94 protein-coding genes (1 of these 94 only partly in view) are annotated in these 115343 nt (G+C 59.7%); 56 read left to right on the top strand and 38 right to left on the bottom strand.

What is annotated here, in order from left to right; translation table 11 throughout:
• Positions 1-45, top strand: the 3' portion of a protein-coding gene (locus DES53_RS06165) for a DUF1501 domain-containing protein (protein WP_113957362.1). The gene continues 1254 nt to the left of window position 1, outside the view; 45 of the gene's 1299 nt are visible here — the last part of the coding sequence; its start codon lies beyond the left edge, outside the window; its stop codon occupies positions 43-45.
• Positions 46-276: 231 nt separating this feature from the next.
• On the opposite strand, the gene DES53_RS06160 is transcribed toward DES53_RS06165, so the two are convergent.
• The 3 genes from DES53_RS06160 to DES53_RS06150 form a co-directional block, all read right to left on the bottom strand.
• The gene (locus DES53_RS06160; protein ID WP_170156897.1) at positions 277-543 is read right to left on the bottom strand and encodes a hypothetical protein; all 267 of its coding nucleotides are present in this window, start codon (positions 541-543) and stop codon (positions 277-279) included.
• 68 nt (positions 544-611) lie between these two features.
• Positions 612-1280: a hypothetical protein gene (locus DES53_RS06155; protein ID WP_113957360.1), complete on the bottom strand. Its 669-nt coding sequence runs from the start codon at positions 1278-1280 to the stop codon at positions 612-614.
• Positions 1281-1311: 31 nt separating this feature from the next.
• Positions 1312-3036, bottom strand: coding sequence for a putative ABC transporter permease subunit (locus DES53_RS06150; RefSeq protein ID WP_170156896.1), 1725 nt, complete (start codon positions 3034-3036; stop codon positions 1312-1314).
• 189 nt (positions 3037-3225) lie between these two features.
• Between DES53_RS06150 and DES53_RS06145 the strand changes: the two genes are divergently transcribed.
• From DES53_RS06145 to DES53_RS06130, 4 genes are all read left to right on the top strand, one after another.
• Positions 3226-4962 (top strand): tetratricopeptide repeat protein, encoded by a 1737-nt coding sequence (locus tag DES53_RS06145; RefSeq protein ID WP_170156895.1) that lies wholly within the window; start codon positions 3226-3228, stop codon positions 4960-4962.
• 159 nt (positions 4963-5121) lie between these two features.
• The gene (locus DES53_RS06140) at positions 5122-5367 is read left to right on the top strand and encodes a hypothetical protein (RefSeq protein WP_113957357.1); all 246 of its coding nucleotides are present in this window, start codon (positions 5122-5124) and stop codon (positions 5365-5367) included.
• A 68-nt stretch (positions 5368-5435) separates the two neighbouring features.
• On the top strand, positions 5436-6380 hold the full coding sequence (locus tag DES53_RS06135; protein WP_113957356.1) for a glutathione S-transferase family protein: 945 nt from the start codon (positions 5436-5438) through the stop codon (positions 6378-6380).
• Between the two features lie 820 nt (positions 6381-7200).
• Positions 7201-7590 carry a hypothetical protein gene (locus DES53_RS06130; protein ID WP_170156894.1) on the top strand — a complete coding sequence of 130 codons (390 nt, stop codon included), beginning with the start codon at positions 7201-7203 and terminating at the stop codon, positions 7588-7590.
• 78 nt (positions 7591-7668) lie between these two features.
• Here DES53_RS06130 and DES53_RS06125 read toward each other — a convergent pair whose 3' ends face one another.
• On the bottom strand, positions 7669-9033 hold the full coding sequence (locus tag DES53_RS06125; RefSeq protein WP_113957354.1) for an MFS transporter: 1365 nt from the start codon (positions 9031-9033) through the stop codon (positions 7669-7671).
• Between the two features lie 182 nt (positions 9034-9215).
• Here DES53_RS06125 and DES53_RS06120 point away from each other — a divergent pair, with 182 nt between their 5' ends.
• The 5 genes from DES53_RS06120 (at position 9216) to DES53_RS06100 (ending at position 14050) form a co-directional block, all read left to right on the top strand.
• On the top strand, positions 9216-10130 hold the full coding sequence (locus DES53_RS06120; protein ID WP_113957353.1) for a hypothetical protein: 915 nt from the start codon (positions 9216-9218) through the stop codon (positions 10128-10130).
• Positions 10131-10420: 290 nt separating this feature from the next.
• Entirely contained in the window at positions 10421-11851 is a 1431-nt protein-coding gene (gene cysS / locus DES53_RS06115; protein ID WP_113957352.1) for a cysteine--tRNA ligase, read from the top strand.
• 20 nt (positions 11852-11871) lie between these two features.
• Positions 11872-12447, top strand: a complete 576-nt coding sequence (locus DES53_RS06110) for a hypothetical protein (RefSeq protein ID WP_147263240.1) — start codon at positions 11872-11874, stop codon at positions 12445-12447.
• An 82-nt stretch (positions 12448-12529) separates the two neighbouring features.
• Positions 12530-12940, top strand: a complete 411-nt coding sequence (locus DES53_RS06105) for a hypothetical protein (protein WP_113957350.1) — start codon at positions 12530-12532, stop codon at positions 12938-12940.
• 102 nt (positions 12941-13042) lie between these two features.
• Positions 13043-14050, top strand: a complete 1008-nt coding sequence (locus DES53_RS06100; protein ID WP_113957349.1) for a hypothetical protein — start codon at positions 13043-13045, stop codon at positions 14048-14050.
• Positions 14051-14074: 24 nt separating this feature from the next.
• Here the strand turns inward: DES53_RS06100 and DES53_RS06095 are convergent, their stop codons facing one another.
• Positions 14075-14371, bottom strand: coding sequence for a hypothetical protein (locus tag DES53_RS06095; RefSeq protein WP_147263239.1), 297 nt, complete (start codon positions 14369-14371; stop codon positions 14075-14077).
• A gap of 73 nt (positions 14372-14444) precedes the next feature.
• Positions 14445-14909, bottom strand: coding sequence for a SecDF P1 head subdomain-containing protein (locus tag DES53_RS06090; RefSeq protein ID WP_113957347.1), 465 nt, complete (start codon positions 14907-14909; stop codon positions 14445-14447).
• An 89-nt stretch (positions 14910-14998) separates the two neighbouring features.
• Here DES53_RS06090 and DES53_RS06085 point away from each other — a divergent pair, with 89 nt between their 5' ends.
• Entirely contained in the window at positions 14999-15805 is an 807-nt protein-coding gene (locus tag DES53_RS06085; RefSeq protein ID WP_170156892.1) for a sterol desaturase family protein, read from the top strand.
• 193 nt (positions 15806-15998) lie between these two features.
• Here the strand turns inward: DES53_RS06085 and DES53_RS06080 are convergent, their stop codons facing one another.
• Positions 15999-18257, bottom strand: a complete 2259-nt coding sequence (locus DES53_RS06080) for a DUF4132 domain-containing protein (RefSeq protein WP_170156891.1) — start codon at positions 18255-18257, stop codon at positions 15999-16001.
• Positions 18258-18657: 400 nt separating this feature from the next.
• Positions 18658-19404 carry a 3-oxoacyl-[acyl-carrier-protein] reductase gene (fabG, locus tag DES53_RS06075; RefSeq protein WP_113957344.1) on the bottom strand — a complete coding sequence of 249 codons (747 nt, stop codon included), beginning with the start codon at positions 19402-19404 and terminating at the stop codon, positions 18658-18660.
• A 216-nt stretch (positions 19405-19620) separates the two neighbouring features.
• Between fabG and phoU the strand changes: the two genes are divergently transcribed.
• Positions 19621-20289 carry a phosphate signaling complex protein PhoU gene (phoU, locus tag DES53_RS06070; protein ID WP_170156890.1) on the top strand — a complete coding sequence of 223 codons (669 nt, stop codon included), beginning with the start codon at positions 19621-19623 and terminating at the stop codon, positions 20287-20289.
• A gap of 521 nt (positions 20290-20810) precedes the next feature.
• Here phoU and DES53_RS06065 read toward each other — a convergent pair.
• The 5 genes from DES53_RS06065 to DES53_RS06045 form a co-directional block, all read right to left on the bottom strand.
• Positions 20811-22025, bottom strand: coding sequence for a sensor histidine kinase (locus DES53_RS06065; RefSeq protein ID WP_113957342.1), 1215 nt, complete (start codon positions 22023-22025; stop codon positions 20811-20813).
• Between the two features lie 29 nt (positions 22026-22054).
• Positions 22055-22756, bottom strand: coding sequence for a response regulator transcription factor (locus DES53_RS06060; RefSeq protein ID WP_113957341.1), 702 nt, complete (start codon positions 22754-22756; stop codon positions 22055-22057).
• 91 nt (positions 22757-22847) lie between these two features.
• Entirely contained in the window at positions 22848-23969 is a 1122-nt protein-coding gene (locus DES53_RS06055) for a glycosyltransferase family 4 protein (RefSeq protein WP_113957340.1), read from the bottom strand.
• A 235-nt stretch (positions 23970-24204) separates the two neighbouring features.
• On the bottom strand, positions 24205-25110 hold the full coding sequence (locus DES53_RS06050; RefSeq protein WP_170156889.1) for an ROK family protein: 906 nt from the start codon (positions 25108-25110) through the stop codon (positions 24205-24207).
• Between the two features lie 173 nt (positions 25111-25283).
• Positions 25284-26084 (bottom strand): SDR family NAD(P)-dependent oxidoreductase, encoded by an 801-nt coding sequence (locus DES53_RS06045; RefSeq protein WP_113957339.1) that lies wholly within the window; start codon positions 26082-26084, stop codon positions 25284-25286.
• 140 nt (positions 26085-26224) lie between these two features.
• On the opposite strand from DES53_RS06045, the gene DES53_RS06040 reads away from it, so the two are divergent.
• The 9 genes from DES53_RS06040 to DES53_RS06000 all read left to right on the top strand — a co-directional run bounded on the left by DES53_RS06040 (position 26225) and on the right by DES53_RS06000 (position 36184).
• The gene (locus DES53_RS06040) at positions 26225-26713 is read left to right on the top strand and encodes a hypothetical protein (protein WP_113957338.1); all 489 of its coding nucleotides are present in this window, start codon (positions 26225-26227) and stop codon (positions 26711-26713) included.
• 61 nt (positions 26714-26774) lie between these two features.
• Positions 26775-27185, top strand: a complete 411-nt coding sequence (locus DES53_RS06035; RefSeq protein WP_113957337.1) for a low affinity iron permease family protein — start codon at positions 26775-26777, stop codon at positions 27183-27185.
• Positions 27186-27341: 156 nt separating this feature from the next.
• Positions 27342-28760: an alkaline phosphatase family protein gene (locus tag DES53_RS06030; RefSeq protein WP_113957336.1), complete on the top strand. Its 1419-nt coding sequence runs from the start codon at positions 27342-27344 to the stop codon at positions 28758-28760.
• 188 nt (positions 28761-28948) lie between these two features.
• Positions 28949-30967, top strand: a complete 2019-nt coding sequence (locus DES53_RS06025) for an ATP-dependent helicase (protein ID WP_113957335.1) — start codon at positions 28949-28951, stop codon at positions 30965-30967.
• Between the two features lie 56 nt (positions 30968-31023).
• Positions 31024-31974: a phosphodiester glycosidase family protein gene (locus DES53_RS06020; protein WP_170156888.1), complete on the top strand. Its 951-nt coding sequence runs from the start codon at positions 31024-31026 to the stop codon at positions 31972-31974.
• Entirely contained in the window at positions 31971-32702 is a 732-nt protein-coding gene (locus DES53_RS06015; protein WP_113957333.1) for a ribonuclease HII, read from the top strand. The genes DES53_RS06020 and DES53_RS06015 overlap by 4 nt, the downstream gene beginning before the upstream one ends.
• 86 nt (positions 32703-32788) lie before the next feature.
• Positions 32789-33184 carry a YraN family protein gene (locus DES53_RS06010; protein WP_113958113.1) on the top strand — a complete coding sequence of 132 codons (396 nt, stop codon included), beginning with the start codon at positions 32789-32791 and terminating at the stop codon, positions 33182-33184.
• A gap of 520 nt (positions 33185-33704) precedes the next feature.
• On the top strand, positions 33705-35486 hold the full coding sequence (locus tag DES53_RS06005; protein ID WP_113958112.1) for a GMC oxidoreductase: 1782 nt from the start codon (positions 33705-33707) through the stop codon (positions 35484-35486).
• 38 nt (positions 35487-35524) lie between these two features.
• The gene (locus DES53_RS06000) at positions 35525-36184 is read left to right on the top strand and encodes a gluconate 2-dehydrogenase subunit 3 family protein (protein WP_113957332.1); all 660 of its coding nucleotides are present in this window, start codon (positions 35525-35527) and stop codon (positions 36182-36184) included.
• Positions 36185-36506: 322 nt separating this feature from the next.
• Here the strand turns inward: DES53_RS06000 and DES53_RS05995 are convergent, their stop codons facing one another.
• A complete protein-coding gene (locus tag DES53_RS05995; protein WP_147263238.1) occupies positions 36507-37931 on the bottom strand; it encodes a GntT/GntP/DsdX family permease in 1425 nt (474 codons plus the stop codon).
• A 160-nt stretch (positions 37932-38091) separates the two neighbouring features.
• On the opposite strand from DES53_RS05995, the gene DES53_RS05990 reads away from it, so the two are divergent.
• From DES53_RS05990 to DES53_RS05975, 4 genes are all read left to right on the top strand, one after another.
• Positions 38092-38586, top strand: coding sequence for a nuclear transport factor 2 family protein (locus DES53_RS05990; RefSeq protein ID WP_245958104.1), 495 nt, complete (start codon positions 38092-38094; stop codon positions 38584-38586).
• A gap of 227 nt (positions 38587-38813) precedes the next feature.
• Positions 38814-39335, top strand: coding sequence for a hypothetical protein (locus tag DES53_RS05985; RefSeq protein WP_113957329.1), 522 nt, complete (start codon positions 38814-38816; stop codon positions 39333-39335).
• A gap of 173 nt (positions 39336-39508) precedes the next feature.
• Positions 39509-41011 (top strand): MFS transporter, encoded by a 1503-nt coding sequence (locus DES53_RS05980; protein ID WP_245958103.1) that lies wholly within the window; start codon positions 39509-39511, stop codon positions 41009-41011.
• Between the two features lie 160 nt (positions 41012-41171).
• Positions 41172-43787: a DNA topoisomerase III gene (locus tag DES53_RS05975; protein WP_113957327.1), complete on the top strand. Its 2616-nt coding sequence runs from the start codon at positions 41172-41174 to the stop codon at positions 43785-43787.
• Between the two features lie 24 nt (positions 43788-43811).
• On the opposite strand, the gene DES53_RS05970 is transcribed toward DES53_RS05975, so the two are convergent.
• Entirely contained in the window at positions 43812-44303 is a 492-nt protein-coding gene (locus DES53_RS05970; protein ID WP_147263237.1) for a polysaccharide biosynthesis/export family protein, read from the bottom strand.
• A gap of 109 nt (positions 44304-44412) precedes the next feature.
• On the opposite strand from DES53_RS05970, the gene DES53_RS05965 reads away from it, so the two are divergent.
• The 4 genes from DES53_RS05965 (at position 44413) to DES53_RS32425 (ending at position 48972) form a co-directional block, all read left to right on the top strand.
• Positions 44413-44757, top strand: a complete 345-nt coding sequence (locus DES53_RS05965; protein ID WP_113957325.1) for an HIT domain-containing protein — start codon at positions 44413-44415, stop codon at positions 44755-44757.
• A 308-nt stretch (positions 44758-45065) separates the two neighbouring features.
• The gene (locus DES53_RS05960; protein WP_113957324.1) at positions 45066-45836 is read left to right on the top strand and encodes a hypothetical protein; all 771 of its coding nucleotides are present in this window, start codon (positions 45066-45068) and stop codon (positions 45834-45836) included.
• Positions 45837-46064: 228 nt separating this feature from the next.
• Entirely contained in the window at positions 46065-48116 is a 2052-nt protein-coding gene (locus tag DES53_RS05955; RefSeq protein ID WP_113958111.1) for an FAD-dependent oxidoreductase, read from the top strand.
• A gap of 118 nt (positions 48117-48234) precedes the next feature.
• Positions 48235-48972: a hypothetical protein gene (locus DES53_RS32425; protein ID WP_147263236.1), complete on the top strand. Its 738-nt coding sequence runs from the start codon at positions 48235-48237 to the stop codon at positions 48970-48972.
• 29 nt (positions 48973-49001) lie between these two features.
• Here DES53_RS32425 and nth read toward each other — a convergent pair whose 3' ends face one another.
• From nth to DES53_RS05925, 4 genes are all read right to left on the bottom strand, one after another.
• The gene (gene nth, locus DES53_RS05940) at positions 49002-49655 is read right to left on the bottom strand and encodes an endonuclease III (protein ID WP_113957321.1); all 654 of its coding nucleotides are present in this window, start codon (positions 49653-49655) and stop codon (positions 49002-49004) included.
• 85 nt (positions 49656-49740) lie between these two features.
• Positions 49741-50043 (bottom strand): hypothetical protein, encoded by a 303-nt coding sequence (locus tag DES53_RS05935; protein ID WP_113957320.1) that lies wholly within the window; start codon positions 50041-50043, stop codon positions 49741-49743.
• Positions 50044-50113: 70 nt separating this feature from the next.
• Positions 50114-50593 (bottom strand): 3D domain-containing protein, encoded by a 480-nt coding sequence (locus DES53_RS05930; RefSeq protein WP_113957319.1) that lies wholly within the window; start codon positions 50591-50593, stop codon positions 50114-50116.
• 207 nt (positions 50594-50800) lie between these two features.
• On the bottom strand, positions 50801-51310 hold the full coding sequence (locus DES53_RS05925; RefSeq protein WP_113957318.1) for a 3D domain-containing protein: 510 nt from the start codon (positions 51308-51310) through the stop codon (positions 50801-50803).
• Positions 51311-51477: 167 nt separating this feature from the next.
• On the opposite strand from DES53_RS05925, the gene DES53_RS05920 reads away from it, so the two are divergent.
• The gene (locus DES53_RS05920; RefSeq protein ID WP_113957317.1) at positions 51478-52434 is read left to right on the top strand and encodes a uracil-DNA glycosylase; all 957 of its coding nucleotides are present in this window, start codon (positions 51478-51480) and stop codon (positions 52432-52434) included.
• A 170-nt stretch (positions 52435-52604) separates the two neighbouring features.
• Here the strand turns inward: DES53_RS05920 and DES53_RS05915 are convergent, their stop codons facing one another.
• Positions 52605-53285 carry an NAD(P)-dependent oxidoreductase gene (locus DES53_RS05915; RefSeq protein ID WP_113958110.1) on the bottom strand — a complete coding sequence of 227 codons (681 nt, stop codon included), beginning with the start codon at positions 53283-53285 and terminating at the stop codon, positions 52605-52607.
• A 153-nt stretch (positions 53286-53438) separates the two neighbouring features.
• Between DES53_RS05915 and ppk2 the strand changes: the two genes are divergently transcribed.
• Positions 53439-54434 (top strand): polyphosphate kinase 2, encoded by a 996-nt coding sequence (ppk2, locus tag DES53_RS05910; protein WP_113957316.1) that lies wholly within the window; start codon positions 53439-53441, stop codon positions 54432-54434.
• Positions 54435-54542: 108 nt separating this feature from the next.
• Here the strand turns inward: ppk2 and DES53_RS05905 are convergent, their stop codons facing one another.
• The 7 genes from DES53_RS05905 to DES53_RS05875 form a co-directional block, all read right to left on the bottom strand.
• Positions 54543-55001 (bottom strand): DUF4304 domain-containing protein, encoded by a 459-nt coding sequence (locus DES53_RS05905; RefSeq protein WP_113957315.1) that lies wholly within the window; start codon positions 54999-55001, stop codon positions 54543-54545.
• A gap of 36 nt (positions 55002-55037) precedes the next feature.
• Complete coding sequence (locus DES53_RS05900; protein ID WP_113957314.1) at positions 55038-55697, bottom strand: hypothetical protein; 660 nt, start codon at positions 55695-55697, stop codon at positions 55038-55040.
• 111 nt (positions 55698-55808) lie between these two features.
• Positions 55809-56207 carry a DUF5069 domain-containing protein gene (locus DES53_RS05895; RefSeq protein WP_113957313.1) on the bottom strand — a complete coding sequence of 133 codons (399 nt, stop codon included), beginning with the start codon at positions 56205-56207 and terminating at the stop codon, positions 55809-55811.
• A gap of 67 nt (positions 56208-56274) precedes the next feature.
• Entirely contained in the window at positions 56275-56634 is a 360-nt protein-coding gene (locus tag DES53_RS32820) for a hypothetical protein (RefSeq protein WP_113957312.1), read from the bottom strand.
• Positions 56635-56681: 47 nt separating this feature from the next.
• Positions 56682-58499: a GDSL-type esterase/lipase family protein gene (locus tag DES53_RS05885; RefSeq protein ID WP_113957311.1), complete on the bottom strand. Its 1818-nt coding sequence runs from the start codon at positions 58497-58499 to the stop codon at positions 56682-56684.
• 142 nt (positions 58500-58641) lie between these two features.
• Entirely contained in the window at positions 58642-62196 is a 3555-nt protein-coding gene (locus tag DES53_RS05880) for a hypothetical protein (protein WP_113957310.1), read from the bottom strand.
• 198 nt (positions 62197-62394) lie between these two features.
• Complete coding sequence (locus tag DES53_RS05875) at positions 62395-66255, bottom strand: PVC-type heme-binding CxxCH protein (RefSeq protein WP_245958102.1); 3861 nt, start codon at positions 66253-66255, stop codon at positions 62395-62397.
• 136 nt (positions 66256-66391) lie between these two features.
• Here DES53_RS05875 and DES53_RS05870 point away from each other — a divergent pair, with 136 nt between their 5' ends.
• Positions 66392-66937, top strand: a complete 546-nt coding sequence (locus tag DES53_RS05870) for a hypothetical protein (protein WP_113957308.1) — start codon at positions 66392-66394, stop codon at positions 66935-66937.
• A gap of 51 nt (positions 66938-66988) precedes the next feature.
• On the top strand, positions 66989-67663 hold the full coding sequence (locus DES53_RS05865) for a class I SAM-dependent methyltransferase (RefSeq protein ID WP_113957307.1): 675 nt from the start codon (positions 66989-66991) through the stop codon (positions 67661-67663).
• A 191-nt stretch (positions 67664-67854) separates the two neighbouring features.
• Here DES53_RS05865 and DES53_RS05860 read toward each other — a convergent pair whose 3' ends face one another.
• Positions 67855-70269 (bottom strand): serine/threonine-protein kinase, encoded by a 2415-nt coding sequence (locus DES53_RS05860; protein WP_147263234.1) that lies wholly within the window; start codon positions 70267-70269, stop codon positions 67855-67857.
• Between the two features lie 260 nt (positions 70270-70529).
• On the opposite strand from DES53_RS05860, the gene DES53_RS05855 reads away from it, so the two are divergent.
• The 4 genes from DES53_RS05855 (at position 70530) to DES53_RS05840 (ending at position 78547) form a co-directional block, all read left to right on the top strand.
• Positions 70530-71435 (top strand): RluA family pseudouridine synthase, encoded by a 906-nt coding sequence (locus DES53_RS05855; RefSeq protein WP_113957305.1) that lies wholly within the window; start codon positions 70530-70532, stop codon positions 71433-71435.
• 53 nt (positions 71436-71488) lie between these two features.
• Entirely contained in the window at positions 71489-72088 is a 600-nt protein-coding gene (locus tag DES53_RS33430) for a CPCC family cysteine-rich protein (protein WP_211325459.1), read from the top strand.
• Positions 72089-72284: 196 nt separating this feature from the next.
• A complete protein-coding gene (locus DES53_RS05845; RefSeq protein ID WP_147263233.1) occupies positions 72285-77693 on the top strand; it encodes an RHS repeat domain-containing protein in 5409 nt (1802 codons plus the stop codon).
• Entirely contained in the window at positions 77690-78547 is an 858-nt protein-coding gene (locus DES53_RS05840; RefSeq protein ID WP_113957303.1) for a hypothetical protein, read from the top strand. The genes DES53_RS05845 and DES53_RS05840 overlap by 4 nt, the downstream gene beginning before the upstream one ends.
• A 264-nt stretch (positions 78548-78811) precedes the next feature.
• Here DES53_RS05840 and DES53_RS05835 read toward each other — a convergent pair whose 3' ends face one another.
• Complete coding sequence (locus DES53_RS05835; RefSeq protein WP_113957302.1) at positions 78812-79831, bottom strand: phytoene/squalene synthase family protein; 1020 nt, start codon at positions 79829-79831, stop codon at positions 78812-78814.
• Between the two features lie 89 nt (positions 79832-79920).
• Here DES53_RS05835 and hemW point away from each other — a divergent pair, with 89 nt between their 5' ends.
• The 7 genes from hemW to DES53_RS05800 all read left to right on the top strand — a co-directional run bounded on the left by hemW (position 79921) and on the right by DES53_RS05800 (position 88726).
• The gene (hemW, locus tag DES53_RS05830) at positions 79921-81036 is read left to right on the top strand and encodes a radical SAM family heme chaperone HemW (protein ID WP_113957301.1); all 1116 of its coding nucleotides are present in this window, start codon (positions 79921-79923) and stop codon (positions 81034-81036) included.
• A 270-nt stretch (positions 81037-81306) separates the two neighbouring features.
• Complete coding sequence (locus tag DES53_RS05825; protein ID WP_170156887.1) at positions 81307-82224, top strand: sugar phosphate isomerase/epimerase family protein; 918 nt, start codon at positions 81307-81309, stop codon at positions 82222-82224.
• Positions 82225-82454: 230 nt separating this feature from the next.
• Entirely contained in the window at positions 82455-82988 is a 534-nt protein-coding gene (locus DES53_RS05820; RefSeq protein ID WP_170156886.1) for a GtrA family protein, read from the top strand.
• A 4-nt stretch (positions 82989-82992) separates the two neighbouring features.
• Positions 82993-84255 carry a beta-ketoacyl-[acyl-carrier-protein] synthase family protein gene (locus tag DES53_RS05815; RefSeq protein ID WP_281270133.1) on the top strand — a complete coding sequence of 421 codons (1263 nt, stop codon included), beginning with the start codon at positions 82993-82995 and terminating at the stop codon, positions 84253-84255.
• 106 nt (positions 84256-84361) lie between these two features.
• Positions 84362-85618, top strand: coding sequence for a dipeptidase (locus DES53_RS05810; protein WP_113957297.1), 1257 nt, complete (start codon positions 84362-84364; stop codon positions 85616-85618).
• A gap of 143 nt (positions 85619-85761) precedes the next feature.
• Positions 85762-87408, top strand: a complete 1647-nt coding sequence (locus DES53_RS05805; protein ID WP_113957296.1) for an amidohydrolase family protein — start codon at positions 85762-85764, stop codon at positions 87406-87408.
• 58 nt (positions 87409-87466) lie between these two features.
• A complete protein-coding gene (locus DES53_RS05800; RefSeq protein WP_113957295.1) occupies positions 87467-88726 on the top strand; it encodes a dipeptidase in 1260 nt (419 codons plus the stop codon).
• Positions 88727-89117: 391 nt separating this feature from the next.
• Here DES53_RS05800 and DES53_RS05795 read toward each other — a convergent pair whose 3' ends face one another.
• From DES53_RS05795 to DES53_RS05780, 4 genes are all read right to left on the bottom strand, one after another.
• A complete protein-coding gene (locus tag DES53_RS05795; RefSeq protein ID WP_211325458.1) occupies positions 89118-90068 on the bottom strand; it encodes an NAD(P)-dependent oxidoreductase in 951 nt (316 codons plus the stop codon).
• Positions 90069-90143: 75 nt separating this feature from the next.
• Positions 90144-90644, bottom strand: coding sequence for a hypothetical protein (locus DES53_RS05790; RefSeq protein WP_113957294.1), 501 nt, complete (start codon positions 90642-90644; stop codon positions 90144-90146).
• A gap of 132 nt (positions 90645-90776) precedes the next feature.
• Positions 90777-91001 (bottom strand): hypothetical protein, encoded by a 225-nt coding sequence (locus tag DES53_RS05785; protein WP_113957293.1) that lies wholly within the window; start codon positions 90999-91001, stop codon positions 90777-90779.
• A 71-nt stretch (positions 91002-91072) separates the two neighbouring features.
• Complete coding sequence (locus DES53_RS05780) at positions 91073-92296, bottom strand: M20/M25/M40 family metallo-hydrolase (RefSeq protein WP_113957292.1); 1224 nt, start codon at positions 92294-92296, stop codon at positions 91073-91075.
• A gap of 192 nt (positions 92297-92488) precedes the next feature.
• On the opposite strand from DES53_RS05780, the gene DES53_RS05775 reads away from it, so the two are divergent.
• Positions 92489-93820, top strand: coding sequence for a response regulator (locus DES53_RS05775; protein WP_113957291.1), 1332 nt, complete (start codon positions 92489-92491; stop codon positions 93818-93820).
• Between the two features lie 443 nt (positions 93821-94263).
• Here DES53_RS05775 and DES53_RS05770 read toward each other — a convergent pair whose 3' ends face one another.
• The 4 genes from DES53_RS05770 to DES53_RS05755 form a co-directional block, all read right to left on the bottom strand.
• Positions 94264-95214 carry a metal ABC transporter substrate-binding protein gene (locus tag DES53_RS05770; protein ID WP_113957290.1) on the bottom strand — a complete coding sequence of 317 codons (951 nt, stop codon included), beginning with the start codon at positions 95212-95214 and terminating at the stop codon, positions 94264-94266.
• A gap of 840 nt (positions 95215-96054) precedes the next feature.
• A complete protein-coding gene (locus DES53_RS05765; protein WP_113957289.1) occupies positions 96055-97710 on the bottom strand; it encodes a Do family serine endopeptidase in 1656 nt (551 codons plus the stop codon).
• Between the two features lie 276 nt (positions 97711-97986).
• Positions 97987-101091 carry a Sel1-like repeat-containing protein kinase family protein gene (locus DES53_RS05760; RefSeq protein WP_170156885.1) on the bottom strand — a complete coding sequence of 1035 codons (3105 nt, stop codon included), beginning with the start codon at positions 101089-101091 and terminating at the stop codon, positions 97987-97989.
• Between the two features lie 181 nt (positions 101092-101272).
• Positions 101273-101539: a hypothetical protein gene (locus DES53_RS05755; protein WP_113957287.1), complete on the bottom strand. Its 267-nt coding sequence runs from the start codon at positions 101537-101539 to the stop codon at positions 101273-101275.
• A 485-nt stretch (positions 101540-102024) separates the two neighbouring features.
• On the opposite strand from DES53_RS05755, the gene DES53_RS05750 reads away from it, so the two are divergent.
• From DES53_RS05750 to DES53_RS05700, 11 genes are all read left to right on the top strand, one after another.
• Complete coding sequence (locus tag DES53_RS05750; RefSeq protein WP_113957286.1) at positions 102025-102399, top strand: STAS domain-containing protein; 375 nt, start codon at positions 102025-102027, stop codon at positions 102397-102399.
• A gap of 33 nt (positions 102400-102432) precedes the next feature.
• Positions 102433-103188 carry an ABC transporter permease gene (locus DES53_RS05745; protein ID WP_147263232.1) on the top strand — a complete coding sequence of 252 codons (756 nt, stop codon included), beginning with the start codon at positions 102433-102435 and terminating at the stop codon, positions 103186-103188.
• Between the two features lie 2 nt (positions 103189-103190).
• Positions 103191-104015, top strand: a complete 825-nt coding sequence (locus DES53_RS05740) for an ABC transporter ATP-binding protein (protein ID WP_113957284.1) — start codon at positions 103191-103193, stop codon at positions 104013-104015.
• Positions 104016-104042: 27 nt separating this feature from the next.
• The gene (locus DES53_RS05735) at positions 104043-105170 is read left to right on the top strand and encodes an MlaD family protein (protein ID WP_113957283.1); all 1128 of its coding nucleotides are present in this window, start codon (positions 104043-104045) and stop codon (positions 105168-105170) included.
• 419 nt (positions 105171-105589) lie between these two features.
• Positions 105590-107341 carry an ATP-binding SpoIIE family protein phosphatase gene (locus DES53_RS05730; RefSeq protein ID WP_113957282.1) on the top strand — a complete coding sequence of 584 codons (1752 nt, stop codon included), beginning with the start codon at positions 105590-105592 and terminating at the stop codon, positions 107339-107341.
• A 231-nt stretch (positions 107342-107572) separates the two neighbouring features.
• Positions 107573-107980 carry a hypothetical protein gene (locus tag DES53_RS05725; RefSeq protein ID WP_113957281.1) on the top strand — a complete coding sequence of 136 codons (408 nt, stop codon included), beginning with the start codon at positions 107573-107575 and terminating at the stop codon, positions 107978-107980.
• Between the two features lie 121 nt (positions 107981-108101).
• Positions 108102-108293, top strand: coding sequence for a hypothetical protein (locus DES53_RS05720; RefSeq protein ID WP_113957280.1), 192 nt, complete (start codon positions 108102-108104; stop codon positions 108291-108293).
• 290 nt (positions 108294-108583) lie between these two features.
• The gene (locus tag DES53_RS05715) at positions 108584-109006 is read left to right on the top strand and encodes a GFA family protein (protein WP_113957279.1); all 423 of its coding nucleotides are present in this window, start codon (positions 108584-108586) and stop codon (positions 109004-109006) included.
• A gap of 452 nt (positions 109007-109458) precedes the next feature.
• A complete protein-coding gene (polA, locus tag DES53_RS05710; RefSeq protein ID WP_113957278.1) occupies positions 109459-112356 on the top strand; it encodes a DNA polymerase I in 2898 nt (965 codons plus the stop codon).
• Positions 112357-112434: 78 nt separating this feature from the next.
• On the top strand, positions 112435-113238 hold the full coding sequence (locus DES53_RS05705; RefSeq protein ID WP_113957277.1) for an ATP-grasp domain-containing protein: 804 nt from the start codon (positions 112435-112437) through the stop codon (positions 113236-113238).
• 263 nt (positions 113239-113501) lie between these two features.
• On the top strand, positions 113502-114245 hold the full coding sequence (locus DES53_RS05700) for a hypothetical protein (RefSeq protein WP_113957276.1): 744 nt from the start codon (positions 113502-113504) through the stop codon (positions 114243-114245).
• 242 nt (positions 114246-114487) lie between these two features.
• On the opposite strand, the gene DES53_RS05695 is transcribed toward DES53_RS05700, so the two are convergent.
• Positions 114488-114922: a hypothetical protein gene (locus DES53_RS05695; protein ID WP_147263231.1), complete on the bottom strand. Its 435-nt coding sequence runs from the start codon at positions 114920-114922 to the stop codon at positions 114488-114490.
• Positions 114923-115343: the final 421 nt, after the last annotated feature.

The following is a 115343-nucleotide window of genomic DNA, read 5'->3' as shown; positions in this document are numbered from 1 at the left end:
ACCGTGGCCGACAAGGGCCAGCCGGTGACAGAGCTGTTTGGTTGAGAAGAACAGTCCTCGCCTGATCGCTTTTCATGCCCTGGGAATGGGACCGCCTCGTTCCCGTCAACAAGCGTGCGTGGAATGGTGTATCAGGGGCTATTTCACCCCATCGGGAACGAGGTGTTCCCGCTCATGGGGTCTCTGGCTGCATCAACCGTGGTCCAAAAAAATGGGTATATCACTCCCTAGGATGATATACCCAAAAGACTTTCTTCGCGCTCGCAGCGCAGGCTGCTACGCCCCCTGGCGCGCCAGCCACCACTGGTAGAGCCATGCGCAGGCACCCACAAAGAGCACCGCGGTGATCATGAATTCGGCGGCCTGCACCATGAAGCGACGGCGCTTTGCCTGCGCCTGGGCAAAGGTCATCTTGCGGGGCTTGCCCACGGGGAAGCCCAGGCGATCCGCAGCCATCTCCACCTTCAGGCGGTGCATGTTGCGCTGGATCTGCTTCGCCTTCTTCTGAAGGGAAGCCACATCACGCGGCTCGCTTTCTTCCATGAAAGGGAGCATTGGGGAGTTCTGGGGCGCGCGCTTGCGCATGCGTTTGTTTCCGGCCATGGGGAGTTTCAGGCTAGGAGTTTGAGAGCGATGAGGAAAATCGTGGCGGCAATCGCCAGAGGAAGCGTGAAGGCGAAGCCAATGCGGAACCACGTGCCGAAGTCCTGCGGCAGGGCACCGGGAGTGCCGATGTGCTGGGCCACACCAGGCATCACACTGGCGAGACGGTGATTGGCCTTGGCGAATTCCGCCTCGGCGTCCTCCACTGCACCTACGGCATGATCGAGGACATCCTCGTCATGGTTCTGCTTGATGGACTCGGGCGAGATATTGCGCAGCGTATCGAGGTGGTGTTGATACACCTCGCGAGCCACGGAGATTTCCTCCACGGCCTTCTGCGAGTTGTGCAACTCACGATCGAGCTTCGCCAGACCACGGCTCAGACGCTCGCACATATCGCGGCGGCCATCGTGGAAACGGTCTTCCTTCTGCTGGCGCAGTTCCAGTTCACGAGCTTCACGCTGGGTGCGATCAAGCTCCTGCTGAAGCTTCAGGGCCATGGCCTGCTTGTGCTTCAGCTCGACGGCTGAATCCGGAGAGATGCCCACGGCGGGCATGGTCGTGGCAGCAGCATAGCTGGCAGCGCGTTTAGGCAGCCTGTTATGTGCCACTTCCGGCTCTTCGAAGCGAAGTTCAGGAGCGTCCTGTTCGTCAAAGAAGCTGGTTACCTTCGGCATAAGAGGAGCAGTTGATTTGCTCCTCTAAGTATTACGGATTTCCTAAATTTGCCAATCGTTTTGTTCGGTGGAACGCGAAAAAGTACGGCACTCCACCGGAGAAAACTGTTAATATGAACACTGCCATAAGGCTCAATATTTCCGGACGTCCAAGTTCGGGAAACACGAGACCTTTTGCCAATGCGGCATGACGATGCACTGCGGGCACGATGAGCACGCCCACAGTGAGCACGATGTAGAAGAAACTGAGCACCAGACACAGCGTGCCTCCGAAGCCGGACACGATCTTTGCAGAGTTCGTCTCACGGAAATTTGGCAGCAGGGCGCCAAGGGAGAGAGCGAGCGCATTGAGCCCCACCGTTTGCATCATGATCGCCATGACAAAGAAGGCAGAACGCTCAACTGAGAGCTTTAGACTGAACGAGGAAATGATCACCAGCAGGGTGGTCACGGGCGTGACGACACAGACGTTCAGCCACAGTTTCTGACTCAGCACTTTGGTCAGGGGATAGGGAGCCAGTCCCAGGATCCAGAGCCGCTGCCCTTCGAGGCTGAACTGGGGAAATACAAAACGCGTGCTCAGCGTGGACATCGCGAGGCAGCACACCGTGAGATTCAGGTAGCTGGTGATCGAGCTCCAGAGTGGATCGCGATAGTTATAGCTCAGGTGGCGCAGGTTTGAAGTGTACACGAGCAGCAGGCCAAAGATGAGCGCGCACTGGCCCCACTGCATGGGCTCTCGCAGAAAGATGCGAACATCTTTCATCACCAGCGCCTGCGTCTGCCGGCCCATGACCGAGAACCATCTGCGCAGACCGCTGTGCCCACGTGCGCCGAAGACCTTCTGCCCTCTCGCGAGCTGCCGGCCTTCCATTCTCGCCATGGCCATGTTCCATGTATCATAGAAGATGCGGCCTGCGAGCCAGCGGGTGAGCAGCCACACCACGAGCGCGTAGCTGATGAGCGTGAGCAGGTAGAACCAGGAGCGACCGGGCAATCCCCTGCCACTGGAGATGACCACCTCCGCCACCCACGAACTGGGCAGCAAGGGATGCGTGCAGAGCTTGGTGTGCCGCAGCAGTTGGTTCACGTTCGCAGCGACGTCGCTCGAGATGAGACGCGTGGTCTGTTGCTCACGGATTTGCCATGAAATCGCCACGACGAGCAGAATGCCAAGCGCCATCGCCGCCTTCAGCCACCAGGGACGGTAGCAGCGCACGACGAAGAGCAGCAGCCAGGAGCTGATGTTTGACGCCACGGAAATGAGCGCGATGACGGCAAGCAGGCTCTGGACGTAGAACGAGGCATTCGCATCCAGTACATTTCCAAAGGCGACAAGGATGGGCGCGCTCAAGAGCAGCAAGCCCCAACTGGAAAGCAGCAGGCCCTCCACCGTACGCCACAGCACGATGCTGCTGTGCGGCATGGGCAGGCTGAGGTGCCAGCCCGTTTCCTGCCTGCGGAAGAGACTGATGCCGGTGATCGCGGAGTTCGAGATTACCAGCATGAGAAAAAAGAAGAAGAACAGCAGGTAAAGCATGCGTTCCGTGAGGAGCGGGCCCAGAAGCGGCAGGTTGTGAACGAAGTGCAGGCCGTGATTCACAAGGATGTATGCCGCCACCATGTACAGCGCCATGAAGGCCGCGATGGTGGTGGTCATCAACCTGCCCTCCAGCACGCCCTGCCTCACCCGGTGCCGCAAAGCCGCCCCGTGGACGCGTGCCTGCGCGAAAGTTGCTCGCAACGTTGATTCCATGAATGCCTCAATCGTGCCAGCAGCCATCGGGCAAATGCAACGGAAAATCCGCGGATTCCAAAGTATCCCCCGGGGACGCCTTGAGAGTTTCTTTCTGGAATTACTTGCACTAGAAAGGCCTTTTCGCCAAAAATGAGCGCTTGTCCCGTCTGCGGGTCAAAAGCCTCCTCATTTATCCATACCAAACCTATGCTGCAAAGTATCATCAACATCAAGCTGGCCGCGATGGTGGCTGCGCTCGGCCTTGACACCGCCGAGTGGAAAAGTCCAAGCACCGCCATGGTCCAGAATGTGCAGGCGCTGGCAGACGCGCAGGCACTGATTGCCGAGGGCAAACAGCCCGCGACCGGCAAGAGCCTCCAGGACACCATCAATGCCATCAAGGAATTGGCCGACAAGGGCAAGGACAAGGACGCCCAGTACGCCATGGGGCACTTCCTCCGCCAGAGCAACCAGCAGAACGGTGTGGTGCAGGCGATGGAGTACTTCAAGCTGGCCGCAGATCAGGGGCAGCTCCAGGCCATGAACACCTACGGCAGCATCCTCGCCACCTCGAGCCAGGATACTGAGCAGGTGAAGATCGGCGTGAAGTACATCAAGGACGCTGCCGGCAAGGGCCTCAACGAAGCCCGCCGCAACATGGCGACCATCTACCTCCGCGGTGTGGCTGGCGAAGCCAAGAACGTCGAAGAAGCCTACAAACTTCTGGATGCGGCTTCCAAGGGCGGCGACAGCCAGGCCGACTATGAACTGACCCAGTTCTACGCGGGCGGCGGCGGAACCGAGAAGCGTGACGACGAAAAGGCCTGGAGCTACCTGCAGAAGTCCTCGGAAGCGGGCAACGCGAACGCCCTCACCCTGCTGGGTGCGCTGCTTTTCGAAGGCGGCAAGATCGGTGACAAGCAGATCACGAAGGACCCCGCCCTTGCGGTTGAGAAGTTCAAGAAGCTCGCTGAACAGAAGAACCCCACCGGTCTCCGTACCATGGGTGAACTCTACCAGGGTGGCTTGGGCGGTGTGCCCAAGGACTTCAAGAAGGCCCTCGAATACTATCAGCTCGCCGTGCAGGGCAACGACGCCGCCGCACAGCTTCGCCTCGCCACCTTCTATGATACCGGCATTGATCTCGATGCCAACGACGACAAGATCGACGTGCCCCGCAATGACGCCGCTGCACTGCAGCTCTACCGCCTCGCCGCGCAGAACAACTCCGCTCCTGCCATCTACCAGGTGGGCGCCTTCTATGAAGCCGGCCGCGCTGTGGATCGTGACATGACCAAGGCCTTCACCCTCTTCCTGCAGTCCGGCATCATGGGCCTGCCCAACGGCATGCAGAAGGCTGGCCTGTACTACCTCAATGGCGCCGGCACCCAGCGTGACCCGGTGGCAGCCGCCGCCTGGTTCGCCCGCAGCGCCGCTGCTGGCCTGCCCGATGGCAGCCTGAACTACGGTGTGCTCGTCGAAAACGGCGCTGTGCCCCAGAAGGATCCAAACGTTTCCCAGTTCTTTGTTGCCGCGGGCTACTACAACGACGCCGTTGAGTCCACGACCGCAACCGATCAGGTGCGCTTCGAGGCCCTCCTCCGCCTCGGCAGCCTCCACCTCCGTGGCCTGCTGGTTCCCTCCGGCGAACAGCCGAAGCAGAACTTCGAACGCGCCTACGTCTACTTCAAGCAGGCTTCCAACATCGATTCGAAGAACCAGCTCGCCGCGCAGGCTCGTGATGAAGCCGGTGCCAAGCTGACGGTCGACCAGAAGACGAAGGCTGACGCGGACGTCAAGCGCCGTGAAGATGACCTCAAGCGCAAGAAGGACGCCGCGGCCACCGCCACTCCCGGCACTGCTCCTGCTGCTCCGGCCGCCGCCCCTGCCGCGGCTCCCGCAGCCGCTCCGGCCACCAAGCCCGCTCCGGCCCGCACCCGCTAAACGCGAGTACGCCAGCCATCCAATACTGAACCCAGAGGGCCGCGCTGCATGCAGCGCGGCCCTTTTCTTTTCACGCCTTGCGCCGTGGGCGGCGCCTCACCTTCCCCGTCCACTTTGGCCGGGATTCGCGATGTTCTTATCAGGAGGAGGAACATCAACATGAACGCGAAACCGAAGACCAGTCCGAGCCCCTCACGGGACCGCAGCAATGCCAACGACTCCCGGCAGATTCCCACGCCGCACACTCAAAATCACGTCACCAGCATGAGCAGCAGTGGCAGTGACGCACCCATGGATGAGAACTTCGTGAACGACGACATCATTGAGGAAAACAGCCACGTGATCCCACCGACGAAGAAGAGCGTCAGCAAGCGTCCTGGAAAAGGCAAGTCATCCCGCCCGTAATGCGGGCAGCGGCGTGACTTTTGCGGGGATGAACGCCCGATTGCACAAATCGCGGCGTATTGTCCTCCATGAGCATCAAGCCCCAGTTCGTCGAGGAGCAGTCCGATGATGGAGAATTCGAGCGTCAGGAAGACGCGTTCCGCGACTGGGTGAAGCCTGGAAGCGAATTCCCTCCGGCGAGCGGACGCTACCATCTCTATATTTCCCTCGCCTGCCCCTGGGCTAGCCGTGCCCTGGTGGCGCGAAACCTGAAGGGTCTGCAGGACGCCATTGGCGTCACGGTGGTGGATCCAGTGAGAGATGAGCGTGGTTGGGCCTTCCGTGACGGTCCCGGCTTCAGTGAGGATCCCCTCAACGGCTTCAAGTTCCTGAGCGAAGCCTACCTCGCCTCCGATCCTGCATTCCGCGGTCGCTACACCGTGCCGGTGCTCTGGGATAAGGAGCAGAAGCGCATCGTGAACAATTCGGAGGACGACATCTGCCGCATGTTCAATGACGGCTTTCCCGGCCTCGCTGATGACTCCGTGGACCTCTTTCCAAAGGACATCGCGGACGAGCAGGAGAAGCTCAGCGCGTTTATCTATGAGAAGGTGAACAACGGCGTGTATCAGGCGGGATTCGCCACCAGCCAGAGGGCATATGAGCAGGCGTGCCGCACCTTGTTTGAAGCACTGGACGAACTGGAGAAGCGGTTGGAGAAGAAGCGCTATCTCTTCGGCACACGTATCGTGGAGACCGACTGGCGTCTGTTCTGCACGCTCGTGCGCTTCGATGCAGTGTACCACGGCCACTTCAAGTGCAACGTGCGCCGCATCCTGGACTACCCGAACCTCCACGGATACCTGTTGGACCTCTATCAGCGCCCAGGCATCGCGGAGACAGTGAACATGGATCACATCAAGCGGCACTACTACGTGACGCACACGGAGATCAATCCCACAAGCATCGTGCCCATCGGCCCTGCACAGGATCTGCAGGCGAAGCACGGGCGTGAGAAGCTGGGGAATGGGTAGCGAAGCGTTCTTGAAAAGCCGTGGCATGCAGGACAACGTCACAAGAGTTCCTGAGTGTGGCCGGCTGCGTTGACACCCGGCACTCCAACTCGTCTCCTTCGGAGACAGCAGGGGCATCGGGGTGGTGAAATGTTTCAGGGGCCAAGCCCTGGCAGGTATCCAGTCACCTCGCGGCCCAGGCCTCGCAGCACTCCTCACCTCTCGGTGGCCATTCTCGCTTTTGAGTCATTGCTTAGCGCGGCCAAGGAAACTTTGTCGTTTTACGGCGGTTCTTTCCCGCGCTCGTGCCTCTCGCTGCCATGCTTTCTGAAAACTTCGTCATTTGCCAGAGCCATTCATGGCACGATAATTGCAATGAAACATATTGGCTCAGAATCCTTTATATCGGTTTACCACTCAATTAACTGAACCAAATAATCATCAAAAGTTTTGCAACGGCTGGCGCAACTTTTTAAAAATTTTCCTATGAAAAATTGCAGTGTTTTGAGAGAATTCCGGTGAATCTGGCATCCAACCTTCTCAGAACCAGCACATTTTTAAATTTGAGAATGCGAATTATTTGTGAGAGTTAATCGTTAAGTAATTCTAAGTATTACAGATTCTATAAAATTTTTGTTGAAGTTATGGATATCGGGGTATTAACTAGACCTAACACATCGCCCCGCGGTGCCGTCGCCCAGCAACCCTTATGAAGCTGCCTTCCGATACTCCTTGGTCCCCCGCCTCCACCCTCAGCGATGTCTCGGCCCAGTGTCACGGGCGCATCCGAGTCCGCTACTGCACAAAAAATTTTGGATTTGAAATCCGCGCCTGCAATCCCGTGAGCCACCCCTCACTGGTGTTTGCCTTGGTGGAAGATTCCCGCGCCTCGCAGCATCCCGTACAGTTTGCGGTCCGCGTGGACCTTGAGTCCGGTGAAATCTGGGACATCGCCAACAACACCGGAGTCATCGGATGGCTGGAACTGGACGACTGGAAGACCGCTGATGAGGAGCACCCCCTCGTGATGCGCTGGGAAGTCGAACGCGCTGGCGACGCCCTCATCCCCCGCCTGCAGATTGGCGATGAGGAGTGGCTGTATCCTTCCGTGCTTTTCTCCGGGGACGCCCCCTTTGCGGCGCTCTCCGGCCACGATGTGGAAGGTCTGGCCCACCGGGAGGTGTTCTCCCCCGGCTATGTCTGGTGCCAGGACAAGATTTCGCGGTCCTGAACGGACCTTGGATTGTAGTGAGTTTGGTTGCATGAAAGGCGGGTTGCGAAACCCGCCTTTCGCTTTTTGTATCTCCGGTCACGCCTTGTCAGGGCCGTCCGTCCCCCTGACTGACGCCTCCAGCTTTCGCAGCCTCCACGCACGGAAGAGTACGTAGGCCACCATGGTCCCGGCGAACCAACACGGCCACCATTTCAGAGCAGCGGCAAACACACGCGAATCCTCGCTGCCCACCCCCAGCCTTCCGGAGAGGAAAGCGGTCTGCCAGCCAAAGAGCAGGGTCACGGCCCCGTAGGCGAGATTCATGGTCATGCCGCGAAAGCTCAACACGGTGGCGCGGCGTTCGCTGCTGGTGACCTCATTGAGATAGTGGGACAGGAAGAACTGGAAGAACCGCATGGAGAGCAGGAGTGGCGCGATGGCCAGGATGCCCCACCACCCTGGCAGAGGATTCGCCAGCACCACCAGGCCCCAGGCCACCATGGCAATGACCAGCGCGAAATTGAACTTCGAGGATCGATGGCGCACCAGCCACTCCATCCAGTGGGTGGTGAAGAAGGCGGCCAGCGAGCTCAGGACGGAAATCACCCCGAAGGAGGCCTCCGGAAGGCCGATGAGACGGTAGTAGTTGGAAGACACCGTGTAGAAGAGACGCACGATGCTATCCAGAAGGAAGCCGAGTGTCATGAGCAGCAGCGGCGCAGGTGTGCGCCAGATCCATGCGCCCGCCTCGCGAATGCCCCGCATGCTGGCGCGCATGTTGTCACGGAAGGTGGCATGCACCGTCCCAACCCGCTCCTGCGGTTCACGCATGGCCAGGGTGACCAGGAGGCAAAGCAATGCCGTGAGAACGCAAAGATAGATGGGAAACTTCAGCGTGATCTGCTTGGCGAGATCCGCGTGCTCCCACCCGATGAAAGAGAGGGCGCGATTCACGCTTGAGGCGTCATACACAAAGGCGCCAATCAGCGAGCTCACGATAAAACCGAGCGCCATCCAGCGACTGAGGCGCGCCATCACACGAGGCCAGACGGTGGATTGCTCACTGGCGGGAATGCTGTCGTACGCAAGCGCTTCATCCGCCCCACTCGCCATCGCTTCTGCAGCGCCGCTGATGACCCGATTCACAATGAACACCCAGAAGACCCACGGCCCTCCGACCGGGAGCATGGCAAAGACGAGCATCTCCACCACCATGAGCACGGCAGCGAGCACGACCATGTTCCTTCTCCCCAGCACATCCGCGAGCGCACCGCTGGGCACTTCCAGCAACACGATGCTCACCGCCCATACCACATTAAGCAGGGCGAACTGCTCAAGGTTCAGCCCAAAGTCCAGGAACAACACCGTGTAGACGGGATAGTAGAACCGGCAGTTGAAGAGCAGCCTGAACCAGACGAACAGCCGGGTGTTGCGGGGCAGCGGGGATTCGGGAGCAGGCATGAGGGTGTGCGGTCATGGGATTACGTCTGCCAATGCCAGATGGCAAACACTGACGGAGTCACTCCTGGATCGGCATCCATAAGCGATCCCTCAGCGGATGTTTCGAATCCTTCACGAAGGAGCGCTGTTGCGCCATCACGGGAGGCTGCACAATCGCGGGCCTCGTCCTCACAACGTCGACCATGCACACCCTGGCTCCTCGTTTCATCCGTATCGCGCCCATCAAGAGTCTCCTCACTGGTGCGGCACTGCTTCTCCTGGCTCTTCATACCGCGCAAGGCCTGCAGGTGGCTGGATACACGGACGCGGTGAACAATCGCTTCACCAACTGGAACAGCGATCTGGTTCCCAATGCCAATCCGGCCTTTGCACTTGCGGGGCTGGATGTGACGGGACTTTTCTGGGACAGCACGGGGAGGACGTACGCCGCCCTGAGCAATCAAAGCTTCATCGGTGGTCATGTGGAGCTCGGCATGGGAAGCACGATTTCGTACTGGGACGGAACTTCCGTTGGCACGGCGACCATTGCCAGCAGCGTGCTGCTCACCGACCCCGCCAGTGCTGTAGCGGATGCGCCACTCTATGTGTACACGCTCACCAGCGCCCTTTCGGGAGTGACGGCGCTGCCAATTCTTACGGGAGGCAGCGTGAGTGACTATGAGGGAATGCAGATCGCGATGTTTGGCCAGGCTGGCCAGGTGGTGCTTGAGACGCTCGATCTCCTCGGCGAGGTCACGTACGACCCCACGCTCAGCTTGAATGGCCCCCACGACTCCATCCAGAATGCCCCTGGATCGGACGTGGTAGGCGCGGCGCAGGAGAACCCTGGCCTCTACCAAGGCGGCGACTCGAACAGCGCCGTTCTGGGCTTTTGGAACGGCCAGTGGGGCGTCCTCGGCACGGCATGGGCCATCACCGATCCGCCTTCACCACAGTTCAGCCTGTTCAACTTCATGCCCGCGTATGTCGATGAAATTCCCAACGGAGTGAACTACTCCGTGCTCGCGGTGCCGGAACCAGAACGGGCGATGCTGTTGGCGATGGGTGCGGTACTGGTGGTATGCAGACGCAGGCGGAAACGGCACACTGAGCAATAGCCGCAAAAAACACCAAGGTTGGCTGGCAGACAATCCTGCGCATCGCCGCCGCCTCCGCATCGAGACGTACCCCCTCACGCGGGCCACATTTTTCCAAATCCTCTGCGTCCTTTGCCTCCCTGCGTCTTTGCGGTTAGCCGAAATGGCTCCTGACATTTCTACCTCCCACCGCCGAGGGCTCGGCGGACTACTTCCTTGCGGCCGTTCCTCAGGATCGCGAACAGCACCTATCCGCTGGCAATCCATTGCAAAACACGGGCTCCCGCGCATCTTCCGCCCTCCCCTACCCCATGGCCAGCCAGACCCTGCAACTCCACGACACCCTGACCCGCACGACCCGCCCGGTGCAGCCCTCCGACGGCACCACCCTGCGCTTCTACTGCTGCGGACCCACGGTGTATGGACCGGCGCACATTGGGAACTTCCGCACGTTCATCGCGCAGGATGTCTTCCGTCGGGTGGTGGAGCTCAGCGAGCTGAAGACCAAGCACGTGCGCAACATCACGGACGTGGATGACAAGACTATCCGCGACTCGATTGCCGCGAAACAGACGCTGACGGAATTCACCACGTACTGGACGAAGCAGTTCCACGGCGATTGTGTTTCGCTGAATCTGCTGACGCCCCACGTGGAGCCGAAGGCCACGGAGCACATTCCGCATCAGATCCGGATGATCGAGCAGCTCATTGCGAAGGGCAATGCATATGCCTCGCCCGACGGCTCGGTGTATTTCCGCGTAGGCTCCTATGCGGAGTATGGACGCCTCTCGCATCTGGAGAATCGTGAGCTGCAACTCGGCACTGCCCAAACCACGACGGACAGTGATGAGTACAGCAAGGACTCACTCGCCGACTTCGTGCTGTGGAAGGCCTACAAGGAGTCCGATGGCGACAACGCATGGGACAGCCCCTGGGGCAAGGGACGTCCCGGCTGGCACCTGGAGTGCAGCGCGATGGCGCTGGAATACCTGGGTGAAGAATTCGACCTGCACGGTGGCGGCATGGATCTCATCTTCCCCCACCATGAGAATGAGATGGCGCAGAGCTGCTGCTCCACGGGTGGTCACTTCGCCCGTCTCTGGATGCACTCCGCCCACCTGATGGTGGATGGGGGAAAAATGAGCAAGAGCCTGGGCAATCTCTATACGTTGGGTGACCTGCGGCATCGCGGATTCACGCCTGCGGAAGTACGGCACACCCTCATCAGCGGACACTACCGCCAGCCGCTCAACTTCACCCTGCACTCGCTGGATGCCTCGCGTCAGGCGCTGCAGAAGCTGGCGAGATTCGAGAAGGGACTCAAGGAACGCGCCAGTGTGGCAAGCACTCCTGCCTACGCGGAGGTGCTGAAGCATGGCACCGCCGGCATTTTCCAATCGGCGTGGGAGGCCCTGCTGGATGACCTCAATGTTCCTGGCGCGCTTGGCGGTATCTTCACCGTGGTGAACAAGACGAAAGCGCCCGCGCTCTCCATTGAGGAGGCGAAGACCGCATTGCTGGATCTTCACTTCATTCTTTCCGCACTCGGCCTTGAGCTTCCTCCTGTGAAGGAAGACGAAATCGTGGATGCACCGGAAGAAGTGAAAGCCCTCGCCGAACAGCGCTGGACCGCGAAGAAAGCCAAGGATTTCATCGCCGCGGATGATCTGCGCCGCCAGATTGAAGCGCTCGGCTGGATCGTGAAGGACACGAAGGATGGGTACACGCTGATTCCGAAGTGAGCTGAACAACGCAACGCCGCATGAGCAAGCCTGTCATATCATGCGTACTTCCGTTTTCCTTCGGACTGGTACTGTTGCGTGACAGCGCAGCCGCCCCGGTGCTGAAGGAGGACTGGACAGATGAATCCCACGAGCTCGGAGTCGCTGCGAGCACCTCGTCCGCCGCTCTCACCGTCGCAGATTGTCATTTCGTCCATGTCCGGGTTTATCGTGGTCTCCATGGATGTGTGGAGTCTGCCAATGAAACCACTCGCGTGTTCCGCCTTCGGAGCCCTTCACGCAGGCTCGTCATCCATGAGCTCATGGATGACCGTCCCGCCGCTGACCTCGTCACCGTCCGGCTTGACGATGCCTTCGAGGATGGCTTCCGCATTGTCAAAACCTTGAGTCGCCCAAGCGAGGAAGAACTCGTCATGGACCTCCATCTGTTGACGCCCTCGGAGTACGAGAACGTCGCAGGAAATCTGCCGCCGCTCATGGAGCAGAACTACCCCGACAGGCCTTTCATCGTCCCTGCCACAAGGCTGCCGATCGGCCAGCGCATGTCCCCCTTTCAAAAGACCCTCCATCGGGTGCTGAAACGACTCGGCCTGTAGTGACCGGCACTTTCTCCTCGACGTCACTGCATTTTCCTCAATACTTGTCCCACGCGGCACACGCTGCGCTCATACGGCAGCCATGTTTGATGCCCTGATCAGCAAGTATGCGTCCCTGGCCTTTATGGTCGTTGGCAGTGGGCTGTCGATATTTGCCCTACGTGCCGTGAAGCGCTGGGTCTTCTGGCTGCTGCTGCTCATTGCCATCCCGTGTCTGTTGCTTGCAGGCACGATTTACTGGTATGTTTCCAACTACAGCGGCGGTCGCATGGACGAGAAGTTCCAGGCATCGCTGAAGGTGGGCATGACTGAGTCTGACGTGATGCTGGCGGTGGACAAGTACTACCCCAAGAGAGACGCCCACCGGCCCACTGTGCTGCAGAATGGCGCCGAGCGCCTCGGCATCTTCATTCCCGGCGGTGAGGATTCACGAGAGAAAATGATTCATCTGCGCTTCGAGAATGGCCGGGTGGCAGAAGTCACCGGAAGGTAATGGCCGCAGGCCGATGCGTAGCCGTGCCCCGCTGCGGGACCTAAAGCATTCTACCGGACTTTTTGCTTGCCTGAGGGGGTCAACCTTCGGCTTAGTAAGGGCATGCTCGGCTGGCTGAAGAATTTGGCGAAACCAGGTGGTGAGTGGCGGCGGACGGACCTGCCCGAGGCCGAGCTGGAACTCCTCTATCAGGATCTGCTGCCACTGGAAACACTGGAACCGGGCCTCGCCGGGGATGTGATGACCTACGTGGTCACTGGCCAAAATGCCGGCGTGCTCAATCGCGCGGCCGCGCAGCCTGAGGCAGCGCGCCTTCTGGGGCTGCGTTGTGAGAAGCATTCGTGGCATCATCGCACGCCAACCGAAAGGGATGCCTTCTTCGCCTCCACCACCATCACGGATCCGGGATTTCATCTGCGGCTGGCGCTTGCTTACGAAGCCCTGCTCAAACCTGCCGAGAAGCGTCCGGTTTCCCCCGGCATCCCTGCGGGCGCAGAATGGCTGGAGATCTATCTGTGGGAAGCCACCCGGACTCCGCCCAATCAATGGCCATTGGAGCCGCAGGAGACACGCCTGCCTTCCCAGTCTCTGGAGTCCATGCTGAAGCTCAGCGGGCATCCCACCACCTGGCTCGCGCGTGCCGCGCTGATGACGGACCCATCACGGGCAAAGGCAGCACAGAAGCAGACCTTCGCCGAGCTCTTCCTGAAAGTGCCCGAGGCAGCCTCCGCATTCACCGCGCATCCGGACACGGTGCGCGAGTGTCTCGCGAACGCGGATCACCGTGGCAAGGCACACATCATTGATGTCCTGTACCGCGGTGGCGTGAGTGCGTCACTGCTGCCAGTGGAGGCATCCGCGCTGGCAGTATCATCTTCGAAGCAGGTGCGTGAAGCCACTTCATCGTGGATCTTGCTCACGCCGGATTTGTTGTTGCCCGAACTGCAGAAGCTCGCCGTGCAAGGCACACCTGAGGAACGCGTGCGTGCCGTGAAGCTGCTGGCACAAGCAGGGCGCGACATGATGACGCCCTTCCTCATGGAACGCCTCAGCCGTGATCGCGCGAAGACCGTGGTGAAGATGATCGAGACAGTGCTGCACCGGCCGTGATCGCCTTGCTACGAGGCGCCGACCTCACCGGGGCAGGTTCTTCTCAATCTTTCCTGTCCTTCCATCGATGCACAAACCATACTTGTGAGCCTCCTTGGGTGAATCTCCAAGGAAGGTGTCATGCACATAGTAGTACCGCGAGTCTGCATAGAGGTGCCACTGGTGCTTGAGCGAGCGGCTTTTGCTTTCCCGGGTGATCTCGTACGCTTCATGGGGTGTGATGGCGAACCCCGTGGGAGCGGCCAGTGACTTCGCTGGCCAGGCACCGTCCTTGGGTGTCCACACGGGATGGAATCCGTGTGACGTCTTGTGAAGCATCATGCAAGCCGGCAGCCCGAGCATTACAGGCAGGCAAAACAAAAGCGCGCGACGTGTCCTCATACAATGGCGTGGCTTAGGGGTTCACGGCCTTCGGTACTGCAGCCTGAATGACTGCCGCGAGATCCGTCGCCTCTTCCTTGGTCAGATTGCCCGAGATGCGAAGCGTGCCACTGGTGATGGGACTCATGACACGCGCGACTACGAGGAGCTTTCCGTTCGAGAGCACACCGAACTGTTCGCCTTTGTGATCCGTAGTGGCTTTCGCGAAGGCCGCCTTGCCACGCTCATTGAATCGCACCTCCACTTCCCAACTCGGTTCCCTGGCGCCTATGGACAGCACGGTAGCCTCTGCGACGGCCTTGTGATCCAGCAGGGGCTCCTTCGCGCAATACACTGTTTCATCCTCCCCCCAGGGAGTCTTCACGGCTCCCGGTGTGCCCGGTGCGACCACGAGACGGATCTCCAGAGGTGAATCGGCGAAGACCTGACCCGAGGTCAAGAGGCAAAACGCGAGGCAGAGGAAAGCGAATCGTTTCATTGGCGAGAGCAGCAAGTCATCACTGTGGGTGAACCCTGATGCATTGTCCATCTGTAACCAGCCGGCAAAAGCTGGCGTCTGTGCTTCTCATGACCCAAAAGCTCATCGGTCTCACGATTGCCTTCACTCTTCTCACGCTCATCTTCTGGGCGGTGGAGTTTCTGTGGCCCAGCATCAAGGGGCAAAAGAAGGTGCGGAAGGGTTTCTGGACGGATGTGGTGTACTGGTTCTTCACCCCGCTCATCTCGAAGACGATTTCCCAGATTGCCGTGCTCATCGCCCTCGTGCCCGCTCTGCTGATGATGGGCCGCACATTGAACAAAGAGGCCATCGCCGCGGGCTACGGTCCTGCGCTGAGTCTTCCGCCGTGGCTGCAGGCCTTGCTCATCCTCGTGATTGGTGACTTCATCGGCTACTGGACGCATCGCTGGTTTCACTCACGCCGGCTGTGGGCGTTTCATGCGGTGCATCACAGCTCGAAGGAACTGGACTGGCTCTCCTCCGTGCGGCTGCATCCGGTGAATGACATTGTATCCCGCATCTTCCAGGCAGTGCCGTTTGTGATGCTCGGTTTTTCACCCGTGGTGATCGCAGCGTACGTGCCCTTCCTCACGTTCTACTCCATCTTCATCCATGCGAATGTGTCGTGGAGCTTCGGGCCCTTGCGCCATGTGATTGCGAGTCCCGCCTTTCATCGCTGGCACCACACGAAGGAGGATGAAGCCATCGATATGAACTTCGCCGGGCTGTTGCCGGTGTGGGACGTGATGTTCGGCACCTTCTACCTGCCGAATCACAAGCAGCCGACGGAGTTCGGCGTGCATGATGACTCCGTGCCGGAGAGCTTCTGGGGACAGATGATGTATCCCTTCAGGAAGCGGTCGCGGTCGAGTTAAGAAAGTAGTCCGCCGAGCCTTCGGCGGCTGCTCTAACGTAGCTCGCGAGTCCCTTCGCGAGTGGCCGAACGCAAAACTCGCGAAGGGACTCGCGAGCTACGTTGGTGGCCGCTTCGCTCTGAAATTTGCTGTTCGGCCACTTCATCTGTCGTGGAGTAGTGCCACGCGGGCTGGAATGCTTGCGTATCGCCTCTCATTCACCCGCCCCCACACCAGCGCCAGCAATCCTCCCCAAGTCCCCAAGGATCTCGGAGTATACAATTTCTGGGACTTCTCCAAAGGGCACAATCCGCGGGTCTGTTTTCATCTGCTCCTGAGACACCATGATGTAGCCAGTGCCGAGTGAGCCCTGCTTCACGAAGAAGAAGTCCCCCAAGGTGGCTGTCTGCTCGCGGTCCGCACGGATGAAGAGACCTTCAAGTTCGAGAAAGCAGTCCAGCCCGGCGGAGGGCATGTTCTTCTGGTAGTAGTTCACCATGCCGGCATCGACGATGGAGGCGCGACGCCAGCCGAGGCGCATGGCCCTGCCTTGGAAGGTGAGGGCGTTCATCTCTGCACCACGGACCTGGGCACCAGATTTTGCCGCACTTGATGCCGGGTCGAGCCGTACGATGGTGCGGTCCATCTGGGGAAAGAGTGGCTGCACCTCATAATCCACCACGTGCTGAAGCCAGGCGGCGCGGCGCACTTCATCAAGATCGAGAGGATGCACGATGCCGACGCGCTTTCCTTCGTCCAAGGTCACGGGTTCATCCTTCACGTCCGTCAGCGAGCCGTCCTCCAGCATGCGAAATGTTTTCCCCACACTTCCATCACCCCCATACTGACCCCAGATGAGACGTGCGCCAAGCGGGCGCAGCAGCGGGTGCACGGGGTAGAGTGCCTGCCAGTGCGGCACAGGCCAGCGCACTTGCTTGACCATGAGTGCCTCCAGGCGGTCGGTCTGGATTTTGCCGACATCCTTCAAGGTCTTCGCAAGTTCCTTGAACTCTGCCTTTCCCTCTGCGCTCAAGCCAGCGGGTGCACTCGCGGAGATCTTGCCCGTCTTCACGTCGCGGAAGGAAAGCTTGAGATCGCTCGTGATGCGCACTTCGTAGGATTGCTTTGCACCAGTCGCGATGCGGGGCCCCTCGGGAGAAAAGCCCAGCCATGGCACTACCACATCGCCGAGTTCCTCAGGCGTGATGCCACGTGCCACCGCAGCCTCCGTAAAGGCCTCACCCGCTGCCAGCGCGACTTGCGGCTTCTTGCTGCGGTAGCGAAAGCTGATGGCATCCAGCGCAAGCAGCGCGCGGTCGCTGCCCTGCAGTGCCAGGGCCAGCGTGGCGCAGGTCGCGTGATGATTGCGATGCAGTTCCACAAAGCGGTCAATCACCGGTAGCAACTCCGCCACGATGCGGTCATCTCCCGTGAGACCAGCAAAAGTGATGGTCCAGCGGTCCACGACCTTCTGCTTGGACTTGATGAAGCCGCGTATGGCCAGCAGTGCCGTCTCAGTGCCGGCACTGCGATCCACGTCTGCAAAGAGGGGCGCGGCCTCGTGGTCCGCACGCGACTCGGTCACACGTGACTGTCGGTGCAGCAGGTAATGAACTTCCTTTGTCGTGAAGGCACGCCCATCCTTGCGCATCACGCACAGCTTGGTGGCATCCAGCCAGGGAACCGGGCTGGTGGGATACTTCGCCAAAGCGCGATCCATGCGTGCCAGCAGTTGTTCCTCGGTGAGCGGAAGCGAGCCTTCGCGCTCCACGAGCGTTTCCAGAATGCGGTCACGCACATCGTCGTCGTCCTCCTCATGCAGGCGCCGACGGAGGAGATGCAGCGCCTCGGACGTCCCCAGCGTGCGCAGCAGCACCACGGCGGAGCTGCGCACCACTGGTCTCTCATGTGAGCAGAGTTGTTCCACGCGTGGCAGCGCCTGGTTTCCCAAGGCGGCGAGCACCCTGGCAGCCGCATGCGGAAAGAGGGGCGGCTCGCGATCGAGCATGCCCCACAGGTCCTCTTCACAATAGCGGAGCAGGGGCGCGGCATGCTTCGCTACCAACACCTCCACGAGGCCACGATTGTCACCCGTGGGCGATATCAACAGCGTCTCCAGGGCCAGCACCCCCTGCATGGATTTTCGAAAGAGCTGCGCGTCTTCCTCTCCGGTGATGCCCGATTGCACCCAGAGTTCAATACCCGCAGAGATGAGCTCTTGATTGACTGCGGCGGTGGCCGCTGCGCACAGTTCAGGTGTTGATTCTGGAAAAATGGTGCATGCCTTTTCCAGCAGTGAGCCCAGGCCTCCGGCAAAAAAGTATACTTGCGAAGCGCTTGGCAGGAATTTCAGCAGGGCTGGCACTGCCTCGGGCATACGTTCATTCACGAGCACCTCACAGGCTGCGAGTCGCTTCCAAGGTATGGTTGACTCGGTGCCCTCAAGAATGGTTCTGGCTTCTTCTGGGGTCATGATGGTTGCGCGGGATGGGAAATTGCCCGCGCAGCATGGCGGATGGCGCGCCTTGGTGTCGAATCTTTTGTCGAACCAGGCAAGTGGTCCGCCCACTCCGTGTGCGGGCAGCGCATGACCTAGTTCCTGATGTATCACACCCTGCCACATCTCCTCTCACCTGCGTGTGCGTCGAACAGCAGTGTCCTGAATGCTGAGAATGCCTGTGCACTGGATGACACGCACTGACCGCACACGAAGTGGGCGGACCACTGGTGATCTCGCGAAGGGACTCGCGAACTACGTTGGTGGCCGCTTCGCTTTGAAATTTGCCATTTGGCCACTCCACCTCATGTGGAGTGGCACCATGCGGGCTAGAAAGCCCACACTCCATTCGCGCTGCTTGCGCGATACATTTCCACTACATCACCATCCCACCATCCACGGCGATCACCTGACCGGTGATGTAGCGCGCTTCGTCGCTGGCGAGGAAGGCGGCGGTGTTGGCGATGTCCACGGCGTCGCCGAAAGTGCCTAGGGGGATCTGCTTGAGCACACCTTCCTTCTGCTGGTCGTTCAGCTCATTCGTCATGTCGGTGACGATGAAGCCGGGGGCGATGGCATTCACGGTCACGGCACGTCCGGCGAACTCGCGGGCGAGCGACTTGGAGAAGCCGATGAGACCGGCCTTGCTGGCGGCGTAGTTGCACTGGCCGGCATTGCCGATGAGGCCGATGACGCTGGCAACATTCAGGATGCGGCCGGTCTTGCTCTTCAGGATGCTGCGCTGGAAGGCCTTCACGAGGTTGAAGGCACCCTTGAGGTTGGTGTCGAGCACCACGTCCCAATCTTCATCGCTCATGCGGAGGGCGAGGCCGTCGCGGGTGACACCAGCGTTGTTCACCAGGATGTCCACGCTGCCGAAGTCGGCCAGCACCTGCTTGCCCAGCGCGGCGGTGGCGGCGCTGTCGGACACGTCCACGGCATAGCCTTTGGCGGCGCCGGGATGGGCGGTATTGATGGCCTCGGCGGTGGCGTTGGAATTGGCCTCGGTACGGGAGATGATGGCGACCTTCGCGCCCTCGGCGGCGAAGCGTTCGGCAATGGCCTTGCCAATGCCCCGGCCAGCGCCGGTGATGACTGCGGTGCGTCCTGTGAGTCTGCTCATGGGATGGGTTGCCTAGTGCAGTGCGGCGCAGGATGCAAGTGCAAGTGAATCAGGGTGAAAGTCCGCTCTGTGGGCGTGGACCGCGGGCCACTCTATTCCACTTGCCTCCGGGCCAATGTGACACAATCGTCACGTCTGGCCATTAGCTCTACAGGGTGTCGTGATGTTGGGTCCCCTTCAACCACCCCACCCTTCCTGATGCCTGACGAATCGGAAATGAACGAAAGACACATCCTCTCCAGCTTTGACAACGCGCTTGATCGGTTGCGCCAGAACTTGTTCCACATGGCCAGCCTCACGACCCAGAGTCTGAATGACGCCGTGCGCGGTCTGCTGGAGCGAGACGTCATGCTTTGCAACCAGGTCATCGCCGAAGATGAATCTGTGGACCAGTTTGAAAAACAAATTGATGCTCAAGGCGTTGCAATCCTGACGCGTTTCACTCCCCTCGCGCATGACCTTCGCCGTGTGGTGAGCACGATGAAGGCTTCCAGCAATCTGGAGCGCATCAGCGACCAGGCGGTAAACATTGCCCGCCGGGCCAAGCGCATCCTCCAGAGTGTGGAAATCCCCGAGACCCGCATGGTAGAGCCGATTCACGCGCAGGCCATGTCCCTGCTGGGTGACGCCATTGAGGCCTTCCGTGATGAAAACGTGGAGCTTGCCACAGGCCTGAAGGCCCGTGACAAAGAGCTGAACCGCATCCAGAACGAATTCATCGCCCGAATGACGTCCCGCATGGAGGAAGACACCTCCCGCATCAAGGACTACATCGACCTCGTCTTCGTCGCCCGCTTCCTGGAACGCGCCGGTGACCATGCGGTGAACATCGGCGAAGACGCTGTGTACGCCGGTGCCGCTCGTGACATCCGTCACGTGAAGTAAGGAGACGCAATAGACCTTTTCCAAGAACGGCGTTGGGGTATCCCAGCGCCGTTCTTGTGTCTGCTACTCCGCTTGGGCTTCTGAGGATTGGCCTCAAAAGAACGCAAAGGACGCAAAGGGTTTGGCTGCGGGAGGTGGTGTGTCGTGGGAGATTTCTGGTTAACCGCAAAGGGGCGAAGTAGCAGAGGACGCAGAGGATTTGGAAGGGTGGGCCTGCGTGGGGTGGTAAGTCTCGATGCGGAGAAGGCAGAGATGCGCAGGTCGACCTTCCAGCCAACCTTTGTGCTTTTTGCGTCTTTTTGCGGCTATCCCTTCAGTCGATGCTGAGGAAGTCGGGTCTCCTGACCGGACAGCGTCCGGTGGGTTTTCCTACCTGACCATCTCCGGATCATCAGCATCACCGAACTTTACCTTGCGAGGCAGGTCTCCACCTCCCTGCCACCAAACCTTTTGCGTCCTTTGCGTTCTTTTGCGGCCATTCCTCAGTTGCTGGCCGACACCCTTACACGCAAGAACCCACCCTAGCCCCGTGCCGCTCTGGGCACCCGGATGGTAAAGAGGGTTTCGATGCCGGGACGGCTGTGCACGGTGATGGTGCCGTGGTGGGCTTCGACGGCGCGCTTCACGATGGAGAGGCCAAGACCGGTGCCCTTGATGTCCTTCGAATGGTGGCGCGCCACCCGATAGAAGCGCTTGAAGACAAAGGGCAGGTCCGCATGAGGAATGCCCACGCCGTTGTCCCGCACCTGGATCTCTGAGATGTCCCCCTCCTGCTTCAGCAGGATCGTGACCTGCAGACCGCGGGCAAGATTTTCCTTCAGTGCATTGCTCACCAGATTGAAAAGGATCTGGTCCCAGTAGTACCGGTCGCCGTGGATGTAGGGGCTGCAATTGTCCACCAACACCACTTCGACTTTCGCCTCCTTCGTGGTGATGACGGGTGTGAGGCGGTGTATCACATCCTGGGCGCAGGCCTTGAAGTCAAACTCCTCCACACGCACCGCCTCCGGTTCACCGGACTCCATGCGGCTGATGACCAGCAAATCCTCCACGATCTGCGCGAGACGGTCACCGTGCTTGCGCATGATGCCAAAGGCGCGCTTCGTCTCATCCGGCTCGCTGATGTCTCCCTCGACGAGGTTCTCCAGGTAACCATTGATGATGGAGAGCGGGGTGCGCAGTTCATGGGAGGCATTTGCCACGAAGTCCTTGCGGATGCGTTCGAGCGTGTGCTTCTCCGTCTCATCACGAAGGATTACCAGCACACCGCCCTCCATGCCTCCGGGAGCATCGCCATTCAGCGGCACGGCCTCCACGGAAAAGATGCGGTCCTCCACTCCGCTCCCCTCGCCCCGGGAGGATACGAGAAACTCCTGCTTCTGGCGCTGACCACTCTGCACACTGCCATCCACCATCTCCACGATGCGATGGTCCCGCACACACTCCAGCAGCGTACGCCCCACGGGTGTGCTGATGGGTGGGAAGAACTTCATGGCTCCCCGATTCACAAACAGCACCGTGAGGCGGCTGCTGATGATGAAAAGCCCGTCCTCGATGCCCTCCACCAGCCGGTGCAGCATCTCGGCGCGTTGACGGGTGCGCTCATGGTAGGACAGCTCCTCCATGTCCTGGGCGGCATGCTCGCGTTTCATTTTCCAGTTCCCGAGCAGCGCCCTCCACCACAGCACTGCGAACACAACTGCAAAGAGCAGGGTTACAGTGATGAACAATTCCATGATTCGTCAGACGGCGGGCGCTCGCGGTATCAGACCGCTACGGCAGCAGGAGCACGGAATACATACCCGAAACCACGTGAGGTTTGCAACCAGTCGGCATGCTCGCCGAGCTTCTCACGAAGGCGCTTCACGTGGGTGTCCAGCGTGCGGGTCTGCACATTGCCGGTGTAGCCCCAGACTTCACGCAGGATGTGATCGCGCTCCACCACTTCGCCCTTCCTGCTGGCGAGCAGGTGGAGAAGCTTGAACTCAAGAAGAGTGAGCTCCATGTGAGAGCCGTTGATGGTCAACCGGACACTGGCCAGATCGAAGACAAAGGGACCTTCCTTCAGCTCGGTGCCTTCACCTACCACCGCAGCCCGGCGCAAGAGGGCCTGCACACGCAGCACCAGCTCTTTTGGGCTGAATGGCTTCGCAATATAATCATCCGCACCCTTTTCCAGACCAGCGATGCGATCCAGGGTCTGCCCTTTGGCGGTCAGCATGATGATGGGGATGCGCAGCGTACGCTCATCCTCACGAAGCTCCTGGCACACCTGAAGCCCATCCCGGCCGGGCATCATCACATCCAGCACGATGGCGTCTGGTCTGCGCCCCCTCGCTGCGGTCAGCGCCTGCAATCCGTCGGCAGCCTCCACAGTGTCAAATCCGGCGCGACGGAGATTCATCCCGACGAGTTCGCGAACGTCTTCTTCGTCGTCGGCAATTAGAATGAGAGGTTTGTCAGACATGGGGCTTTTTAGGAGTGCTCCAATTGTGACGGTTCTGTCGGACTCAACAAACCAGCCTGTGTGACAACATTGTCACGGAAAGTGTTCGGAATCAAGCGCCCCGAGGAGACACTTCCTCGATGAGATCCAACCACTTATGCAGATGGGCATCCCATGTGAGCGGCAGCATGGTCTCCCGTGCGGCCGTGCCGAGGCGCTCGCGGCCTTCCTCTCCGGCAGCCAAAGCCCGCTTTACGGTCTCGAGCACGGATTCAGGATCCGTGGGCTTTTTGAGCAGGAAACCATTCTCTCCATCGCGAATGAAATCAATGGCGCCGTCATTCACCGAGATGAGTCCCGGCAGGCCGCAGGCCATGCTCTGCAGCACGGTGTTTGCGCACGCGTCATACAGGGTCGGATGGATGAACCAGTCCGCCGCCTGATAGAGGATGGACATGTCTGACTGCGGGGAAATGGTGCGGACCTTGTCCTGCAGACGCTTCGCCGCGATCGTGAGACGGTGGAGGTAGCTCAGCGGCTGGCCCACGATCCAGAGATCTGCATCCACATCCGCCCACATGTCCAGCAGGACATCCAACCCCTTGCGACGGTGACTGAGCGAAACGAAGAGGAATACAGGCCGCTTCGTGTCCGTCTTGAGAAGTTCGCAGACTTTTTCGCGCAGCACTTCTTTGCGCAGAGAGGGCTGGTAGCGGTCCGTATCCACTGCGGTGTGGATGACACGAAAGAGCTTCTCCTCTGTGCCATAGATCTGGTGGAGCTGGGCGGCGACCTGGGAGGAGTTCACCACATAGCGCTTCGTGCGCCCGGCAGTGTAGAGTTCCTTTTCCAGATTGAGTTCCAGAAGGTTCTTCGGCGACCAGCGCTTCCACGGAGGGAGGAGCCTGGAGTACACGGCGTGGCAGCCTCCTCCGGCGCGGTGCAGATCATGCGTGGTGGTACGGCCGAAGCCGATGCTCACATCCACCTTCAAGTCGGACACCACACGGCGGGCAGACTGCTCAAACTGCCACAAGCGCAGCAGCGAGGATCCCTTCACGAGCGGAATGTGATGAATTTTGGCATCCAGTCCGCGCTCAAGCCCCTCCTTCATCTCCGAGCCCACCAGATGCAGATCATGCCCGGCAGTGTGCAACCGGGCGGCAAACTCCAGCAAATAGCCTTCCAGCCCGCCGCGCGGGACAAACTGGTGGTAAATGAGGGCTATCTGCATCAGATCATTCGTTCAACGGTGGCGGCACAAGAGTCAACGATCAGTGCCACGAAATGGACACATTCTGAGGAGAAGAAAGTAGTCCGCCGAGCCTCGGCGGTCACCGCTGCGCCACCCTTGAGTTGCCATTCTGCTGCCACTGAAGAAAACCGGACAATCCCGTTTCATTGGTGTTCCCTCGTCTGCTTTGCCCATCATCGATGTTTGAACGCCCAGACCGCCGATGCTCGGCGGACTACTTTCCTCCATACCACGCCGCGCCCGTGGCTCCCGCCCATTCGCCGAGCGAAGCCAGCACCACCTTCACCCGCTGCCCCCCGGGACGCCACTCCATCTGATCCAGCAAATCCTGTAGTGGATCCAGAAGCATCCCCGCCGCCCCGGCCGCGATGCCGCCTCCGAGGATGAAAGTTTCCGGGTCGAAGCAATTGATGAGTGACACCATGCCGGCCGCGAGTGCGTGCATGGAGGTAGCCCACACCCGGTCCGCATCAGCATCACCCGCCTGCACAGCCTCCAGCAACGCGCGCGTGCTGGTGAACCGGCCCTGCGAGCGTGCGGCCACGGTGGCATTCCCCACGGCATCCTCCAGATTGCCCGGCGTGCCGGTGATGCCTGGGGAGCCGTGGTGGTCCACGGTGATGTGACCGAGGTGCCCGGCGCGACCAAGGTGCCCGGTGAGAAGGCGACCATCCGAAATCACCGCCCCGCCCACTCCAGTGCCTAGTGTGAGCAGCACCGCATCTCTCGCGCCGGCAGCCGCTCCCTGCCAGACTTCACCGAGAAGGGCAGCATGGGCATCATTCAGCACGCGAACGGGACGGTGGAGGAAGCCCGCCCACTGAAACCCTTCCAGCCCGTGCATGCGACCGGGCATCCAAGAAATGCACGAGCCATCCCGCGCGGCGAGGCCGGGGGCGGAGATGCCGATGGGGAGATTAGCAGAGCCGGCCTGAGCTTCGAACTGCTCCACGAGTTTCCGCACGCCGCTGCTCCAGGCCGGAAGGTCGCCGTCCTTCTCACCATCGCGGGTCGGTGTAGTCGCACGTTCGAGGCATTCACCGGTCGTGGCATCAAAGAGCGCCCCCTTGATATTCGTGCCGCCGAGGTCGATGCCGATGAGATGAGAATGGGAAGTCAAGGGATGTGGACGGGTAAGAATATACGCAGTCAGCAATCAGTGATCAGAATTGACATACGGTGTGATACATCATGCAAAAATGAACTACTGACTACTGACTACTGACTACTGACTACTGACTACTGACTACTGACTACTGACTACTGACTACTGACTACTGACTACTGACTACCTCACTCCGCATACTGCCCCTCGGACACCGTCCATCCGCCATCCACGGCGAGCACCTGTCCCGTGATGAAATGCGCATGCCGCGAAAGCAGGAATAGCGCAGCGCCATCCAAATCCTCCGGCACGCCGACACGGCCACCATCAAGCGGTTGTTTCGTGGCGATGAAGCGCATGATTTCATCATTCCCCACGGCTCGCTTCGACATGGGGGTTTCCACCAGCGCGGGAGCGATGACGTTGATGCGGATGTTGTCATCCACATAGTAGCTTGCGGTGGCCTTGCTGAAGCCGAGGATGGCGGACTTCGTGGCGGCATACGCGTGACTGGCGAAGTGCACCGGTGAGGGTGACCAGCCCAGCACACTGCCCATGTTCAGAATGGTGCCTCCTCCGCCCTGCTTCAGGAACTGGCGCACGGCAGCGCGGTTCGAGTTGAAAAGGCTGGTGAGGTTCAGGTCGAGCGTGAACTGCCATCCTTCATCGGTGATTTCATGGAGCGGGCCATCTCCTTGCGAGCGACCGCTGCCGCCAGCCACATGGTACAGGGCATCAATGCGGCCAAATTCGCGTACCGCCAGCTCCACGGCCTTCTCCGCGGTGGAGGGCTCACAGGCGTCTCCGGCAAATCCCCGGGCGGAGGCACCCAACACGGTCAGCGCGCTGCGCACGCTCTCGTCGCTACGGCCGAACACCACCACCTTCGCCCCCTGCTCGACCAACCGCTGCGCCGCGGACAAGCCCAACCCCGTCGTCCCTCCGGCGATGACGACCACCAAGCCTGCCACATCGTATTGCACTGTCATAGATGGGCATGCTAAAGGTGCCCGTCCCCTGTGACAAGATCCCTCGCAACGTGATTGTTGCGTAAACGCGCATACGTTTATCTTATCTTGCTCTCCCGATTCGCCGCGATTCCCTGCATCAACCCAGCTCTCCCAAAATCATGCGCCTGCCACCTGCCCTCCTTCGCCTTTGCGGTGCTCTCGTCGTCTCATTCTCGCTTGCCAGTTGCTCCATCGGGTACAACAGGGACTGGAAAGCGGCTGCCGCCACGGATGCCACGCTGCTCCCGAAGGATCTGGAAGGAGCATGGACCGGCACGTGGAAAAGCAATCACGATGGCCACAAGGGCAACCTGCGGGCCATCGTGACGAAACTCCCCACAGCAGCGGGCCAGCCTGACAAGTACAACTTCCGTTACCACGCCACTTGGGCGAACATCCTCTCCGGCATCATCAATGCCGAACACGAGGCCATCCCCGCCGGGAAGAAGAGGGACGGTCTTGTGAATCTGAGCGGTGAGAAGGATCTCGGCAGACTGGGCGGCGTGTACAGCTTTATCGGCACGGCATCACCCACCGGATTCAAGGCCGACTATAAGGGAAAGCTGGACAAGGGCGTGTTCGAAATGAAGCGACCGACAGCACCCTGACCCATCCATAAACACGAGAGGTCACGATGCGAATGGCACAGGGTGCACCGCCCTTCCTGCCATGACTCCTGCCAAAAAGAACACGCTCTTCACCAGGTTCGCCAAGTGGACCTCGCGCATCACGGGGCAGCCCGGGGCCTTTGCGGTCGCGACAGCCACGCTGGTCGTCTGGGCCCTCTCCGGTCCCTTCTTTGGATTCAGCGACACCTGGCAACTGATTATCAATACCGGGACCACCATCGTGACCTTCCTCATGGTGTTCCTGATTCAAAACACGCAGAACCGCGATTCCGAAGCCATTCATGTGAAGCTGGATGAACTCATCCGCTCCACACGCGGCGCCAACAACCAACTCCTGGATCTGGAAGAACTGGAGGTGGAGGAACTCGACAAGCTCCGGGATGAGTACGAAGCGCTCGCAGAGAAGGCGCGCAGTTCGATCAAGAAGCGGAAGAGCGTGAAGGCGCGGTGAGGATTCTAACGTAGCTCGCGAGTCCCTTCGCGAGATCAGGAAGGTGGCAAACTCACTTGGTGACAAATACCTCGCGAAGGGACTCGCGAGCTACGTTGGGTTGCGTTCCCTTTTCCGAATCTTGTGGTATGGGTCACTCTCTCCCGAGATTCCCCAATGCCACGCACTCGATTCTTCCTTTCCCTTCTCTTCGCTACCGTGTGCGCCGCGATGCCCTGCGCATCCCCCACTTTCGCGCAAGCTCCTGCGGCCACAAATACCCATCCCATCGTCGTCCTGCTGAGCGTCGATGGCCTGGCGAATTTCTATCTCGACGATCCCAAGGCGGAGATCCCGCATCTGCGCGGGCTCATGAAGGAAGGCGTGCGTGCGCAAAGCATGAAGGCCTCCCTGCCCACAGTCACCTGGCCCAATCACACCACGCTGGTCACGGGCGTGCAACCAGGGAAACATGGCGTGCTGGGCAATCAGGTCCTTGATCGTGCGACCGGCGAGATCGTGCCCTTCATGATCGACCCGATCTACAACAAGGAGGAACTCGTGCAAAGCCCCACCATCTATGACGTGGCGAAGGAAGCGGGGATGAAGACCGCTGCGCTCATCTGGCCTGCCACGCGCGGCGCGAAGACACTCGACTGGACCGTGCCGGATGTGGGCAACATCAAGCTTGTAGAACAGCATGCCACTCCCTCGCTGCTGAAAGAATTTTCCGAAGCAGGCATCCCCTGGGAAAAACAGGAAGAATGGTGGGCCACCAAACGCATCCGCGAGCGTGACGGCATGTTTGTGCAGATGGCGAAGCACGTCTTGAGCAAGCACCAGCCGCACCTCCTGCTCATGCACCTCGTGGAGTTGGATCACACGCAGCATGGCAAAGGCCCGAACACCCCCGAAGCATATGAAGCACTCAAGGCGGCGGATGAGCGTGTCGGTGAAATGTGGGAGTTTCTGAAAACGACGCTACCGGGACGGGCGACCCTTATCGTTGTTTCGGATCACGGATTTTATCCCTGGCGCCAAGCCATCCTTCCAAACGTGCTTTTGCGTCAGGAGAAGCTGCTCCGCGCCATTGGCAGCAAGATCACCACGGACAGCAAAGTGCGCGCCGTGGACCAGGGAGGATCGAGCTTCATCTACATCCGGGACAAGGAAAACCGCGCCTCCATCGCGGAGTCGCTGATCGCGAAATTCAAGGAGGTGGAAGGCATCTCCGCCGTGCTCACTCCCGAGCAGTTCGCACCTTACGGTCTTGGGGATCCCGCGACCACAGACCGGGTCCCTGATCTCGTGCTCACCGCAAAGTCCGGATACGCCTTCTTTGATGTGGCCGGCGGAGATGTCGTGGTGATGCCGAAGGAAGAACGGCTGCGCGGCACCCATGGTTATAATCCAGATGAACCCGCCATGCAGGCGACCTTCGTGGCTGTGGGAGCAGGCATCCAGGCCGGTGCCAGGCTCGGGGACATCTCCAACACTTCCATAGCGCCTACCCTCGCCGCCTTGCTGGGTTTGAAAATGCCCAGTGCCGATGGGCCCGTGCTGCAGGAGGTTTTGGAGACGAAGGCAGCGGAGTAGAAAGCAGCTCACCGAGCCTCTCCTCCCTTTTGCGGTTAACCGCAATCGGCCCTGACACCACTATCTCACGCAATCCACATTTTTGAGCCTTTTGCGTCTTTTTGCGGCCAATTCATCAGGAGTCCTAGACCGTACCACTTGCACCGCGCCACATCCGTGGTTCGTGTGTAGCCGTCACCGTTCAGTACATGTCCCGCGATTACACGCTCCACACCGCCCCGACTGCCGCGCACCGGATCAACTACCGGGCGGAGCTCAATGATCAGCAGTTTGCCGCGGTCACTTCCCCCCCCGGACAGGCGCTGGTCATCGCAGGTGCGGGCAGCGGCAAGACGCGCACGCTGACCTACCGGGTTGCCTACCTGCTGGACAATGGCATTCCGCCCGAAAACATCCTCCTGCTGACCTTCACGAACAAGGCAGCGCGCGAGATGCTGGAGCGCGTCCAAGGTCTGGTGCCCGTGGAGACGAACCGCCTTTGGGGCGGCACGTTCCACTCCATCGGCAACCGCCTGCTCCGCAAACATGCCGACCGCTTGGGATTGAAGCAGGGATTCTCCATCATGGATCGCGAGGACCAGAAGGACCTCATGGACACCGTGGTGAGCAATGGGAACATCGACACCACCACCTACCGGTTCCCCAAGCCGGAGGTGCTGGGCGAAATCTTCTCTTTGGCGGACAATACGGGCAAATCCGTGCGGGAGATTCTCAGTACGCGGTATCCCTACTTCGAGCCTGTGGTGGATGGCATTCTCAAAGTGCGTGAGCTCTACACCGAGAAGAAGCTCGAGACGAACAACGTGGACTTCGATGACCTCCTCACCATGGCCGTGCGCCTGATGAAGGAGAATCCCGATCTGCTGGAGCGCTACCGTCGCACGTTTCAATTCATCCTGGTGGATGAGTATCAGGACACGAATCTGCTGCAGTGCGAGCTCATCGATTTGCTTTCCGGTGAACAGGGCAACCTCATGGTGGTGGGAGACGATGCGCAGAGCATCTACTCCTGGCGCGGGGCGAATGTGAAGAACATCCTCGAATTTCCCAAGCGCTATCCAAAAGCGCGCGTGCACAAGATTGAGGTGAACTATCGCAGCGTGCCTGAGGTGCTCACGCTGGCGAATCGCACCATCGAGGGAAACAAGGATCAGTTCCGCAAGGCGTTGCAACCTTCCCGCGAAGGCAAGGGCACGCTGCCGGCGCTGGTACCGCTGGACAATGGCAGCGCCCAGGCAGCGTTCGTCGCTCAGCGCATTTTGGAACTGCGTGATGAAGGCATCGAGCTGGATGAGATCGCCATCATCTATCGCGCACACTTCCATTCCCTGGAAATCCAGATGGAGCTGACGAATCGCGGTATCCCGTTCCAAATCACCAGCGGGCTTCGCTTCTTCGAGCAGGCGCATGTGAAGGACGTGGCGGCGTTCATGAAGTTCGCGGCCAACCGTCTCGATGAGGTCTCCTTCATGCGCATGGTGCGGCTTGTGCCGGGCATCGGCAGCTCCAGCGCGGGAAAGATGTGGGAGCACTGGGTGAAAAACGGCTCGGCACTGGGCACGCTCACGCATGAGGAATTCTCCAAGGCACTGCTCGGCATCAAGGTTCCCAAGAAAGCCACGAAGACGTGGGAACAGACTGCCTACACACTCAGCGAACTGGTCGACGCGGAAGGCAAACTTGTGCCACCACCCGCGATGATCCGCAGCATTATGGAAGGCGTGTACGAGGACTACATGCGCGCGAAGTTCAAGAACAGTGACCAGCGCAAGCAGGACCTCGAACAGCTCAGCAACTACAGTGTGCGCTTCACGGATGTGCAGGAATTTCTCAGCCAGCTCGCACTCGTGTCTGGTGTGGATACGGACGAGCGCCCAGCCGCGTCGCCCGACACCGAGGCGGTGACTCTCACGACCGCACACCAGGCGAAAGGCCTGGAGTGGCATACGGTCTTCGCCGTGTGGCTGGCAGAGGGCATGTTCCCCAACAATCGCGTCATCGAAGAGGGTGGTGAGGAGGGCCTTGAGGAAGAGCGACGTCTTTTCTACGTCACAGTCACACGCGCCAAGGATGAGCTGTACCTCACCTACCCGGTGATCAACTACCAGGCGCGCGATGGTGAGGTGCTCCAGCGGCCCTCAAGATTTTTGCAGGAGCTTCCACAGAACTTGATGGAGAAGTGGAACGTGCGTAGCATGTTCGCGTGAGAGAGGTGGCGCCCAAGCGGAGGAGATCGTTTGCCTGGCTTCTGAAGCCATTGGTCTTGTTGTTGCTGGCCACCGCGCTGGTGGTGCTGGTGCTGGATCATGTGTTCAACCTCCAGAGCAATGCCACGTTCCTGGCCTTCCGCGCCTCCACGAAGCCGCTGGAGGTGAAGACGCATGCCGGTGACTGGAAGCCGGTGACGGAGCTTTCCATCGCGGAGCTGGATCGCGCACTCACCAAGCGCGTCGAGACCCCCGGTGCCGTGTGGAAGTCACTCACCGTGCGCAGACAAGCGGAGACTTCCACGCAGAATCTGGCACAGGCCTTTCTCAGCGCGAAGGTCTCCGTCATCGAGCTTTCACCGCAGCACTACACCTTCGCCACCAGCTTCAAAGACAAGTTCGCGCTCACCACAGCAAAGGAACAGCTTGAGACCGAGGACGCCACCTTCGCGATCACGGCAAATTTCCGGGAGCCGAACGGCAAGCCACTCGGTCTCGTAGTCCATGAGGGTCGCGAGGTGAACCGCACCTTTCCCGCGTGGACCGGCTACTTCTTTGTGAAGTCAGGCAAGCCCTACTTTGGTCCGAAGTCCCTCTTCGAAGAAACGCCCGGCACGCTGGAGGAGGCCTCACAGGGTTATCCCTCCGTCATGAAGAATCACACCGTCTTCAGCTACGTGGACCTCGCGCCGACCAAGCACTTTGACGGAAACAAGATCACCTACCGCTCCCTCGCGGGCATGCGGAGGGATGGCACCCTCGTCTTCATCGTCTCCGGCGACGGCGGTGCCATGAACGTGACCGAAGTGGCCTCGCTGGCGCAAAAGCTCAACGTCCAGCATGCCACGATGCTTGACGGCGGGCGCGCGCTGCAATATTCCCTGCGTCTGGCGGGCCAGACCCACCACTTCACGGCATTCAACACCACCATGGACTTCGACTCGCCCACATTCGACGCTGAGCGTTCGCCGATCTTTCTCGTGGCCAAGCCCCGCACCGCACCATGAAGCTCGAAGTGCAAAGTGCAGCAGAAGGTCCCGTGAAGGTGGATGTGGTGGTGAAGAAATCCCGCCCGCTGCCTACGCGCCCGGGCAAAAAGCCCACACTTGCCTACGAACGCTCCTGGATGGAGCGAGGTCATGCACTGGTGGCTGGAGTGGATGAGGCCGGCCGTGGACCGCTCGCCGGACCTGTAAGTGTGGCTGCGGTGATTCTGCCGGAGGGTTTCAAGCACAAGAAGCTCAACGACTCCAAGCAACTCAATCACGAAACGCGCGAGTCCATTTTCGCGGACCTGATGAAATGCCAGGGTCTCGTATGGTGCCACGTGCTGATCGAAGTGGAGGAGATTGACCGCATCAATATCCTGCAGGCCACGCATCTGGGCATGCGCCGTGCGACCCAAGGTCTCTCCACGCGGCCACACGCGGTGCTCATCGATGGCTCACCTGTGCCGAATTTCCCCTACCCCGGCCAGTCAATCGTAGAGGGAGATGCCATCAGCCTGTCCATCGCGGCAGCGAGCATCATCGCGAAGGTCCTGCGTGATCGGCACATGATGGAGGTCGCCCAAGTGTATCCGCAGTATGGCTTCGAACGGCACAAGGGGTACGGCACACCGGAGCATCTGAGGGCGTTGCGCAATCACGGTCCGTGCCCGCTTCACCGGAAGTCCTTCGCACCCGTGGCGCAGATGTCCCTGCCATTGACATTTGAGGACGTGACCGGGGAGTAGCAGCAGTCATGAAGGCGATGCAGTCTTTTGCGAAATGGCGGACTGGCCTTCGAGACTATTTCTCCCGTCCAGGCCTGAGCACGCGCATGCGCCTCACCAAGGCGGATGGCACGCGACTCGACAACGCCACGCTCGGCAACTGGGGCGAACATCTCGCGGCGCAATGGCTGCGGAGACACGGCCGCAAGGTGCTCTACCGGAACTTCCGTGCGGGCGGCGGCGGTGAGGTCGATATCGTCGCACGCCACGGGAGCATGCTCACCTTTGTGGAAGTGAAGACACGCACCTCCACTGCACGTGGCCGCCCTGCTGAGGCCGTGAACAAGGCGAAGGAAGCACTCATCCTGCGCGGCATGCAGGGCTGGCTGCGCATGCTTCAGGGCTCCCAGAACATCCCAAGACGCTGCGACATTGTGGAGGTGGTTTTGCGCGAAGGCGAACGACCGGAAATTTCTATCTTGGAAGGGGCGCTGAAGGGGTAGTACGGTACTGAGGAGTGGCCGCAAAAGAACGCAGAGAACGCAAAAGGTTTGGAGGTGGGAGGTGGTGAGTGGAAGGAACAATTCGAGGTGGTGTGCGGGGATTGAGTGAGTCTTAGAGGCGGGTACGAAAACCCGCCGGACGCTGTCCGGTCAGGAGACCCGACTTCCTCAGCATCGACTGAAGGGATAGCCGCAAAAAAACGCAAAAAACACAAAGGTTGGCTAGGAGGTCAACCTACGCCTCTCTGCCTCCTTCGCGTCGAGACGTGCCACTCCACGTAGGCCCATATCTTTACCAATCCTCTGCGTCCTTGGCTGCTTTGCCCCTTTGCGGTTAACCGGAAGCCATCGGCGATCCACCACCACCCCTGACCAAACTCTTTGCGTCTTTTTGCGGCTACTCATTCAGTTCGCTGCCGGCCCAAAATTCCATGTCTCGCGAAGGGACTTGCGAGCTACGCTGGCTTCCAGTTGCGGTTCTGGCTTGCAGTTGCGCACAGTCTTCATCATGCTTCGCGCCATGCCCATCCTCACCGAGCGCAAAACCCAGCCCCAGTATGATGCCATTGTCGTAGGTTCCGGAGCCGGAGGAGGCATGGCAGCGCTGATCCTGGCGCTCAATGGCATGAAAGTGCTGATGATCGAGGCCGGACGGAACTACGATCCCACGACGGAGACGCCCATGTTCAACACGCCGGAGATGGCACCATTGCGGGGTGACAGGACTCCGGACCGATTCTTCGGCTACTACGATGCCACCGTGAATGGTGGATGGACGGTGCCCGGCGAGCCCTACACGAACAAGCCCGGCACGGAGGGCGACTTCTGGTGGTGGCGCGCCCGCATGCTCGGTGGCCGCACCAATCACTGGGGCCGTATCAGCCTGCGCTTCGGACCCCGTGACTTCAAGTGTGCTTCCACAGATGGTCTCGGAGTGGACTGGCCCATGACGTATGATGACATGCACCCATGGTACGATCGGGTGGAAAAGCTCATCGGCGTGTACGGCGAGAACGATGGCATCGAGAACGCGCCAAATTCCTCCCCGGGCGTGCTGCTGCCACCGCCAAAGCCGCGTGTGGGTGAGCTGCTCGCGAAGAAGGCCGGAAAGAAAGTCGGTGTGCCCATTGTGGCTGCCCATCGCGCCGTGCTCTCCCAGGCGCTTGATGGTCCACGCCTCGCGAAGGAACTCTTCCCGAACAATTCGAAAGCGCAGCAGATCATGGCGACGGACATGAGCCTCCGTGCTCCGTGCTTCTGGGCCACGAATTGCATCCGCGGCTGCTCCATCCGCGCGAACTTCCAGAGCACCACCGTGCTCATCCCGCCGGCCCTCACGACAGGCAATCTCGATGTCATCACGGATGCGATGGTGCGCGAGGTGATGGTAGGCAAGGACGGCAAGGCCACCGGCGTGCACTACATCGACAAGCCAACTCGCAGTGATCGGGTGGCAAAGGCGCGGGTGGTCATCATCGCCGGCGGCACGTGCGAGACCGCTCGCATCCTGATGAACTCCCAAGGCAAGGACAAGGGTGGTCTCGGCAATCAATCCGGCCAGCTTGGCAAGAATCTCATGGACAGCGTGGGCGCAAACCTCAGTGCGCACATTCCCGCCATGGAGGACCTGCCGCCCTACAATGAAGACGGTGCAGGTGGTCTGCATACGTACTCCCCATGGTGGTTGGTGCGCGAGCATGGCAAGCTCGGTTTTCCACGCGGCTACCACATCGAGATGGGAGGTGGACGCTCCATGCCGGGCGTGGGCAGTTTTGGTATCCTCGACAAAACATCGCCCGGCACCTACGGCAGCAAGCTCAAGGAAGAGGCGCGGCGCTACTACGGCGCGAGCTTCGGCTTCTCCGGCCGCGGCGAGATGGTGCCCAACAAGGACTGCTATTGCGAGCTCGATCCGAAGGTGGTGGATCAATGGGGGATCCCGGTGCTGCGCTTCCACTGGAAGTGGGCTGACTACGAGATCAAGCAGGCCGAGCACATGCAGAACACCTTTGCGGAACTGCTGGAGCAGATGGGCGGCAAGCCGAAACCTCAGAGTGGCAAGGATGCCATCAAGAAACCCGGTGAAATCATCCACGAAGTGGGCGCGGCCCGCATGGGAGACAAGGCGACGAACAGCATCACCAATCAATACTGCCAGACTTGGGAGGTGAAGAACCTCTTCCTCATGGATGGCGCGGTGCTTCCCAGCAACCCTGACAAGAATCCAACGCTCACCATCCTCGCGCTCGCGTGGCGCAGTTGCGAGTGGATGATGGAAGAGATGAAGCAAGGCAACATCTAACAAGCTTACCACACACGCAGACCAAGCACTTCCCGGTCATGAAGCCCACTGAACCCACGAATCTCTCCCGTCGCGCTGCACTCAAATGGCTTGCAGGCACCGCCGCTGCGGGTGCTGCGGCGCCTGCCATCGCGGCACCCAATGAAACCGAGCCCACGCCTGGAGCCTCGGCGGTGCGCAGTCCTTTGTATGATCCGGACTATGCAAAGCCGGTGTTCCCGTGGGACAAACAGCTCTCACCAGATGAGTTGAAGATCATCGGTGTGCTCGCGGACATCATTCTGCCCAAAGATGACAATGGTCCCGCGGCCAGCGAGGTCGGCGTGCCGGAATTCATCAATGAATGGTGCAGCGCACCGTACGGCGACAACCGCGATGACTGCGAAGTGGTGCGCGGCGGCCTGGGCTGGCTGAACACGGAATCCTTCCGCCGGCATGAGAAGCGCTTCGATGAACTCGGGAATGCCGAGCGCATCGCGATTGTGGATGACATCTGCGATCCCGCGAAGGCCAAGCCAGAACACAAGGTCGGCGCGGCGTTCTTTGCACGCTTCCGCCAGCTCTGTCTGGGGGGATACTACACGCACAGCTCCACGTGGAAGCATCTGGGCTACGTCGGCAATGTGACCATCGGCGGACCCTATCCCGGCGTGCCACAGGCGATCATTGAGAAGCTGGGGCTTCAGGATGTGGTGTGATGGTTGGTGATATGGTCCATTGACCATACAACGGTGCATCAAGTCCGCGCAAACGTCAGGTTAGCGATATGGAACAGGTGCCGAAGGCCTTGGACTGCGCGCAGCCTGCTGCCGCTTTCCTAAAGTGCAGCCTGCTGCACGCTCCACCGCGACGAAGTCGCCAAGCTTTTCCGGATGCGCCACCCCACGAGCGAGTGTCACCATCGCCACAGCAGGCTGTGGACTCTTCAAAGCGGCAGCAGGCTGCGCGCAGTCCAAGGACGCTCCGCGTCACAGCATCCGAATCAGTCGCGAAACATGCCGCTCTCCTCTGGCATCACCTTTAAAAAATCGCATCCAATCCCCAGCACACGAACAGACCGGAGACACCGATCAGCGTCTCCGTCACCGTCCAGGTGCGGAAGGTTTGAGCGACGGTGAGGCCGAGGAGATCCTTCACGATCCAGAAGCCGGCGTCATTGAGGTGGGAGAGGAAAAGGGAGCCGCAGCCCACGCACACCACGAGGAGTTCGAGGTTCACTCCGGGAGTGCTCAGCGCCATGGGAGCCACCAGACCACACGCAGCGGTGATAGCGACCGTCGCAGAGCCCGTGGCCACACGCACGAGCGCCGCGCAGAGCCATCCAAAGACCATGGGAGGCAGGTGCGCTGATCTGGCCATTTCGGCAATCGCGTTCGCCGAGCCGCTGTCCTGGAGCATCTGATTGAGTCCCCCACCCCCGCCCACGACGAGCAGGGTCATGCCGATGGGTCCGAGGGATTTCTCACCAATCTTCAGCGCGTCCGCCCGGGTGAACTTGAAGGCCCAACCTGCAAAGAGCACCGCGAGACCCAGCGCCAGCGTGGGATTGCCAATCATGGCGGTGATGTTGTAGATGAAGGCTTGAGTCTCCGAGCGAAGCTCCGGCTTGGCCGGGATGAACAGCTCGGAAATGGTGTGCGCCAGAATCAGCACCACGGGCAATGCCAGGGCGGCCACCGTGCGACCAAGAGTGGGCGTGGGATGCTCCAGCGCACTGCTGGTGACCGGCGGCTCAGGCGCATCGACCTTCACACGATTCACCGCCCAGCTCGCAAACATCGGGCCCGCGAGGGCTGCCATGGGAATGGCTGCCACCATGCCCCACACGATGACCATGCCGAGATTCGCCTTCAGCTGGGCGATGGCCACCAGCGGTCCAGGGTGCGGCGGCATCACGCCATGCATGATGGAGAGCACGGCCAGCAGCGGCAGCGCGAGCTTGAGGAAGGGCATGCCCGTTTCCTTCGTAAGATTCAGGAGAATCGGCACCAGCATCACAAGGCCCACAGCGAACCACGTGGTGAATCCAACCGCGAGCGCCAGCAGCATGAGGCACCACTGCACGCGCTTCGGACCCATGAGATCGATCAGACCACGCGCCAGTACCGCCGCACCTCCAGAGGCTGCGAGCAGCCCACCCAACATGGTGCCCAATCCGAGAATGCCTGCGACACCACCGAGCGTCTTGCCCATCCCCGTTTGAAAGGCTGCGGCCACCTTGCCGGCTTCCATGCCTGAGCCGAGACCCACCAGGAGAGCGGCAAAGAACAGCGCGAGGAACGCATTGATGCGCAGCTTCGCGATGAGAACGACAATCAAGACAATCGCTCCCCCCGTGAGCATCAGCAGCGTGGAGGTACTGGCAGTAGATGCAGGAGTCGAGGCGGCAGCAGGTGCAGCAGCAGCGGCGGAGATGATGAGGGAGGAAATCGGGGCAAAAGTCACGCGCAGATGAAGGGCAGAAACAAACGCATTCGTCAACGCCGATAACGCGGGATTTCGGAGTCGCGCGGGCGAAGCCCAACGTAGCTCGCGAGTCCCTTCGCGAGTTTTCCTTCAGGGGTAGATACACTCGCGAGCTACGTTGGAGGCCGTCTTTCTGTTATTGCCCCCATACACCAAGGCAAAACGTATTCCCTTCCAGCAGCCCTCCTATCGACGCATCAGCCACGCGCTTACCACCACTCCACCACCTCCCTACTCAGCTACCATGACCAACATCGAAACCATCCAGTCCCTCTACCGTTCCTACCGCTCACAGGACTATGATACCTTCCGCGCACTGTGCACTCCGGATATTGCATGGATTCAAAGTGAGGGCTTCCCAGGAGGCCGCACCTGGATTGGAGCAGATGCCATCATCAAAGGGGTCTTTGAAGGCAATGCCAGCCGCTGGGAGGGCTTTGGGTTTGATATCGAGCAATACCTCGATGCAGGCACCAGCGTGATCGTCGTTGGCACCTATCGGGGCGCGCACCGGGTGTCAGGCAAGTCGTTCCGGGCCGCGACCGTGCACATCTTTGACCTGCAGGATGGGAAGGCCGCTCGGTTCCGGCAGTTCACCGATACAAAGGTTATCTGTGATGCCCTGCCTGCCTGACCGGCCCGGCAAGGACCCGTTCACAGTGGTATTTAGCACAGCCCGTTCACCACAAACGGCCTTGAGCGGCAAGGGATTTTCACACCCCGGGAAAAAATTTTCTATAAAAAGACCTGAGCCCCTTCGCGGCGCGATTGTCAATATGAACGGGTGAGGTCCCATGTGCATGCACACGGGCGCCTCACGAAAACCACAGGCTGTGCCCAACCCCCAACCTTACCACTGCCATGAATACCTCCCTACCTCATCTCAGTGAGGCCAAACCCTCGCTTCGTAACCTGCATCCGCAAATCATCGGGGATGCTCTGTACTGTTTCTCCAAGTTCGATCCGGCCTGTGTGCGCCATCTTCGGGACAACGTGCAGCGTCTCGTGCGCGGAAGCTACTCGGACGGCCGCGGACGCGGCTGCATCTTCGGAATCCTCAGTGAACTGCTGCCCGCCACCCAGCGGATTCATGACCGCGAATCCCTGACCACCTATTTCACCGGTGGCCACGGACCGCTCTTCCGCGAACGCGAATGCTACCAGCCCGCCCGTTATCTGGTGCGTGTGTGGGACGGCGATCGCGATCCCGGCACGGTGCTCCGCTACGAGAACTGGAATGGAACCTTCACCGCCGAACAGGTGCGTGAACTGGCCCAGCTCCACATCGAGTTGCTGGAAGCTCACGAGCAGGAAGAAGCCGCTCCGGCACCCGCTGCCAAGCGCGCCTCCACCATGACCATGGCGGCCATGCTCGTGGATTGATCACCACGCTGGATTTATTCCAGACTGAGCAAAATTCGTACAGCCGCCGCAGGTAGTCACCTGCGGCGGCTTTTTTGTGACTTGGCGCAAGGATTTTCTTCCCACGCTGTTTACCTTTCCCTTCAATTCCCCGGCATCACCCTCCCGACTCCCGCTCCCCCACACACTCCCGCATGTCATCACACCGCTCCCGCAACATGGCTCTTCTGGCCGCCTTCCTCGGCTGGATGTTCGACGGATTTGAAATGGGCCTGTTCCCGCTGATTGGGCCTGACGCGCTCAAAGATCTGCTGGTGAACACAGTGGCTCCCGAGGACATGGCAAAGACGGTGAGCAGCTGGTTTACAGTAATCATCGCCACCTTCCTGGTGGGTGCGGCCACGGGTGGTGTCTTCTTCGGCTGGCTCGGCGACCGCATCGGTCGCGTGCGCGCCATGACGTTCAGCATTTTCACGTACGCCATCTTCACGGGCCTCTGCGGTTTCGCCACGGAAGCGTGGCAGATCGCGCTGCTGCGTTTCGTGGCCTCCCTCGGCATGGGCGGTGAGTGGGCCCTCGGCGTGGCGCTGGTGAATGAACTATGGACGAAGGGCAGCCGCGCGTGGGTCGCGGGGGCCATCGGTGCGGCAGCGAACATCGGCTACCTGCTCGTCGCCCTGCTCAGCCTTGGCATGAGCGCCTTCATCGGCACCATCACGGGCTGGTCCACCGCATTGGGCGCTTCGGACGACCTCAACAAGTACCTCTTCGACCATGGTGCCTGGCGCTTCCTCATGATCTCCGGCGCCTTTCCCGCCATCCTCATCTTCCTCATCCGAATCTTCGTCCCCGAGTCGGACAAGTGGGAGGAGGAGAAGAAGGCCGGCTCCACCTCCTTCTGGAGCACTCCTGATCTCCTCGGTGTGCTGTTCGGCGCCACGGTGGCTCTCTTTATGATCTATGCGTGGTCTCCCATGGGCTTCGATGCCACTTGGGCCACGATTGTGACGATCACTGGATTCGGCATGGTCATCTGGGGCTTCCTGCTACCCGTCCGCCGCTATCTCCACCGCGCCGCCTCGGCGGGTACCATGACTCACGACACCCGCATTACCATCCGGAAGAATCTGCTCATTGGCGCGACCTTGGCGGGAATCGCCCTGCTGGGCACTTGGGGTGCAGCTCAACATGCCCCGAAGTGGTCCGGTTCCTTGAACCTGCATGGCACGAGTCCCGTAGAAGTGAAGGCCTACACCCAGCTCGCCACGGCCTTCGGCGCGTGCGTCATCACCCTGCTCACCCCGGTGCTGGCGGACATTCTGAACCGCCGCCTCACCTACCTGCTCTGCTGCATCCTCGCCATGGCCTCCTCCATCACGTTCTTCCAAACGAACACGGAGATTGGCACCTGGTTCTTCATCAGCGCGTTCCTCATGGGGGGACTTACGGCCTCCTTCTACGGCTTCTTCCCCCTCTATCTGCCGGAGCTCTTCCCCACCGCCGTGCGGGCCACCGGGCAGGGCTTCTGCTTCAATGTCGGCCGCATCATCGCCGCCGTCGGCGGATTGCAATTCGCCAATTTGGAGAAAGGGTTTGGCGGGGCGGTGAACGCCTACACCATTCTCTGCTCCGTCTATATTGTGGGCATGGTTCTGGTGTGGTTCGCTCCAGAGACCAAAGGGAAGAAACTGGTCTGAAGAAGGTTTCGGAAGGATGCAACCTTTTGCGTCCCGTTCTGCATCAGCGCCGTACACCTTTTTTACACGTCACGCCGGAGTGAAACATGATCGGGCAGATTGCCCCGGAGTATCCATTGTGTCTTGACATCCGGCTGACTCGTATGCCTTTGTGCTTTTTATGTCCAAAGCCCTCATCATCGCCGAAAAGCCCAGCGTAGCGGCCGATCTTGCCCGCGCGCTCGCCAAGGCTCCCGGCATGACCACGTTCCACAAGGAGAACGACTATTTCGAGAACGAGACCCATGTCATCACCTCCGCCGTGGGTCACCTGCTGGAGCAGGAAATGCCCATGAAGGATGGCAAGAAGATCGGCTGGGGCTTCACCACCCTGCCCATCCTTCCCGAAAAGTTCGAGCTCAAGCCCATCGACAAGACCGCCGACCGCTACCGGGTGGTCTCCCGCCTCATCAAGCGCAAGGATGTCGGTGAAATCATCAACGCCTGCGACGCCGGGCGTGAGGGCGAGCTGATTTTCCGCAACATCATCGAGGCCACCGGCACCCACAAGCCCATCCAGCGCATGTGGATGCAGTCCATGACCAACAACGCCATCCTGGAGGCCTTCCAGCAGATGCGGTCAGACGAGGACATGCAGCCCCTGGCCGCCGCCGCGAAGTGCCGCAGCGAGAGCGACTGGATCGTGGGTATTAATAGTACGCGCGCGCTCACGGCGCTGAATTCCCGCCACGGCGGCTTCCGCCTCACCCCCGTGGGCCGGGTGCAGACCCCTACTCTCACCATCATGGCGAAGCGTGAGCGGGAGATCGCGAACTTCGTTCCGCGCACCTACTGGGAAGTGCATGCTCTCTTCGGCGTGAAGGCCGGAGAATACGCCGGCCGCTGGCTGGATGAAGCCTGGAAGAAGGACGAGACGGACGAGCACAGCAAGGCCGAGCGCATCTGGGACAAGGAGGTGGCCGAGGCCATCGTGGCCCGCTGCACGGGCAAAGAGGCCATCGTGGAGGAAACCACGAAGCCCACGCGCCAGATTGCTCCCCTTCTCTACGACCTCACCAGCCTACAACGCGAGGCCAGCAACCGCTTTGGCTTCAGCGCCCGCCGCACCCTGCAGCTCGCGCAGTCCCTCTATGAGCGCCACAAGGCACTCACCTATCCCCGTACGGACTCCCGCTTCCTGCCGAATGACTACATCGGCACCGTGAAGGGCACCATCAAGAGCTTCTCCCAGCTTACGAGTGCGAAGTCCGGCGCCTTCCCCACAGAGCTGCGTCCCTTCTGCGACCGCATCCTGGACAACGACTGGGTGCGCCCGAACCGCCGTATCTTCGACAGCAGCAAGGTGAGCGACCACTTTGCCATCATCCCCACCGGGCAGATGCCGCCCAAGAGCCTGGATGAGGCCGAGCAGAAGCTCTATGATATGGTGCTGCGCCGCTTCCTCGCGGTGTTCTTCCCGGCCGCCGAGTTCGACGTGACGACGCGCATCTCCCGCATCGGGGATGATGCCTTCAAGACGGACGGCAAGATCATGCGCGTGCCCGGCTGGCTGGAAGTCTACGGCAAAAAGGCCGCGGACGAGCAGGACGGCGAAGGCGGTGGCAAGGTCCTCGTGCCGGTCGCTCCGAATGAGAAGGCCAAGGTGCAGGACATCGAGACCCGCCAGGAAGTCACCAAGCCCCCACCCCGCTACAACGAAGCGACCCTGCTCTCCACCATGGAAGGCGCAGGCAAGCTGGTGGAGGACGAAGAGCTCGCCGAAGCCATGAGCGAGCGCGGCCTCGGCACACCCGCCACGCGCGCGGCCATCATCGAAGGTCTCATCCACGACAAGTACATCGAGCGCCAGCAGCGCGACCTCATCGTCACCACGAAGGGGCTCGAACTGGTGGACCAGCTCAATGAGATTGGCGCGGAGACGCTCTCCTCTCCGGAACTCACCGGCCAGTGGGAGTACAAGCTGCGTGAGATGGAGCATCGCCGTCTCGATCGCGTGAGCTTCATGAAGGACATCCGCACGCTCGCGGCAGACATCGTGGACAAGAGCAAGGCGTACGTGAAGACCATGAAGGAAAAGGCCTTCCCGGACTTCCACGCCACGTGCCCCTTCTGCGGCAGCAAGGCCTTCAAGCAAACGACGGACTACTACCTGTGCAAGGGTGACAACTGCAAGCTGCGCGTCTTCAAGAACGTGGCGGGCAAGGAGCTCACCGAGGACCAGGTGCGCACGCTTATCGAGAAACGTTTCCTCGAGCCGATGGATGGATTCCGCAGCCGCCTGGGCAAGGAATTCCGCGCCGGCATCGAGATCAAGGAGGACAAGAAGGTCAACTTCGTCTTCGAGAAAGGCCAGAGCGATGAACTGGATTGGGATGAAGCCCCCGTGCTCTGCCCCTGCCCGGTGTGCGCCAAAGCCGGACGCAAGTCAGACATCCACGTCCTGCCCAACGCCTACGCGTGCAAGATCGCGATGACTGACCAGAAGAAGTGCAACGCTCGCCTGCCGCGTGAGCTCTGCAAGAAGGCCATCACCGAAGAGAACGCGAGGAAGTTCTTCACCGAAGGCAAGACCGGGCTCATCGAAGGCATGATCTCCAAGAAGGGACGCCCCTTCAGTGCCATCCTCGTGTGCAACGTGGGCGGCAAGCGCCTGCTGAGCTGGGAGTTCCCCCCACGCGAACCCAAGCCGAAGGCCGCCAAGAAGACGGCGACCGCGAGGGAGAAGTTCGGGAAGAAGAAGGCTGCAGGTCCGGCTGCAGATGCGGAAGAGGGCTGAGTTGTCACCACTTCCCTCTGTCACTCAAAAAGTCACGATCCTCTCAGGCACCAGCACGACATCACCCGGAGAGAGGGTGATGTCTTCAGCAGGCACGCGAAGGTTCACCGTCGCTTTCGCAGACGGTGGCGTCTTCTTCATGCGCAGGTCAGGGGACTCCCCGGGCAGGTGACAGGTTTCCCACATCGAGTCCAGACTGTCATCGACCCAGTTCACAACAGTCACCAGCAATCCCTTGGTGCGACGTCCCAGTTTCACGTGCCAGGCAGGATTGACGTCGTACACCTGAACTTTCCAGAACCCGAATGGCGTCAGCCCACCAGCGTCGGTGACCAATTGCTTTGCGGTCAGGCCTTGCTGCCAGGGATACTCACCCTGTTTTGCCACCGCGCCGATCACCTTCACCATGCCACTTTTGGGCGCCGTGGAGGAAGGCGCGAAGGCGAGCCAGCAAAGGACTGCCAGAAGCGACGCTCCACACACCAGCCATACCGACCATCGATTCCTCAGACGCATGTCCGGTTGTAGCACTTCGGGACTTTCAGCGTCAAGGATGCACGCCCCTTGTTCCTTGACTTTGGGTGTCACCGAAAGTCCAATCGCACATTCCCTTCCCATTTCCGCCATGACCCTCTTCGAAAAGATCATCGCCCGCGAGATTCCCGCCGACATCATTTATGAAGATGACTTCTGCGTATCCTTCCGCGACATCAATCCGAAGGCACCGGTGCATGTCTTGATTGTGCCGAAGAAGGTCATCCCCCGTGTCGGTGATGCTGTGGCGGACGACCAGGCGACGCTCGGCGCGCTGCTGCTGGCAGCGGGGAAAATTGCCACCCAACTTGGCGTGAACTCCACGGACAAGGGATTCCGTCTCGCCATCAATCATGGCAAGGACGCTGGCGAGACCGTGCCGCATATGCACGTGCACCTGCTGGCCGGGCGTGAACTTGGCTGGCCGCCGGGCTGAGCCAAGGCAGCTCAACGTAGCTCGCGAGCCCCTTCGCGAGATCTCAGTGCAGGGCAAAAGACCCTCCAAGGAAGTTTCGGTTCATCATGTTCCGAACATCAAGGCCGATTGCCCGGCATCGCCCTTTGGTGCGGCTTTGGCGTGGCCAGCCCACCGACCGACTCTCCTCGCGAAGGGACTCGCGAGCTACGTTGAGCTACAGCAGCCACCATCCCCTCCATTTCCTGAAGGAAAAACTTGCCATTTTCGCATTTTCTGGGAAATCTTAAGGAACCCCTTATTTTCAAGAAACCTTAAGCTGGTAGGCCATGATACGTTTCCTCCTTCCTGTGGCAGCGCTTGCTTGCAGCGTCGCATCCGGCGTCGCGCAGAACTACCAAGCCCAGTACCCCTACGATCCGTACAACGCGGCGCCTGCCCCGCAGCAGTATCAGGAATACCAGTCTTCCCCCAGTCAGCCGAACTACAGCTATGGCGGCGGCGGTGGTGGTGACTACACCAAGCAGAGCTATGGCTCCGGCGCAATCAGCTCCGGGGGTGGCGGACGCTATGCTGAACTCCTGAGCTGGGGCCACCTTGAAGGCCACTATGCCTACAATGACTTCCGCGGCGATGACAAGCTGGACGGCGACAGCGGCTTCGGCGTGAACCTGCGGGTGGCGTTGATGAAGATCGGCTTCCTCCACTTTGGCCTCGACCGCATCCTCGCAGAGGGACCGAATGCGCAGGACCTCTCCCTCACCACCGCAACCGTGGGTGGTGGCGTCTTCCTCCCCGTGACAGAACGTTTCCACATCTATGGCGAAGTCGGCTTCCGCTACGACTGGACCGGTGGCGATCTGGACTACATCTACGAAGATGACATTTCGCTCTTCCTACGTCCCGGGGTCCGCTTTGCCGTGACCGAGAACTTCGAACTGACAGCGAGCGTCCTCTTCTCTGATACGGAGAATTTCAACGAGTACGTGATTGAGGTGAGCGGCTATTATGCCCTGCTCGACTGGCTGGATGTCGGCGGCGGTGTGGACTTCGGCGACGACTACAACACCTACCGTCTGGGTGGGCGCTGGAGGTGGTAGTAGAAAGTAGTCCGCCGAGCCTCGGCGGTCACCGTGATACTAGCCAGCGCATTCCTCTCTCTCCGCAGCCGAAAAAAAACGGCTGCACACGAAGCTCAATAGGCACCACGCACCAGCTTGGGATATGCCTAACCACGCATCGCCTGAGCCGCCGAGGCTCGGCGGACTACTTTCCTTGTCCAATCCATCGTGATTGGCACTTGCAGGGTGTACGCCTTTCCCACCCTGATGAAGCCCGCCTTCCTGTTTCTCCTCGTCCTTGGCTGCCTGATGATGAGCGCCATCTCACACGCTGCTCCGGAGAAGACCTATGACCTCGTTGTCTACGGCGGCACACCGGGAGGCATTGCCTGTTCCATTGCCGCAGCACGCGAAGGCAAATCCGTACTCCTGCTTGAGACGACGAAACACCTCGGCGGCCTGACCACCGGCGGCCTCTCCCACACCGATGTGGGACCACGCCCGGAGATCATCGGCGGCATCGCCAAGGAATTCTTCGTCAAAGTGGACGCACTCTACGCTGACCCAAATCGCACGGCTTCGAAAGACTTCTGGTACCAGGAGCCGCACATCGCGGAGCAGGCCTTCACCGCCATGCTGCAGGAGGCCAAGGTGGATGTGGTCTTTGGCTCCCGAGTGAAAAACGTAGAGAAGAAGGGAGCACGCCTTTCTTCGCTGACCACACTGGATGGAAGGACCTATGAGGGCCGGCTGTTCGTCGATGCCAGCTACGAAGGCGATGTCATGGCGCTCGCCAAGGTGGACTACTACGTGGGCCGCGAAGGACGCGCGGCATTCGATGAACCCCTCGCCGGCTTCCGTCCTGCACCGTTCCGATTCCGCGAGAAGGAATACATGGTCAGCCCTGACAAGAAGTACACTCACGGCACGCCGGCAAAGATCTCTGCCTATGGAAAGGACGGCAAGCTGCTGCCGGGCATCAATACCAAGTGGACCGAGCCAGGCACCGCAGACAACAAATCCCAGGCCTACAACTTCCGCGTCATCCTCACGAACAACGCCGCCAACCGCGTGCCCATCCCCAAGCCGGTGAACTATGACCCGCTGCGGTACGAAATTCTCGCTCGCATCATCGATGCCTTCCCCGGTGTGAGGTATGAGAAGCTCGTCTTCCTCGGCGCGCTGCCAAATCAGAAGTTCGATGCGAACGCCAGCGGTCTCGTGCAGGGCACCGACCACGTGGGCGGAAACGTGGACTATCCAGACGCGGACTACGCCACACGCGATCGCATCTGGCAGGACCATCGCGAATATGTGCAGGGCTTCCTGTGGTTCCTCGCCAATGACCCACGCGTGCCCGCGGAACTCCGTGCCCAGGCCAGCGAGTACGGGCTGGCAAAGGATGAATTCACCGACAACGAGAACTGGCCCTACCAGCTCTACGTGCGTGAAGCCCGCCGCATGCGTGGCCAGTACATGATGAGCCAGCGCGATTGCCAGAAGGCCATCACCAAGCCGGACAGTATTGGCATGGGGGCCTTCATCCTGGACTCCCACGCGGTGCAACGACTTGTGGACAAAGAGGGGTATGTCATCGATGAGGGGAACTTCGACATTCCGGTACGCCCCTACCAGATTCCCTACCGCAGCGTAACGCCGAAGAAGGAGCAGTGTGAGAACCTGCTGGTGCCCGTCGCACTCTCCGCCACGCATGTGACCTATGGTTCCATCCGCATGGAGCCCCAGTTCATGATCCTCGGCCACTCCACCGGTGTGGCCGCCGCCATGGCCTTGGAGAAGAACCTCCCTGTGCAAGACATCGATATCGCTGCTCTCCGCACCAAGCTGGTAGCCCAGGGACAAGTGCTTGAACTCGCCTCCCTCGCGAACCTGACCTTGGCAGAGAACCTTCCTGGCATCGTGGTCGATGACGAGGCGGCCACCTACGCAGGAAGCTGGACCTCCAGCGGCTACGGCGACCCCATCGATGGCACCAGCCACAATGACGGCGATGGCAGCAAGGGCAAACTGAGCGCCCGGTTCGAGACCTCCCTCCCCGAGAGCGCCACCTATGAGGTCCGCCTCGCCTACTCGTCCGCCCCGAATCGAGCGAAGAACGTTCCCGTGAAAGTGGAGCACGCCAAAGGCAGCGACACCGTGTCCGTGAACCAACAGCAGAAGCCCACGGTGGAGAAGTATTTCGTCTCCCTCGGGAAGTTTGAATTCACCAAGGAGAAGCCGGCTGTGGTGACCGTGAGCAACGAAGGGACGAAGGGGTATGTGGCGGTGGATGCGGTGCAGTGGGTGCGGGTAAAGTAGCGAAGCTCGTAGCCCAACGTAGCTCGCGAGTCCCTTCGCGAGTCATTGTAGCTGAACCTTGGAACCCCACCAAAAATCCATTTGGCACCCCGTCTTCACACTGGCATTTTCTCTATAAATGCCGAGAATATTCCGCTTCTTCCAGCCCAACATTCCGGTATCGATTTCCTATCGCAATCTACCCCACTGGGAGCAGCCAGACGTCTGCTACTTTCTCACGTTCAGGACCGCCGATTCTCTTCCCTCCCACATTCTTACCGAATACCAAACACAGAGATTGCTGTGGCTTGAAGCCAGAGGCATCAACGTCTCTTCCCCACATTGGCATCAGCGTCTTGAAGCGCTCTCGGAAGGTCACCGTATCGAATTCCATCGCACCTTCACCCGCAAGATGCATGCACATCTCGATGCCGGACATGGCCAGTGTCCATTTAGAAATCCAGCTCCCCGCAAACTGGTTGAGGAGACGCTTCTCCACTTCGACTTGGTCAGATACGTCTTGGGTGGTTTTGTGATCATGCCAAACCACGCGCATGTGCTTGTTCAATGCCTCGGTGACACAAGGTTGAAAGCCATGAGCAACTCATGGAAACACTTCTCTTCGCGAGACCTCAACACTCAATCGGGAGGAAGGCTATTGGCAGATGTGCCGACTGACAAAGCGGGCAAATTGCGGAGAGCTTCCGTGTGGCAGGGTGAAACCTATGACCATATTGTCAGAAGCCGGGAGCAGTTTGAGCATTACCGACAGTATCTGGCCGCGAACCCAGAGAAGGCAAAATTGAGGGAGGACGAGTACACGTTGTTTTTGCCGGAGGTGGAGTTCTCGGACGACCAAGGAATGGCACCCTGCTGACTCGCGAGCTACGTTGGGCTGCGCCCACTTCAAGCCTTCTTCGTCTTCACCGCCCTCACCCGCTCGGGAAAGAGCTCGCGACAGATAGGGCACACGGTGCCATCACACCCCCGCGCCGTGCAGTACTCGCGGCCATAGTAGATGATCTGAAGGTGCAGTTTGTTCCAAGTTTCTTTCGGGAAAAGGCGCTTCAAGTCCCTCTCCGTCTGCGTCACGGACTTGCCATCGCTCAATTTCCAACGCTGGGCCAGACGGTGAATGTGGGTGTCCACCGGGAAGCTCGGCACGCCGAAGCTCTGCGCCATGACCACTTGGGCGGTCTTGTGGCCAACACCGGGGAGTTCCTCCAATTGCTCCAAGTCGGCAGGCACGTTCCCGCCATGCTTTTCAATTAAAATACGTGAAAGAGTGGAGATGGCCTTGGCCTTCTGCGGACTGAGACCGCATGGCCTGATGATGGCCTGAATCTCCTCCACTGGCACCTCCATCATCTTTTCGGGGGTGCGCGCCAGGGCGAAGAGCTTCGGTGTTGTCAGGTTCACCCGCACATCCGTGCACTGGGCGGAGAGAAGCACGGCGATGAGCAGGGTATAGGCGTCCGTATGGTCGAGCGGGATGGGTGGCTCCGGATAGAGCTTGGTGAGGCGGGCGAGGACGTGGGCGGCGCGTTCGGTCTTGGTCACCGCGCCATGCTAGGTGGGATGGCTTACCATGAAACTGGAAAGTCGAGCCAGACGGCCTCGCGTGCAGAATTCACCACCAGGTGTGCTACCCCCGCATCGGAATCTCACCACGAAGCTCAAGCTGATAGGCCAGCACAATAACGAGGGCCAGGCTCAGAAGGTAAAAGACACTCCAGCACACAACCCCAAACCAGTACATCACAGGAGCCTTCGCGCGCTCAAAAGTACCCCAATTGTCCTCGTGCCTTCCCTCCCGCAACGATTGGGTCACTATGGCACCGGGCCCAAATCCAAACACCAGCGGGATCAGATACAGCCAGGTGAACTTCTGGGTGATGATACAAGCCCCCAAGGTGGCCAATACGTGGGGAGCCAGCACCAATGCCATGGTGCGAGGGCGACGCAAAAGCTCCCGGAGGGCCCGCGTGGGATCAGAGATGGGAAGGGTCCATCTCACCCTACGAGCTCCGCTCAATCCGCTTCACCATCTGTTGAATGTGAGGATACTTCATGCGGGGCTTCATGATTTCCACGCTCTTGTTGAAGGAGCCCCACTTGAGCACGCTGATGTTCACCTTCTTGGCTCCCCACTGGTTCATGGCAGCCTTGTTGGGTTTGTACAGATCGATAGTATTCGTGCCAACGAGGGCTGAGCCGTAGTCGTCCACTTCATAGACGTAGGGTTCGCCTTCAATCTTGAAGACCGTGCCGACGGGGTACACCGACCAATCGGTGGCGGCGCTGCGGACGTTGCCATATTTCAAGGGGGCACCCGTTGCAGCCTTGGCTCCGTACTTCACATGGTCCGACTCTGAATGGGTGTACGCCGTCGTCTTGACGCCGTTGATGCGCTTGGCGTTCGCAAGTTTGGTGCTGCTGCAGGAAACGCATCCCACGCAGAGCGCGGCCAGCCCGAGAAGACGGAGAATGTTCAGCATAGATTAATTAACTTCTCTGAAGTGGTTCCTCATTTTGCCGGAAGCGTGGAAATAGGTCAACCTTTAAAATCTAAGGGTAGGTTTGGGGTTGACATGTGTGGAATAGAGAAAATAAAAAGCGGGAGAGACGAACCCACATCTGATTGATTCAGAGCAAGTTATACTCTCCCGCCGAGTACCCATCCGGAGAGGGATAGGCACGAGCGGTCAGGAATTAGCAGGCGTCGTGCCGCGCTCGATCTTTTCGACCATTTCTCGCACGTGAGAATTGCGCTTTCCGCGAGGCTTCATGATGGCCAGGCTCTTCGCGAAGGACCCCCATTTGATCACGTTGATGTTCACGCGCCGCACTCCCCACTTGTTCATGGTCGCCTTGTTGGGCTTGTAGAGGTCGATGGTCTGGGTGCCGACAAGGGCGGAGCCATAGTCGTCCACTTCATACGTATAGGGCTCACCCTCGATCTGGAAAACGGTGCCTACCGGATAGACGGACCAGTCGGCGGCGGCGCTGCGGACGGACCCGAATTTGAGTTTGCTGCCAGCGGCGGTCTTCACGCCGTGTACGAGATGGTCACTCTCGGTGTGGGTGTAGGCGGTGGTCTTGACATCCTGGAGGCGTTGGGGGCGCGGGGCGGATGGGTTGCCGGCTACGGGGCTGGAGCAGGAGGCGGTACAAGCGCTGATCACGATCAGAGCGGAGAGGCGACGTATGAGCATCAGTTCGGTTCGGGTTGTTCGGCACACTCTGCCGTCTGGCAGGGCGGACGGAGAGCTTCCCACCCCCCTCCCCCCTGTCAACTGCAAATGGCACGACGGAATCGCTTGACGAACAGCGAAAACGGGTTCGGGATGAGGGCGGAAAACGCCCTCATTTTTCTCCATCCATGCCTGCCCCCAATCCCCTGCTCCAAGAGTACCTCTCCCAGCTCGCCGCCCGGGGTGTGACGCACGTGGGGCTCACTGATGAGGCTCGGGCAGTCCTGGCGACGGTACAGGGCGCGCGCCAGCAGCAGGTGACCCCTCCCGCCACCGCAGGTCGCACTGCAACGCCGGGCATAGCTTCTTCAAGTCCACCTTCATCGTTTCGTACCCCCCAACCCGCGGACACGCCAAGCGCGCCGCGCCCTTCCCCAGCAGGCACGCCTCTCCACCCGACGCAGCCTGTCAGCCCCGGATCCTCGGCCAGTCCCGCCCGTTCCAAACGTGAGCTGCTGGATGAGCTGGCTCGGGAGGCGGAAGGCGGAAAGCAGGCCCGGGAGCTCGGTACCCTGCGGGACATCATGGTCTTCGCCGTGGGGAATCCAGACTCGGACATCATGTTCATCGGCGAGGCCCCGGGGGCGGAAGAGGAAAAGCAGCGCGAGCCCTTCGTGGGACCTGCCGGCCAGCTCCTGACCAAGATCATCCAGGCCATGGGCCTCCGCCGGAGCGAGGTGTACATCAGCAACGTCTGCAAGTTCCGCCCGAAGATCGATGACGGCCGCATGCAGGGAAGCAAGAACCGGGCGCCCACCACCGGGGAGATGCTTGCCTGCCAGCCCTACATCATGGCGGAGATCAATATCATCAAGCCGCGGGTCATCGTCTGCCTTGGCGCCACGGCCTCGACGGGCCTCGGCATCGAGGGCACGGTGGGCAGGCTGCGTGGCCGGGTCCAGGAATGGCGGGGGCACCCCCTCGTGGTCACCTATCACCCCAGCTACCTCCTCCGGCGCGAGGCCGAGGACGGCGGCGGTCTGGCGGAGAAGCGCCTGGTCTGGGAGGACATGATGCGGGTGATGGAAATCGTGGGGCTCCCCATTTCCGACAAGCAAAGGGCGTACTTCAGCCGGGCGAGGTGAGAAAGGGGTCCGACAGAAAGTAGTCCGCCGAGCCTCGGCGGTCACCATGGCACTATCTTTCAGTCGCCATCTCCCCGCAGCTTAAGAAACACCCGTTCCGATGCTCGACGGCGGTTACACGGCTCGGTTCGCCGCGTAGCCAACTCTCCTGACCGCCGAAGCTCGGCGGACTACTTTCCCGCCAGCGCCGACGGCGTCTGACACCCGACGATGGCCGGAGCCTCGTGGACAAGCTCGTCATTCTCCAAGGCAGCCACCATGAAAAGCGCGAAGTCCACTCTTCGGGTCATGTTGCTCTGCAGGATGGGATCCCCCACATGCCTGCTCCAGACGGGCAGGCCCTGACTTTCGCCCTCCTCCAGATCGCTCCCGCGTACCACGGTCCAGCGGGTGTCGCTGGCAAAGATGCGACGGCAAGCCTCCACTTGATCGTCGATCTCCACCAGGCGGAGCAATTTCGTGAGCCAGGTGACAACCCTCAGCAATGTCACAAAGGTCTTCGAGTACACGTCCTTCCCATCCTTGGTGATATGCCATCCGCAAGAGAAGATGAGGCGTGCTCCGGACTTGGCGTAGTCCATCACAGCCTGGGCAGTGCCGGAGGAGTACTGCTGCACACCCCACGGGGCGAGCACGACGAGCACGCCATCACAGCCATCAACGGCTTTCTTGATGAGCTCACGATCATTCGTCATGCCGGGGAGAACCGTGATGCGCTCCTTGTAGGGGTCGAGCTTGGCAACGCTCCGCTCACGGCAGACGCCCCCCACCTCATAGCCGCGTTCCAAACAATGCTGGACCATGTACCGCCCCAGTTTGCCGGAAGCTCCTACGATGCAGACTTTTTTCATGCTGAAGTTCGTACGACACGCGGTGGCGGCCAGGGAACAAGCAAACTGGATCAGGCGCGCAAAAGCAAACATCGACATGTTGCAATTCCCTCATGTGTCACACTTGTCACATTCCCTCTTTTCCACGTAACACTTCCCTGCGCAGACTGCGGCATGGCGAAGAAGAAAGCGACCCCCGCAAAGGCGAAGAAAGTTTCAGCAAAGAAGAACTCTGCCAAAGCACAACCCAAAGCCAAGAAGACGGCGGCGGCTGAGAACTACTCCGACCTCTACGCCCGCATTCACCAGGAAGTGATCGATGGCGTGGATGAAGAGCTGGAGATGGAACTGGAGGACCTGAGCGAGGAACGTCCAGGCCAAGATGATGATGAGCGGAAGGAATTCCGCCGGCACTACTTCAAGGAACTGCACCGGCTGCAGATTGAGCTGGTACGCCTGCAGGACTGGGTCTCCAAGACGAAGCACAAGCTGGTGGTGATCTTCGAAGGTCGTGATGCCGCTGGCAAGGGTGGCGCCATCAAGCGCATCACGCAGCGGCTGAATCCCCGTGTGTGTCGCGTGGCTGCTCTCCCCGCCCCCACCGAACGTGAGCGAACCCAATGGTACTTCCAGCGTTATGCCTCCCACCTGCCCGCCGCTGGTGAGATGGTGCTCTTTGACCGGAGCTGGTACAACCGCGCCGGTGTGGAGAAGGTCATGGGCTTCTGCACAGATGAGGAGCTGGAGGAGTTCTTCCGTTCCGTGCCTGAGTTCGAGAAGATGCTCGTGCGCTCCGGCATCCAGCTCATCAAGTACTGGTTCTCCGTGACAGATGATGAGCAGGAGTTCCGCTTCCACTGCCGCATCCACGATCCGCTGAAGCAGTGGAAGCTCAGCCCGATGGATCTGGAGTCCCGCCGTCGCTGGGAGGCCTACACAAAAGCGAAGGAAGTCATGCTCTCCCGCACCCACATCCCCGAGGCCCCCTGGTGGGTCGTGCCCTCTGAAGACAAAAAGAAAGGCCGGCTCAACTGCATCAGCCACCTCCTGAGCCAGGTGCCCTATGAGACGGTGGACCACACGCCTATCAAGCTGCCTCCACGCGTCCACACGGATGGGTACAAACGCCAGCCGGTGCCACCGAAGATGATTGTTCCGGAGAAGTACTAAGAAATTAGTCCGCCGAGCCAACGCAGCTCGCGAGTCCTTTCGCGAGATCCCAGTGTTTGTCATGCTCCCTGACTCGCGAGCTACGTTGGAAGGGCTCAGCCCTTCCCCTTATAGACCACACGGGGAAACGTTTGGCCCCGCTGTCTGATGGGCAAACCAGTCTTCCATCTGCGGGAGCATTCCTGCCACAGACGATGCCAATCCTGAATACAACGCCAGGTCAGAGCCGAAGGCCTGGAACGAAAACCAGTCCTCCTCCACACTGCTGTGGCCGTTCTTGCGAGCCTGCAGGCGCGCGCGCTCGGGGAACAGGACATGCTCCAGCATCAGCTTCTCCTCCGGAACCACCTCTCCCCATGAGGTGAGCTTCTCCCCACGAGGATGAATTCCAAACTCCAGGAAGAACGCAGTACCCGGCTTGTTCTGGTTGATCGACAGGAAGTAGATGTAATCTCCTGAGAACTTTTGGAGTCTGGGATACTTCCCAATAAATCCTGCGGCATTCAAGGCAGGCACCAGTTCCGCCTTGATGGCCTTGTTCATGAGTTTGGCGGGAGTAGTGGGCATCACGCAAGGAAATTGGAAACTCAACTCTTCCATGTCTCACCAAGGTCGGGTCCCGCGGTGTGGACCTGCATCGGGAATGTTGTCCGGCCCATCCTCTGAGTCTGCTTGGGGAGATTTTTTCGCATCGGGCTTCCAGTAGAAAATCGACACTACGATGAGGAGCAATCCAATAAAAACAAAACCCAACAGCTTGTCGAAGTCAGGGGGCTTTCGACCTGCTTCGAAAAGGAGGACCTTGCTGAGATCGACTTTCGGAAAATTGTGCTGCAGCAACATCCGCTCCTCGCCCCTCAGGGTATGCCAGTCATCCATGAACATCCCCTTGATCTCATCAACACGCACAACGCCACTAGGCCGATCACGCACCTTCATTGCAAAAGCCTCCTCTTTAACGAGGACGCGAAACACCTCAGGGACCGTTCCTTCCTGGGGAGGTTCAGAAACAACCGGATACCACATGTACTCGACATATTGCTCAGGATCTGGGCGTGCTTGTCCGTCAGGCGGGAGCCTTGTAGTTGAAAAGACCAGACGGTTCCGAATGGCATAGTGCGCCTCAAGAATCGCGTGGCGATTGGACACCTGCGCTCCGGCCTCCAGCTCCTTCAAAGAATAGCGGGTGGGCGTTGCCCTACACTCCCATCCCAGCCTGGCTTCCATGAACGCTGCGATGAGAAAAATCACGCCCAGAGCCATGCATAGAAAGCGTCCCACGTCTTCTCGGTTTGTGGACGACTATCACGGCCTCGCAACTTTCGCAACGAAGTTCACGACCAGCATATGGCCCTGCAAATGGCACCTCGGCATTCAACGCGCGCGTTTCGATGCCTTCCGCACATGCTGCCAATCTTCAAACACCAGGAAGAGCCACAGGGGATTTCTCCGGAAGCGGCGTCCCCAGCTCACACGGTCTCCTCTTGCCTGCTTCGCATTCGTGCTCATCCATGAGGCCACCTCGCCATCATCGGCGCCAGTGGCCACGAACTCACGCAGGGCTCCAGCCTCCAGTCCCACAGCGCGGAAGAATCTTTGATCCATGGGACAATTGTAGTGGTACTCGCCCTGAAGATTCAGCAAATCAGCCCGGCACTTGTCCACGAGCCGGGCAGCCACCGCGGGGAAATCCGGACTCAAAGTGTCGTACGGACTTCGGGGAGCGAGTTGATTCAGGTCGCGGGCGAGAGCACGGAGTCTTTCGGTATTCATGCCGCTGTCGTAGACAGTCGAGGGTCGCCGTTTGTTCGTGAATCTATTCGGTGCCCCTCCCTACCATTCACTTAAAGTGAAAGAGCAATCGCGAATCCCTAAAAGTCTCCGGTTGAAAGATGCCGGAGGTTCCATCGAGACTTATGGCGAGGAAGGACTCGTCTTCCGACTTGAACGCTTCACGCAAGGTTACCATGGGCACACCAAAATCCTTTGGTGGTTTGTATCGGAGCGCGGGCAAATCCAGGATCTGAGCAGGCAAACTCTTGACACTGCGGCTGGCATCAAAGCAGTACTCAAGTTCGTGGTAGATTGCCTCAAGAAACTTGCCCCTCGACTTGGGTCTCGCAATGAAATCCAAGTAGCGATCCTTGCGACGGCAAAGCGCACGCTCAAGAAACTGCTGCAAAGCGGATACTTCCACCATGGGTTGCAAATAAGGCTTTTTGCAGCGGGATCTGGACTTTCAGGGAATCACTTCCCCGCATTCTTCGCAATGAAGTTCACAATCGGCGTGCTGTCCTGCAGACCATGCGGATGATGCCCCACCCCGGCCTTGGCAATCAACTCAATGGTGCCACCTAGCTTCCGATAGTTCTCCGCGAGCACCAGCGTGTTTTCATCGGGCGGCACGACATCATCCGCATCACCGTACACGTGCAGCAGCGGCACCTTGTTCTTCGCGAGAGGCGCGAGAGAGTCCACGGGATTGCCTTTGTAGGCCACAGCTTCCGCTTCATCCTTGAAACCCCAGAGCTCCAGCACACGAGCCCAGTTTTTCGGATCGCCCTTGCCTTTTCCTTTGCCGCCGGGCCAGCTCTTGAAGTCACACACAGGTGCGTCTCCATAGATGCAGGCGACCTTGGTGGGATTGGCAATCGCCCAGTCGTAGCAATACAATCCCCCACGGCTCAAGCCGACGAGGGCCACCTTCTTGGCAAAGCCGTACTCCTTGGTGAGGTGGGCGTAGAGGGCATTCCAATGCTGCACCGCGGGTGGTGAACCAAGCATGTCCGGCACCTTCAGGTACACGATGTGGAAACCTTTGCCGAGCAGGGCGATGTCCGGATCCGGCTTGTGCCCGAAGAACTCTCCATGCCACACCCAGGGTTTTCCGGGTGCAGCTTGCTTCGGCGCGACGACCGTGGCCATCTTGCCATCGACCTCGAACTCATACTTGTCGTAGCCGTTCCAGGTGCTGCGCTTGCCGGGATACAGCGCGGGTGTACCCGCAGGCACCGTCGGAGCGGTTGCCGGAGCCGCAGGTGTGCCCGCAGCGGGCTTCTCTGTCTTCCCTGCGGCGGTAGCACCGGTAGTGCGCTGGTTCAGTTGCTCTTCAATCTTCTTGCTGATCTCCGCCGCCTTGGCCTCTGCCTGATCGATCGGAAGACCGGCAGCCACACCAGGACGCTTGTGACCACACTCGCTGAGCCACGCGGCTTTCAGCACGCGTTGGCGTTCGCTCACGAGTTTGTAGAGCGCATTGAGATTGCCCTCCGGCTTGATCAGATCATCCAGCGTCACTTTCGACTCCACGCCCCAAGCTTTCAGAATCTGCTGTGTCATCACCCAGTGGCCTTCCGCATTGGGATGCACACCATCCTTTGCGAAGAAGAATGCCGGATCCACCACACGGCGCTCGCGCAGCGCGTCATTCATCGGGCCATGGATATCGATGACCTTCCAGCCATTTTTGCGCTCGCTGATGAGCCATTCGCTATAGCGATCCAAGACACGGTTGTAGCCTTCGAAGGGCTTCGGATACGCATTGAGCCCAGCGGGCAGCACCTTGTCCTTGATGGGTACGGGATCGAACGTGGGCGGAGTGACATGCACTATCTCGGCACCCGCGGCCTTCGCCTTTTCCCGCAGCTTCTTGATGCCTGCGACATACTTTTGGAAGCGTTCGTCCTTGAGCGGAAAGTAGATGCCGTCATTCATCCCGTAACAGGCGACCACGAGATTGGGCTTCGTTTTCGCCAGCACGCGATCCAGGCGCTCATGCAGATCCGGGCGCGGGAACTTTCCATCCGCGTGGCCTGCCTCGGAAAGTCCGGAAACCGTCTCGCTGCTCAGGCCCACCGCGATCACTTCCGGGCGATAGCTGGTCTCGGTCAGAAGGATGGTCTCAAGGAACTCAAGGTACTGGCCGTTGTGTGTGATGCTGTCACCGAGGAAGACGATGCGTTTCGCGGTGGGCAGCTCTGCCTTGGCAGCAGCGGCCTTCGGAGATTGCGCAGCCACTTGCAGTGCTGCTGCGAGGACAAGAGCGGAAATGCGGAGGAGTTTCATCAAGGAAAACGGAAAGCGTGGCACAATGGAGCACGCCCTCCGGCTCATCACAAGGCGTCATGCCCGGCAGCGTGTACCATCCTCCTACGCAGCTCTACAGCCCGGACATGCAACCATTCCTCGTTTACTCCTGCCCTACGGCTCATTTTCCGGGCACAGCCACGCGAATGAGCTCGCCCTGATCTGTGGTGAGCAGGGCTGGAGAGTTTACATCACTCATCCAGATGACCGACCCACGGCAATGGTAGGGCAGCCAGTAGCCCGTCTGCAATTCCCCAGTCTTCTGGTCGAGACGCAGGAGAAGATTGCCCTCCTTCAGCAGGAAGCGTGGCTGCCACAGGTGACTGCTGGGCTCGGCACCCGGAGGTACTGTCTCAAACGAGGCGACGCCGGGCTCCTGCTTCTCCACCGTCAGCGCCTGGGGCGTCACTTTGAGATGAAACATGCGTCCGCCTTCGCTGACTCCCAGGGTCCCATCCTTGCCCCACCACGCGACGGTCACCTCGGAGGCGCCTTCGACCGCAGGACGCTCTGTCGTTGCCTCCAGCACCTTGCCGTCCGCAGAGAGCCACAGAGCACGGAACCGCGTGCGGAATGAACCCTCACTCGGCGCTGTAAGAATGGCACCGGACTCATCCACCGCCACCTCAGAGCGCAATGGATTCATGGGAAGCACGCGCCGTTCGTGGGCCTCGTACGCGAGTTCGGAATTCAAGGGCACGATACGCAGCGCCGCCTGGGGACGGCCTTCACAGGGCCACTCCAGACAAATCAACTCATCATCCCGGAACAGGAACACGCTCTCGTGTCCCAGCAGAGCCTTGCTGTCGAGATGCTTCACTAGCCGCCACGGTGTCACTGAGGTGTCATACACCTTGATACCGCCGGGCCCACCCACCGCAGCTCGTGGGCGGGAGTTGGACACAAACCAGGTGCGCGCCTCCAGCTCCGTCAAAGCTAGAAACTCCGCCTTCAACTCAGGCAATTTCTCTGCGGCAGCCGCAGCCTTGCTTTGTCGGAATATCTGCAGGCTCACGGGCCAGGGCTGCGCACCAGGATTTCTCGTGGTGATGACGAGATAGCGGGGCTTCACCATCCCGTCCCAATTCCCCGCATCGCGCACCTCGTACAGGTCCCCATCCCTGCTCCCCCATCGATCCGGCGAGATGAGAGCCATGTATTTGCCGGCCGATTTCATCAGGTCCGTTCCTGAGAGCCCAGTGAGCTTCCCAATCGGCTGCCTATCGGCATCCAATGCGACAAGACACATGGCGCCAGGAAAGGTGCTCGGACTGTAGTGGCGTTGGAAAGCCTCCGGCACCTCCACCCGGAGCAGGTACTCGGCGTCCGGTTCAATCGAGATGGGCTGGGTATTGGGCGTGCCGTACTCCTCCATTTGATTCGCGCCCCAGGCCAAGGCAGGCGGATTCACAAGATTCCGGCTGTCCAACACCGTGCGGCGGAGGCAATAGAGCTCGGGCTCCTCAAATATCGCCGCACCATTTCGCGGCTCACGCATCACCACTCTCACCCAACCTGCCTCCGGCAACCCCTTGACGACAAGATCTCCCTGCACCGGCACGGCTTGCGCCTCGCCCACCTTCCGCAGGGTTTCCTTCGTTTCACCCGCATACACTTCCAGCACATACCGACCGGAGAGGGCGTGAAGAGGCGGAGACTCATACTGCTCCCGGACCTCCACCGGGGCTCTCACTTCGTCGCTCAGGAGGAACTCGAGCCTGAGCCGCTCTACCTCCTGGGTCTGGACAGCCAGCTCCCAGGCGACGCGCAGGCCCTGCTCCCCGCCCGTGGGATTCACCAACTTCACCGTCGCACGGGGAACGATCGCTCCTTCCGGATTCATCACCTCGTGGTACCATTGAAGTCTTTCCAGAATGGGCTGGAAAACGAGGCTCCTGCCAAAGGTGATTTCCTTGCTCACCTGTTTCTCAAAGATGGCCAACTCCTCCGTGAGATTGGCGGATAGCAATGCGTCCTGCACCAGCATCGCGACGGCGCTGTCTGAGCTTCCTTCCTTCATGGAGCGTGGCCACAGGGAGCACCACATCTCAAAGGCAAGGCGGGCAAGCGGCTTCCCCTGCTCCTGCGGTACGCGACTCATGCCACTGACCAGCACACGCAGGGCGCGACGGCATTCATTCCACTCCTGCTCGATCGTTCCTGCGCGGCGACGCGCCTGAGTCACCTGCCACTCCTTCGCGCACGCTTCGTTCTCCTTGGGGTTGCCGTATCGTGCGGCCAGCACCAGCAGGGAGGGCCAGAGATCCCGATTGATGGCGCCATCTCCGATGGCACTCTCCCGCACCATGCGCTCACGAAACAGGGGAATCAACGTTGGAAAAGAGGCTGTGCGGCCATGCCTCTCCAGCCAGGGAAGGATTTGCATCGCCTGTCGGATGTTCGCACCTACGTCTCCCTTGCGATCCGGCCTCTGTACGAGTGCGGTCATCCCCTCCTCGCACCAGGAAGTCAGAAGGGTCGGCTCGGCTTCCACAGACAAGGACAGCACTGCCAGTCGCCACGCCACCTGGGGGCGCGAAGCTGGATCAAGGCCCTGCGCCAACTGTAGCGTCTCCGTGGTCACGGGAGCCCTGTAGGACTTTAGCAAGAGCACGGTGGAAATCAGATGGGCATCCCGTGGATGCGTGCGCACCAACTTCTCAGCTTCCGCAAAAAAGTTCTCATTAGGTTCGCGCAACGCATTGCCAGCAAGCGAGGAAATCAGTCCATTGTGATCCAGATAGTCAGGCGCTACGCCCCACAATTCACGCAGGGAAAGTTGCTCCGTCACTTCACCCCCGGCCTCCTGCGGAGAATTCTCACCTCTCTCGGAAGGCGTCAGGAGAAGGGCGCGTGCAAGCGTGGTGGCGGCATCTTGATGCCCTGCACGCTCCCACGTGAACACCAGCTTCTGAAACTGGGCCATGTGAGCCAGCAGGAGATGCTGCTGGTGCTCGCGCACGGACTTCAGCACCGACTCAAGCCTTTGTGGTTGCTTCGGCGTATCCTCCACATCCAGCACCGCCTGCAACATGGAGAACGCCATGGGCCCTGCGGTGCCCTGCCTGGTCCGCGTGAATGCCTCCCCGAGTGCCGCATTCAGTTCATCAGTGCGTTGCGCTTTGGCAATACGCGCCACCCAGCCGGTCGTGGGTGGAGCCAGGGTTGAGAAAAACTCCGGAGGCCGGGCAAAGTCGGTGCGCTTCAGTGCTTCCAGGAACATGTCAGCCGCCCACTTGTCCTCCTTCGCCTTTACGTAGCTGATGCCACGTCGCAGCCACGCGTCTGGACGATCAGGATTGAGCAAAAGATCCAGTTCCTCTGCCTTGGCCACATCCGCCGTACGTTGTCGCCCCACTCGCGCGATCGCCGCAAGCAGACGGGCCTTCAGTGCGTGCTCAGGTTGTTGTTTTACCTCCGGCTTCAGCACCCGGAAGGCGGCATCGAGCAGGTCGTATTTTTTCACTCCCGGGTGAGCATCCGGAAGGACTGCCACCACCTTGTCTGCCTCACCGTTGGCGATGCGGGCGCTTTGTTTGGGATCCAAGAGAAGGGATTCGATGGCCTTGGAAGCTGTGCTCGTGAGCTCGTCCGGACTCCCCCCCTCCTGCGCGGTCGCTCCAGCGACGATGCACCCCAGCAGGGCCACTACCTTGACAAATCCGGTGCATCTCATGCGGAGAGGTAATAGCAGGTTTGGCGCATGGACGTCAACGGCGGCATGCCACACCCCCACGCGTCCGGGTAAGACGTGGGGGTGCGAGAAATTATTCGATGCCCCCAACGTAGCTCGCGAGGCCCTTCGCGAGTCAGGAGTCATGGCATACACTGAGAACTCGCGAAGGGACTCGCAAGCTACGTTTCGCCTACCGGTCTACTCCCCCTTCAGATACGCCAGCAAATCCGCCATCTGCTCCTTGGTGATGCCGCCCTCCAGCCCTGCGGGCATGAGGCTGGCGTCGAGGCTCTTCATCTTGGCGATGTTCGAACGTGGAACCACCTCGGCAATGCCGCCGGCCATTTTCACGGTGACTTCGGTGGCGGTTTCCCCGGCAATCAGGCCCACTACCATGCGACCATCCTTGGTGTCGATCTGATAGGCCATCCAGCGGGCCTCCACCATGCGGTTGGGATCCAGGATGTCACTCAGCAGCGCCTCCTTTTCCTTGATGCGCACATCGGTGATATCCGGACCGACATCCACGCCCTGCCCCTTCACCTTGTGGCAGGTGATGCAGATGGTGGCAAAGACCTGCTGCCCCTTCGCAGAGTCTCCCTTCATGGAGACGGCATCGTGATAGGTCTTCATCACCGCGGCACGGTCACCGCTGGGGCTGCCGAAGATTTTGGTGGCCAGCTCAAACATAGGGTTGTTCGGACGCAGATAACGCCAACGCGTTTCAGCATCGACGAAGGCCTTGGGAAGTTCACCACGATCGATGCGCTCGAAGAAATCTTTCACCGTCTTGCCACTGCTCGTGAGCATCTTCACCGCTTCGAGGCGCTGCGTGGGTCCGAGCTTCGGCAGCAGTTCATAAAGCAGCGGCGCTGTCTTCTCTGCACCAAACTTCTTCAGCAGCGCAAACGCGGCCGTGGAGATTTCCAGCGGCTGGCTGTCATCCAACAACGTGCGCATGACGGGCTCCGCCTTGTCCCACGAGCGCTGAGCGAGCAGAGGGATGCAGGCGAGGCGTTGCTCCGCAGGGGCTTTGGTGTCAACCATCACTTTGTCCACGAGACCGAGCAGCGCGGTGATTTCCGCGGCAGCGGCCTTGTACTGCTCCGGAGGTGTGGTCGTGAATTGAGCGAGCGTCTTCACGCCGAGCTTGCCCCCAGACTTGGGGAATCCATCGGCGAGGCCTTGAAGAAGGGCGGGCTTCCACCACGTGAGCTTGCCCGCATCGCGTTTCAAGAGCTCCATGACAGCGGGCACATCCTCGCTCTCTCCGGAGGCCAGACTCGCCGATACCAGCGCACGAACATTCTCCACCCAGGCGAGCGTGTAGTTCTTTGGCACAGATCCTTCCTCAAATGCTCCGTGCAACACCCTGCCTGCGGTCTTGCTGCTTGCACTGAGGATGCCTTTCAACATCCAGCCGCTGGGATCCTCGAAGCCCAGAATCCTGGCCCGGACCCTCACTTGATCTTCAGGCGTCCCTCTGGGTGAAGGTCCACCATCAAAGAGAATGGTGCGATCCAGAAAGGCGTAGCGCAAATCGGAGATGGTGGGCTCAAGGATCTTGTATTTCCCGCTGGCGGAATACTCGATGGGGACTGCCTCGTGGCTGGAAGCATACCACCGCACGAAGGGAGACGCGTCTTCAATCTTCCGATCCTTCGTCCAGTGATCGTGGATGATGATTGCTTCGCCGCTGAGCCTCTTGCCTGTCAGGGCAGCCGCTTTCCCTCCATAAAACTCCCATTCAGAATCACACGTCCAGGCGTCAAAGACGCATCGGGCATGCAATTTGGTCAGTGGATCCTTGGAAAGATACGCAGGCTTCAGCACTTCAAACGGGACACTCCCCTTGAACTCCAGAGTAGAAATGAGCGTCCCGGGGCTCACCACCGTGTCGATGTTCAGGTTGTTCCGCATCTCCACGAGCAAACGCTGCGCCGTCTCACGCTGCCACGCATTGGGATGCCCGAGCCACTTCACCAGTTCCTCCGGCTTCTTCGGCGCAGCTTCGATCTTCCGGGCCGTCTTGCCCTTCGGCACCACGCGCCAGATGCGGCCTTCGTTTTCACCCTGGCGAATGTCGTGGGCTTTCACGAACTCTTCAGGGAAGAAACGGGCGTGATCGATGTAGCGGCGATACATATCGCACACATAGAGGGCACCATCGGGGCCGGTGGTGACGTTCACCGGGCGGCACCACTCATCACGGCTGCCGAAGAACTCCTTGTGCTCTCCCATACGTGTGGCTTTCAGGCTGGCGCCATTGGGCCCGACAATGTAGCGCGTGACGAGCTGGCCCGTGGGATCGGGCACGAAGATGTTCCCCTTCAACTCCGGCATCAGGTCGCCGCGATACACCCCCAGTCCGCACGCGGCAGTATTGGTGCCGGCGTGGGCATCGGCTGTAGTATGAGTTAATTGAAGTGGATACACCCGGGTCTCCGCTCCGGCAGGGGCGATGTCCTCCCACCCCTGCGTGATGCCTGCATTCGGATTGCGAATCACCGCGTCGTAGGGCATCACAGCGAACATGACCGGACTGCGGTTCGAGCAGAAGAAGTGACGCCCCCAATCATCGAAGCAACCGCCGAACTGACCGAAGCCCGTGGCCGGAGTCATCTTCCCCGTGGCCGGGTCATAGCGCAGATTGCTGCGGGTGAAGTTCTGTTTCTCGTCCGGTGTGCCTGCGGGATAGATCTCCTTCGTATCAAGACCGTTGTTGAAGTAGATGCAGTTGTCCAGCCCCCAGCGCGGCGAGGAGACCTGAAGCTGGGAGTGATTGGGATTGAAGCCTTCCACGAGCGGCTTCCTTTCATCTGCGACCCCATCTCCATTGGTGTCGCGGATGAAAAGAATCTGCGTGCGTGTGGTGGCCACCAGGCCATCACGGAAGGGCACAAGGCCCTGCACGTGATCCACCTGATCGGCAAAAGTGACGGCCCTGTCATAGCGGCCATCACCATTGTCATCAATGAGCTGCTGGATGCGGGACAAAGGCGGCTTCCCCGGGCCTGCGCCCAGGGGATAGTCGATCATGTCTGCCACATAGCAGCGGCCCTGTGCGTCCCAGGTCATTTCGACCGGGTCACGCACGAGGGGTTCCGCTGCAACGAGCTGGACTTCATAAGGTCCGTCCAGCTCAATGGACTTCTGCGTTTCTTCCGGGGTCCACGAGGTTTCGCGGCTCTTCTTCACTTCGATATCCGAACCACCCGAGGCCTGCACCGGATCCCACTTCTCCTTGAACTCGCCGAGCGGATACAGCTCGAAGCGCTTCACCACCATCTCCGCACCTTCGGTCTGCAGGCAGATCTTCCCGGAGCTCGGCTTGCAATCAAACGCCTCATTCACCAGCACGCCGTTCACGAAGTATTGGAGCGTGTCTCCCTTCGCAATGACTTCGAGACGGGTCCACTCTTTCACGCGAGATTCCACGTCATCCTTGCCACGGAAGCCGGCCACATCCTTCCAATCGACGTCGCGCTTTTCCCAGTTGATGCGGCCTTTGGTCACCGTCTGGCGGGGTTCACCCTTCTTCCAGATCTTCTCCTTGTCCCGATCCAGCGCGTACTCGGAGGAAAGGCTGGTGATCAGCTCAGTGCCATTGGCCATCTTTGGCGAGAGCACGAGAATGTCCCCCACCCCACCTTCGATGATCTGGGCCTCGATGCTGGCCATCCAGGTATCACCATAGGCGCCATCGGGTCCGTGGCTGTGCACGAGGAGTCCATTGTCGCGAGCCTTCCCCTCACGCGATCCCATCGTGGGTCCGGGGAAGGTGAAATCGATGACGAGATGATAATCCTGATAGTCCTCATTCGTGCGGACGTAGCCAAACCCATTGCCGCTCACCTTGAGCTGTCCTTTGGCATCAAGCGTAAAAATCTTCTCGGGCGGGTCATGGAGGGTCTGCTTCGGATTGATGTGATAGCTGACCTTCCCGGCCTTGATAGCCTGGAGGACATCGATTTTTTGCTTCACCACCTCACCGGCCGAAAGCGAGGCCGCCGTGGTGCATGAAGCAAGCAGAGTGATGAAGGTGCGGAGTACTGACATGCGAATCGTTACGAGCATGATCCACCAATTTTGCGTCTTGGGAAGGGCTCTGGCACAGAAGCGCGCAAACTACGCACTTTTCGCGCAGTTGAACTTGTGCCATGCTTTTTCATAATCCAGCCGACTTCCAACTGCCATGAAAGCCATCCTCGCCGCCGCCCTCGTACTGCTCTCCGCCGTCTCCACGCTTTCCGCGCAGAACAACCAACCGCAGACGCCTTCCAACAATCCCGATGAGGTGGACAGCAATCCCCGCTTCTGGCAGGCAACCTTTTCCAACGGAGGCCACTACCTCGTGAAGCTTGATCGGATCGCCTTTGCCTCGAAACATGAGTACGTGGGCAATGGCGCCGCGCGCGTGGTGGAGGTCACCATTGGCAGCGACACTTCTGTGGTGGCACGTTTCTACTGGCTGGAGGCTCTGGCAAAGGACACTCCCATCGCCGCCGGCAACATCATGATCACCCGCGCGGAGCAATTGCAGAAGGAAGTCGCCGGAAGAGTTTCACCTTCGCTGGGCAAGCTCCAGGTCATCAAGGACTATCCCACCACCACACACACGCATACGGTCGAGTATGCTTTGCAAACTCCAGAAGCGCTGAACTCGCTGTATGGCAGCCTGATGGCCGCCATCAATACGGGACGTGGCCGCACCTGGCGTGAAGCCACACCTGCGAAGTAGCAGGGACACCTCTTGCATCCTCCTACCTCCGCGCTTCTTCACCACGTCCTCATGGGAAACTTGCAGCACCGTGTCCTGAAGCAGGAAATGCTGGACACACTCCCGCATGATCATCCCGATGCGCTAGCCAGCAGGCAGGACATTGAGGTCATCAATCGCATCATGGGAACCTTCGGCTGGTTCCATCGACAACTTCAGGAGCATGCCCCGACGCACGGACGCATTGTGGAACTGGGCGCCGGGGATGGCTCCCTGATACACCATATTGCACAGAAGTCCCCGGCACTGGCAGCACGCTGGACCGGATTGGATCTCGCTCCACGTCCCGAGCATCTTCCCCTGGGCGTGCAGTGGGTGCAGGGTGACTTCCTCCACTCAGAGGCAGCGACGAAAGCACTGGCAGAGGCTGAGGTCGTGGTGACCAATCTCATCCTGCATCACTTCACGGATGAGCAGTTGCGGAAACTCGCACCACGGCTGCACAAGGCACGGATCATCCTGGCAAGCGAACCCGCCCGCCACCGACGCCACTACCTGGAAGGCCAGGTGCTCAATCTCATCGGCGAATTCAACCACGTGACCATGTACGACATGAAGCTCAGCATTGAGGCAGGCTTCCGCGTGGGAGAGCTACCTCGGGTGCTGATGCTCGATCGCGACCTGTGGAAGATGGAAGAGAGTCACTCGCTCTTCGGCGCGTGCCGGATGATCGCACTGAGAAAGTAGTCCGCCGAGCCTCGGCGGCTGCACGTCTCCTGACTCCAATCCACGCCCAGAGCCTCGAGCGTTGCAGAAAGGCTCCATCCCTTCTCTTGAAACAGGAACACACGGCATGTGACGCCACATACATCGCGAGTAGTCGGCCCAACCTGACCGCCGAAGCTCGGCGGACTACTTTCTCGCGAGCTGCGTTGTTCTCACATCCCACTCTGCTCCACCCTCGCCCAGCGCTGGCGGAAGGCGCGGTTCTCTTCCATGAGCTGGGAGGCCACGGGCGAGACGATGTGATACAGGCCCTGCATCTTCGCAAAGACAACAATCAACTCCTGGCGGCGGTAGTAGTCCGTGGAGTCAGTCACCCCTTCCAGGATATTCTGCGCCACGGTGATGAGCAGATCCGGAGTGAGCGTGTCTGTCTCGATGCTCACCTGACCGCGCTCGAGGGACACCACACTGGTGTCATACCCGAGATGCGTGAGACGCCCCTGCAATGGAATCCCCGTGCGGCGGGCCAGCGTACCGGAATAGCCGCGCGCAGTGACGTCTGCCATGAGCGTGGTCATGAATTCCCTCGCCTTGGACCAGAGATACAGGCGATCCGCGATGGCATTCTGCACTTCCGGAGTCTGGAAGTTCATGCTTTCCAAAAGCTCCACGCCCTGGCTGTAGTCATACCCACGCACCAGCGAGGGCAGCGACTCATTCAGGTCCTTGAGCTGGGCGAGCTCACGCTGGCGCAAGGCACTGATGCGGGCGCGCTCCGCCTCCTCTGCCACACGACGCAGACGATTGAGCTCCTGCTGGGCAAACTTCGAACGGTCCTCCAGCTTGTGCTTGAGGGCGCCCGGCAGCTTGATGTCCGCGAGCACGGCCTTCACCTGTACCAGCGCAAGGCGGGCATTCTCCGTGGTGCCGAAGGGAGTATTGCTCAGGTCACCCAGCTTGCCTGCGAGCTCGTACTCCGTGGAATAAGGCGAGATGAGCTTCTGATAAGAAGGAAGCCACTCCGTGCTGCGCGTGGGAGCGCAGGCCTGAAACTCACGCAGCCAGTTCATGGCCACATCCGGGTCCTTGCCAAAGTGCCACTGGGCCAGACCATGCGCGAGAAAGCCAAGCGCCGCCTCCGTGGTACCGTCATAGTTCACCTCCGTGCGAGGCAGCTCAAGTGCGAGATCTTTTGCCATGCGCTCAGCAATGGAGCTGAAGAACTCAGAGGACTCAGCGGTCGCAGGCATGGTGCCTTCATCGGAGTCCTTCTTGATCGCGCGGAAGTAGCGCTGGGCCGCATCCTTCCTGCCTTCGAAAATGGCGCACAGGGCTGCATTGAAACGCGTCTTGTTCAGCGTGGGCTGCTTCACACGATCCGCGCCGCCTTCGTTGTAGGCGATGATCTCGTCAAAGAGCTTGCGGGATTCGGCAAACTTCCCCTCAAAGAGAAGATTACGCGCCTTCGTAAAGACATCCGCAATCGTCGTGGTGCCAGACGAGAGCGTGCGGGCCACGGAAGACAGCTGGGCTTCGTCCGTGCCCTGGGTGATCTCCACGGACTTCATCTCCACCTGTGGGCGGGGACGGAGAAGCAGCGCCAGCAGAATGGTCACCACCACGGCACCGCCGATGGCGTAGACCAGCTTCTGCCGGCGTGAGCGGCGACCGATGACCGAGTAGCCCAGCAGACTCTCCGCATCGCGGAAGGCATCCACCAGGGCATCATAGGTCTGGTGACGATCCGCGGGCTTCAGCGCCAGCATGCGGTTCACGAGCTCGCAGGTGCGGGAGGAAAATTTGAAGCCGCTGTCCTCGAGCTTCACCGGCTTGCTCTTGATGATCTTGAGCTCCGCGATGGAGTTCGTATTCGCCTGGTGCGGCGGCTTGCCCACGAGCGCGTGGTAGAGCGTCGCGCCGAGGCTGTACATGTCACTGCGGAAGTCCTCCGTGTCGTCACGCACCTTTTCAGGCGCCACATAGAAGGGGGTGGCCCAGATTTCACCGGAGTCGTCCTTGTCCCGCTCGTGGAAGAGCGCGAGGCCGAAGTCCACAATCTTGGGCGTGCCTTCATCCGTGAAGAGGATGTTCGCCGGCTTCACGTCGCGGTGGATGAGACCCTCGCGATACGCGGCGCGCAGACCTTCGGCCACCATGCGGCCCACGTGCAGGGCATCCGCCTCGGAAAGGCGCCCCTGGTCCACGATGCGCCCTTCCAGGCTGCCACCGCCCACGAGTTCCATGGCGATGTAGAAGTTCCCCTGGTCGCGGCCCACGGAGTAGAGCTTCACCACGTTCGGATGGGTCACGGCGGCGGTGAGCTGAGCCTCACGCTCGAAGCTCGCCATGCGCACGCTGTCCTTGCTGTAGTGGCGATTCAGGATCTTGAGCGCCACATGCCGTCCGAGGGTGGCGTCTTCGGCGCCAAACACGCGGCTCATGCCGCCTTCGCCGAGTTGCTTGAGGATGGAAAAGTGGTCGAATTTGCGCCTTACGCGCACGGCCTGCCCGCAGTGGGGGCAGGTCACCTTGCTGTAGGGTTCGAAGGGCGTGACATCAAGCACGCCCTCGCACGCCGGGCAGGTGCTGAGGTAAGTTTGGGGAGTATCTGACTGGGGGGGTGTCACGGGACGCGGAGGGTAGCTTCGAACGCAGGTGCCTCAAAGGTGAAACTGCGAGGCAAGTTTGTTGCGGGCGGTGCATTGGAAGCATGTAAGAAAAAATAGTTCGAATTTCTTACATAATTCATTAAGCAGCGGGCGCGCCAGATTTTCATTCAGTGTGAAAATTAAACCGTGACGGCCAAATCGAGTCGCTAAAGAAATCATTATTCTGGCCGCTCCAGTGAGTGCGGTGTATCTTGTCGGCTTCCCTTCCCTTTCGACACATGGAGTTCACAGTGAACGATCCTCAATGGACCAAGCAGAGGCTGGATCACTTCCTCCAGAGCCAGTTGACGGACATGTCCCGCACCCGGTTACAGGGTCTCATCAAGGACGGGAATATTTTGCTGAATGGGAAGCCGGCAAAGCCGAACACCGCCCTCAAACAGGGGGATACTATCCTGATGGAAATTCCCGAACCGGAACCCACCGAAGTGGTGGCTCAGGACATCCCGCTGGACGTTCTCTTTGAAGATGAACACCTTATCGTGGTGAACAAAGCTGAGGGCATGGTGGTCCACCCCGCGGCTGGCAATCCGGACGGCACCCTGGTGAATGCCCTCCTCTTCCACTGCAAGAACCTCAGCGGCATCGGCGGCGAGCTCCGCCCCGGCATCGTCCACCGCCTGGACAAGGAGACCAGCGGCTGCCTCGTCGCAGCCAAACACGACCTCGCCCACACCAGGCTGAGCGAGGCGTTCAGCGGTCGCAGCCTGACGAAGCTCTACCTCGCCGCCGTGAACGGCGTGCCGAAGGAGGCGAAGGGGCGTATCGAGAACCGCATCGGCCGCCATCCCGTCGACCGCAAGCGCATGGCCGTCACCGACCGCGCAGACATCGGCAAGGAAGCCGTGACGGAATGGGAGAAGCTCTCCGTCCATCAGGGCTGCGCCCTCATCCTCTGCCGCCTCCTCACTGGCCGCACCCACCAGATCCGCGTCCACATGCGCGAGAGCCTCGGCACCGCCATCCTCGGCGACACCATCTACGCCCAACCCCAGCGCCAGCTCCTCAAGCTCCCCCGCCTCATGCTGCACGCCTGGAAGCTCGAGTTCACCCACCCCATCACGAAGCAGGACCTGAAGTTCGAGGCACCGGTGCCGAAGGAGTTTGGGCCGTGGCGGCAATAAGGTGGGAAAGCCATGGTGGCGCTCCGTGAGCAAACTACAGTTCCCTTTCCGCCATGACCCGGGACGAAGCCATCTCCATGATCGTGGATGCCGAACTGGCGACGCTTCGAGTGGAGGACAAGTCCAATATCCTGCAGAATTTTTGGACGCTTCATAAGGACGGCGAGGAATACCATCGTTTGCCTGAGGAACTGAGACGCGAGATGGAGACCTTCGAAGAAGGACCTTTTGACGCAGGCCCAATAGACGCAGCTTCTTCTCGATACGTCCCCCTTCTAAAAGCAGCGCTTCGCTCCAAATATCTGGGCGTCGTGAATTCATACCTACAGAAGCGACTTCGCGGTACGCATGGTAACGTAGAAATCACCGGCTCACCGAAACCGCTGATGGCGTGTCCGTGTTGTGGCTACAGAACAATCGAGTCGAGGGGCGGATATGATATCTGCGAAGTCTGCTTCTGGGAGGACGATGGGTCTGACGAACCGCACCACTACAGCAGCCCAAACAGGATGACACTGATCGATGCAAAACAAAACTTTCAGAGCATCGGCGCGATGAGCGAAGCCGCGTTGAAACATGTGCTTCCAGATGGTCCAGAGCGCTATGGCGGACCACCTTCCTCCACCAGTCGACCATACTCATCCCCCCCTTAAAGCAGTAAATGAAGCTCGAGCCACCGGTGCCAGCAGAGCCTGAGGTGCATGTAAGAAGAAGCCCTTGGCTCAAATCGGAGACGTTCCGCCCCCTCTGTGATAAATCATTATTTTGTTTCGAGGCTTTTGCTTAAAAAACTCGACTCCATACCGCATTTTTGATTTTCTCCGCACGGTAACCATCCGGAGAAAATTCATGGCGTCGCATTCCTCCCCCGCCCGTTTCCGCCACCGCACCCTGCCCTTTCTAGCCCGTTGCCGCCGCCCTTGGGCCGGCTGGGTTCAGGTAGTCGCTGCGGGTTTCATGATCCTCAGCCCGCTGCCCAACAGTTGGGCCACTTGGTCGGACTCGGACTCCAATGGCCAGAACGATACCTGGACTGACTCCTCCACCAGCCAGGTCACCACCCTCGTCGACCTCAACAATCAGAACGCTGACGCCGACAACGATGGTGCCAGCAATGACGAAGAGGCTGCTGAAGGCACCAACCCCTTCGTCTACGACACCGACTATGACGGCCTGAGTGATGGCGATGAACTGCACCTCGTAAAGCCCCACATGGGCTGCTCCCTTACCAACTGGGATAGCGACGGTGACTATATCAGCGACTACGACGAATGGAACAATTTCACCGGCGTCACCTACACCAACGGTCAACTCCCCAATTACCCCGGCGCCAGCTACTCCGACTACGATGGGGATGGGACTAAAAATCCGTTCGATCCCTACCCCTATGACCCTTACAACGGCAACGGGGACAGCGATGGCGACGGGATAACAGACCTCAACGATCCTTTCCCCGCGGACGGCACCAACTACAGCAGCATCAACAACATCGTCTGGGGCGGGATCGTCTTGCATGATGCTGATTCAGACGGAGTACCCAACTGGCAGGATACGGAACCCTATGGACCACCTCAACCGCCGCAGGACATTGATGGAGACGGCATTCCGGACGCTCAGGATCCCCTCCCGCTGGACTACAGCAACCCCAGTCCAACCAATGGAGGCACCTGGTATAGCTATGCGCTCCACGATGATGATTCTGATACCGTTCTAAACTTCTGGGATCCTTATACGATAGACTCGACCAACTTCAGCCACCTCAATAGTACCGCATGGTACGGAAATGTTCTCGCAGATGCAGATGCAGACACCGTGCTGAACTACCTGGACCCATTCCCAAACGATGCGACCAACTTCAGCAGCTGGAATGGCGTCGCTTGGCACGGCGATATGTTCGGTGACGCGGACAACGATTCCACCAAAAACTGGCAAGATAGCGAACCGTACGGCTACCAGCCCCCACCTCCGCCGCCACCGGATTATGATAGCGATGGATTTCCCGACGGTATAGACCCGTTTTCATCAGACGGCTCTAATTACAGCTACATCAACGGTATTACTTGGTACAGCGAAGTTCTTGGAGATGCCGATGGAGATGGCACGCCAAATTGGATGGACGGCACCCCGTATCCTATCAGTGACGCGGACAGCGATGGCATACCCGACGGCAACGATCCTGCTCCGAATGATGCCTCAAACACCAGCCCCGCCAACGGCACGGCTTGGTGGGGCGACGCGCTCTCGGATCCCGACAATGATGGATTTACAAACTTCTACGACCCCTTCCCCTACGACACCTGGAACTACTCCTCCCTCAACGGACAGACTTGGGGATACCAGGTCCTTCAGGACGATGATTCGGACGGACAAGCCAATTGGCAGGATCCATATCCTTACGATCCCTACAACGACGCTGACGCGGATGGAGACGGACTGAAGGCGATCCAGGAATACACCTACGGCACCAGCGACGACGACGTCGATTGCGATGACGATGGTCTCACAGATTACGAAGAGTTGATTGTCTACTCCACCAACCCCTCGAACGCGTTTGGCTTGAGTCAGGCAAGGGGATGGGCAGAGCTCTACAATGACTACCAACTGGTTGACATCACGGACGCGGATGCAGACGGCATCCCGGATCGCATTGAGCTCCTGTACGGTTTGCAGCCCAATGATCCCGCCGATGCCGCGGGCGACTTGGATGCCAATGGCCTGAGCAACCTTGCACAGTACAACGCCGGTCTTGCTCTGAACGTGGATCTCAGCTTCTACGACCAGGATGAGGACGGCATGACGGATGTCTTTGAGGACTACTATGGCTTTGGCAAGATGAACTTCATTGATGCCGTGGAGGATCCTGACAATGACGGCGTCCTGAACTTCGAGGAGGCCAAGCTGCAGCTGTCACCTCTCGATGCAGACACTTATGACAAGGGAGGCCTGGGCGATCTCGAAGTGTTGATGGCGGCTTTTCTATATCCAACGGAGGATCCGCCCACGGACGATCTCGATGAGGACGGCACCAAAGACTGGATAGAGGAAGCCTTGCTCCTGGAAAGTCCGCGCTTCACCCGCATTGCCCAGTGGGACTGGGACGGTGACGGCATGTCGGATGCATGGGAGCACCAGTACGGCCGCTGGAGATATCCCAATCTGGGCTTCTACATCCGTCATAACGACGCAGCAGAGGACGCCGACGAGGACAGTCTCGACAACCTCCAGGAATACCACTCGGGAACAAATCCCGTTATTGGTGATACTGATGGAGATGGCGCCTCGGACGGAGACGAACTGGCTGCGGGAAGCAATCCCTCCGACCCTAACTCACTCCCGCCTGATAACGGAGGTGATGGCGGCGACGGTGGAGACGGGGGTGATGGTGGAGACGGAGGCGAAGATCCTCCTGGCGGGGATCCTCCGTCCGGCCCGTATCCAGTGGCGGCCATCACTCAGGCGCGCACTTACTCGGCGGGCATGGGGAAAGTCGGATACCTACCTTTCCAATATGACTCATCCGGAAACACGCCGATCCCCCACTATCTGGTGAAGACCACGGAGGAATCCAAGTCCTACTCCTTGGAGAAGTCCTCAACCCGTCATGAGACCGTGGATGGAAATCAGAACATGTACGACTCCTACCTCAATCAAGTCGTCCACTTTGGCAATGGAGCAGTGTACTATGATCGCGAAGGGGAATCCACTTACGTGTTCAACCGCGACTACAATCTCGAGGAAGAGTACGATCTCGATGAAGGGGGAATCAACTTCAACCGCAGCGGTGGTGTAAGCATGGTGCAGACGTCCGTGACTCAAACCACCCGCTACGGTGAGCCTCCAGAAGAAGAATCTTCCAATAAGGAGTTTGTGGGCACTTATACCAATGATGGGAATGTGGTCGTTAAGGACACCCGTGGAGGAAGTACCTCAAGTTGGCCTTCCGTGGGCATGCAGCCAGACGAGTGGAACAATAGTGTCACACCCACTACAACAACGTACATAGGCACCGCGAGCCGGGATGAGCAGGATGAATATGAAACCACAGGCGCGGCCTCCAACACCGGCAAGCCCACACCCGCGAGAAACATCACCGGCACTTCATCGGATGTGATGTCCTACAGGGAGGAGATATCCGTCACCCTTTCCAAGCCCTACACGACGGCGGAACTGCTGAAACGTCTCGATCGGAAGCTCGACATTGCAGAATCTCAGATCATACCCTTTCAAAATCCTGCGACGTACACCATTACCCACAGTGCTCCAGCTGTAGCTGAGTGGAACATGAGCAAGTCCGAAGTGTACGCCTATTGCAAGAAGGCAAAGTTCCGATTTGTTGCGGATCGCACGTGGGAGACACTGGGCTTCCGTTGGAAGGAAGTCTTCTATCCAGCCAAGGAATCTCCGGACTCGCCGACCCCTCCTCCGGTTGTCACAGTGAGGGAATGGGCTGGAGAGAACACCAATTGCAGTCCCATCTTTACGCTGGAGACACGCCTCAATGGAAGGCTTGAAGTCAGGGAACTCCAAGCTTGGACCGGATTCTACAGAGCGGATATGGACGTAGCCTACGGGGACTCCGAAGTGTCAGAAGAAGACGAAGAGCGGCCGGGGGCAATAGTGACCAACTCGGAGGCCCCGCTGAATACCAAACTGATCCTTCGCCCAGTTACCGGAGATGTCGGCGGAGACTATTCCTTGTCATGGCCGGCCTCTGTCCGCCTGTGGCGAGATGCTGGAATGCAAACGGAGGCAATGCCGGGAGAAACCTTCTCTGCCACCCAGACCACCAATCTGTACGTATCGTGTTCTGACCCGCAGTCTGTGGGAGCCCTGATCAGTGCTCAGATTGCGCTCACTTGGTTGGCTCCTCCGTCGGAACCAGATGCCATTGGGTTTGGGGACATAGTCAACCTGGCATCAGGAGAACTCCTTACCGATTTGGACAATGACGGCGAGATCGATTCGGAGGACAAGGCTCTTGTTGGGAACCCCTACAAGGAGGGTGCGACCGACGAGGACAAAGAGAAAGGGATTGAGTACATATTCACCAATGAAAACCTCTCAAACGGAACATGGGACAAAGATGACACTGCTCCAGAAAAACCCACCAGCGCGAAGGACGATGACGACGCAGAGGAGTTACGTCTAAAACTGGCGATGACATCGGGCGAGGTTTGGCTGGAGCATCCCGCCATTGCCGCGATGAGCTTTTACAAGACCAGGGAATGCAAGGCGGCGGACAAGGTGGACATCAAGACTGGTGCCAGATTCCAGTTGTCATCTGGAAATCCACTTCCTGAAAAACTGTACATACGTGTAGATGGAACTCTGAGCGTGCCCACTGGAAATCCCCAAAGTGAAGGGGATTTGGTTCTGAAGTTCAAAGCACCAGGCAGCGGAGCGCAGGAAGTCGAGGCCGCCAAAATCAAGCTGACCATCGTCAAGGACATCGGGGCAGCCAAATACTTCCACGGCACACGAGATTACATGCTCGAACTGAACACCAGGCTCCATGTGCGCTACTTCAAGGCAGGGCAACATGAGATCCGAATCACCGCCATGCGCCACGAAAGCACGAACATGGGAGTCATCGAAACTTACCATCGCAATCCGAAAATCTATGGAATGCCTGGTGTGGTAGCTGCGAACCAGGACCACCACGACCTGATCGTCAACGGCAACTTCTGCTTCTTCAACGGTGGCCTGCCTGGACGAATAAAGGGAATAGCAACCCATGACATGACGTCAAGATGTCACGGAGGCTGCGTCGTTGGTGGAGCATCGAACGCCGCCACCTCGGTTGGCGGCACCCATCCCTTTGAAGGGCCGACCGCTGAATATCTCAGCGCCGACGGAAACGGTACCTTCGCTATCACGACTGGCATAGTGCCCTTGAGCCCACCAACGCACAACTCGGCCCTTGGTGGTTTTGCGAGCAATCTTGTCGGTGGAGGCTATAACATTCATCCTTGGTTTGGCATTGCCGAAATAGGTGCGCCAAGTGACAGGAAAAAACTGATATTCACCGTTACGCAGACTGCACCAACCACACAGTATCCGGTTGCGGATTTGGTCGCCCGGTTAACGGTGTCCGGACAGACTCTTTGCGTTGCAGGTGACGGCGGTTCATCCACAGCCATCGCACACAGGATCGAGGGCGACAGCACACGTGTGAAATATGCCGGATCCAAGCACTATCCAGGCCACTATTGGATCAACACCTACGTCGGCTTCAAGTCAGACAAACCCAGACCATGAATACCTTTACTCGACCACTGGTCATCGCAGCAGCATTGCTCGGTGGCTTCGCATCATCATGTGCTGGCTCGGATCAGCCCTCTGAGTTCGATGAAGCCGCGATTCGTTCCATGCAAGATGCCCGTGACATGCCACAGGCGTTTCCATCCGCGGTGGAGGCATTCGAGTCGTCGAGTGATCCAACAGTGAAGGCAACAAAATGGGAGGAATTGATTGTCATCACTTCCGAGAGCATTCTTTCAGCCAATTGGACGATCCCCGCAGGCGGATGGAAGCTCATTGAGTTTCCGACAGGGTCCAACATCACACTGCAGGGAGCGCAGGACCAACAACGGAACAAGGCGTATTACACAAAGCTTGTGGCGCAGAACGAAACCAATGCCATGCGACTGCGTGGCGCAGGAGCCTTGATGCTGGACGCAGCCTCCAGTGGCGAGCAATGGGCTGGCACGTTGTTGCTGGATATTGCGCAGCGTTCGGACAGCAACATCAAACTGCTGACTTACTGGTCCACGAGAGATTTTGGACAAGACGCAAATGCCATTGCCTGGACGGTCGACTGGAATGCTTGGCAGCAGGCTTACAATGCTGCCGACTCATTGGGGAAAGCGATCATTTTGAGAAACATCACCATGCTCGCCGTTCGGAAGAACGAGTTCCCCGTGGCCGCCGCAATCAATCTATCGGCCCTGTCGGGAACGGATCGTGCGTTGAAAGCGATTGCGTTGGCTTTTGGTGATCCCGCTTTCGGCGCAAGTGTTACTGCGAAGTGGACCGAGATCGCCAGCGATGCTTCTGATCCACAGTTGCAAGCTCTTGCCCAGGAAGTTCGCCGCAAGTTTGGGTTGGAATGAACCTACGTGGCTGTTTGTCCCTCTGTGCAAAAAAGAACAACTTCGCTCCCCTCAATCTCACGCTTGACGCATCCAAGCCTCCGTATCCAATGGGAATCACTTCTTTCTTGTGATTGCCTCGCATCCGCCCGAGGTGTGCAACAACCAAAAAACGGCTTTCCCAAAAACGATAGTTCGCTTGGCCGATTTTAGAGTTTTTCCCGCCCGAGATGCACGTCCTCACTCGCAGGACAGAGCCGGGCTCATGACCCTCCTTCGCGCTAGCTACTTGCCCAGCCTTTCCGCCATCTTGCGCAGACCACCCTGCTTGAAATTGGCAAGCCCTGCCTCCACCAGAATCCTCGCCACTTCTCCACGCGATACCTTCACGCCCTGCACCAGCGCAGCGCCATCCGCTTGATTGATCAAAGCAAGTGTTCGTATCCCAAGGAGCAACGGCAACGCAGTGGCAAATCTCAAACGCTTGTGCTGCAGCGCATCGAGATATTGCAGACCGCACTCCAGATGCTCGCGACAACGCGTGCGCCACGATGCAGTCACAGACACCAACTTCGCGGGGTCGGCTTGCACCATCTCGAGGGTAAGGCCGTGGGCGGCGAGTTCTTCAGAGGGAAAGTAGCAGCGGCCCATGCGGATGTCCTTGGCGATGTCGCGCAGGATGTTCACGAGCTGGAGGCCTTTGCCGTAGCGGATGCCCCAGACGAGCATGTCGTCGAAGGCTACCTTGGGATCGATGGCGCCTTCCAGTTCGGAGGCACAGAGCTTGGTCCAGAAGCCACCGACGCAGCCGGCCACGAGGTAGGTGTATTCGTCCAGTTCATCCTCGGTGGTCAGGGAGCGGAGCTGGCCATCCACGGGGAAGCGCTGGATGTCCATGAGCTGTCCCTTCACAATAGGATCTAATACACCACGCGTGGCATCGCGCAGACGTGGCGGAGATTTCCGGTATGCCTCGAAGGCCTCCGGCAATCGCTCCAGGAGGCGGGCTTCGCTGACGTCCTCTTGAAGGGGCACAAACTCGCGCCGAAGCCGTTCGCACAGGGTCGCTTCCCCGGCGTCATCTCGCACGTCCGCTTGGATCAAACGGTCAAACTCCGTGAGGCACTCCTGCTTGATGGATTCCGCGATGCTTGGCGTATCTGCCAGGGTATCCGCAGCACGTGCCAGCAGGTAGGCCAGGGAAATGGGCTCCCGCAGGCCCTGCGGCAGGGCCTTCAAAGTCAGGTAGAAGGAGCGTGAGACGCCTTCCAGCAGCTTTCCTCCGAGTTGTTCCTCGCCCGTCATGACTTCATTTCACCATTAATATTTCCTGTCTGGAGGCATGGTTGGACGTATCTTCCTCCCCTCGCAACTCAGAACTCAAAATCCGCTCCTTGTCGCCGCTCCACCATCTTTACCTGCACATCCCTTTCTGCCACCGCGTCTGCCCCTATTGCAGCTTCTACAAGCACACCCCGGGCGGCACGGACATGGGGGCCTTTGTGCAGGCGGTCCTGCGGGAGCTGGAGATGCACCAGCAGAGGCTGGAGATTCGGCCCAAGACCATTTACTTCGGCGGGGGCACGCCCACGGCGCTGAGTGAGACTCACCTCGCCACGCTACTGACCGGTCTGCGGGAGCGCCTGGACTGCTCGGGGCTGGAGGAGTTTGGCATGGAGGCGAATCCGAAGACGGTGGGCGCCAGCAAGGCGCGACTGCTGCGCGACCTTGGCGTCACCCGCATCAGCCTCGGCGTGCAGGCCTGGGATGAGCCGACGCTGAAACTTCTGGGCCGCGACCACGCCCCGGACGAGGCACAAGAGACCTACGCCATCCTGCGTCACGCGGAAATCCCGGCGGTGAATGTGGACCTCATGTTTTCCATCCCAGGGCAGAGCCTGGCGGTGTGGGAGGAAGGGTTGCGACAGACCATCGCGCTGCAATCCGACCATGTCTCGTGCTACAACCTGACGTATGAGGAGGACACCGAGTTCCTGAACAAGCTGAAGAGCGGCATGCTGGACACGGACGTGGATCGCGATGCGGATCACTTCCATTCTACCATGGACCTGCTGGGGGCGGCAGGGTTTGAGCACTACGAAATCTCGAATTATGCGAAGCCGGGCAAGCGCTCGATTCACAATCAGGCGTACTGGCGTGGCGCGGACTACCTTGGGCTTGGCCCCTCCGCCGCCAGCACGCATCAGCGAGTGCGGTGGACGAATGTAGCGGACACCACACGCTACATCAGCCTCGTGAAGGAAGGTCGCCTGCCGGCGGTGGAGTCTGAGGAGTTGGACGAGCGCGCGTGGTTGATTGAGCGCATCGCGCTGGAACTCCGGCTGGTGGAAGGCATGGCTGAGGAGCGCGTGGTGTCTTCGCAGAAGGGAGAACTCGAGGTGCTGCGTAACGAGGGATTGCTGGTGGTGGAAAATGGAAAGGTGCGGCTCACGCGGGAGGGCAAGGCGGTGTCGGACCGGATTGCGGAGATGCTGATACCGGATGCGTGAGGGAAGTGTTGGCGAGGTGCAGGGGTTGGTTCAGGACCCGATGGGAGGTGGCACGTGCATTGGATTCAACACAGAGACGCGGAGACGCAGAGGAACTTCGGAGACTGAGACTGAGGAATGCTCCCTTTTCGTAGGCTACAGGCCACCGCCATCCATCATTCCACCATTCCAATACTCCATTCTTCCAACATTCCCCTCATCCATCCTTGCCCACTCCCCTCCCCTGAGCATCCTGTAACTCCCACTCCCCCAAAGCCCCGTCCCCCATTCATGCTTTCCCTTTCCTCCTGCTGGAACAGTCACCGTCATGAAGACGGAAAGCACATCGCGCATGAAGCGAAGTCACTAGGCTTCAAGTACATCGAGCTGAGCCACGGGCTGAAGGTCTCGCATTTGCCGGGCATTATCCAGGTGGTGACGGAGAGCGGTATCAAGATCTCCAGCGTGCACAATTTCTGCCCGCCTCCGGTGGAGGTCATGATGGATGCGCCGGATGCGTTTGAGTTTACTTCGAACAAGGAAGAAGAACGCGTCCGCGCGCTGAACCTCACCGAGCAGACCATGGAGACGGCTGCGAGGCTCGGAGCGCAGCGCGTGGTGCTGCACCTCGGCAGCGTGCCCATCAGCCCGCTCACCGACAAGCTGGAGGCCCTCACCCTCGAGGGGAAAATCTACTCGCGTGAGTATACGAAGGTGAAGCTGGAACTCGTCGCGCGACGGGCAAAACACGCGCAGGTCTACTTCGACCGCGCCCGCCATGCCATCGACCAGCTCCTGCCCCTTTGTGAGCAGTACCGCGTGGCGCTGGGCATCGAGACACGCAGCCATTTCGAGCAGGTGCCCTCCGCCCAAGAGATGCTGCAACTGGTGGACCAGTACCGCGAGAGCCCGTGGATTGGCTTCTGGCACGACTTCGGGCATGTGCAGCGTCAGGCAAATCTGGGCCTGCTGGACCATGCAGAGTTCCTCTCGGAAATCGCCCCACGACTGCTCGGTTGCCATGTGCACGATGTCGACTGGCCTGCCAAGGACCACCGGGTACCGCTCAGCACGGGCGGCGTGGACTTTGACAAGCTCATCCCGCTCATCCCCAAGGGGATACCTCTTGTATGGGAACTGAGCCCCACCCAGCGCCGGTCCCATGTGCGGGAGCGTCTGGCGCAGTGGAAGGAGAAGTTTGGGGAGTAAGAAAGTAGTCCGCCTAGCGTTCGGCGGGCAGGAGCGGACGTGCGGCGACACCCCATGAGGGGAGGGTCGCTGGGGCAGACCAAGTCATGGAGGCTGGGGACCTTCCGGACCGCGGAGGCTCCGCGGACTACGTTCTTCCGGTGGCCACGTTTCAATGTGTCCTGTCTGCCCGTTGCTTTTTCGCCAAGTACTGCTCCCTTGCCCGCCCCATTCGAGCATTTCTCCCCCACATGATTTCATCTCTTGGCTCCGCCATCCGGGACTTCTTTGACTTTTTCTGGCTGAACAGTCCCAAAGAGATGTGGGCACGCATCCGGAAGCAGGATGTCCCCTGGTTGGTGCAGTTCTCCGTCTATGGGTTTTGCGGCGTGATGGCCACCGTGGTGTCCGTGGCCCAGGTGGTGCTCCTCTCCAAGTACGTCATCCCCGCCTACGAGGGTATGATCGTGAACGGCACCTTGATCACGGATGAACTGCGCGCGAAGCACCTGCTCTACAACAACACCATCGCTTTCTTCACGACCAACGTCTTCGTGTACTACATGAACGTGCTGCTGGTCTTCAAGCGGGGCCGGCACCATCCCTGGATCGAGTTTTTCTACTTCACGCTCGTCAATTTTGCCTGCTTCGTGATCAGCCAGATCGCGGGTCCCTGGTTGATCCACCGGTTTGGCATTCCCACGAATGTGGCCATCTTCACCAACGCCGTCGTCGCTGCATTCATCAATTTCGTGGCGCGGAAGTTTTTCGTATTCAAAGGCTGAGTCCGTGCCGGCAAACACATCTGCACAGAAATCTCCGTCGCGCCGCGCTGTGATCACCGGCATGGGACCGGTCACGGCGGTCGGCACCGGAAAAGCTGGCCTGTGGGCAGGCCTGCAGGCGGAGCAGAGCGGCATTGGCAGGCTCACGCGGTTCGAAGCGACCGGCACCAAGGCCCAATGTGCCGCCGAAGTGCCGGACTTCGACGTAGACCATTGGTTTCCCACGCATCTCACAAAGCGCTGGGATCGCTGCACACAATTCGCCATGGTGAGCACGCAGCTTGCCCTGGAGGATGCAGGTCTCTCACTGGAGCACGGCCATCTGCATCCGCGCATCGGCGTGAGCTTTGGCAGCGCCTTGGGAGGCATAGCCGATGCGGAGGCGCATCACGCCAAGTTTCTCGATGAGGGAGTAAAGACCGTGCCGCGTGCGCTGGCGCTGCAGATCTACGGCGGCTCCACGCACAGCAACATCGGCATCCACTATGGATTGCAAGGTCCCTCCACCACGCATTCGAACAGCTGTGCCAGTGGCAACGTGGCCCTGGGAGAAGCTCTGCGCCTCATTCGCGAGGGTCTGGCTGATGTGGTCATCTCCGGTGCCTCTGAGTCACCACTGAGCCCGCTGACGTACACCGCCTTTGACCTCGTGCACACCATGAGCCGCTGGCAGGGGGAACCCTCCAGCCATTCATGCCGGCCTTTTGATCGTTCACGCGATGGATTCGTGATGGGTGAAGGCGCAGCCACCTTCGTGGTGGAAAGTCTGGCGCATGCCCAGGCCCGCGGGGCTCGCATCTATGCCGAGCTTGCCGGCTACAGTCTGGTAAGTGAAGCCCATCACATGACCATCCCCCGCCCCGATGGCGAGCCTCTGCGCCGAGTCATGCGGATGGCACTGGACGATGCCGGTGTACAACCGCAGGACGTGCACTACGTAAATGCGCACGCCAGCAGCACGCCGCAAAATGATGTGAACGAAGCCGCGCAGATCGCGGCTGTCTTCGGCAAGGACGCACCACCAGTCTCCGGCACGAAAGCCTACACCGGTCATGCTCTCGGTGCCGCTGGCGCCATGGAGTTCGCCATCTGTCTCCTGGCCATGGAGCATGGGTGGCTGCCACCCACGCTCCATTTCGAAGAGACCAATTGCGCGCCGCTCGACTACGTGCCGAACCATGGACGTGCCGCGAAGATCGATACGGTGCTCACCAATTCATTTGGTTTCGGCGGAGTGGATGCCTGCCTTGTACTGCGACGCCTTTAGCGGGACGCACACTCAGTGCGATCCGAAAAGCCCTTGTTTCTCCATATTTTATTTGACAGAGAAACGCGACATCGAACCATGAGCGGGCACCTTCCCTCCTCCGCTCATGCTCCACTACCCAGGTCTTCGTGCAGTTCTGCTCGCCGTACTCACCTCGCTTCTGCTGTCCGGCTGCGCGGTGGTGGAACTGCTCGACGCCGTGGCGCTAAACCCTACAAAACATCGGGAGGCCACCGGCGTCCGCCCGTCCACGCTGAAACTCCACCGCACCCTCCTGGTCGCGGACTTGCATGCGGACACCCTGATGCTGGATCGCGGCGGAATGAAGGGCATCCAGCAACGGCACCGCTATGGCCACGCTGATGTCCCCCGCTGGCGTGAGGGAAACGTGGGGCTCCAGGTTCTCACCGTTGCCACGGTCACCCCCGTGCCCTACAGCGAGCCACTGAATGGCGGCTGGATTCTCCCAAATGCCCAGTGGGTCCTGGCCCCTCTTCAGGGATGGCCGCCACGCACTTGGTGGAACTCCCGTCAGCATGCCCTCCATCAGGCATACAAGTGGAGGGTCAATGCCGACGGTCAGGCCCTCACCGCCATCCGCACCCGGGAGGATCTGGCCGCGTTTCTGTCCGCGAACTACCGCAACACTCGTGCAGGCTGGATTCCCAAGTCACCCAGCACCCAACCCGTGGCTACCGTCCTTGGCCTGGAGGGGAGCCACGCTCTGCGACTCCACTACCTTGATTCTGATACCCAGATCGCGACCCGCGTGAAAGAGTTCAGGGATGCGGGATTCCGCATGCTGGCCCTCACCCATCGTTTCGACAACGAACTGGCGGGTGCCTCCGAAGGCTCACGACGCTGCGGCGTCACACCCTTGGGCCATCGTCTCCTGCGCGAGATGGAGCGGCAGCAAATGATCTGTGATCTGGCCCATGCATCCAGCAGGACCATCTCGGAAGTACTCGAGACGTATCCGGACCTTCCCGTCATGGTCAGCCACGGCGGCATCGCGTTTGATGCCTGCAAGGGGGATGAAGCGGCTTCACGGTTGCTCTCGGTAGACCAGGCGCGGGCCATCGCAAAACGGGGTGGCATCATCGGCATTGGCTTGTGGCCCGAGGTTCTGGGCGAGGCCGAACCCGAACTGGCGGCGCAGATGATCAAGCGCTGCCTCGCGGATCCGTGCATTGGGCCGCAGCACGTTGCCCTCGGGTCAGACATGGACGGTTCCGTACTGGCCGCCTTTGCGGCAAACAACTGGTGCATGCTCACGGAGGAACTGCGCGACCTGCCTGAAGGCACCCTGCGGGATGTCATGGGTGGCAATGTGATTCGTTTTTTCCAAAAGCACCTACCCTGAGAGGGCGCCGCCGGCCCGCATCTGCGCCTCCGTGCACAGCGAAGGCGGACCATGTCACCAATATGGCATGGTAAAACTTTTTCATTGCCGGCCCAACCTTTCCTCTATATCACCATAGCACACACCAACCCGGCACCAAGACCATGAACACACGACGCCAGTTCCTCCGCCTTGCTCCGCTGTCGCTTCTGTCCGGATGCTGCTCCCTGGATCGAACCTTTGTAGACTCAGACGTGCATCTCCCTGATGGCATGCTCATCATCGATCCTCATTGTCATGTATTCAATGGCCGTGATCTCAACATTGCCGCCTACATGGATTCGGAAAGGGGCAAGCCGGGTTCAGAATACTACCTTCCCTACAAGGTGGGTGGCCCCGTCCTCCACTTTCTGGCACAAACGATCCGGGAAAAAGCCTGGACCGGTGAGGCCGAGCTGGATGAACTGACGGAAATGAACCGCCGTGGTGCCATGCGCATGGAATCGCGGAGCCGCAGTGCAGCTCCCCTGCGGGCCCAAGCACAGCTCGCCGAAGATGCCATGCGCGAAGCTGAAAGCAATGTGGGCGCCGCTCTCGAGACAGCGACCAGGCGGGACATGCAGCGCACACTGGAGGCCGCGAGAATCTCACGTATGCCGGAATCCACCCTGGAGACGGAAGCCGTCCGCAAGGAAGCGCTCCGCGCCTACCAGAGTGCCGATCGGCACCATCCTCTGAAGGCCTACAGCTTCCGACGCTGGGTGAATGCCCACAACCTCATGCAGACTTATCCTGAGGTGGACCTCTTCACCCCAGCCATGCTGGACGTGGACTCCTGGCTCGCGGCCGACCGCTGGGGCATCCCTTCCACGCCCATGGATCTGCAAGTGCAGATCATGGAGGAAATCAGCGTTTACAGTGGCGGCAGGGTCCTTGGCTTTGTGGGGTACTGCCCCCGACACCAAGCCAGAGCGGTCGCCTCCGGAGTGGCCGCGAACCAAACCCCTCTCGGTATCGTAAAGAGGGCGATCTCGCGTGGTGGTCACCTCGGCGTGAAGCTCTATCCCGTGATGGGTTACCAGCCGTGGGACAATGCCTCTCTCAGCAGGTTCCCTCCCGGCCATGACTCGCCGCCTTCAGGCGCCGAGTTGGATGCAGCCATGGCACAGCTCTATACGGAATGCCTCGGACTCCACAGTGCGCCGATCATGGCACACACCAATTCAAGCCATGGCACATCCGAGCTTTTCGAAATGCGCGCCGCACCACTCCGGTGGAAGCCTGTCATGAACCAATTCGAGGGGCTCACGATCAACCTCGCGCATTTCGGCGGTCATGCGCTGGAAAGCTGGACCGACGAAAGTGTCGAGATGATGGGGGTGGCGGAGCATCGTGTATTCTCTGATTTTTCATGTTTTACCGAGGTGCGCTGCTCGCGGTTCGCCGCCTTGCTGGAGAGACGCATCGAGCAATGGCGCAGTGAATCCCCCTACATCGCCGCCCGGATGATGTACGGCAGTGACTGGTACATGCTCACCGGTGCGGACATCCTGAGCAGAAAGGGAAAAGGCATCGGCCCCACCTACCTCAAACGGTGGTACCACGCCCTGGAAAAGAACCAGATCCCTCAGGACATGGTCGCCAACATCTTTGGCCGGAATGCCGCTGACTACCTCGGCCTGCGCGACTCCAGAGTGCTCGACCGCATTGACACCTTCCTCGAAAATCGCGGCATCCCACAGCCTCGCTGGCGAAGCAGGGTGCCCCATGAAGTACCCCCGTCTTCCGCAGTTCCCATACGGACAGCATGAACGCGAGACGCAATTCCAAGCCATCCAGAACGCAGGCGCTTTTCGATATCATGGATAAATGCGCTACGCCAGCCTCCTCGCCGCCCCGCTTCTCGCCCTGACGCTCCCTTTCCTGCAATCGGGTTGTGTTCTCGTAAAAGAAGCGGACGAGGAATTGAACCCAGTGCGGCACAAGGAGGCCACCGGGGTGCGTGAATCCACGAAGGAACTGCATCGCACCCTGATGCTCGCGGACCTTCACGCGGATACCTTGATGCTGGATCGCGGGGGAAAGAAAGGAATCCAGAAACGCCATGACTACGGCCATGCCGATGTCCCCCGTTGGCGCGAGGGCAATGTGGGATTCCAGATGCTGACGGTCGCGACCATCACGCCAAAACCCTACAGCGAACACTTGAATGGTGGCTGGATCCTGCCGAATGCACAATGGGTACTGGCAAGCTTCCAAGGCTGGCCTCCGAGCACTTGGGCGAACTCACGAAAGCACGGTCTCTATCAGGCGAAGAAGTGGCGCATCAATGGGAATGGCAAAGCCCTGGTACCAATCCGCACGAAGGGAGACCTGCAACGATTCCTGGATCAGCACTACAGGAAGACTTCACTGGGATGGGTGCCAATCGATCCGCAGAATCAACCCGTCGCCAGCGTGCTCGGGTTGGAGGGATGCCACGCCCTGCAGTTGAAAGACACCGATACGGATGAGCAAATCGCCGCGCGCGTGAAGGAGTTTCGAGATGCCGGCTTCCGCGTGCTGGCACCGACACATAATTTTGACAACGAAATCGGCGGTGGGTCAGAGGGCTCCGAGCGTGACGGATTGACCCCGCTGGGACATCGCCTGTTCCGCGAAATGGAGCGGCAGCACTTCATCTGTGACTTGGCACATGCCTCCAATGCGACCGTTGCAGACGTGCTGAAACACTACCCAAACATGCCGCTGTTGGTTTCACATACAGGTATCGACTTCCGTCCGCTGGTGGGCGAGCAGCAAGAAACGCGGCTTCTTTCTCGCAAGCAGGCCCGCCAGATTGCACAACGCGGAGGCATCATCGGAGTGGGATTGTGGCCCGAGGCCGTGGGCGATGCTGAGCCAGAGAATGTCGCCCGGATGATCCACCGCTGCATCAAGGATCCCGGCATCGGCTCGAAGCATGTGGTGCTCGGCTCAGACATGGACGGCGCCGTGGAAGCCGCCTTTGCCGCGAACAACTGGTGCATGCTCACCGAGGAACTGCGTGGTCTTCCAGAAGGCACGCTGCGTGACGTGATGGGTGGGAATACAATCCGCTTTTTCCTGGAGCATCTGCCGGAGGAGTGACTGGCAGTGTGGAGTCATGAAGTTTCCAGGGAACTAAGATACAGGCCATGCCTGCTTCTACGCTGAAAGCGTTGCACATTCCCAGCCCAGGGTAAGGCCGCGAAGCGGACGCCACCCTGGGTCATTCCGAGTATTCATGAACGCCGAAGGTGTTCCACAAAGGTGGTATGCTGCTAGTCATGTCATCTCGCCTTACGACCGGTGTGTAGAACACCTTCGGGCGTTCAAATTCGTTCTCACTCCCCCAAGGTGGCGCTTGCTTCGCAAGCTGACCTTGGGCTGCACAATGTACAACGCCTTCGGCGTAAAGTGCAGTGGGTGCCGGCTGAAGAATACGGTGCATCACCATCGGTGAAGGCCTGAGATTCTGAAGAATGTGCGTGACACCATACTAACCACCCAAGCGCATCTCCAGCGCACAAAGCATCGCCACCAAATCTTCCCCGCCGAATCCCAGCTCTACCGTCTCTATCAAGAGCTCATGTGCAGCATCAAAGAGCGGCGTGGATGCATGCGCCTTCCTCGCAGCCTCCGTGATGAGGTGGGTATTTTCCAACACCACACTGGCGGCGGCCTGCACAGAGAAATCGCGTGACGCGAGCTTCGGAGCCTTGATGCGGGACAAGGGACTCGCCATGGGCCCCGCATCCAGAATGGCCATGAACTGCTTCAAGTCCACGCCATGACGCTCGGCGAAGTGCATGGATTCCACCAAGCCCGTCACCACGGCAATCATGTAGAGATTGATCGCCAGCTTCATGTGCAGAGCGCCCGGCACATCGCCACAGTGGAAGGTGGTGTGGCACATGGGTGACAGCAGCGGGCGGATGCGCTCCACTGCCTCAGGTTCCCCTGCCAGCATGCCCACCAACCTTCCTGCTTCCGCCGGAGCGCGAGATCCGGAAACCGGGGCCTCCACATAACAACCACCAGCCGCGCGGATGTCACCTTCAAGCGCCTGCGAATACTCCGGCGGGGGCGTTCCCAGAATGACGATGGCATGTCCTCGCACACGGGCGGCGAACTCTGAATGTCCACGTTTCACGATGGCATCGATGGCCTCCGGAGTTCCCACCATGAGTAAGATGGTGCAGCACCGGACAAACACCTCGTCACAGTCTGCGGCCACAGTGGCGCCCGCGCTGGCGAGTGTGTTCGTCTTCTCCCGGGAGCGGTTCCACACAATCATCGGTGTGCCCGCCTTCACAAGATTCATCGCCATCGGCTCGCCCATGGTCCCTGTGCCGATGAATCCAAGCGGAGTGCGTTGGGTGCTCGTTGTCTCGTGCGAAGAGATGCCCTCGAAGGCATCCATCGCCGTCAGCGTGCTTTCCGTTTCCATGGGAAATGCGTAAACGCATCCTCCCGCGGTTGTGAAATGCGTTTCTCTGATGTGTCCCATCAGAAAAGGTGATGGCTACTTTTTGCCACTCGTCAGGCACAGCACCGCTCCTACCGCCGCCGCGATGAGGGACAGCCAGAAGCCATACTCAAAGGTCATGGCCACCAGCGGAGGCGCTTGCTGCATGTCCTTCTGCATTTGATTCTGTGCATACAGGAGCAGCACCACGGCACCGGCACCGCCAGCAACACCCGCGAGCCGAAATACAAAGGCCGCCACCCCACCAAGTACCGCGCAAATGAGCGCTGCAGCCACAGTCTTGTTGGGCTCCGTGCGCTCCTTGTTCTGAATGGTCAGGTTGAAGCCACCTTCGCGGTCTCTGTCCCTACCCCGTCTTCCTTCCTGCTCCTCAAGCCATTTGCCGATGGGAAGTTCAGCCTTCACTTCGCGGCCAAAGGCGGTGTCATAACCGCTGAGGGTCATCACAGACTTGCCCTGGCAGGAGAACTCCACGAATGGGAGCACAAAGAGAACCAGCGTCGAAAGCAGGGTCAGGGGACCAAGGGAACCGCGCATGTCCTCTTGATAACGCCTCGCGACCGCAGTGTCCAGTTACGGACGGGAAATCGACAGCAGACCCTACGCCGGCCAGAGGCCAGCGCTCCCAGGGCTTGGGCAGGCAATCGCCCGGCTCAGAGAAACAGCACCTTAGTGCGCTGCCTTCTTCTCGCCGTGCGCGGCTTCAGCACCGTGGCTGTCCGCCTTCTTTTCCGAACCGTGGGCGTCACCGTGTTCCTTGCCGTGGTCGCCTTCAGCGTGGCCGTGGCCGTGCTCCTTGAAAAGTTCGCTGGTTTCCTTCCAGCTGTGCTGTTCGCAGGCAGGGGTAAGCAGGGCGGCTACGGCAAAAATTGCGGCGGCGATACGGGTCTTCATGTGGGAGTGGTGACCGTAGCGAGGAGTGAGGACCGTGCAAGGCGAAGGTTCAGGGTCCCAAAAGGGTCTCCTCAGGCCTTTTCCTCCAGCATCCGCACCAGCGCCAGGGCTGTGAGCATGGCCTTGGGGATGAACGAGGGCACATCCACATATTCCGGCACCTTCGTGCCATCGGTGGAGCGCTCGGAGCAGTGGGCATTTCCGCCGCTGGGGCCGAGGCCATCCAAGGTGGGACCTAGGTGGCAGAGATAGTTGGCATCGCTGAGACCGCCACGAGGTACCGACTTCATGGGCATGCCGAGAAGGTCCGCCGCCGCCTCCCACTTCGCAAACAGCCCCTGTGTGGCAGCGTCATTCGGCCAGGCAGGGGTGGTGCCCAGACATTGGATGGTGATCTTGGTGCCATTCTCCGTCTTCGAGGCCAGCGCCTCCACTGCTTCTCCGGCCCGGCGCAAAATGTCCGGTTCATAGGCACGCATTTCCAGCTCCGCCGCAGCCTCATGCGGCACACGATTGGTCACGGTGCCGCCAGAAATAGAACCCACGTTCACGGTGAGATCGGCGGCGTAGTTGGTCAGAGCGGCGGCTTTGCGCACGGCGTCGCAGATGCCCACAATGGCGTTGACGCCATTCGCGTGCGAGCTCCCGGCGTGCGCGGCATTTCCCTCGGCACAAATGCGGTACTCGGCACGACCCTTTCGAGAAGTGACGAGGTGCCACTCCGCACCATCCCGGGGGCCACCTTCGAACACGAGCACGGCATCCACGCCCTCCTGGCAGCGCTCCGCCGTACGTTGGGCGAAGTCGCTGCTCAGCACTTCCTCACTGGCATTCGCCGCGACGAGCCACTGGGTGTTTTCAAAAATCTCCGGAGCACACTCCCGCAGAGCCTGGAGCACCAGCCAGATGAGTACTGTGCCACCTTTGATATCCACTGTGCCCGGGCCATAGATGCGTTCCTCTCCGGGTGCCTCCTGCCAGTGGAAGTGATTGCGCTGCTCCTCCTCCGCCGGGAAGACGGTATCGAGATGCGTCACGAGAAGAATCTTGCGCTTGGCGGTCTCTCCGCGGCACAGGAACAGATGGGCCCCATAGGTAGCATCGGTGGAAGGCACGCTCTCCGCACGAAATCCAAGGTCGGCGAAACACACGGTGGTAAGCGCGCCCACCTGATTCACACCCGCCGGGTGTGAAGTGAAGCTGTTCACCTTCACCATACGCTCCAGCCAGTACATGGCGTCCGGCAGACGTCTGGACAGGGAGTCCTTGAGACGCGGAAGAAGGTCGTCGACCATGGGGCTTGTTGGTCTGTTAAAGACGGCGCACCTGCGCGGAAGGTCAACGCGAAAGTGCAGCCTGCGAAACGCCTCAGTAGAAACGACCTATAACGCTGATTGCTTGCCACAGCGTGACGCGAGGATTAAGTTTCGCACCGAGGTGCCTGCCGTTCTCCCCTTGGGCCGGTGCCTTGACGACATCCATCACGCATGAACGAAACCCCTCGCAAACGCATCCTCATCGCAGAGGATGTCCGTGCCATCTCGCTCCGCCTGGCCCACACGCTGCAAAGCCGTGGTTATGAAGTGGAGAGTGTCCAGGACGGTGAAGCCTGCCTCAACCGCGTGACCCGATTCCAGCCGGACCTGCTGGTGCTGGACCTGATGATGCCCAAGGTCAATGGCATGGAGGTGCTCCGTACCCTGCGCGCCATGCCGGACACGGCCGCGCTGCCCATCATCATCAGCACCGCAAAGGACTTCTCCACCGAGCTGAAACAGGTGCGTGCTCATGGAGTGCTGGATGTGATCATCAAACCCTTCGACCCGGAACTGCTGGGCCGGAAGGTGGACGCCTACTTCAGCGGAAAATGGGACGGACCCGAGGGTGAGGCCTTGGGCACCCCACCGCAAACAGGGCCGCACTACTCCCCTGTTCTGGATACCAGCCGTCCGCACATCCGCCTTTGGGGCACGCGCGGTTCCATTCCCGTCTCAGGTCCGCGCTACGCGCAGCATGGCGGCAACACCTCCTGCATGGAATATGCCTTCGGAAACGAGCGCCTGCTCTTTGACGCCGGCTCCGGTCTTCGCGAGGCCGGGCTCTCGCTGCTCCCGGGTGGCCCACGCCACATCCATCTTTTCATCACACACACGCACTGGGATCACATCCAGGGGTTCCCCTTCTTCCTGCCCATCTATGTGCCAGGATACGAAATCACGGTGTATGGCGAACGCGGCTTCGGGAAAAATATTGAGGCGCTTCTCTGCGGACAGCTCGACCGGGATTACTTCCCCGTGGAGCGCGAAGATCTGAAGGCAAAGATCAACTTCGTCTTCCTCGATGACAATCCCATCGAGATCAACGGAGCGAGGATCACGCGTGAATTCACGCACCACCCGGGTGCCACCGTGGCCTTCAAGATTGAGCACAACAAAAAGAAGATCGCTTATGTGCCGGACAACGAGTTCCTACAGGGCTATCTGGGCAATCCCGCGGACATCGCGCGCAGCAGCGCCATGGTCGCCCCGCACGAGCCGCTCCTGACCTTCCTGCACGAAGTGGATGTCCTCATGCACGAGGCGCAGTACCGGCCGGATGAATATCCCAAGCGCATCGGCTGGGGACACTCCAATCTGGCCAGCGCCTGCGCTCTGGCGCGCCTTACCGGGGTGGCCAAGTGGATCGTGCTGCATCACGATCCCAACCATGACGATGCCACGCTGCACACGAAGCTCAGCCTTACGTGGCAGATTCTTGCGGACCTGGGGCACTTCGTACCCGTGATGCACGGGTATGATGGGATGATGGATTTTGTGTAGGCGCCACTGAGGAGCATCCGCATCCAAAGTAGCCACGGCTTTAGCCGTACGTTCTCATGCGTGAATGAACCGGCTGAGGCTGTAGCTACCTTGTTGCGTGCAAGGCAGTTGGGGATTTGGCCGTGCATTCGCGCGCACTGTACGGCTGAAGCCGTAGCTACTTTGTTGGGGTATGATGGATTCTGGGTAGGGGGCGAAGCGTTGTTTACGCGCAGGGGTTGGTTCGGATCTGCATGGAGGAGCGGGCTGCATTGGATTCAACACAGCGCCGAGCGGAGCGAGACGACTGCGAAGCAGCCCGAAGGGTGAGGACGGCAGGACGAATCAAACACAGAGACGCAGAGGAACTTCGGAGACTGAGAATTCCTCTGACTCTCAACCCTTAGCTCTCAACTGCACTCCCTCAGGCTATCAACTATCAACCAAGGACCATCAACCTCTCCCTACTCCCCTGCCACCTTCTTCATCTCGGCGAGGTTGGCCTTCATCACGTCGAGCCAGTTGCCGGATTCGGGTTTGTTGCCGCACGGGTCGAAAACCACACTCTGCACGCCGATGGCCTTGAGCTTTTCCACGGATTCCTTGGCGGGTTCGCCTTCCCAGATCATCCACTTGGCGGGATGAGTGGTGAGGATCTTTTGCAGGTCGGCCATGGCAGCATCGTCCGGCACGGTCTCGGGTTCCCAATGCACGGCTTGCAGATTGAGTGCATAGCGGCGCGCCCAGTATTGGTACACCGGGTGCGAGGCGACCAGCGGCTGCGAGCCAATTTTCTTCGCGATGGTTTCCATCTCGGCATCGAGGGCTTCGATTTCTTTTTTCAAGAGATCGTAGTTCAGCGCGAAGAGTTCGATCTGCTCCGGACGGATGCGCTGGAGTTCTTCACGGATGGCATCGGCCTGTTTCAGCGCCTGTTTAAAATCGATCCAGGTGGTGAATGCAATGCCGGCATGCGAATGTTCACCGGTCTTCCCATGGCTGTGGGTGGTGGCTTCCTTCACCTCGATGTAGTTGCTCTTGAAGCCCGCGGAGGTGTCGAGTGTCTTGGATTCGGGAAGCGTCACTTTGTCCAGCCACTTGGAGTAGGTAGCGCCGTTGAGCACGATCAGGTCTGCTTTTTGCAGCGCCGCGATGTCTGCCTCGGTAGGTTGCCAGAAGGCGGGATCCTCATCTGCGGGAGCGAGGAAATGCACCTTCACCTCCGGACCACCGATGCGATCCGCGAAGTAGGCCAGCGGGTAGTTCGCCGCCTGGATTTGGATCAGACCTGAAACAGAGGTCTGCGTTTTTGGCTTGGACTCGTCATCCTTTCCCGGAGGCGTCGGTTTGCACCCAATCGTGAGCGCCACGGCTGTGATGGCAAGCGGAAGCAAGAGAAAGGAGGAAGGCTTCATGGTGCGGATGCTATCGTGATGATGGAGTACGCGCAAGTGAGGGTGGGATCTTGTAGGTGGTGGCAATACATTTAGGTGCAATTGGGGATCTATTCGAACATCTGCAATCAAGTGCAGGGGTTGGGAATGGGAGAGGTGGATGTGGTCATCTGCATGGGATTCAACACAGCGCCGAGCGGAGCGAGACGACTGCGAAGCAGCCCAAAGGGTGAGGACGGCAGGACGAATCAAACACGGAGACTCAGAAGAACTTCGGAGACTGAGGTTGAGTTCTTAGTTGATAGGACGCTGTGTGGTCAGAAGACCTGACTTCGCGTCCGCGGCATCAACTGAGGGGATAGCCACAAAGAGACGCAAAAAACTACAAAGATTGGGATGATAGGCGTCCTGCGCGTCTCTGCCTCCTCTGCAACGAAACGTACCACGCCTCACCACCCGGCATACCCAGTACTCCCCCCCTCTCCTCCTCTGCGTCCTCTGCCCCTTTTGCGTCTTTGCGGTTAACCGAAACGTCCCTGCAACGCTGCCCTCCCCCAGCACACATCTTTTTCCCCTTTGCTGCTTTCGCTGCTTTGCGACCATCTGAGCAAGCCTGCCCACCATTTCTCTACGCGTCTCCGCCTCCTCTGCAACGAAACGTCCCACCCCTCAGCACCCCGCATACCCAGCACCCAACCCCTCTCCTCCTCTGCGTCCTTTGCCTCTCCGCATCTTTGCGGTTAACTGAAACGTCCCCGAGATCCTGCCAAGGGACTGGCGAGCTACGTTTGGCAACTGCACACAAAAAAGCCGGGCCATTGCTGACCCGGCTTTGAATAGGATGGAGATGAACTCAGCGCGTTAGCTGCGAATCACAATATGCTTCGTCTGGCCGTCGCGAAGGATCTTCAGCACCACGGGGGCGCCGTCTTCGTCACCACGGTGGGAGCGGGCTTCGGCAGTCGACTTCACGTTCTGGCGGTTTACCTGAACAATGACGTCGCCCTGCTGGAGTCCCACCTTGGCGGCAGGACTGTCATCCTTCACCGAGGTGACCAGCACGCCTTCGACTTTCTCATCAAGACTGTATTCATCCCGCAGTTCGCTGGTGAGGTTTTCGATCTTCACTCCAGTGAGGAAGGAACCGCTCTTGTCAGCACTGCCTCCCTTGTCGCCGGGGCGCTGGCCCACGTTGGCAAACTTGTCGGCATCGAGCTTCTCAAGCGTCGCGGTGAGGGACAGGTTCTCCGGCTTCTTCGTCTTTTCGTTGAAGCGGATCACACCGAACTTCACAGCTTCACCAGGATGCTTGCCGCTGATCATGAGGCGCAGCTTGGAGGGCTGTTCGACCTTTTCTCCGTCGGCGCTCACAATGACGTCACCACCGAGCAGGCCGGCCTTTTCCGCGGGGGAATCAGGCACCACTTCGGACACGGTCACACCACGGGAATCATTCAGGCCGTAGAAATCGGCCATGCTGGGATCCACGTCAGACATCACGACGCCGAGGAAACCACGGTCCACCTTGCCGTCATCGAGCAGGTCGGTGACGATGGAGAGGGCCATGTTCGACGGAATCGCAAGACCGATGCCGGAGAACATACCGCTGCGGGTTTCAATGGCGGTGTTGATGCCGATGACGCGGCCGAGACCATCCACCAGCGGACCACCGGAGTTGCCGGGATTGATGGCGGCATCCGTCTGGATGAAGTCTTCATAACCGGACTGCTGCTTGTGGCGGATGATGCCCACGTCGCTGCGGCCAAGGGCGCTGATGATGCCCTGGGTCACCGACTGGTCGAGGCCCATCGGGGAACCGATGGCAAGCACCACGTCACCCACGCGCAGCTTGGCGCTGTCACCGAAGGTGGCCTTGGGAAGGTCCTTTCCATCGATCTTGATGAGAGCGATGTCTGTGGAAGGGTCAGAGCCAATCACCTTGGCGATGTACTCCTTGTTCTGGCCGCCGATGCGCACCTTCAACTGGTCAGCGTTTTCCACGACGTGATTGTTCGTCATGATGTAGCCGTCGCTGGTAAGGAGCACGCCGGAACCGAGACCGGTCTGACGGGGTCCTTGAGGAGCACGGGGAGCGCGGCGGTTGTTGCCACGCGGGGCCGGAGTGCCGCCTTCCTCACCATGGCGCTCGAGCCAGTCTTTGAAAAACTCGCGGAACATGGGCGGAAGCTGCTCGATGTCATCTTCGTCCATATTGGGGCCCATTCGGCCACCACCGGCGAGAGACTTGGTCGTATAGGTGCCGATGCTGACGACGGTGGGCAGCGTGCGCTCGACCACGTCCGCATAGCTGAGGGTCACCTGTCCGGCATTCCGGACTTCAGCGGAGTCACGGCCGATCTGGGAGAGGAACTCCGCAGGCTTCAGCTTGGGCACCACTTGGGGCGCCGGTTTTACTTCGGCAGGCTTTCCAGCCTCTTCTTGGGCGACTACAAGAGCCGCCGCACCGAGCATGGCCATACCGGCAATGGCAAGGGTTTTGGATTTCGACTTATTCATGGATGTATTGGCGATGTATTGATACTAATCCGTGCAATAGAGACGACGCAGGAATGCCAATTGTTGAACCTATTTGTGATTTTTTATTTGAACGTTCTTGACGGGGTATTTCACCACTTCGCCATGAGGCAGAAGCAGGTGCATCATCAGGTGATGCACCACAAAACCATGAGCGCAAACTAACTTTAGAGCATCAGCTCAGGAGGAAGATACGCGCCTCACAGTCATCTGGACGGGTCTGGAAGCGTCCCGCTACCGCATCCGCTCTATTCCACCTTAATACACCACGCCTTTTTCACGACACCAGGCCGAGGCCTCCGCATTGCCCAGAGCAGCGGATTTCTGATACCACTGCGTCGCCTGAGCGCGGTCGGCAGGAATGCCAGTGCCATACTCCAGCGCGTGCGCATACTGCTGCATGCTCTCTGCATGACCGCGACGTGCCCCCTCGGCAAAGAGCTGCACCGCGAGAGCCGCATCCTCCGCCACGCCCTGCCCCCGAAGGTACAGCGCCCCCAGATTCCCACAGGCGGAGACGATCCCGGCGCGATAGGCCTCACTGCACAACGCAAACGCCCGCGCATCATCCCGGGGAACCCCCTTCCCGAGGCGGTAGCACACGCCGAGGAGGTCCTTAGCCTGGCTGTCGCCTGCGGCAACAGCAATGCTCAGCAGCTCCACGGCCTTCACAGGATCCGAGGGCGTGCCCCAGCCCTGAAGATGGCATTCTGCCAGAGGCACATTTGCAGGAACGCTTCCGGCCTGTGCCGCCTTTTCAAACCAGATGTACGCAGCGCGCTCATCCACCGCGCCCACTTCACCGCGCAGGCTGGATCTGCCCATCGCGAGCATGGCCTCGGCATTTCCCCGTGAGGCTGCACGCTCCGTCTCGACCCGCAAGGCAGCGGGGAGCTTGCCGCCGGAGAGCCGCAATTCCGCCAGCCGGGCATCCAACTTGGCATCCATTCCCGCTGTCTCAGGAGACACCACTGGCGCGGGCAAAGAGGATGTCGATGCAACCGGGTTGGTCATCGCCGGAGGCGGAGGCACAGGAGCGATGGTGGGTGCCTGAGGAGGAGCAGCCGAAGCCGGGCGCGGAGCGGCGGGAGCCACGGAACCCGCAGCCGAGCCGGCCCGCGGAGGCGTGGCCTTTGGCTCCAAGTTCACATCCTTGAAGGAAGAACCTGTCGGTGCTGGCAAGGTGGGCGCACCAGATGATGGCTGCTTCTTGGGCGCAACCGGCAGGTCAATGATGGGCGCATCAGGCGCGAGAGGGTCGGTGGCCAGCACCGCTTTGGGAGCCGGGATATCCTGCCACAGAGCCCGGCCTGAAAGATGCGCGAGTATCGCCCCCAGCACCAGGGACCCAATGAGCAGCAAGGCCACCCGGATCCACAGGGAGGTTTCCTCGTGCATGGGACGCCAGGAGCTTTCGCTCTCGGGCAACTCATGCATTCTGCCACGAATGGGCCGCAAGCCCCCACCCTCGTAGTGGTCGTCTGGGTCGTGAGCCTGAGTCTGCCGGATGAGCGCCTCGGCAAAGCCGATGGTGGGCTTTGGAGGAGGATTATGTGCCGGAGCGCTTGTCAGTGGCGGGGTTGCCCCCTTTTTTTCCGGCAGGCGCGTCAATTGACGAAGTCCCTCTGCGGGCGCTGGCCCTGCGACCTTCGGCTGGTATACAGGAGCCTCCTGCGCCTCTGGGGCGCTCGCTGCAGCTTGGCCACCGCTGACCTCTGACCACACGGCACCCGTGCGGGCGGACTTCGCGACGTCAAACTGCTGCATCACACGGGCGTACTTCGCCAGGAATGCGGCACGCTTGATGGGCGCTCCCTCACGGGCATGGCGGACTTCCTCCTCCAGCAGGCGGCGGACGCTATCTGTCTCCGCAATCCCCGCCTCGTGCTTCGTGGCATCCGCATCCGGCATGCCCGCCAGGAAACAACCGAGCGCCGCCATCCACCCACCGTTCCAGATGGGCTCGGCATCATCGCTCTTGTTTGCATCGAGCGGCAGCAGCACGGCGGGATCTGTGCCTCTGCCTGCGATGGCATGCAGACAGGGATGCGCACGAATGACGACGGAAAAGCCAGACCACTCATTCAGCTTTCGAGAGAGAAGACCGCTGTCGCGAGGCGACTCCTGGCCCACTCCGGTGAAGAGGAAGACATCCTCCAAACGCAGACGCCGCGCAGGAAGGCCGGCTTTCTCAAGCTGGGCCAGAGCAGCATCCACTCCGGCGAGTACCAGGTAGATCTCCTGCACGCCGAGCGTATCACGCACCTCCAGCACTTCCTGAAGGGTCACGCCCTCCACCGCCGTCTCCGCCACCGTCTGGATACCGTCCTTTTCCTCCACGAAGAGCACGGGGACGAGATTGGGAAATTTGCCAGCCTTGGGGAGATTCTGCACCTGCTGGAAAAGCTCCGCAGGAATCGTGCCTGCCAGCCTGGAGGGTGGCACCTGCTCCACCACCACGGCCTGCCCCAGCTTCAGCATGGTACCCCGCAGCGAATAAGGATGATATGGGTCCAGCTTCTGACTCTGGATGCGTACCGTGGAAGCAATGCTGCGAGCCACCTCGGTGAAACCCGCCAGCAGAACTGCGAGGTAGGGACGCGGCTTGCACGCGGAGGGCAGCTCCACAGGTGGCGCTGGCGGCATGAGCGTGGAAAGCTCCTTCAGCAAGGCCGCGAGGGCCTCCTGCTTTTCCGGTCCGCAGGCACTGAGAAGATTCTGAAGCAACTCGATGAAATCCGCCGTCTGCAGGGTGGCCGATGCCGGTGACTCACCGCTCTCCAATCGCTCCTGAAAAAAAGCATTGAGGAACTGGCCCTGCTTTTCCAGAGGCGACCGTCCCTGCCTGGCCTTGGCTGCCTTGCCGACGGGCTCTTCCATGAGGCGGTAGTCTGCGACTTCCACCTCCACAGACTGGGGTCCAGTCTGGATGATGCGGAGTGCGTCCAGCGGCTGGGTCGGCACGAAATCCCCCACCTCAATCAACGCCTGCATGGCTTCCAGCGCAGAGTGGGTGACCTGCATGGCAAGCCACACTGGGAGGGACTCCGATCGCTCCAAATAACTGCGCAAGGTCTCCCCATCCACATTCGTGGTGATGTAAAAGGGACTGCCATCATCCTCGCCGTAGTCCAGCAGACGGGCGAGCCGGGTATGGCCACGAGCGCGCACCTGCTTCGCCCGCTCCTCGAATACGGTCTTGTCCTTCAGCGGCTCCAGCAGGACGTGGAAGTGGACGAAGACATGCCGCTCCAAATCGAAGGCGAGCACGCCCACCTGTTCTGCGGACCGTACCACCTCGATATTTTTCCCCCCAGCTTCTTGGGCGATGAGGTAATGTCGGAATTGCGTAGGACCCGGCATGCTTTCGATTACCCTGACATTCGGCATCCTTGAGGAATTTTGCAAGGGTTGAGTATGTGATCAGAGCCGATATGAACGCGCCTCATGGTGAAGCTTCGTTCAACTGAGAGCGCGGCCTGTCTGCTAACCTCCGCTTTCCCAGAAATGTGCGAAGGGAAGCAACCTCAGCACAGTCATTCTTTTACGATACCTTGGGCAGAGGCATCACCTTGCCGTGCTTTTCCTCGTAGGCAATCCGCTCCGCATTCCAGCTTTCGAAAGCTTCCCTCACTAGCCGCGCACCATCCACAGATGAGGACTCCTCTGGTACTGAGATTTCTGCGGAACCAGTACTTCTGAGACGCTTGATTCGCTGCACTTGGGCACGCACCTCTTCATCCGACGTTCCCTCAGCAGCTTCCACACCAGCCTTGGTCGCCGCACGGCATGCCTTCTGGAACTCGGTCATGAGGTGACATACGCCATCGATAGTCACGGGTAAACTCAAACCACATGCTCACTCCATTGCGACACTTCTCTGGTCTATCGCTCTGCGCGCCTATACACCGGTGGGGAGCCGCTGCGCCGGCTTCCTGACTAGAGAGGGCGGAGGTGGGGCGGAGCATCCGGGTGATAGGACCTTGCCGCATGCTAGTTCCACACCGCCTCCCCAAGGTTCCGCGACACGTCCGAGATCGTAGTACGACCAAGAAGCTGGCGTGACACCGCGCTCGTACACCTCAGGAATCACAAGACCGCTCACGAAGTAACTCAAGAACCTGTCACGCGGCATGAAAACGCCGACATGCAAATGCCATACACCTCCATCTTCATTGGCAAAACCAAAATGTCACTTCAGCACATCCGCCCGCCGATTTCCCCACTTGCGATTCTCAGGACAAAACGCCATCATGCGCTGGACGTTCACGCAACACACATGAGGAAGCCGCGGTCATGAATCTGTCCCCGCACCTGGGTTATGAAGAGGAGTCGCATGCCGGGGGAAAGGTCCTCAAGTTTGCGGGCGAGGCGGACTTCCTGGCGGTGCCGGCGGTCAGGCAGCTCTTGAAGGGACTGCTCGCGCAGAAGCTTCCGCTGCTCATCGTGGACCTGTCCGGCGTCACCTTTCTGAACACGCCCTTCTGGGCGGCCATGCAGCGCTACCAGCTTGATGGGCATCCCGATTCGCGGCTCGCCATCTCAGGCATGAATGAGGCGCTGCGGGCCGCTTTTGACATCAACGGTGTGGGCCTCGAATCCGCCGAGGGTGGCCACATCGCGGTGTATGACACGCTCGCGATGGCGAAGGCAGCGGGCAAGGCCAGTTGATCCCAGCACGGCAACATTCTTTCTCTTCTTCACGTGAAGCCAGGCAGTGAATACAGCTATCCAGGTCTCTCGACGGCGATGTTTCGCGGAGCGATGGAGCGTCCCTGGCTGCCCGCCAGCATGTGGAAGACCTTCTTCCAGCGAGCCCTGTCCGTCGGGGTGCGCGCCGCGCCCACGGTCTTCCTGATGTCACTCTGCGTGGGCCTCGTGATTGCGCTGGTGCTGCAGGAGCAGCTGGCGAAGTTGAGCATGCAGGACCGCGTGCCACGGCTCATCTGGGTAATTCTCAATCACCAGCTCGCGCCCCTGCTCACCGCGACGGTTTTCATCGGTCGCAGTGTGGCCGGCACGGCGGCGGAACTGGCGAACATGAAGATCGCGGAGGAGATCAAGGCCTTGGAGACAATGGGCGTGGACCTCTCGCGGTACATCCTGCTGCCGGTGCTCGCGGCCTTCGCGCTGATGCTGCCCGTAATGACCATCTACACCGTGGGCGTGGGATTGATTGGCGCCTTCCTCATCTGCTCGCAAACGCTGGGCATGTCTGTGGACCAATTCGTCGTGCGCGCGCTTGAAGGGGCGCAAATCAGTGACGTGCTTTTGAGCATCGGCAAGGCATGGGTATTCTCTCTCATGGCAGCCATGATTGCCTTCAACAAAGGACTCAATGCCACGGGCGGCTCCGATGCCGTGGGACGTGTGGCCACCGCCGCCGTGGTGACCGCGCTCGTCTCCGTGACCGCCATCAACGCGGTGATCACCGGCCTGCAACTGCTTCTGAAACGCTAACCATGTCACCCGCTGCCAAATCCACGCCAGCCACCGGGCCTCTGCTCGTGGTCAAGGACCTGGTAAAGGCCTACCCAAATGGCACGCGCGTGCTCAATGGCGTGAGCTTCGAAGTGCATGCGGGGGACGTCTTCACCATCCTCGGAGGCTCCGGCTGCGGGAAGAGCACCCTGCTGAACATCCTCATCGGTGTGGATGCCCCAAGCGAGGGCTCAGTGCATGTGCTCGGTGAGAACATCCACCAACTCCCCCGTCCCAAGCGCGCGACGTTGATGCGGGATGTGGGCGTGCTTTTCCAATCAGGGGCGCTGCTGCAGAGCCTGACCATTGCGGAGAATGTGGCGCTGCCATTCCAGCAGCACCACCCGGAGATCGCGAGTGACAGGGAACTGCTGGAGGACACCGTGATGATGAAGCTGCGCGCCGTGGGACTGTCGCGGCATGCGGACAAGTATCCACGTGAACTCAGCGGCGGCATGAAGAAGCGTGCCGCACTCGCACGCGCATTGGCGCTGGATCCGAAGCTGCTCATCAGCGACGAACCCACCTCCGGGCTCGACCCGGTGAGCACGAAGGAAATCGATGATCTCACCATCACCCTCAGCCGGAAGAGCGGAGCGACAGTAATCGTGGTGACACACGATCTCCTGAGCTTCCAGCGCATCGCCACACGCGGCATCATGCTCGGCGCGGAGCGGGATGGTGCGGTGCGCGGCACCGTGCTGCTCTCCGGCACGAAGCAGGAATTTCACGCGAGCACGCATCCGCTGGTCCGCGCCTTTCTCCAACCTGCCGAGGACCTCGCTGCAGCAGGCACTGTAGCCTGAGCTCTCGATGCCACTTCCCCTTTCCCCATGAAACTTCTGAAATCACTCAAGGGCTCCTACGATGCGGTGCTGGTGCTGCTCATCGTGGCAGTAGCCGGCATCCTGCTCTTTGCCATCTACCGGGCAATTGGCGGCGGGTCGGGCACGAAGCTTTCTTTCGCAGCGTCATTTGATGACGTCACCGGCATCAAGGAAAAGTCCAAGGTGCTCTTCAAAGGGATGCCGGTGGGTTCCGTGGGCGCTCTGCAGTATGAGCCGAAGACGGACAAGATACTCGTGCGCATCGACCTGCAGAGCGAGGTGGAGATTCCCGCCAATGTGCAACCCTATCTGGAGAGCTCGCTCTTTGGTGAGTCGCACATTTCCCTGAGGACACACCCCATGCACTCAGGCCTGGCTACGCTGGCCTCCATCACGGAAAATCACCAGGGCTCGATCGAAGAGCTGCATTGCATCGAAGGCGTGCGCCTGAGCCGCGCGGACTCCGTGCTACCCGGTCTGGATGAGAATGCCAAGAAGGCCGTGGATGCCGCCGCGCAAGCGATGGTGGAAGTGAAAGCCATGGCCACGGTCTCCAAGGACATGCTGAAGACAGTGAATGATGACATGGATCACCTGGTGATGACCCCCGTGAAGGAGACCATGGATGAACTGAAGAAAATCATCGCCGGTCCCGAGGGTCAGCAGGATGAAGGCCTCGCCTTTGAACTGAAGAACGCCGTCGCCGAACTGGAGCAGAGCACCACGGCGATGAACGTGCTCTTCAACGGAAGCAAGGATGGAAGCAAGAAAGGCCTCATCGATCTCACGCAGGATATCGACGGTGGCTGGCAGGACATCGTGAGCACGCTTCTGGAAGGAAAGGAGCAGACCGTATCTGAATTGCAGAAGGTCTCCTCCGCCTTGGACAAAGCAGGCAAGGCCATCAGCCGCAGCGAGACACAAATTCAAAAGCTGGGCAGTGCGTCTGACAAGGTCGGCGATGCCGCGAAGCGTGTGGATGTCTTCATGGAAATGCTCTCCCTCAAACCCAACGCCGTGGTGTGGGGCAAGAACAAGGAGCAGGACAAGATGATTCAACAGCGCGGTGGCACCGTGACTCCGAGGACAGGCACGAGTGGCCAGAGGACAGCACCGCCGTTGCCACGGAAGTAATTCGATGCAGTGAGACAGGAGAGCCGTTGCCGCTAATCCAAGATGAACTCCACGTCGCAATTGATGCTTCCTTCATTGCTCCCGGAGGGAGCAATGAATGGTAGCCGGTGGTGCAGGGAGCTTCAGCGACCGCAACCACCGGATCCTACGGAAACCTCATGGCGTCCCGGAGGGCACGCCGGAAGCGGACTGCCTGGCGATGACACATCATCCGATCCTGCCATCCCTCTTCCGCCGTCCCATCCGGGACGGAATGTTTTTCACCACGGTGATCCGGTGGTTGCGGTCGCCAAGGCTCCCTTCACCGACCGGCTAACGTTCCGCTGTCCCTCCGGGACAAATACATCTACTGCCTCGGTTAGCGTCTACAGGCAGGAGTGCCCCCGATCCTTGGGAGCAGCGCTTCCGCGCTTCGAACCATGAGCAAGCCTGCACAACCACGGGAGGCCGAAGACACATCGGTGACCGCCATCCCCTCCACGCACGGCGAAGGTCTGCTGGTGGAAACACTGCTTGGCGTGGCGGCTTCGCTGAATCGCTCCGGCGACTTCGAATCGCTGCTGGCGAATATCCTGCATGGCGCGCGCGCAGTGATGCGGTGTGCAGCATGTTCCATCTCACTGCCGGACGCAGCGAGTGGTGATTTGCTGATTCACAGCACGCAACGCGATTGGAAGAAGGAGGGCGCATGGCGCTTGCCCAAGGGACAAGGCATTGCCGGTCGTGTGTTCGAATCCCGCGAGGCCGTAAATACCTCGGATGCGGCGAAACATCCGGAGCACTACCGCCGCACCGGGCAAGATGCGGGTCTCGCAACGCAAGCCCTGCTCACCATTCCTCTGCTCGATGGAGAGCATTGCCGCGGCGTGATGCAGGCAATGAATCCAGAAGATCGCGAGCACTTCGGCACAGAGGACATGCGCATCTTCATGGCCTTCGGTGCGCTGGTGTCCGTCACCCTCGGCAGACGCGAGGCGGAAGAGCAGGCCAAAGCCCGCGCGGTGGAAGAGGCCGAGCGCAAAGTGGAGATGGAACTGGCGCGGCAGGTGCAGGAAACCTTCCTCCCAGAACCCCGTGCGACGCATGGTCCACTACGCATGCAGGCGTATCTGGAGCAAGCGACGGGCATTGGTGGTGACTGCTACTTCTTTCACTCACCAAATCCGCATCTGCTGCTTGCTGGAGTAGGCGATGTCACTGGCAAAGGCTCCAGCGCTGCGCTGGACATGGCACGACTCACCACGCAGATCGCGCTCACGGCTTCGCAGTGTGTGCCGGAAAAATTCAGCGCATGGCTCGCGACGCTGAACAACACACTGTATCAAGCCATGCACGCCGGTGACAATGCGGCGGCGCTGACGGTGCTGCTCTTTGATTTGAAGCATCGCCGTGTGCAGGCCTCCGCATTCGCCCAGGCGCCACCGCTCTTTCGCTCACGCGAGAATGGCACGTGGCAAGAGATTGCGTGCCCGAGGCAGCCGTTCTTCGGTCAGCGTCGTCTCACGGAGTGCAAGGTGGCCTCCATGGCACTCGGCTCAGGCACGCACTGGCTCGCGCAGTCAGACGGCATCCTCGAAGCCGTGATCAAAGATGGCTCCGAGCTTGGTCGTGAAGGTCTGCTCGGCATTCTCAATGACGCCGCGTGGCATGAGTCCACGGACATCGAAACCCTCGTCACGAAATGGCGCGCCCTCCTGAAGGATGGCGCGCGCGATGACGCCACCCTTCTTCTCCTTATGGACGCGACTCCCCCGCCCGCTTCCGTCTTTGAAGCCGCCTGCACCCCGGAGAGCATCCGGGATGCGCGCAAGTTCTGCGAAAGCTGGCTCGACTTCGCCGGCTTCGACAAGAATGCCAAGGTGCAAATCCTCGTGGGTTGCGACGAAGTGCTGACGAATATCCTGAAGCACGCCTACGGTATCGACCAGCCTCCGGGCCCCATCACCTGCACCGCAGCCATGGAACCCGCGAAGTTGCGCTTCACCATCAAGCATCGCGGACGCGGTATCTCCCAGGAAGAAGCCGCCGCCCAAGCCCACTCCGGCGCCCGTGAAGAAGGCGGCATGGGCCTGGCACTAGTGCGCCGCGTGTTCACGCATGTGCATTTCCACGCGGCGGCGAGCACGCGGGAAGAGTCGGAGATTACGCTCGAGAAGGAACTGGTGGGGTAATCGCTCGCAGCGACCTGCTACCATCCGAGGCCTCGCCGGGACAAAGCATCCAGGGAAGCTTAAGTTTGCGCCCATGCCTTCGATTCCCCGATCGCCCTACCCAGCTCTTCTCGCTGGTGCGGCGCATGCTTCATGCGGTGGCTAACGAGGAGAATGATTCGGATATTTTCTAGAGAAAGATTCGTTGAATTGAGAGGTAGTGAGATATCACAACGAGTGACATCGATTCCCATGAACGAAGGTTCAAAAACACGCAAAAAAAGCCGCTGGCTCGTCGTCGCGGCGATCGTGATTTCTATTGTGACCCTGCTGGGGATCTTCGGGTACCGGATATACCGCGTGGCAGCGCTGCAAGGGGCGCTTGCAAAACGATGGCAGGTGGCATTCGCAGGTGGAGAGCCTCCCTCCCCGGGACCGGCATGGGCGAATAAAGCGGTCGCTTCGCTGATACAGTATAGGGGCGGCACGAATGTCGAGAACATCGTGTGGCGTGAGCGTTTGCTGGCCCTGTCCCGTTCGGAAACGGACGCCATCTTCATCACCACTTCGGACAGCTTTCACAAGGATTTTTCCCGGCATTGCAACGCTTCCCCAAGCTCCGCACGTTTGTTATTCGCGACGTCATATCGGGGACCATGACCCAAGGCGATATCGACACCCTCTTCACCGTTTTGGGCAGCATGGAGCACCTTGAGAAAATTCAAATCGACACCCATTTCTGACGGACGAAGTCTTCGCGAAGCTCGCAGGACTTCCCAAGTTGAAGGAGATCCAAATCAGCAATGGGAAGTGCAGCGTGCGACTTCTGGAGACTCTCAAGACGCTGCCAAACCTGAAGCAACTGACCCTCGGCATCAGGTCAAAGGACTCCAAGTGGATTCTGGAAAACCCGGAACAGCTCTACCGCGACTCCCTCCCGGGAGCGACGGTGAGTTTCTCGAGGGATTTTTAATCATGTGAGCGTCCCTCAAAGAAATGGACGGTAGGGATGCGATCCTGCGCTTCCGTAGATAGCGGGCAGAGGCGGATGGAAATGCCACGTGGCGAGCCATTTCGTGCCGCAGCTCCGCACCGCCACCTCATGGCAACGGAAGCCTGAATACTGACTTTTTTGCGGAATCCCAGACTCCGATGTCCTGTGTGATCCGCTGCGTTCGTCACGCTTGGAAGGCGCGATCCCAAGGCAGGTGTCAAAAGGAGACCCGACCTCGCTTGCTTCATCCAAACCCATCTGCAAATCCCATGCCACTACCCACCCCCATCACCGGCGGCTGCGCCTGTGGAGCCATCCGCTACGAGTGCACTGAGGCCCCCATGGAAATGTTCTGCTGCCATTGTCGCGAGTGCCAGCGCGCCAGCGGCGGCCCCTATTCGCCCGCAACACTGTTCCCCATCACAGGCTTCAAGATCACCCAGGGCACACCGAAGTATCATGACCGCCCCAGTGATGGCGGCGGCCAACACACGCGCGGCTTCTGCCCGGATTGCGGTTCGCGGTTGTTTGGTGCGGTCAATCCGACATTCCCCTTCATCGGCGTCGTCGCTTCGAGCCTGGATGACCCCTCGATTTTCAAGCCAGCGTACCACATCTTCACGGCGGATGCCCAACCGTGGGACCTCATGGACCCGGCACTGCCGAAGCATGAAGGCTATGCGCCGATGTAGGACAAGGCTTGGAGCATGTTGATTGGAACTTTAGCCGATTTCAGGAGTACGCCGAAGGCGTTGCACATCGTCCAGCCCAAGGTAAGCTTCGCCGCGAAGCGGCAAGCGCCACCTTGGGTTACGGCATCTAGATGCTGAACGCTGGAAGCGTTCCACAGAAGTGCTGCAGGGCGGAGGCGGCCTTTTACTGTCGTTGATGCCTGTTTGTGGAATTCTTTCAGAGTTCAAGGTCTTCTCTCCTGCCACCCAAGGTGGCGCCTGCTTCGCAGGCTGACCTTGGGCTGGACGATGTACAACGCCTTCGGCGTAAAACACGGCCAAAGTTCAACTCAAAACGCGCTAGCCGGGAGCTCCGATCCGAGCGTCGCCCGCAAAAACATCCCTCCGCACTCCGGCCTCCGCATTCCGAACTCGCCTGTTGCCCTTCCGTCCCGCCTCTCCATCCTGCACCGATGCCGAACCGCCTCTTCCTCCTCGACAGCATGGCGCTGCTGTACCGTGCGCATTTTGCACTGATCAAGAAACCCATCTTCAACAGCAAGGGGGTCAATACGTCGGCGCTCTACGGCTTCGCCAATGTGCTGCTGGACATCCGGGAGAATCAGAAGCCCACGCACTTCGCGGCGGCCTTCGATACCAGCGCGCCCACCCCTCGGCACACCATGTTTGCCGATTACAAGGCGCAGCGCGAGGAGATGCCGGAGGACTTGTCCGTGGCCATCCCAGCAGCGAAGCGCCTGCTGAAGGCGATGCGCATCCCCATCCTGGAGCTGGATGGGTACGAGGCCGATGACCTCATCGGCACGCTCGCGCATCAGGCGGAGGAGCGCGGTGATTTCGAAACGTACATGGTCACGCCGGACAAGGACTTCGGCCAGCTCGTGACGGAGCGTACGAAAATCTACAAGCCAGGTCGCCAGGGCAGTGACACGGAGATTCTCGGCGTCGCAGAAATATGCGAGCGCTGGGGCGTCTCCAAACCGGAACAGGTCATCGACATCCTCGGTCTCATGGGGGATGCGAGCGATAACATCCCCGGCATCAAAGGCGTGGGCGAGAAGACAGCGGCGAAGCTCATCCAGCAGTTCGGCGGTGTGGACGCCATGCTGGAGCGCGTGGATGAGATCGAAGGCAAGCTGAAGGACAAGGTCAAGGAAGGCGCAGCCATGGCGCGTCTCTCGCGACAGCTCGCCGTGATCATGCGTGATGCACCCTCTCCGGTGGGACTTGATGAGATGGCGCTGCAAAGCTTCGATGACGATGCGCTGAAGGCCATCTTCGTGGAGTATGAGTTCAATGCGCTCGGTCGCCGCATCTTCGGCGACGACTTCAAGGCCGGACGCGGCGCGGTGGCGCCGCAGGCAGCGCCCGCAAAGAAAACCTCCAAGAAGGCCGCTGCTGGTGGCGATGCTCAAGGGGACCTCTTCGGTGGAGGCGGAGGTGGAACCACTGCGGAAGCGCCCACCACCATCCCCACGGAGCTGGAGGCGAATGAGCAGGAACTCTTCTCCGAGCCCACCAATCCCAATCTGCAAACCATCACCACCGTGCCTCACAAGTACGAGCTGGTGACCACTCGAGAAGACCGTGAGCGCTGGCTGAAGCGACTCTCACAGGTGAAGGCCTTCTGCTTCGACACAGAGACGGATGGACTCGACCCGCTCACCGCGCGCATGCTCGGCATGTCCTTTGCCATCGAGCCGTTTGAAGCGTGCTACATCCACATTCCCGAAGACCCCACAGAGCATCTCGCAGTGCTGGCAGAGCTGAAGCCACTGCTGACGAAGAGCACGGCGGAAAAGATTGGGCACAATCTCAAATTCGACCTGCGCGTGCTCATGGCGCACAAAATCGAAGTGGCAGGCCCGTTCTTTGACACGATGCTGGCCCACTCCCTCATCGAACCGGACCAGCGGCATGGGATGGACTACTTGAGCGAGCGTTATCTGGGATACACGCCCATCTCCATCACTTCACTCATCGGAGAGAAGAAGGGACCGACCCCGCAGAAGAGCATGGCGGAGGCGCCTCTGGAACCGCTCGCTGAGTACGCGGCGGAAGATGCGGATGTAACCCTGCAACTTGCGAACATCCTGCGCCCCGAGCTGGAGAAGCAGGGGCAGCACAAGGTCTTCTATGACATCGAGGCACCCTTGCTTCCCGTACTCGTGCGCATGGAGCACGTGGGGGTGAAGGTGGATGTGGCCACGCTGGAGGAAATCGGCCAGACTCTGGAGCATCGCGCTCGTGAGCTGGAAGCACGCATCCACAGCCACGCCGGATTCCCCTTCAATCTGAACTCGCCCAAGAAGCTGGGTGAAGTGCTCTTTGATCAATTGCGCCTCGTCGAGAAGCCGAAGAAGACCGCGACCGGCCAGTACCAGACGAATGAGCAGACACTGCAGTCACTGCTGGGCGTGCACCCCATCATCGAGGAGATTCTCTCCTACCGTGAATCGACCAAGCTCAAGAACACTTATGTGGACGCCCTGCCTGCCACGGTGAATCCCATCGATGGACGCGTGCACACCACCTTCCACCAGCTCATGGCGGCGACGGGCCGCATGGCTTCCACGGACCCGAACCTGCAGAACATCCCCATCCGCAGCGATGCCGGGCGCGAGATTCGCAAGGCTTTCGTCCCGGAGAAGGAAGACTGGGTGCTGCTGAGCGCGGACTATTCGCAGATCGAACTGCGCGTGATGGCCGCCCTCAGTGGTGACGATGCCATGGCGGAGGCCTTCCAGCGCAAGCTGGACATTCACACCGCCACCGCCGCGAAGGTCTATAACGTGCCTCTTGAAGAGACCACGTCTGATATGCGCCGCACGGCGAAGATGGTGAACTTCGGCATCATCTATGGCATCAGCGCCTTCGGCCTGAGCCAGCGTCTTGGCATTCCACGGGCGGAGGCGGGGCAGATCATCGACAGCTACTTCACGCAATATCCCGGCGTGCGCGAGTTCCTGGATCGCGAGGTGCAGGATGCGCGCCAGCGTGGCTTCGTGGCCACCCTGACCGGACGCCGGCGTTTCCTGCGGGACATCAATTCCTCCAACGCCACCGTGCGCAACGCCACGGAACGCGTGGCCATGAACACGCCGATTCAAGGCACCGCCGCAGACATGATCAAGCTCGCCATGATCCAGGTGGACAAGGCCCTGCACGACGGCGGCTACAAGACCCGCATGCTGCTGCAGGTGCACGATGAATTGCTCTTCGAAGTGCCCAACAGCGAAGTGGAAAAGGTCACACCCATCATCGTGGAGAGCATGCAGCATGCGTTACCGCTGCGCGTGCCAGTGCTGGTGGAGACCGGCACGGGGAAGAACTGGCTGGAGGCGCATTGACCAACGTAGTTCGCGAGTCCCTTCGCGAGTTTATTCCGTCAACAATCTCGCGAAGGGACTCGCGAGCTACGTTGGCCTGTGTCGATCTCTCCCAACGCTCTCCTCATTCTCGCTCCCCGCGTCACGGATGACTCCGTGGCCATGTGGCGCGTCGCTCGTGATGCAGGCTGGCTGACACAGCGGCTGGCGAACTGGCGAGTTCCGGATGAACTGAAGACGTTCTCCGGAGACATCGCCATCTATGCCGAACCGCTCTTTGCGGAGGCGGTGGTGGACCAGATTGGATTCGTACTGCTTGAGCCGCCGATTGACTGGTTGGTAAAGCTTCCGAAGTCGCTGCGGCATCGCGAGGTGTCCATCATGCGGCTTTCTGAAGCACGCTCGCGGGTGACGAACCAGTTCGTGAAACCCGCGGACGGCAAAATCTTTGAGCCAAAGGTGTATGCGAAGGGTGAAGACCTCCCCAAGGTGGAACAGGTGGAGGACATCCAGGTGCTCGTGAGTGAGCCGGTGACCTTCCTGAATGAGTTCCGCTGTTTCGTACTGGAGGGCGTGGTGCTGTCTGCCTGTCCCTACTGGAGGAATGATGCCCTCGCGCAGGCAGCGGATGGTTCATGGCCTTTCCACGGAAATGAAGAGGCGGAAGCGATGGCCTTCGCGCAAGAGGTTCTCACACATCCCGAAGTGACCTGCCCGCCGGCCTTTGTGCTGGATGTGGGTTGCACACGTGAGCACGGCTGGGCCGTGATTGAAGGAAATCCGTGCTGGGGTGCGGGCTTGTATGGATGCAACCCAAGTGCCGCGCTGGAGACGGGGCGAAGGGCGGTCAGGAGGGGGAATGGGCTGACGGCCGAGGATGAGCGGTGGGTGTCGAGAAAGTAGTCCGCCGAGCCTCGGCGGCGGGTGAACCCGCCCCGTGATACCCAACCTCCTCTAACAGCACTTTTTCACCCACGAGGCCCTTCTAGCAAAGTGCTCGTCACAAACACAGCAGGTGTATGGCGGGCGTGGGACAGGCTTTTATACGAACACGACTGCCACCCACCGCCGAGGCTCGGCGGACTACTTTCTCTCGCGAAGGGACTCGCAGGGAACGTTAAAGAACGCCATTGTCCAACGGCGCCGCTCACCTGAGTTTCAATCCCATGAAAAGCCTTCTCGCTTGGACTCTGATTCTTCTGGCTTTCGCTTCCTCGCGGGTCATCGCGCAGGCTCCTGATGTTGCCGAGACGCCGAAGGCAATCCAGGAGCTTGCGGCATCGACTCATGGCAAGAAGTGGGCGGAGGTGCGGTCCATGATGCTTGAGAAATTTGGGGAACCCTCTCGCGTCATCGGTTCAGGCTTCCGAATTGAGAAGTGGGATTTGCCCGAAGGCACGCTCACGTTTCATCCCATGTCAGGACCCAGCTTCCTGGATACGAAGTCCAGGAAGCTCTATCGGCTCTACCAAACGGAAACCCCGGCTGGAGAAAGTCTCCTTTCGAGCTATGAAATGACCACCCTTCCCGACCCCAAGTCGTATGGGAACAGTTTCTGGCTGGGAAACATCAAATTCGGGACGGGCTCGGAGTACCAGTTCACTCCTCAGAAGCAGCACCTGCGATACCTGCCGCAGGATAACTTTTTCCATCAGTTCCCCGAGGGTACCGTGCAGGTGCGATACGTGGAATCCGTGAAGGCCAGCACCCTGCTGGAGACCGTGGCAGAAGCAGCGACCATCGCGCATCTGGAATTCACTTCGGAGGATGGCCGGGCAAAGGCCTCCTATGCGATCCAATGTTCAGAGCGCTCCAGGACTTTGACCTGGGTCTCGGAGAAGAGGGACGATGGTGAGGTGAAGCCGATGCCATTCAAGATGGTTACCAGGTGGAGTTTCAGAAGGAAATAGGAGCGGTGGCCAGGAAAGTAGTCCGCCGAGCCTCGCGGCAGTGCAGAGGGAAATGCAAAATGAGAAATGAAAGGTGAAAAATGCAAAGTGACTGAGCTGCCTTCCATTTTGCACTTTTCATTTTTCACTTCTCATTTTGCATTGTTGGGCGCGGCTGCTCGCGCTTGCAGTTGGGGTGAGGGCTCATGGGCCAGCTACCGCCACCCGCCGCCGAGGCTCGGCGGACTACCTTCTTTTCTGAGTCACTCCTTAACCACCGCGTGTGTGCACATCACCATGGGCCCCAAGGTATAGAAGGGTCGATAGGAAACCCAGCAGGTGACTTTTGTGCCTATCTCAACGCCCTGGCTCTTTAGAGTCTCTCCGGAGATGCTGCTGTGGATTGAGTGGATTCTGCCTTCAGCGGTCTTGATGTCAATCCACCTGGGGTCGCCTCCCAATCCAACCACAGTTCCTGAGACCTCATCACTGCCGCGCCATGCAGACTCGAGCCTGCTGGCAGGTTCGAAAAGTGCTACCACATCGGAGCGAGTCTTGGCCGAGGCAGAGAATGAGAGGCCGAAAATCCGGAGCTTTGCATTGCTTAACTTGGAGGAAACAGCCTCCTCGCCCAGTGTCCGATAGCCGACAAGATAGAGGCATCCCAAAAGAAGCGCTGTCCCAAGGATGGGGAGCATGAGGCGCCTCGAGTTCATGAGTGATCCCATTGTTCCGTGGAAAGGGTGAATGGCAAGAGGAGAGGCCTTTACACAGCTGCCACACGCCGCTGAGGCTCGGCGGACTACTTTCCTGGCGGCATTCCGGATTTGTTGTGACGGGCGAGTGGATGGTATGATTTCGCGAAGGGACTCGCGAGCTACGTTGGGCTACCGCCTCGCGGTGGGTTCGCCGGTGGCGCCCCGGCGGCAGTGCAGAGGGAAATGCAAAATGAGAAATGAAAGGTGAAAAATGCAAAGTGACTGAGCTGCCTTCCATTTTGCACTTTTCATTTTTCACTTCTCATTTTGCATTGTTGGGCGCGGCTGCTCGCGCTTGCAGTTGGGGTGAGGGCTCATGGGCCAGCTACCGCCACCCGCCGCCGAGGCTCGGCGGACTACT

This window comes from Roseimicrobium gellanilyticum, from assembly GCF_003315205.1.
In the GTDB taxonomy this organism is placed as follows: Bacteria; Verrucomicrobiota; Verrucomicrobiia; order Verrucomicrobiales; family Verrucomicrobiaceae; genus Roseimicrobium; species Roseimicrobium gellanilyticum.
This window is presented reverse-complemented; position numbering and strand designations above follow the sequence as displayed.

What these genes read in the sequence shown, in the direction of transcription:
- DES53_RS05780 (WP_113957292.1), bottom strand. Translation starts at nt 92,296, where the DNA reads ATGGTCGACGACCTTCTTCCGCGTCTCAAGGACTCCCTGTCCAGACGT.
- DES53_RS06085 (WP_170156892.1), top strand. Translation starts at nt 14,999, where the DNA reads ATGACCCAAAAGCTCATCGGTCTCACGATTGCCTTCACTCTTCTCACG.
- DES53_RS05895 (WP_113957313.1), bottom strand. Translation starts at nt 56,207, where the DNA reads ATGAATACCGAAAGACTCCGTGCTCTCGCCCGCGACCTGAATCAACTC.
- DES53_RS06080 (WP_170156891.1), bottom strand. Translation starts at nt 18,257, where the DNA reads ATGACCCCAGAAGAAGCCAGAACCATTCTTGAGGGCACCGAGTCAACC.
- phoU (WP_170156890.1), top strand. Translation starts at nt 19,621, where the DNA reads ATGAACGAAAGACACATCCTCTCCAGCTTTGACAACGCGCTTGATCGG.
- DES53_RS05930 (WP_113957319.1), bottom strand. Translation starts at nt 50,593, where the DNA reads ATGCTGAACATTCTCCGTCTTCTCGGGCTGGCCGCGCTCTGCGTGGGA.
- DES53_RS05880 (WP_113957310.1), bottom strand. Translation starts at nt 62,196, where the DNA reads ATGAGATGCACCGGATTTGTCAAGGTAGTGGCCCTGCTGGGGTGCATC.
- DES53_RS05865 (WP_113957307.1), top strand. Translation starts at nt 66,989, where the DNA reads ATGGGAAACTTGCAGCACCGTGTCCTGAAGCAGGAAATGCTGGACACA.
- DES53_RS05750 (WP_113957286.1), top strand. Translation starts at nt 102,025, where the DNA reads ATGAATCTGTCCCCGCACCTGGGTTATGAAGAGGAGTCGCATGCCGGG.
- DES53_RS06140 (WP_113957357.1), top strand. Translation starts at nt 5,122, where the DNA reads ATGAACGCGAAACCGAAGACCAGTCCGAGCCCCTCACGGGACCGCAGC.
- DES53_RS06040 (WP_113957338.1), top strand. Translation starts at nt 26,225, where the DNA reads ATGCGCCTGCCACCTGCCCTCCTTCGCCTTTGCGGTGCTCTCGTCGTC.
- DES53_RS05840 (WP_113957303.1), top strand. Translation starts at nt 77,690, where the DNA reads ATGAATACCTTTACTCGACCACTGGTCATCGCAGCAGCATTGCTCGGT.
- DES53_RS05960 (WP_113957324.1), top strand. Translation starts at nt 45,066, where the DNA reads ATGATACGTTTCCTCCTTCCTGTGGCAGCGCTTGCTTGCAGCGTCGCA.
- DES53_RS05855 (WP_113957305.1), top strand. Translation starts at nt 70,530, where the DNA reads ATGGAGTTCACAGTGAACGATCCTCAATGGACCAAGCAGAGGCTGGAT.
- DES53_RS33430 (WP_211325459.1), top strand. Translation starts at nt 71,489, where the DNA reads ATGACCCGGGACGAAGCCATCTCCATGATCGTGGATGCCGAACTGGCG.
- DES53_RS05770 (WP_113957290.1), bottom strand. Translation starts at nt 95,214, where the DNA reads ATGAAGCCTTCCTCCTTTCTCTTGCTTCCGCTTGCCATCACAGCCGTG.
- DES53_RS05875 (WP_245958102.1), bottom strand. Translation starts at nt 66,255, where the DNA reads ATGTCAGTACTCCGCACCTTCATCACTCTGCTTGCTTCATGCACCACG.
- DES53_RS05755 (WP_113957287.1), bottom strand. Translation starts at nt 101,539, where the DNA reads ATGACCGAGTTCCAGAAGGCATGCCGTGCGGCGACCAAGGCTGGTGTG.
- DES53_RS05955 (WP_113958111.1), top strand. Translation starts at nt 46,065, where the DNA reads ATGAAGCCCGCCTTCCTGTTTCTCCTCGTCCTTGGCTGCCTGATGATG.
- DES53_RS06155 (WP_113957360.1), bottom strand. Translation starts at nt 1,280, where the DNA reads ATGCCGAAGGTAACCAGCTTCTTTGACGAACAGGACGCTCCTGAACTT.
- DES53_RS05790 (WP_113957294.1), bottom strand. Translation starts at nt 90,644, where the DNA reads ATGCGCGGTTCCCTTGGTCCCCTGACCCTGCTTTCGACGCTGGTTCTC.
- DES53_RS06045 (WP_113957339.1), bottom strand. Translation starts at nt 26,084, where the DNA reads ATGACAGTGCAATACGATGTGGCAGGCTTGGTGGTCGTCATCGCCGGA.
- DES53_RS05870 (WP_113957308.1), top strand. Translation starts at nt 66,392, where the DNA reads ATGAAAGCCATCCTCGCCGCCGCCCTCGTACTGCTCTCCGCCGTCTCC.
- DES53_RS05760 (WP_170156885.1), bottom strand. Translation starts at nt 101,091, where the DNA reads ATGCCGGGTCCTACGCAATTCCGACATTACCTCATCGCCCAAGAAGCT.
- DES53_RS05795 (WP_211325458.1), bottom strand. Translation starts at nt 90,068, where the DNA reads ATGGAAACGGAAAGCACGCTGACGGCGATGGATGCCTTCGAGGGCATC.
- DES53_RS05975 (WP_113957327.1), top strand. Translation starts at nt 41,172, where the DNA reads ATGTCCAAAGCCCTCATCATCGCCGAAAAGCCCAGCGTAGCGGCCGAT.
- DES53_RS05845 (WP_147263233.1), top strand. Translation starts at nt 72,285, where the DNA reads ATGGCGTCGCATTCCTCCCCCGCCCGTTTCCGCCACCGCACCCTGCCC.
- DES53_RS06125 (WP_113957354.1), bottom strand. Translation starts at nt 9,033, where the DNA reads ATGCCTGCTCCCGAATCCCCGCTGCCCCGCAACACCCGGCTGTTCGTC.
- DES53_RS05715 (WP_113957279.1), top strand. Translation starts at nt 108,584, where the DNA reads ATGCCACTACCCACCCCCATCACCGGCGGCTGCGCCTGTGGAGCCATC.
- DES53_RS05735 (WP_113957283.1), top strand. Translation starts at nt 104,043, where the DNA reads ATGAAACTTCTGAAATCACTCAAGGGCTCCTACGATGCGGTGCTGGTG.
- DES53_RS06035 (WP_113957337.1), top strand. Translation starts at nt 26,775, where the DNA reads ATGACTCCTGCCAAAAAGAACACGCTCTTCACCAGGTTCGCCAAGTGG.
- DES53_RS06100 (WP_113957349.1), top strand. Translation starts at nt 13,043, where the DNA reads ATGCTCGGCTGGCTGAAGAATTTGGCGAAACCAGGTGGTGAGTGGCGG.
- fabG (WP_113957344.1), bottom strand. Translation starts at nt 19,404, where the DNA reads ATGAGCAGACTCACAGGACGCACCGCAGTCATCACCGGCGCTGGCCGG.
- DES53_RS05900 (WP_113957314.1), bottom strand. Translation starts at nt 55,697, where the DNA reads ATGGCTCTGGGCGTGATTTTTCTCATCGCAGCGTTCATGGAAGCCAGG.
- DES53_RS05885 (WP_113957311.1), bottom strand. Translation starts at nt 58,499, where the DNA reads ATGAAACTCCTCCGCATTTCCGCTCTTGTCCTCGCAGCAGCACTGCAA.
- DES53_RS05740 (WP_113957284.1), top strand. Translation starts at nt 103,191, where the DNA reads ATGTCACCCGCTGCCAAATCCACGCCAGCCACCGGGCCTCTGCTCGTG.
- DES53_RS32820 (WP_113957312.1), bottom strand. Translation starts at nt 56,634, where the DNA reads ATGGTGGAAGTATCCGCTTTGCAGCAGTTTCTTGAGCGTGCGCTTTGC.
- DES53_RS06010 (WP_113958113.1), top strand. Translation starts at nt 32,789, where the DNA reads ATGCGCCTCACCAAGGCGGATGGCACGCGACTCGACAACGCCACGCTC.
- DES53_RS05810 (WP_113957297.1), top strand. Translation starts at nt 84,362, where the DNA reads ATGCTCCACTACCCAGGTCTTCGTGCAGTTCTGCTCGCCGTACTCACC.
- DES53_RS06160 (WP_170156897.1), bottom strand. Translation starts at nt 543, where the DNA reads ATGGAAGAAAGCGAGCCGCGTGATGTGGCTTCCCTTCAGAAGAAGGCG.
- DES53_RS05835 (WP_113957302.1), bottom strand. Translation starts at nt 79,831, where the DNA reads ATGACGGGCGAGGAACAACTCGGAGGAAAGCTGCTGGAAGGCGTCTCA.
- DES53_RS06145 (WP_170156895.1), top strand. Translation starts at nt 3,226, where the DNA reads ATGCTGCAAAGTATCATCAACATCAAGCTGGCCGCGATGGTGGCTGCG.
- DES53_RS05970 (WP_147263237.1), bottom strand. Translation starts at nt 44,303, where the DNA reads ATGCGTCTGAGGAATCGATGGTCGGTATGGCTGGTGTGTGGAGCGTCG.
- DES53_RS05785 (WP_113957293.1), bottom strand. Translation starts at nt 91,001, where the DNA reads ATGAAGACCCGTATCGCCGCCGCAATTTTTGCCGTAGCCGCCCTGCTT.
- DES53_RS05935 (WP_113957320.1), bottom strand. Translation starts at nt 50,043, where the DNA reads ATGGCATTGGTGCTGGCTCCCCACGTATTGGCCACCTTGGGGGCTTGT.
- DES53_RS06090 (WP_113957347.1), bottom strand. Translation starts at nt 14,909, where the DNA reads ATGAAACGATTCGCTTTCCTCTGCCTCGCGTTTTGCCTCTTGACCTCG.
- DES53_RS06110 (WP_147263240.1), top strand. Translation starts at nt 11,872, where the DNA reads ATGAGCAAGCCTGTCATATCATGCGTACTTCCGTTTTCCTTCGGACTG.
- DES53_RS05800 (WP_113957295.1), top strand. Translation starts at nt 87,467, where the DNA reads ATGCGCTACGCCAGCCTCCTCGCCGCCCCGCTTCTCGCCCTGACGCTC.
- DES53_RS05805 (WP_113957296.1), top strand. Translation starts at nt 85,762, where the DNA reads ATGAACACACGACGCCAGTTCCTCCGCCTTGCTCCGCTGTCGCTTCTG.
- DES53_RS05730 (WP_113957282.1), top strand. Translation starts at nt 105,590, where the DNA reads ATGAGCAAGCCTGCACAACCACGGGAGGCCGAAGACACATCGGTGACC.
- DES53_RS06000 (WP_113957332.1), top strand. Translation starts at nt 35,525, where the DNA reads ATGAAGCCCACTGAACCCACGAATCTCTCCCGTCGCGCTGCACTCAAA.
- DES53_RS05725 (WP_113957281.1), top strand. Translation starts at nt 107,573, where the DNA reads ATGAACGAAGGTTCAAAAACACGCAAAAAAAGCCGCTGGCTCGTCGTC.
- polA (WP_113957278.1), top strand. Translation starts at nt 109,459, where the DNA reads ATGCCGAACCGCCTCTTCCTCCTCGACAGCATGGCGCTGCTGTACCGT.
- DES53_RS06060 (WP_113957341.1), bottom strand. Translation starts at nt 22,756, where the DNA reads ATGTCTGACAAACCTCTCATTCTAATTGCCGACGACGAAGAAGACGTT.
- DES53_RS05700 (WP_113957276.1), top strand. Translation starts at nt 113,502, where the DNA reads ATGAAAAGCCTTCTCGCTTGGACTCTGATTCTTCTGGCTTTCGCTTCC.
- DES53_RS06150 (WP_170156896.1), bottom strand. Translation starts at nt 3,036, where the DNA reads ATGGAATCAACGTTGCGAGCAACTTTCGCGCAGGCACGCGTCCACGGG.
- DES53_RS06135 (WP_113957356.1), top strand. Translation starts at nt 5,436, where the DNA reads ATGAGCATCAAGCCCCAGTTCGTCGAGGAGCAGTCCGATGATGGAGAA.
- DES53_RS05920 (WP_113957317.1), top strand. Translation starts at nt 51,478, where the DNA reads ATGCCTGCCCCCAATCCCCTGCTCCAAGAGTACCTCTCCCAGCTCGCC.
- DES53_RS05905 (WP_113957315.1), bottom strand. Translation starts at nt 55,001, where the DNA reads ATGCCCACTACTCCCGCCAAACTCATGAACAAGGCCATCAAGGCGGAA.
- ppk2 (WP_113957316.1), top strand. Translation starts at nt 53,439, where the DNA reads ATGGCGAAGAAGAAAGCGACCCCCGCAAAGGCGAAGAAAGTTTCAGCA.
- DES53_RS05765 (WP_113957289.1), bottom strand. Translation starts at nt 97,710, where the DNA reads ATGAATAAGTCGAAATCCAAAACCCTTGCCATTGCCGGTATGGCCATG.
- DES53_RS06095 (WP_147263239.1), bottom strand. Translation starts at nt 14,371, where the DNA reads ATGATGCTTCACAAGACGTCACACGGATTCCATCCCGTGTGGACACCC.
- DES53_RS05925 (WP_113957318.1), bottom strand. Translation starts at nt 51,310, where the DNA reads ATGCTCATACGTCGCCTCTCCGCTCTGATCGTGATCAGCGCTTGTACC.
- DES53_RS05775 (WP_113957291.1), top strand. Translation starts at nt 92,489, where the DNA reads ATGAACGAAACCCCTCGCAAACGCATCCTCATCGCAGAGGATGTCCGT.
- DES53_RS05915 (WP_113958110.1), bottom strand. Translation starts at nt 53,285, where the DNA reads ATGAAAAAAGTCTGCATCGTAGGAGCTTCCGGCAAACTGGGGCGGTAC.
- cysS (WP_113957352.1), top strand. Translation starts at nt 10,421, where the DNA reads ATGGCCAGCCAGACCCTGCAACTCCACGACACCCTGACCCGCACGACC.
- DES53_RS06005 (WP_113958112.1), top strand. Translation starts at nt 33,705, where the DNA reads ATGCCCATCCTCACCGAGCGCAAAACCCAGCCCCAGTATGATGCCATT.
- DES53_RS06025 (WP_113957335.1), top strand. Translation starts at nt 28,949, where the DNA reads ATGTCCCGCGATTACACGCTCCACACCGCCCCGACTGCCGCGCACCGG.
- DES53_RS05985 (WP_113957329.1), top strand. Translation starts at nt 38,814, where the DNA reads ATGAATACCTCCCTACCTCATCTCAGTGAGGCCAAACCCTCGCTTCGT.
- DES53_RS05980 (WP_245958103.1), top strand. Translation starts at nt 39,509, where the DNA reads ATGTCATCACACCGCTCCCGCAACATGGCTCTTCTGGCCGCCTTCCTC.
- DES53_RS06055 (WP_113957340.1), bottom strand. Translation starts at nt 23,969, where the DNA reads ATGCAGATAGCCCTCATTTACCACCAGTTTGTCCCGCGCGGCGGGCTG.
- DES53_RS06120 (WP_113957353.1), top strand. Translation starts at nt 9,216, where the DNA reads ATGCACACCCTGGCTCCTCGTTTCATCCGTATCGCGCCCATCAAGAGT.
- DES53_RS06030 (WP_113957336.1), top strand. Translation starts at nt 27,342, where the DNA reads ATGCCACGCACTCGATTCTTCCTTTCCCTTCTCTTCGCTACCGTGTGC.
- DES53_RS05825 (WP_170156887.1), top strand. Translation starts at nt 81,307, where the DNA reads ATGCTTTCCCTTTCCTCCTGCTGGAACAGTCACCGTCATGAAGACGGA.
- DES53_RS05965 (WP_113957325.1), top strand. Translation starts at nt 44,413, where the DNA reads ATGACCCTCTTCGAAAAGATCATCGCCCGCGAGATTCCCGCCGACATC.
- DES53_RS06015 (WP_113957333.1), top strand. Translation starts at nt 31,971, where the DNA reads ATGAAGCTCGAAGTGCAAAGTGCAGCAGAAGGTCCCGTGAAGGTGGAT.
- DES53_RS32425 (WP_147263236.1), top strand. Translation starts at nt 48,235, where the DNA reads ATGCCGAGAATATTCCGCTTCTTCCAGCCCAACATTCCGGTATCGATT.
- DES53_RS06105 (WP_113957350.1), top strand. Translation starts at nt 12,530, where the DNA reads ATGTTTGATGCCCTGATCAGCAAGTATGCGTCCCTGGCCTTTATGGTC.
- DES53_RS05820 (WP_170156886.1), top strand. Translation starts at nt 82,455, where the DNA reads ATGATTTCATCTCTTGGCTCCGCCATCCGGGACTTCTTTGACTTTTTC.
- DES53_RS06065 (WP_113957342.1), bottom strand. Translation starts at nt 22,025, where the DNA reads ATGGAATTGTTCATCACTGTAACCCTGCTCTTTGCAGTTGTGTTCGCA.
- DES53_RS05695 (WP_147263231.1), bottom strand. Translation starts at nt 114,922, where the DNA reads ATGCTCCCCATCCTTGGGACAGCGCTTCTTTTGGGATGCCTCTATCTT.